113 protein-coding genes and 2 pseudogenes (1 of these 115 only partly in view) are annotated in these 110,592 nt (G+C 72.6%); 53 read left to right on the top strand and 62 right to left on the bottom strand.

Annotated elements, in window-relative coordinates:
- Nucleotides 1-362: 362 nt before the first annotated feature.
- From ACIO9K_RS20825 to ACIO9K_RS20865, 9 genes and pseudogenes are all read right to left on the bottom strand, one after another.
- Nucleotides 363-821 carry an SRPBCC family protein gene (locus tag ACIO9K_RS20825; protein ID WP_400331759.1) on the bottom strand — a complete coding sequence of 153 codons (459 nt, stop codon included), beginning with the start codon at nt 819-821 and terminating at the stop codon, nt 363-365.
- Between the two features lie 119 nt (nt 822-940).
- The gene (locus tag ACIO9K_RS20830) at nt 941-1,750 is read right to left on the bottom strand and encodes a ribonuclease BN (protein ID WP_363625640.1); all 810 of its coding nucleotides are present in this window, start codon (nt 1,748-1,750) and stop codon (nt 941-943) included.
- 240 nt (nt 1,751-1,990) lie between these two features.
- Nucleotides 1,991-2,416, bottom strand: a complete 426-nt coding sequence (locus ACIO9K_RS20835; RefSeq protein ID WP_363584214.1) for an ATP-binding protein — start codon at nt 2,414-2,416, stop codon at nt 1,991-1,993.
- A gap of 75 nt (nt 2,417-2,491) precedes the next feature.
- Nucleotides 2,492-2,947 carry a hypothetical protein gene (locus tag ACIO9K_RS20840; RefSeq protein ID WP_400331764.1) on the bottom strand — a complete coding sequence of 152 codons (456 nt, stop codon included), beginning with the start codon at nt 2,945-2,947 and terminating at the stop codon, nt 2,492-2,494.
- Nucleotides 2,948-3,077: 130 nt separating this feature from the next.
- Nucleotides 3,078-5,390 (bottom strand): SpoIIE family protein phosphatase, encoded by a 2,313-nt coding sequence (locus ACIO9K_RS20845; RefSeq protein ID WP_400331767.1) that lies wholly within the window; start codon nt 5,388-5,390, stop codon nt 3,078-3,080.
- Nucleotides 5,387-5,803: pseudogene (locus ACIO9K_RS20850) on the bottom strand (response regulator); the annotation flags it as partial. The gene ACIO9K_RS20845 and the pseudogene ACIO9K_RS20850, both read right to left, overlap by 4 nt.
- Before the next feature lie 334 nt (nt 5,804-6,137).
- On the bottom strand, nt 6,138-6,500 hold the full coding sequence (locus tag ACIO9K_RS20855) for an STAS domain-containing protein (RefSeq protein WP_400331770.1): 363 nt from the start codon (nt 6,498-6,500) through the stop codon (nt 6,138-6,140).
- Nucleotides 6,501-6,537: 37 nt separating this feature from the next.
- The gene (locus tag ACIO9K_RS20860) at nt 6,538-6,696 is read right to left on the bottom strand and encodes a hypothetical protein (protein ID WP_363625652.1); all 159 of its coding nucleotides are present in this window, start codon (nt 6,694-6,696) and stop codon (nt 6,538-6,540) included.
- A gap of 103 nt (nt 6,697-6,799) precedes the next feature.
- Nucleotides 6,800-7,843, bottom strand: coding sequence for a SigB/SigF/SigG family RNA polymerase sigma factor (locus ACIO9K_RS20865; RefSeq protein WP_363625654.1), 1,044 nt, complete (start codon nt 7,841-7,843; stop codon nt 6,800-6,802).
- 284 nt (nt 7,844-8,127) lie between these two features.
- Between ACIO9K_RS20865 and ACIO9K_RS20870 the strand changes: the two genes are divergently transcribed.
- Together ACIO9K_RS20870 and ACIO9K_RS20875 are read left to right on the top strand one after the other, a co-directional pair.
- Complete coding sequence (locus ACIO9K_RS20870; RefSeq protein ID WP_363584226.1) at nt 8,128-8,451, top strand: plasmid stabilization protein; 324 nt, start codon at nt 8,128-8,130, stop codon at nt 8,449-8,451.
- Nucleotides 8,452-8,461: 10 nt separating this feature from the next.
- Nucleotides 8,462-8,746 (top strand): hypothetical protein, encoded by a 285-nt coding sequence (locus ACIO9K_RS20875; RefSeq protein WP_400331774.1) that lies wholly within the window; start codon nt 8,462-8,464, stop codon nt 8,744-8,746.
- Nucleotides 8,747-8,754: 8 nt separating this feature from the next.
- On the opposite strand, the gene ACIO9K_RS20880 is transcribed toward ACIO9K_RS20875, so the two are convergent.
- Both ACIO9K_RS20880 and ACIO9K_RS20885 read right to left on the bottom strand, forming a co-directional pair.
- Nucleotides 8,755-9,261, bottom strand: coding sequence for an ATP-binding protein (locus ACIO9K_RS20880; protein ID WP_400331777.1), 507 nt, complete (start codon nt 9,259-9,261; stop codon nt 8,755-8,757).
- 12 nt (nt 9,262-9,273) lie between these two features.
- The gene (locus ACIO9K_RS20885; protein ID WP_363625661.1) at nt 9,274-9,696 is read right to left on the bottom strand and encodes an STAS domain-containing protein; all 423 of its coding nucleotides are present in this window, start codon (nt 9,694-9,696) and stop codon (nt 9,274-9,276) included.
- A gap of 537 nt (nt 9,697-10,233) precedes the next feature.
- On the opposite strand from ACIO9K_RS20885, the gene ACIO9K_RS20890 reads away from it, so the two are divergent.
- From ACIO9K_RS20890 to ACIO9K_RS20905, 4 genes are all read left to right on the top strand, one after another.
- On the top strand, nt 10,234-11,376 hold the full coding sequence (locus ACIO9K_RS20890) for an AI-2E family transporter (RefSeq protein ID WP_400331780.1): 1,143 nt from the start codon (nt 10,234-10,236) through the stop codon (nt 11,374-11,376).
- 139 nt (nt 11,377-11,515) lie between these two features.
- Nucleotides 11,516-12,028 (top strand): protein phosphatase, encoded by a 513-nt coding sequence (locus ACIO9K_RS20895; protein WP_400331783.1) that lies wholly within the window; start codon nt 11,516-11,518, stop codon nt 12,026-12,028.
- A gap of 165 nt (nt 12,029-12,193) precedes the next feature.
- Nucleotides 12,194-12,724, top strand: a complete 531-nt coding sequence (locus tag ACIO9K_RS20900; protein WP_363625667.1) for a hypothetical protein — start codon at nt 12,194-12,196, stop codon at nt 12,722-12,724.
- Nucleotides 12,725-13,094: 370 nt separating this feature from the next.
- Nucleotides 13,095-13,820, top strand: coding sequence for a dienelactone hydrolase family protein (locus ACIO9K_RS20905; protein ID WP_400331788.1), 726 nt, complete (start codon nt 13,095-13,097; stop codon nt 13,818-13,820).
- A gap of 69 nt (nt 13,821-13,889) precedes the next feature.
- Here ACIO9K_RS20905 and ACIO9K_RS20910 read toward each other — a convergent pair whose 3' ends face one another.
- Nucleotides 13,890-14,108: a hypothetical protein gene (locus ACIO9K_RS20910; RefSeq protein ID WP_400331791.1), complete on the bottom strand. Its 219-nt coding sequence runs from the start codon at nt 14,106-14,108 to the stop codon at nt 13,890-13,892.
- Between the two features lie 245 nt (nt 14,109-14,353).
- The gene (locus tag ACIO9K_RS20915) at nt 14,354-14,965 is read right to left on the bottom strand and encodes a cysteine hydrolase family protein (protein ID WP_400331794.1); all 612 of its coding nucleotides are present in this window, start codon (nt 14,963-14,965) and stop codon (nt 14,354-14,356) included.
- A gap of 187 nt (nt 14,966-15,152) precedes the next feature.
- Between ACIO9K_RS20915 and ACIO9K_RS20920 the strand changes: the two genes are divergently transcribed.
- Nucleotides 15,153-16,088, top strand: coding sequence for a LysR family transcriptional regulator (locus ACIO9K_RS20920; protein WP_400331797.1), 936 nt, complete (start codon nt 15,153-15,155; stop codon nt 16,086-16,088).
- A 339-nt stretch (nt 16,089-16,427) separates the two neighbouring features.
- On the opposite strand, the gene ACIO9K_RS20925 is transcribed toward ACIO9K_RS20920, so the two are convergent.
- Nucleotides 16,428-16,841 carry a hypothetical protein gene (locus ACIO9K_RS20925; RefSeq protein WP_400331800.1) on the bottom strand — a complete coding sequence of 138 codons (414 nt, stop codon included), beginning with the start codon at nt 16,839-16,841 and terminating at the stop codon, nt 16,428-16,430.
- A 542-nt stretch (nt 16,842-17,383) separates the two neighbouring features.
- On the opposite strand from ACIO9K_RS20925, the gene ACIO9K_RS20930 reads away from it, so the two are divergent.
- Both ACIO9K_RS20930 and ACIO9K_RS20935 read left to right on the top strand, forming a co-directional pair.
- Entirely contained in the window at nt 17,384-17,803 is a 420-nt protein-coding gene (locus ACIO9K_RS20930) for a VOC family protein (protein WP_363584449.1), read from the top strand.
- Nucleotides 17,804-17,927: 124 nt separating this feature from the next.
- Entirely contained in the window at nt 17,928-18,872 is a 945-nt protein-coding gene (locus tag ACIO9K_RS20935) for an NADP-dependent oxidoreductase (RefSeq protein ID WP_400331803.1), read from the top strand.
- A 92-nt stretch (nt 18,873-18,964) separates the two neighbouring features.
- On the opposite strand, the gene ACIO9K_RS20940 is transcribed toward ACIO9K_RS20935, so the two are convergent.
- A complete protein-coding gene (locus ACIO9K_RS20940) occupies nt 18,965-19,885 on the bottom strand; it encodes a LysR family transcriptional regulator (protein WP_400331806.1) in 921 nt (306 codons plus the stop codon).
- Between the two features lie 130 nt (nt 19,886-20,015).
- Between ACIO9K_RS20940 and ACIO9K_RS20945 the strand changes: the two genes are divergently transcribed.
- Nucleotides 20,016-21,611 carry a bifunctional 3-(3-hydroxy-phenyl)propionate/3-hydroxycinnamic acid hydroxylase gene (locus ACIO9K_RS20945; RefSeq protein WP_400331809.1) on the top strand — a complete coding sequence of 532 codons (1,596 nt, stop codon included), beginning with the start codon at nt 20,016-20,018 and terminating at the stop codon, nt 21,609-21,611.
- 13 nt (nt 21,612-21,624) lie between these two features.
- Here ACIO9K_RS20945 and ACIO9K_RS20950 read toward each other — a convergent pair whose 3' ends face one another.
- The 5 genes from ACIO9K_RS20950 to ACIO9K_RS20970 form a co-directional block, all read right to left on the bottom strand.
- The gene (locus ACIO9K_RS20950; protein WP_400332188.1) at nt 21,625-22,182 is read right to left on the bottom strand and encodes a hypothetical protein; all 558 of its coding nucleotides are present in this window, start codon (nt 22,180-22,182) and stop codon (nt 21,625-21,627) included.
- 173 nt (nt 22,183-22,355) lie between these two features.
- The gene (locus tag ACIO9K_RS20955; protein WP_400331812.1) at nt 22,356-22,649 is read right to left on the bottom strand and encodes a hypothetical protein; all 294 of its coding nucleotides are present in this window, start codon (nt 22,647-22,649) and stop codon (nt 22,356-22,358) included.
- Nucleotides 22,649-22,810 (bottom strand): hypothetical protein, encoded by a 162-nt coding sequence (locus tag ACIO9K_RS20960; protein WP_400331815.1) that lies wholly within the window; start codon nt 22,808-22,810, stop codon nt 22,649-22,651. The genes ACIO9K_RS20955 and ACIO9K_RS20960 overlap by 1 nt, the downstream gene beginning before the upstream one ends.
- A 317-nt stretch (nt 22,811-23,127) precedes the next feature.
- The gene (locus tag ACIO9K_RS20965; protein ID WP_400331818.1) at nt 23,128-23,499 is read right to left on the bottom strand and encodes a fic family toxin-antitoxin system, toxin component; all 372 of its coding nucleotides are present in this window, start codon (nt 23,497-23,499) and stop codon (nt 23,128-23,130) included.
- A complete protein-coding gene (locus ACIO9K_RS20970; RefSeq protein WP_063352545.1) occupies nt 23,496-23,738 on the bottom strand; it encodes a plasmid mobilization protein in 243 nt (80 codons plus the stop codon). Before ACIO9K_RS20970 ends, ACIO9K_RS20965 begins: the two co-directional genes overlap by 4 nt.
- Nucleotides 23,739-24,735: 997 nt before the next feature.
- Between ACIO9K_RS20970 and ACIO9K_RS20975 the strand changes: the two genes are divergently transcribed.
- Genes ACIO9K_RS20975 through ACIO9K_RS20985 form a run of 3 tightly spaced genes read left to right on the top strand, consistent with a single transcriptional unit; the run spans nt 24,736 to nt 27,823 of the window.
- Nucleotides 24,736-25,821 (top strand): bifunctional DNA primase/polymerase, encoded by a 1,086-nt coding sequence (locus ACIO9K_RS20975; RefSeq protein ID WP_363622574.1) that lies wholly within the window; start codon nt 24,736-24,738, stop codon nt 25,819-25,821.
- Entirely contained in the window at nt 25,818-27,422 is a 1,605-nt protein-coding gene (locus ACIO9K_RS20980; protein WP_363584263.1) for a phage/plasmid primase, P4 family, read from the top strand. The genes ACIO9K_RS20975 and ACIO9K_RS20980 overlap by 4 nt, the downstream gene beginning before the upstream one ends.
- Entirely contained in the window at nt 27,419-27,823 is a 405-nt protein-coding gene (locus ACIO9K_RS20985) for a DUF6009 family protein (RefSeq protein ID WP_063352543.1), read from the top strand. Before ACIO9K_RS20980 ends, ACIO9K_RS20985 begins: the two co-directional genes overlap by 4 nt.
- Nucleotides 27,824-27,889: 66 nt before the next feature.
- Here the strand turns inward: ACIO9K_RS20985 and ACIO9K_RS20990 are convergent, their stop codons facing one another.
- From ACIO9K_RS20990 to ACIO9K_RS21000, 3 genes are all read right to left on the bottom strand, one after another.
- Complete coding sequence (locus tag ACIO9K_RS20990) at nt 27,890-28,423, bottom strand: hypothetical protein (protein ID WP_400331824.1); 534 nt, start codon at nt 28,421-28,423, stop codon at nt 27,890-27,892.
- 239 nt (nt 28,424-28,662) lie between these two features.
- Nucleotides 28,663-29,094, bottom strand: coding sequence for a hypothetical protein (locus ACIO9K_RS20995; RefSeq protein WP_400331827.1), 432 nt, complete (start codon nt 29,092-29,094; stop codon nt 28,663-28,665).
- Between the two features lie 491 nt (nt 29,095-29,585).
- Nucleotides 29,586-29,804 carry a hypothetical protein gene (locus ACIO9K_RS21000; protein ID WP_400331830.1) on the bottom strand — a complete coding sequence of 73 codons (219 nt, stop codon included), beginning with the start codon at nt 29,802-29,804 and terminating at the stop codon, nt 29,586-29,588.
- A gap of 2,043 nt (nt 29,805-31,847) precedes the next feature.
- On the opposite strand from ACIO9K_RS21000, the gene ACIO9K_RS21005 reads away from it, so the two are divergent.
- Together ACIO9K_RS21005 and ACIO9K_RS21010 are read left to right on the top strand one after the other, a co-directional pair.
- Nucleotides 31,848-32,129, top strand: coding sequence for a hypothetical protein (locus ACIO9K_RS21005; protein ID WP_363584271.1), 282 nt, complete (start codon nt 31,848-31,850; stop codon nt 32,127-32,129).
- Nucleotides 32,130-34,238: 2,109 nt separating this feature from the next.
- Entirely contained in the window at nt 34,239-34,778 is a 540-nt protein-coding gene (locus ACIO9K_RS21010; RefSeq protein ID WP_400331833.1) for an SMI1/KNR4 family protein, read from the top strand.
- Between the two features lie 224 nt (nt 34,779-35,002).
- Here ACIO9K_RS21010 and ACIO9K_RS21015 read toward each other — a convergent pair.
- From ACIO9K_RS21015 to ACIO9K_RS21025, 3 genes and pseudogenes are all read right to left on the bottom strand, one after another.
- A pseudogene (locus ACIO9K_RS21015) lies at nt 35,003-35,521 on the bottom strand (helix-turn-helix domain-containing protein).
- A 240-nt stretch (nt 35,522-35,761) separates the two neighbouring features.
- On the bottom strand, nt 35,762-36,157 hold the full coding sequence (locus ACIO9K_RS21020) for a hypothetical protein (protein ID WP_400331836.1): 396 nt from the start codon (nt 36,155-36,157) through the stop codon (nt 35,762-35,764).
- A 134-nt stretch (nt 36,158-36,291) separates the two neighbouring features.
- On the bottom strand, nt 36,292-36,903 hold the full coding sequence (locus ACIO9K_RS21025; RefSeq protein WP_400332191.1) for a TetR/AcrR family transcriptional regulator: 612 nt from the start codon (nt 36,901-36,903) through the stop codon (nt 36,292-36,294).
- Nucleotides 36,904-37,149: 246 nt separating this feature from the next.
- Here ACIO9K_RS21025 and ACIO9K_RS21030 point away from each other — a divergent pair, with 246 nt between their 5' ends.
- The 3 genes from ACIO9K_RS21030 (at nt 37,150) to ACIO9K_RS21040 (ending at nt 40,682) form a co-directional block, all read left to right on the top strand.
- On the top strand, nt 37,150-38,238 hold the full coding sequence (locus ACIO9K_RS21030; RefSeq protein ID WP_400331839.1) for an alpha/beta fold hydrolase: 1,089 nt from the start codon (nt 37,150-37,152) through the stop codon (nt 38,236-38,238).
- A 519-nt stretch (nt 38,239-38,757) separates the two neighbouring features.
- The gene (locus tag ACIO9K_RS21035; protein ID WP_331744983.1) at nt 38,758-39,396 is read left to right on the top strand and encodes a ParA family protein; all 639 of its coding nucleotides are present in this window, start codon (nt 38,758-38,760) and stop codon (nt 39,394-39,396) included.
- Nucleotides 39,396-40,682, top strand: coding sequence for a ParB/RepB/Spo0J family partition protein (locus ACIO9K_RS21040; RefSeq protein ID WP_400331843.1), 1,287 nt, complete (start codon nt 39,396-39,398; stop codon nt 40,680-40,682). The genes ACIO9K_RS21035 and ACIO9K_RS21040 overlap by 1 nt, the downstream gene beginning before the upstream one ends.
- 115 nt (nt 40,683-40,797) lie before the next feature.
- Here ACIO9K_RS21040 and ACIO9K_RS21045 read toward each other — a convergent pair whose 3' ends face one another.
- Nucleotides 40,798-41,478 carry a hypothetical protein gene (locus tag ACIO9K_RS21045; protein ID WP_400331845.1) on the bottom strand — a complete coding sequence of 227 codons (681 nt, stop codon included), beginning with the start codon at nt 41,476-41,478 and terminating at the stop codon, nt 40,798-40,800.
- A 358-nt stretch (nt 41,479-41,836) separates the two neighbouring features.
- Between ACIO9K_RS21045 and ACIO9K_RS21050 the strand changes: the two genes are divergently transcribed.
- From ACIO9K_RS21050 to ACIO9K_RS21065, 4 genes are all read left to right on the top strand, one after another.
- A complete protein-coding gene (locus tag ACIO9K_RS21050; RefSeq protein ID WP_400331848.1) occupies nt 41,837-42,202 on the top strand; it encodes a hypothetical protein in 366 nt (121 codons plus the stop codon).
- Nucleotides 42,203-42,438: 236 nt separating this feature from the next.
- A complete protein-coding gene (locus ACIO9K_RS21055; RefSeq protein ID WP_363627695.1) occupies nt 42,439-42,654 on the top strand; it encodes a hypothetical protein in 216 nt (71 codons plus the stop codon).
- A gap of 193 nt (nt 42,655-42,847) precedes the next feature.
- Nucleotides 42,848-44,692, top strand: coding sequence for an ABC transporter ATP-binding protein (locus ACIO9K_RS21060; RefSeq protein ID WP_400331851.1), 1,845 nt, complete (start codon nt 42,848-42,850; stop codon nt 44,690-44,692).
- 61 nt (nt 44,693-44,753) lie between these two features.
- Nucleotides 44,754-45,395, top strand: coding sequence for a nucleotidyltransferase domain-containing protein (locus ACIO9K_RS21065; protein ID WP_400331854.1), 642 nt, complete (start codon nt 44,754-44,756; stop codon nt 45,393-45,395).
- Nucleotides 45,396-45,443: 48 nt separating this feature from the next.
- Here ACIO9K_RS21065 and ACIO9K_RS21070 read toward each other — a convergent pair whose 3' ends face one another.
- Entirely contained in the window at nt 45,444-46,016 is a 573-nt protein-coding gene (locus ACIO9K_RS21070) for a dihydrofolate reductase family protein (protein WP_400331857.1), read from the bottom strand.
- 146 nt (nt 46,017-46,162) lie between these two features.
- Nucleotides 46,163-46,933, bottom strand: coding sequence for an oxidoreductase (locus tag ACIO9K_RS21075; RefSeq protein WP_400331860.1), 771 nt, complete (start codon nt 46,931-46,933; stop codon nt 46,163-46,165).
- 498 nt (nt 46,934-47,431) lie between these two features.
- Here ACIO9K_RS21075 and ACIO9K_RS21080 point away from each other — a divergent pair, with 498 nt between their 5' ends.
- Nucleotides 47,432-49,525, top strand: coding sequence for a HelD family protein (locus tag ACIO9K_RS21080; RefSeq protein WP_400332194.1), 2,094 nt, complete (start codon nt 47,432-47,434; stop codon nt 49,523-49,525).
- 75 nt (nt 49,526-49,600) lie between these two features.
- On the opposite strand, the gene ACIO9K_RS21085 is transcribed toward ACIO9K_RS21080, so the two are convergent.
- Nucleotides 49,601-51,574 (bottom strand): BTAD domain-containing putative transcriptional regulator, encoded by a 1,974-nt coding sequence (locus ACIO9K_RS21085; protein WP_400331863.1) that lies wholly within the window; start codon nt 51,572-51,574, stop codon nt 49,601-49,603.
- A 220-nt stretch (nt 51,575-51,794) separates the two neighbouring features.
- Between ACIO9K_RS21085 and ACIO9K_RS21090 the strand changes: the two genes are divergently transcribed.
- Nucleotides 51,795-52,673, top strand: coding sequence for an alpha/beta hydrolase (locus ACIO9K_RS21090; protein WP_363622605.1), 879 nt, complete (start codon nt 51,795-51,797; stop codon nt 52,671-52,673).
- Between the two features lie 188 nt (nt 52,674-52,861).
- On the opposite strand, the gene ACIO9K_RS21095 is transcribed toward ACIO9K_RS21090, so the two are convergent.
- The 5 genes from ACIO9K_RS21095 to ACIO9K_RS21115 all read right to left on the bottom strand — a co-directional run bounded on the left by ACIO9K_RS21095 (nt 52,862) and on the right by ACIO9K_RS21115 (nt 58,471).
- Complete coding sequence (locus ACIO9K_RS21095; protein WP_400331866.1) at nt 52,862-54,181, bottom strand: nucleotidyl transferase AbiEii/AbiGii toxin family protein; 1,320 nt, start codon at nt 54,179-54,181, stop codon at nt 52,862-52,864.
- The gene (locus tag ACIO9K_RS21100; protein WP_400331869.1) at nt 54,178-54,960 is read right to left on the bottom strand and encodes a hypothetical protein; all 783 of its coding nucleotides are present in this window, start codon (nt 54,958-54,960) and stop codon (nt 54,178-54,180) included. Before ACIO9K_RS21100 ends, ACIO9K_RS21095 begins: the two co-directional genes overlap by 4 nt.
- 127 nt (nt 54,961-55,087) lie before the next feature.
- On the bottom strand, nt 55,088-56,017 hold the full coding sequence (locus ACIO9K_RS21105; RefSeq protein ID WP_400331872.1) for an ADP-ribosylglycohydrolase family protein: 930 nt from the start codon (nt 56,015-56,017) through the stop codon (nt 55,088-55,090).
- Between the two features lie 185 nt (nt 56,018-56,202).
- The gene (locus ACIO9K_RS21110) at nt 56,203-57,411 is read right to left on the bottom strand and encodes a hypothetical protein (RefSeq protein ID WP_400331875.1); all 1,209 of its coding nucleotides are present in this window, start codon (nt 57,409-57,411) and stop codon (nt 56,203-56,205) included.
- Nucleotides 57,412-57,607: 196 nt separating this feature from the next.
- The gene (locus ACIO9K_RS21115; protein ID WP_400331878.1) at nt 57,608-58,471 is read right to left on the bottom strand and encodes a phosphotransferase; all 864 of its coding nucleotides are present in this window, start codon (nt 58,469-58,471) and stop codon (nt 57,608-57,610) included.
- 315 nt (nt 58,472-58,786) lie between these two features.
- Here ACIO9K_RS21115 and ACIO9K_RS21120 point away from each other — a divergent pair, with 315 nt between their 5' ends.
- Entirely contained in the window at nt 58,787-59,656 is an 870-nt protein-coding gene (locus ACIO9K_RS21120) for a C40 family peptidase (RefSeq protein WP_400331881.1), read from the top strand.
- A gap of 85 nt (nt 59,657-59,741) precedes the next feature.
- Here ACIO9K_RS21120 and ACIO9K_RS21125 read toward each other — a convergent pair whose 3' ends face one another.
- Nucleotides 59,742-60,386 carry a restriction endonuclease gene (locus ACIO9K_RS21125; RefSeq protein ID WP_400331884.1) on the bottom strand — a complete coding sequence of 215 codons (645 nt, stop codon included), beginning with the start codon at nt 60,384-60,386 and terminating at the stop codon, nt 59,742-59,744.
- Nucleotides 60,387-60,763: 377 nt separating this feature from the next.
- Nucleotides 60,764-62,008 carry an MFS transporter gene (locus ACIO9K_RS21130; RefSeq protein WP_400331887.1) on the bottom strand — a complete coding sequence of 415 codons (1,245 nt, stop codon included), beginning with the start codon at nt 62,006-62,008 and terminating at the stop codon, nt 60,764-60,766.
- Between the two features lie 77 nt (nt 62,009-62,085).
- Between ACIO9K_RS21130 and ACIO9K_RS21135 the strand changes: the two genes are divergently transcribed.
- Nucleotides 62,086-62,448: a MerR family transcriptional regulator gene (locus ACIO9K_RS21135; RefSeq protein WP_363584314.1), complete on the top strand. Its 363-nt coding sequence runs from the start codon at nt 62,086-62,088 to the stop codon at nt 62,446-62,448.
- 151 nt (nt 62,449-62,599) lie between these two features.
- Nucleotides 62,600-63,406, top strand: a complete 807-nt coding sequence (locus ACIO9K_RS21140) for an alpha/beta fold hydrolase (protein WP_400331890.1) — start codon at nt 62,600-62,602, stop codon at nt 63,404-63,406.
- Between the two features lie 678 nt (nt 63,407-64,084).
- Here ACIO9K_RS21140 and ACIO9K_RS21145 read toward each other — a convergent pair.
- Nucleotides 64,085-65,434 (bottom strand): LGFP repeat-containing protein, encoded by a 1,350-nt coding sequence (locus tag ACIO9K_RS21145; protein WP_400331893.1) that lies wholly within the window; start codon nt 65,432-65,434, stop codon nt 64,085-64,087.
- Between the two features lie 224 nt (nt 65,435-65,658).
- Here ACIO9K_RS21145 and ACIO9K_RS21150 point away from each other — a divergent pair, with 224 nt between their 5' ends.
- The 3 genes from ACIO9K_RS21150 (at nt 65,659) to ACIO9K_RS21160 (ending at nt 67,985) form a co-directional block, all read left to right on the top strand.
- The gene (locus tag ACIO9K_RS21150; protein WP_363622628.1) at nt 65,659-66,081 is read left to right on the top strand and encodes a hypothetical protein; all 423 of its coding nucleotides are present in this window, start codon (nt 65,659-65,661) and stop codon (nt 66,079-66,081) included.
- A gap of 47 nt (nt 66,082-66,128) precedes the next feature.
- On the top strand, nt 66,129-66,563 hold the full coding sequence (locus tag ACIO9K_RS21155; RefSeq protein ID WP_363622630.1) for a hypothetical protein: 435 nt from the start codon (nt 66,129-66,131) through the stop codon (nt 66,561-66,563).
- Nucleotides 66,564-67,001: 438 nt separating this feature from the next.
- A complete protein-coding gene (locus tag ACIO9K_RS21160; protein ID WP_400331896.1) occupies nt 67,002-67,985 on the top strand; it encodes an alpha/beta fold hydrolase in 984 nt (327 codons plus the stop codon).
- A gap of 85 nt (nt 67,986-68,070) precedes the next feature.
- Here the strand turns inward: ACIO9K_RS21160 and ACIO9K_RS21165 are convergent, their stop codons facing one another.
- Complete coding sequence (locus ACIO9K_RS21165) at nt 68,071-68,811, bottom strand: SDR family oxidoreductase (RefSeq protein ID WP_400331899.1); 741 nt, start codon at nt 68,809-68,811, stop codon at nt 68,071-68,073.
- Nucleotides 68,812-68,928: 117 nt separating this feature from the next.
- Complete coding sequence (locus ACIO9K_RS21170; protein ID WP_350878943.1) at nt 68,929-69,234, bottom strand: GNAT family N-acetyltransferase; 306 nt, start codon at nt 69,232-69,234, stop codon at nt 68,929-68,931.
- Between the two features lie 183 nt (nt 69,235-69,417).
- Between ACIO9K_RS21170 and ACIO9K_RS21175 the strand changes: the two genes are divergently transcribed.
- The gene (locus tag ACIO9K_RS21175; RefSeq protein ID WP_400331902.1) at nt 69,418-69,681 is read left to right on the top strand and encodes a hypothetical protein; all 264 of its coding nucleotides are present in this window, start codon (nt 69,418-69,420) and stop codon (nt 69,679-69,681) included.
- A gap of 26 nt (nt 69,682-69,707) precedes the next feature.
- Here the strand turns inward: ACIO9K_RS21175 and ACIO9K_RS21180 are convergent, their stop codons facing one another.
- The gene (locus ACIO9K_RS21180; RefSeq protein WP_400331905.1) at nt 69,708-70,742 is read right to left on the bottom strand and encodes a mechanosensitive ion channel family protein; all 1,035 of its coding nucleotides are present in this window, start codon (nt 70,740-70,742) and stop codon (nt 69,708-69,710) included.
- A gap of 430 nt (nt 70,743-71,172) precedes the next feature.
- On the opposite strand from ACIO9K_RS21180, the gene ACIO9K_RS21185 reads away from it, so the two are divergent.
- Together ACIO9K_RS21185 and ACIO9K_RS21190 are read left to right on the top strand one after the other, a co-directional pair.
- Nucleotides 71,173-71,625 carry an SRPBCC family protein gene (locus ACIO9K_RS21185; RefSeq protein ID WP_363584330.1) on the top strand — a complete coding sequence of 151 codons (453 nt, stop codon included), beginning with the start codon at nt 71,173-71,175 and terminating at the stop codon, nt 71,623-71,625.
- Between the two features lie 129 nt (nt 71,626-71,754).
- A complete protein-coding gene (locus tag ACIO9K_RS21190; RefSeq protein WP_063352503.1) occupies nt 71,755-72,123 on the top strand; it encodes a hypothetical protein in 369 nt (122 codons plus the stop codon).
- A gap of 268 nt (nt 72,124-72,391) precedes the next feature.
- Here ACIO9K_RS21190 and ACIO9K_RS21195 read toward each other — a convergent pair whose 3' ends face one another.
- Complete coding sequence (locus ACIO9K_RS21195; RefSeq protein ID WP_363622640.1) at nt 72,392-72,865, bottom strand: nucleoside deaminase; 474 nt, start codon at nt 72,863-72,865, stop codon at nt 72,392-72,394.
- 183 nt (nt 72,866-73,048) lie between these two features.
- Nucleotides 73,049-73,447, bottom strand: a complete 399-nt coding sequence (locus tag ACIO9K_RS21200) for a VOC family protein (protein WP_400331910.1) — start codon at nt 73,445-73,447, stop codon at nt 73,049-73,051.
- A 96-nt stretch (nt 73,448-73,543) separates the two neighbouring features.
- Here ACIO9K_RS21200 and ACIO9K_RS21205 point away from each other — a divergent pair, with 96 nt between their 5' ends.
- Complete coding sequence (locus ACIO9K_RS21205; RefSeq protein ID WP_400331913.1) at nt 73,544-74,587, top strand: helix-turn-helix transcriptional regulator; 1,044 nt, start codon at nt 73,544-73,546, stop codon at nt 74,585-74,587.
- A 95-nt stretch (nt 74,588-74,682) separates the two neighbouring features.
- Nucleotides 74,683-75,630, top strand: coding sequence for an NAD(P)H-binding protein (locus ACIO9K_RS21210; RefSeq protein ID WP_400332197.1), 948 nt, complete (start codon nt 74,683-74,685; stop codon nt 75,628-75,630).
- Between the two features lie 61 nt (nt 75,631-75,691).
- On the opposite strand, the gene ACIO9K_RS21215 is transcribed toward ACIO9K_RS21210, so the two are convergent.
- The 3 genes from ACIO9K_RS21215 to ACIO9K_RS21225 form a co-directional block, all read right to left on the bottom strand.
- A complete protein-coding gene (locus tag ACIO9K_RS21215; RefSeq protein WP_400332200.1) occupies nt 75,692-75,988 on the bottom strand; it encodes a response regulator transcription factor in 297 nt (98 codons plus the stop codon).
- Nucleotides 75,989-76,238: 250 nt separating this feature from the next.
- Complete coding sequence (locus tag ACIO9K_RS21220) at nt 76,239-76,412, bottom strand: CsbD family protein (protein ID WP_063352486.1); 174 nt, start codon at nt 76,410-76,412, stop codon at nt 76,239-76,241.
- A 140-nt stretch (nt 76,413-76,552) separates the two neighbouring features.
- The gene (locus ACIO9K_RS21225) at nt 76,553-77,392 is read right to left on the bottom strand and encodes an NAD(P)H-binding protein (protein WP_363622654.1); all 840 of its coding nucleotides are present in this window, start codon (nt 77,390-77,392) and stop codon (nt 76,553-76,555) included.
- A gap of 110 nt (nt 77,393-77,502) precedes the next feature.
- On the opposite strand from ACIO9K_RS21225, the gene ACIO9K_RS21230 reads away from it, so the two are divergent.
- Entirely contained in the window at nt 77,503-77,874 is a 372-nt protein-coding gene (locus ACIO9K_RS21230; RefSeq protein ID WP_363584348.1) for a helix-turn-helix domain-containing protein, read from the top strand.
- A gap of 140 nt (nt 77,875-78,014) precedes the next feature.
- Nucleotides 78,015-79,568 carry a phosphatase PAP2 family protein gene (locus tag ACIO9K_RS21235; RefSeq protein WP_363622658.1) on the top strand — a complete coding sequence of 518 codons (1,554 nt, stop codon included), beginning with the start codon at nt 78,015-78,017 and terminating at the stop codon, nt 79,566-79,568.
- 12 nt (nt 79,569-79,580) lie between these two features.
- Here ACIO9K_RS21235 and ACIO9K_RS21240 read toward each other — a convergent pair whose 3' ends face one another.
- The 4 genes from ACIO9K_RS21240 to ACIO9K_RS21255 all read right to left on the bottom strand — a co-directional run bounded on the left by ACIO9K_RS21240 (nt 79,581) and on the right by ACIO9K_RS21255 (nt 87,104).
- Nucleotides 79,581-80,597 (bottom strand): YihY/virulence factor BrkB family protein, encoded by a 1,017-nt coding sequence (locus ACIO9K_RS21240; protein WP_363622660.1) that lies wholly within the window; start codon nt 80,595-80,597, stop codon nt 79,581-79,583.
- 156 nt (nt 80,598-80,753) lie between these two features.
- Entirely contained in the window at nt 80,754-80,924 is a 171-nt protein-coding gene (locus ACIO9K_RS21245) for a hydrophobic protein (RefSeq protein ID WP_331744879.1), read from the bottom strand.
- Nucleotides 80,925-81,023: 99 nt separating this feature from the next.
- Nucleotides 81,024-83,642, bottom strand: coding sequence for a SpoIIE family protein phosphatase (locus tag ACIO9K_RS21250; protein WP_400331919.1), 2,619 nt, complete (start codon nt 83,640-83,642; stop codon nt 81,024-81,026).
- A gap of 12 nt (nt 83,643-83,654) precedes the next feature.
- Nucleotides 83,655-87,104, bottom strand: coding sequence for a HAMP domain-containing protein (locus ACIO9K_RS21255; RefSeq protein WP_400331922.1), 3,450 nt, complete (start codon nt 87,102-87,104; stop codon nt 83,655-83,657).
- A gap of 313 nt (nt 87,105-87,417) precedes the next feature.
- Here ACIO9K_RS21255 and ACIO9K_RS21260 point away from each other — a divergent pair, with 313 nt between their 5' ends.
- From ACIO9K_RS21260 to ACIO9K_RS21280, 5 genes are all read left to right on the top strand, one after another.
- Complete coding sequence (locus tag ACIO9K_RS21260; RefSeq protein ID WP_363584357.1) at nt 87,418-88,362, top strand: RNA polymerase sigma factor SigF; 945 nt, start codon at nt 87,418-87,420, stop codon at nt 88,360-88,362.
- Between the two features lie 117 nt (nt 88,363-88,479).
- Entirely contained in the window at nt 88,480-88,872 is a 393-nt protein-coding gene (locus ACIO9K_RS21265) for an STAS domain-containing protein (protein ID WP_363622667.1), read from the top strand.
- Nucleotides 88,873-89,013: 141 nt separating this feature from the next.
- Entirely contained in the window at nt 89,014-89,493 is a 480-nt protein-coding gene (locus tag ACIO9K_RS21270; RefSeq protein WP_400331925.1) for an ATP-binding protein, read from the top strand.
- A gap of 242 nt (nt 89,494-89,735) precedes the next feature.
- Nucleotides 89,736-91,415, top strand: a complete 1,680-nt coding sequence (gene ctaD, locus ACIO9K_RS21275; protein WP_363584363.1) for a cytochrome c oxidase subunit I — start codon at nt 89,736-89,738, stop codon at nt 91,413-91,415.
- Nucleotides 91,412-91,801 (top strand): cytochrome c oxidase subunit 4, encoded by a 390-nt coding sequence (locus ACIO9K_RS21280; protein WP_363584365.1) that lies wholly within the window; start codon nt 91,412-91,414, stop codon nt 91,799-91,801. The genes ctaD and ACIO9K_RS21280 overlap by 4 nt, the downstream gene beginning before the upstream one ends.
- 45 nt (nt 91,802-91,846) lie before the next feature.
- Here ACIO9K_RS21280 and ACIO9K_RS21285 read toward each other — a convergent pair whose 3' ends face one another.
- Nucleotides 91,847-93,469, bottom strand: coding sequence for a cytochrome bc complex cytochrome b subunit (locus ACIO9K_RS21285; RefSeq protein ID WP_400331929.1), 1,623 nt, complete (start codon nt 93,467-93,469; stop codon nt 91,847-91,849).
- Nucleotides 93,470-94,016: 547 nt separating this feature from the next.
- Between ACIO9K_RS21285 and ACIO9K_RS21290 the strand changes: the two genes are divergently transcribed.
- Entirely contained in the window at nt 94,017-95,381 is a 1,365-nt protein-coding gene (locus ACIO9K_RS21290) for a threonine/serine exporter family protein (RefSeq protein WP_363622673.1), read from the top strand.
- Between the two features lie 169 nt (nt 95,382-95,550).
- On the opposite strand, the gene ACIO9K_RS21295 is transcribed toward ACIO9K_RS21290, so the two are convergent.
- A complete protein-coding gene (locus tag ACIO9K_RS21295; RefSeq protein ID WP_363584371.1) occupies nt 95,551-95,706 on the bottom strand; it encodes a DUF6131 family protein in 156 nt (51 codons plus the stop codon).
- A 238-nt stretch (nt 95,707-95,944) separates the two neighbouring features.
- Nucleotides 95,945-96,346 carry an SsgA family sporulation/cell division regulator gene (locus ACIO9K_RS21300; RefSeq protein WP_363622675.1) on the bottom strand — a complete coding sequence of 134 codons (402 nt, stop codon included), beginning with the start codon at nt 96,344-96,346 and terminating at the stop codon, nt 95,945-95,947.
- A 403-nt stretch (nt 96,347-96,749) separates the two neighbouring features.
- On the opposite strand from ACIO9K_RS21300, the gene ACIO9K_RS21305 reads away from it, so the two are divergent.
- Nucleotides 96,750-97,226: a DNA starvation/stationary phase protection protein gene (locus tag ACIO9K_RS21305; RefSeq protein ID WP_363584375.1), complete on the top strand. Its 477-nt coding sequence runs from the start codon at nt 96,750-96,752 to the stop codon at nt 97,224-97,226.
- Between the two features lie 98 nt (nt 97,227-97,324).
- Here ACIO9K_RS21305 and ACIO9K_RS21310 read toward each other — a convergent pair whose 3' ends face one another.
- Nucleotides 97,325-97,981, bottom strand: a complete 657-nt coding sequence (locus tag ACIO9K_RS21310; RefSeq protein WP_400331934.1) for a DedA family protein — start codon at nt 97,979-97,981, stop codon at nt 97,325-97,327.
- A 204-nt stretch (nt 97,982-98,185) separates the two neighbouring features.
- Here ACIO9K_RS21310 and ACIO9K_RS21315 point away from each other — a divergent pair, with 204 nt between their 5' ends.
- Entirely contained in the window at nt 98,186-98,491 is a 306-nt protein-coding gene (locus tag ACIO9K_RS21315) for a hypothetical protein (RefSeq protein ID WP_400331937.1), read from the top strand.
- Nucleotides 98,488-99,501: an iron-containing redox enzyme family protein gene (locus ACIO9K_RS21320; protein WP_400331940.1), complete on the top strand. Its 1,014-nt coding sequence runs from the start codon at nt 98,488-98,490 to the stop codon at nt 99,499-99,501. The genes ACIO9K_RS21315 and ACIO9K_RS21320 overlap by 4 nt, the downstream gene beginning before the upstream one ends.
- Here the strand turns inward: ACIO9K_RS21320 and ACIO9K_RS21325 are convergent.
- Together ACIO9K_RS21325 and ACIO9K_RS21330 are read right to left on the bottom strand one after the other, a co-directional pair.
- Complete coding sequence (locus ACIO9K_RS21325; RefSeq protein ID WP_400331943.1) at nt 99,475-99,759, bottom strand: CDGSH iron-sulfur domain-containing protein; 285 nt, start codon at nt 99,757-99,759, stop codon at nt 99,475-99,477. The genes ACIO9K_RS21320 and ACIO9K_RS21325 overlap by 27 nt on opposite strands.
- Nucleotides 99,743-100,399 carry a HemK2/MTQ2 family protein methyltransferase gene (locus ACIO9K_RS21330; RefSeq protein WP_400331946.1) on the bottom strand — a complete coding sequence of 219 codons (657 nt, stop codon included), beginning with the start codon at nt 100,397-100,399 and terminating at the stop codon, nt 99,743-99,745. Before ACIO9K_RS21330 ends, ACIO9K_RS21325 begins: the two co-directional genes overlap by 17 nt.
- On the opposite strand from ACIO9K_RS21330, the gene ACIO9K_RS21335 reads away from it, so the two are divergent.
- Complete coding sequence (locus ACIO9K_RS21335; protein WP_400331949.1) at nt 100,398-100,907, top strand: DJ-1/PfpI family protein; 510 nt, start codon at nt 100,398-100,400, stop codon at nt 100,905-100,907. The two genes, ACIO9K_RS21330 and ACIO9K_RS21335, sit on opposite strands and share 2 nt — an antisense overlap.
- A 55-nt stretch (nt 100,908-100,962) precedes the next feature.
- Here the strand turns inward: ACIO9K_RS21335 and ACIO9K_RS21340 are convergent, their stop codons facing one another.
- Nucleotides 100,963-101,298 carry a hypothetical protein gene (locus tag ACIO9K_RS21340; RefSeq protein WP_400331952.1) on the bottom strand — a complete coding sequence of 112 codons (336 nt, stop codon included), beginning with the start codon at nt 101,296-101,298 and terminating at the stop codon, nt 100,963-100,965.
- Between the two features lie 317 nt (nt 101,299-101,615).
- Between ACIO9K_RS21340 and ACIO9K_RS21345 the strand changes: the two genes are divergently transcribed.
- Nucleotides 101,616-103,733, top strand: a complete 2,118-nt coding sequence (locus tag ACIO9K_RS21345) for a YbdK family carboxylate-amine ligase (protein ID WP_400331954.1) — start codon at nt 101,616-101,618, stop codon at nt 103,731-103,733.
- 49 nt (nt 103,734-103,782) lie between these two features.
- On the opposite strand, the gene ACIO9K_RS21350 is transcribed toward ACIO9K_RS21345, so the two are convergent.
- Complete coding sequence (locus tag ACIO9K_RS21350; RefSeq protein ID WP_400331957.1) at nt 103,783-104,085, bottom strand: hypothetical protein; 303 nt, start codon at nt 104,083-104,085, stop codon at nt 103,783-103,785.
- 245 nt (nt 104,086-104,330) lie between these two features.
- Here ACIO9K_RS21350 and ACIO9K_RS21355 point away from each other — a divergent pair, with 245 nt between their 5' ends.
- The 4 genes from ACIO9K_RS21355 (at nt 104,331) to ACIO9K_RS21370 (ending at nt 106,245) form a co-directional block, all read left to right on the top strand.
- Complete coding sequence (locus tag ACIO9K_RS21355; RefSeq protein WP_363622695.1) at nt 104,331-104,603, top strand: hypothetical protein; 273 nt, start codon at nt 104,331-104,333, stop codon at nt 104,601-104,603.
- 181 nt (nt 104,604-104,784) lie between these two features.
- The gene (locus ACIO9K_RS21360; protein ID WP_363622697.1) at nt 104,785-105,174 is read left to right on the top strand and encodes a hypothetical protein; all 390 of its coding nucleotides are present in this window, start codon (nt 104,785-104,787) and stop codon (nt 105,172-105,174) included.
- Between the two features lie 116 nt (nt 105,175-105,290).
- The gene (locus tag ACIO9K_RS21365; RefSeq protein WP_363622699.1) at nt 105,291-105,797 is read left to right on the top strand and encodes a DUF6328 family protein; all 507 of its coding nucleotides are present in this window, start codon (nt 105,291-105,293) and stop codon (nt 105,795-105,797) included.
- Nucleotides 105,798-106,047: 250 nt separating this feature from the next.
- A complete protein-coding gene (locus tag ACIO9K_RS21370; RefSeq protein WP_363584400.1) occupies nt 106,048-106,245 on the top strand; it encodes a hypothetical protein in 198 nt (65 codons plus the stop codon).
- A gap of 181 nt (nt 106,246-106,426) precedes the next feature.
- Here the strand turns inward: ACIO9K_RS21370 and ACIO9K_RS21375 are convergent, their stop codons facing one another.
- Complete coding sequence (locus ACIO9K_RS21375; RefSeq protein WP_400331962.1) at nt 106,427-106,855, bottom strand: hypothetical protein; 429 nt, start codon at nt 106,853-106,855, stop codon at nt 106,427-106,429.
- A gap of 234 nt (nt 106,856-107,089) precedes the next feature.
- Between ACIO9K_RS21375 and ACIO9K_RS21380 the strand changes: the two genes are divergently transcribed.
- Nucleotides 107,090-107,590, top strand: coding sequence for a carboxymuconolactone decarboxylase family protein (locus tag ACIO9K_RS21380; RefSeq protein ID WP_363584402.1), 501 nt, complete (start codon nt 107,090-107,092; stop codon nt 107,588-107,590).
- Here the strand turns inward: ACIO9K_RS21380 and ACIO9K_RS21385 are convergent.
- From ACIO9K_RS21385 to ACIO9K_RS21395, 3 genes are all read right to left on the bottom strand, one after another.
- Complete coding sequence (locus tag ACIO9K_RS21385) at nt 107,535-108,449, bottom strand: alpha/beta fold hydrolase (RefSeq protein ID WP_400331965.1); 915 nt, start codon at nt 108,447-108,449, stop codon at nt 107,535-107,537. The two genes, ACIO9K_RS21380 and ACIO9K_RS21385, sit on opposite strands and share 56 nt — an antisense overlap.
- 37 nt (nt 108,450-108,486) lie before the next feature.
- Nucleotides 108,487-109,653 carry a glycosyltransferase family 4 protein gene (locus ACIO9K_RS21390; protein WP_400332203.1) on the bottom strand — a complete coding sequence of 389 codons (1,167 nt, stop codon included), beginning with the start codon at nt 109,651-109,653 and terminating at the stop codon, nt 108,487-108,489.
- 71 nt (nt 109,654-109,724) lie between these two features.
- Nucleotides 109,725-110,592, bottom strand: the 3' portion of a protein-coding gene (locus ACIO9K_RS21395; RefSeq protein WP_400331968.1) for a fatty acid desaturase. The gene runs 266 nt beyond the window's last position; 868 of the gene's 1,134 nt are visible here — the last part of the coding sequence; its start codon lies off the right edge, out of view; the stop codon is at nt 109,725-109,727.

Below are 110,592 nucleotides of genomic sequence, written 5' to 3' on the forward strand. Positions count from 1 at the left end.
GTGTCGCAGACGACGATGTGCGTGAAGGCGGATGAACTGTCCAAGCCGGCCACTATGCCCATGGACACGATTCTGCCGCACCCGGGAACCGTTCCGTACGCGGGACGGTGTGCGGGGTCTGCGGGGGACGCCTGTGCCGGACCTGCGCGGACGGGGCGCGGGGCCGCCGGGCGGACGGGTGCGCCGGGGCCGTACGAGGAAGACGCGCACGCCGTACGGGGAAGAAGCCCGCGCCGTACGGGGAAGATGTCCGCGCCGTACGGGGGAGACGCCCGCGCCGTACCGGGAAGGAATGCGGGCCGTGGGGGGGCGGGGGGGGGGGGCCCCCCCGCCAGGGGGTGACGGGGGGCGTGGACGGGGGCTCAGCCGGGGGTGATCCGGCCGCGCCAGGCTCCGCCCTCCCGGCCCTGGTCCTCGATGAAGTCCTTGAAGCGCCGGAGGTCCCCCTTGACCCTGCGGTCGACCATGCCCAGCACGTCGCCGGTCTTCTCGGCCATCCCTTCCGGCTGGAAGTCGATGGCCAGGTTGACCCGGGTGTGCCGGTCGTCCAGTTCCTGGAAGGTGACGACGCCCTTCTGCTTCACGTCGCCGTCCGTCGTGCGCCAGGCGATCCGCTCGTCGGGCAGCTGGTCGATGATCTCGGTGTCGAACTCGCGGGTGACACCGCCGATGCTGGTCCGCCAGTGGTTGTGGCGCTCGTCCAGCTGGGTCACCGCGTCGACGCCCTCCATGAAGCGCGGGAACTCCTCGAACTGGGTCCACTGGTTGTACGCGGCGTGCAGCGGCACGTCGACGTCGACCGTCTTCTTCACCATGCTCATCTGGGGCCTCCTCACGTGTGCGGTGGCCGAGCCCTTCCCGGCCGCCCGCGCGCCTGCCCGCTGCGCCGCGCCCTAACCCACCCGAACACCGGCGCGGGCCAACCGGCCTGGCGCCGGCGCTACGGCGTGCGGCGGGCCCGGACCACGGCGCGCCCGGCCAGCGCGCCGCCGTAGACGGTGTAGCCGACGCCGATCAGCCAGGACTGGACGATCAGCACCGTCCCGACCGTCCCGTAGGAGACCGCGTTGGACACCAGCAGCGGCGCGAAGACCAGCCGCGAGAAGAGCCGCAGGCCCGCCAGCGCCACCATGGTCGCGACGGCTCCGGGCAGCAACTGCCTCGGCGGGACGCGTCCGGCGAGCAGCAGGTGCTGGAGCCACCAGAACAGCAGGAGGCCGCCGACGGTCGTGACGGCGATGCGGAAGGAGGGCTGGACGGCCGAGTGGCGCCAGGGCGCGCCGCTGGAGGCGGCCAGCACGATGTACCCGGTCAGCCCGGCCAGGCCGAGGGTCTGGCGCCAGACCGCGTGCCACGGGCCGCGGTCGAGTTCCCACACCCGCTCGTAGACGCCCTGGACGGACGCCATCAACGAGACCCCGAAGACCGCCAGCGCGGCCAGGCCGAAGCCCGTGGTCGTGCTGAGCACCTGGCCCCGGGAGGCGAAGAGCCGGTGGACGGCGTCGGCGCCCGGCCCGCTCAGGCCGAGGCCGTCGGTGATCCACTCGGAGATCCCGCTGCCGCGCGCGGGGAAGGCCGCCGCGATGACGATCAGCAGCGGCACGAGGGTCACGAAGAAGAGCGCCGCGAAGGCCATCGAGCGCTGGAGCAGTTCGATGGTGCGGCCGTGTTCCCACACGCCGACGACGGCCGCCCGCAGGACCTGCCACCAGCTGCGGGCGATCGCCGTCAACCGGCTGCGGCGGCGCACGCCGCTCAACCCAGGACGCCGCACGGCGACGGCGACGGCGACGACGACGGTCGGTTCACGGCCACTGGATCCTCGCTGTGCTCGACGCCCACGGACGGACCTGCCCCGTCAGGATGCCACCGCGCGGGGCGCGTCCGGCGCTCCGGCGTCGCGACCGGCGTCCGCCGCCGCCGGGTGGCCGCGCACGGACACCGCTCCTCCCGGGCGAGAACACCCGCCCGGCAGGCGCCGGGCGGGCCGTCAGCTCGCGGGCAGCCGTAGGTCACACCACACCGTCTTGCCCGGCCCCGACGGGTGCCAGCCCCAGCGCAGGGTGAGCCGGCTCAGCAGAAACAGGCCGAGGCCTCCCGGTTCGTCCGGGGGGTGCGGGGGCCGGGGCAGCGGCGGGCGCGGGCTGGCGTCGCTGACCTCGATCCGCAGCCGGCCGGTGGCGCGGATCAGGAGCAGCGTCCCGGGCTCGCCGCCGTGGCGCAGGGCGTTGCCGACGAGTTCGGAGACCAGCAGGACGGCGTCGGCGACCAGCAGCGGGTCGGCGACGTCGGCCAGGAACTCGGCGGTGAAGGCCCGGGCGTCGGCGGCCGCTCTGAGGTCGGCCTGGAGCGGCAGCCGCTGCGCCCACGGCCTCGTGGGGAACGGGCGTCCGAGGGAAGGCCGTGGTCCGGTCATGCGGTCGCGTCCTTCCCGGCCCGGTGAGGGACCCGTGGTCATCGGGGGATCGGCTCCGGGGGGCGTCGCGGCGCCTCAGTGGCCGAACAGGTGGCGGGTCCGGCCGCCGCGTGGAGGCTCGGCCGGTAGGCCGACGTCCCGGCCGCCCTGCTGGGCGGGGCGTTCCTCCGGCGGCGCGGGCTGCTCGCCCTCGTCGGGCGCGAGGGATCGTTCGGGCGGGAGGGATGGTTCGGGCGGGTCCGGCCGCACCACCGGTTGGGACCGCTGGTGGGCCGCCCGGTGCGCGGACAGCCGGACAGGGCGTCGGGTCCGCCGGGCCCGCCGGGCCGTCAGGACCATCAGGGCCAGGCCCAGGCAGAAGAGCAGGGCGAGGGCCAGCCCGGCGAGGAAGATGCCCAGGCTGTCGAGCGCCGGCAGGCGGATGCCCAGCACCGTCGCCTGGTAGTCGGGCCCGCCGGAGAGGTTGTCCGCGATCAGCAGTCCGGCGAAGGCACCGGCCGCCGCCATCAGCAGGAGTCCTAGCAGCAACATGGGGAGTCCTCTCCGTCGTTCGGTTCCGGTCGCCCCCGCAGCGCCGCGCCTACCCGGGCGGGCCCGGACCTAACGCCGCGCTTCGCAGACCCGCTCAGGACGAGGGGACCGGGGTTCACGCGGCAGAGGGCTACCGGCTCTGGACGGCGATCAGGCAGGTGTCGTCGTCGGTGTCGGCGGGGCTGAGCTCCAGCAGCCGGTCGAGGTAGCGCTCCAGGTCGGGGCCGGGGGCTCCGGCGGCGCGGATCAGCTGGTCGACGGACTCCTCGACCGGACGGTCCCGGCGTTCGACCAGGCCGTCGGTGTAGAGGACCAGGACGTCGCCCGGCGGCAGGTGGGCGGTGTGCTCCTCGTACCGGGCGTCGTCCAAGGCGCCGAGGAGCATGCCTTGCGGCAGCGGCAGCACGTGGGCGCCGTCCGCTCCGACCAGGATCGGGGGCAGGTGCCCGGCCCGCGCCCAGCGCAGTTCGCCGCCGGCCGGGTCGACGAGCACGCAGACGGCCGTCGCGGTGATCTGGCCGGGTTCGCGCAGGGCGACGGTGTTGGCCCACTCCAGCAGCCGGGCCGGGCCGGCCCCGGTGACGGCGAGGGCACGCAGCGCGTGCCGCAGGGCGACCATGCCGGTGGCCGCGCCGACGCCGTGCCCGGCGACGTCCCCGACGGTGAGCAGCACCCGCTTGTCGGGCAGCAGCAGCACGTCGTACCAGTCGCCGCCGACCCGGTCGTGCTGGGCGGCGGGGCGGTAGCGAACGGCGGCCCGCAGGCCGGCCGGGCCGAGCGGGGGCGGAGCGGCGGGCAGGATGGCCTGCTGGAGCCGCAGTGCCAGTCGCTCGCTGTCGGCGGTCTCCTGCTCGCTGTCGGCGAGGCGTGCCCGGGTGGCACCGAGTGCGACCTCCGTGCGGTGCTGGGCGGACACGTCGTGGAAGGCGCCGCGCACACCGGTGAGCCGCCCGTGGTCGTCGAGGACGGGCTCGGCGATCACCCGGGTGTACCCGTGGGTGCCGTCCTGGTGGACCAGCCGGACGACGGCGGAGGCCGTCCGGTGCCGGCGCTGGACGGTGTCCAGCAGGCGCCGGATCGCGGGCTCGTCGTCGGGGTGGGCGTGCCGGGCGAGCTGGGCCAGCGGCACCGGGTCGGTGTCGGGCGGCAGCCCGTAGATCTCGTGCAGGCCGTCGCTCCAGCGGATCCGGCCGTCGGCCGGGTGCTCCTCGAACCCGGCCACCCGGGCCAGCCGCTGGGCCTGGCGCAGCAGGGCACTCTGCTCGGCCTCACCGGCCCGCGCGGTCTCCGCCTGCCAGCCGACCAGCACGCGGCCGCCGACGGGGGCCGCCGCGAGCAGGACGGTGGCGGGAAGCGCGAGTCCGCCCGGCTGGAAGACCAGCCGGACCCGCTCGCCGGGCAACGGGACCCCGGTCTCGTGCACCCGGATCAGCCGTTCGAAGAGGCCGGTGGCGCACGCGGCCGGGTAGACCTCCAGGAGCGAGGTGCCCTCCAGCGTGTCCCGGGGGCGGCCCAGCGGATCGCGGAAGTGCGCGTTGGTCCGCAGGAGCGTGAAGTCGGCGATCTCTCCTCGGCGGACGACCGGCTCCAGCAGCAGGGCCGGGGTGGGCAGGCCCTCCAGGAGCGCGGTGTCGTCGCCGGGCGGGACGGGGGCGGGAGCGGGAGCGGGGGTGCGGACGTCGGCCAGGAGGGTCACGCAGAGGTCGGCGAGGGCGTGGAGCCGGCGGCGTTGGGGCGCGCCGAGCACGGGGGCGGGGCCGGGTGCGGGCCACAGGACCTCCAGCGCGCCCCGGCGGCGGCCCGCGTCGATCAGCGGGAGGACGGCCCGGGCCGAGCCGGCTCCCACCGACGGGCCTGCGGCCTCCGGATCGCCGGGCCACAGCTCCGCGCCGCCGACCACGACGTGCTGGGCCGGGGTGGGGACGCCGGGTGGCACCCGGCTCCAGGCGCCGGCCTCGGCGGCGGGCAGCCCGGCGTGCGCGGCGAGGGCGAGCACACCGCCCGGCAGCCGCAGCCACAGCGCGACGGCGTGCGCGCCGAGCGCGTCCGCCGTCTGCTCCAGGACGGCTTCGGCGGCGCCTTGCAGATCGGGGACGGCGGCCAGCGCGGGCGTCACGGGGCCGGGCGACGCAGGGTCGGCTGTGCCCGCGAGCGGTCCGGGTGCCTGGCCGGGTGCCTGCCCGGGTGCCTGCCCGGACACCCCGGCGATGTCGGCGGCCAGGGCCGCCACGGGCACGGCGGCCTCCCGGGCGAGCCCGGCGAGGCGGGCGGCGGCTTCGGCGGGGAGCAGGCCGAGCCGTTCGGCCAGGATCCCGGTGGCCAGGTCGACGACGCCGCGGGCGCGGGCGTCGGCTTGCACCCGGGCGGCGGTGCTCTGGAGCCGGCGCACGGTCTCGGCGAGGGCCCGGGCCGTGGTGTCCGAGGGCTCGTGCCCGGCGGTCATGGCGTGTCCAGCCAGTACTGCATCCGGCCGAGCAGGTGGCGGGTGTCGACGGGTTCGGTGACGTGGTCGTCGGCGCCACCGGCGAGGCTCTTGTCCTGCTCCCCCGGCATGGCCTTGGCAGTGACGGCGATGACCGGCAGGCGGGCGAAGCGCTCCTCGGCGCGGACGGCGGCGATCGCGGCGTAGCCGTCGAGGCCGGGCATCATCACGTCCATCAGCACGAGGTCGGTCTCGGGGTGGGTGCGCAGCAGGTCGAGTCCGGCGCGGCCGTCGGGGGCGTGCAGCACGGTCAGGCCCTGCCCGGTGACGCCCTTGACGGTGATCTGGCCGCCCAGGTTGCCGGCGGGGCCGACCTCGCGGGCGACCCTGGTCACCTTGCCGGCGAACGCGGACAGCTGGTCGACCATGCTGTTGAAGACCGTCGCGAACTCCCCGAGCACGCCGGGCTGCTCGGGCGCGAGCCGGGTGGCGAAGTCCCCGTCGCGCACGGTGGTCAGCCCGGCGAGCAGGTGCCGCGGGGCCTGCTCGGCCGGGTCGGCGTCGGGTGCCGGCCGCTCGTCCATCCGTTCCACCGCCCGGGTCCGCCGCACGGCCGGGGTGCCCGACCGGACGCCCCGACCCCGGGGCGGCGGGCCGCCGCCCTGTTTCCACTGTGCCACCGGAGGGCGGCCGGCAGGACAGGTGTCGGTCCGGCGGGCCGGGGCCCGGGGCGCGCGCCCGCGCGGCCCGGGGCGGCAGGCCGCGCGTTCACTCCGGTGGCACGTCCCGCAGCGCGAAGACCTCGACGGCCCCGGTCAGTTCGAGCATCCGCAGGACCAGCGGGCGGGGGCGGGCCAGTTCGATCCGGCTGCCCTCGGCGGCCGCGCGGGCATGGGCCCGGAGCATCGAGTTGAGCCCCGTGGAGTCGCAGAACTCCAGGCCGGCGCAGTCGAGCACGATGACGGTGAGGGGCGCGGCCAGGGCCGCGTCGAGGGCCGTGTGCAGGGCGCCGACCGAGTCGAGGTCGAGTTCGCCGTACAGCGCGAGGACGGTGCCGCCGGCCCACGGCCGGGCCCGTGCGGTGAACCCGCCCGGCCCCGGGGCACGGCCGGTCGGTGGTCGGCGGGTCATGGTGTCGGCTCCTTCCGTCACCGGCCGGTCACGCGGTTCACGCCGTGCGGTACGCATCCGCTCGGGCGGGTGCGAGGCGCAGCCCGTGGCCGGGGGCGCCGTCCGCGCCGGGGGTGACGGTGCCGCCCGCCGGATCGGCGGTGCCGTCGAAGAGCGGCCGCTCGATCCGGACGCGGTCGGAAACCTTCGGGGACACGGTGTTCCTCCTTCGTCACGCTTCATCACGCTTCGTCCAGGACGGCCCCCCGCGGCGCGGCTATCCGCTGCGGGGGGCCGGAAACACCCGGAAGGGAAAGAAATCAGCGTGGCGCCTCGGGTCCGGCGGCTCCCTGGTCGGTCATTCCGCCGTCCTCCGCTCCGCCGTCCTCCGCTCCCCCGTCCTCCGCTCCCCCGTCCTCCGCTCGCCCGTCCTCCGCTCCCCTGGGTTCGGCCGGACCTGCGGGTTCGTCCGCCCAGCCGGGGGCGTCGCGGTCCTCCAACTGCTCGCGCAGGCTGGTGAGGGTGGCGGTGAGCAGGCGGGAGACGTGCATCTGGGAGACGCCGATGCGCTCGGCGATCTGGGACTGGGTCCAGCCGTCCCAGAAGCGCAGCTTGAGCACCGTCTGATCGCGGCACGACAGCCGGGCGAGCAGGGGGCGCACGGCGGTGCGGAAATCCGCGAGTTCGATGCCGGGGTCACAGGCCCCCATGCGGTCCAGCATGGCGCTGCCGCTCTCGTCGAGGTCCTGCTCGCGCGCTGCGTCCAGCGAGTCGGGCCGGTAGACGCGGCCTGCGACCAAGCCCTCGGCGGCCTGCTCGACGGTGATGTGGAGGTCCTCGGCGATCTCGTCGGGGTGCGGGAGGCGGCCGAGTTCCTGCTCCAGCCGGTCGGATCCGCGGGCGACGGTCAGGTACAGCTCCTGCATGCCGCGTGGGACCCGGACCGGCCAGGAGGTGTCGCGGAAGAAGCGCTTGATCTCACCGGCGATGGTGGGGATGGCGTAGGTGACGAACTCGACGCCGCGGTGCGGGTCGTAGCCGTCGACCGCCTTGATCAGGCCGATCGTGCCGACCTGGAGGATATCGTCCATGTCCTCGGCGCGGTGGCGGAAGCGGGCGGCGATGAAGCGCACCAGCGGCATGTTGAGTTCGATGATCGTGCCGCGCACGTAGCTGTACGCATGCGTTTCGCGGGCGAGTGCGGCCAGGCGCTCGAACAGCGCGTCGCTGAGTTCGCGTGCCTCGTACTTGCCCATCGCGCGCAGTTGCGCGTCCGTCGGGCGGGGTGGCACGTCGGGCGGAAGGCCGGACGGCGGGGCGGCCGTCCGGTCGGTGGGGCGACCGGTTTCCAGCGTGGTGGACACGGTGGCTCTCTCCTGGGGCATCGGGGCGAACGCCCGGCGCCGCGAGCGGCTCGCGCCGAACGCGACGGGGCTGCTTTTCCGGAGGACCTGGGCCCGGCGTCGTCGGGCGACGGTCCCGGTGGCACCCGGTGAGGGTGCGGACGCGACTGGCTGCGATCCACGGCCGCGTCATGCGTTCTCTACCCGACACACGACTTCCGATTCATGTTTTGGGCGGTTTATTACCTTGTCCACGGGTACACGCGCTCGGGCAACGCCCTGCCGTCACGAAAAGGAGCGCCGCCATGCCCCGAGGATCCAGCCCCAAACGGGAGCGCCAGTACGAGCACATCAAGGAGAGCGCGCTCGACCGGGGCGAGACAGAGAAGCGGGCCGAGGAGATCGCCGCCCGCACGGTGAACAAGGAACGCGCCCGGCACGGCGAGTCGAAGACCGCGAGCCGCAGTTCGCTCCACGACATCTCCTCCGGCCGCCGCGGCGGGCAGCGCTCGCACACGGGGGCCCGGGGCCCGACCTACGACCAGCTCTACAACGAGGCCAGGCAGCGCGGCGTCAAGGGCCGTTCGAAGATGAACAAGCGCGAGCTGTCGCACGCGCTGGGCCGTTGAGGAGGGCGTCATGACGACCACGCCGGTCAGAACCACCACGCCGGTCAGAACCACCACGCCGGTCAGGATGACCATGCCGCTGATGACGACCACGCCGGTGATGATGACCGTCCCGGCTCCCCCGGGCCCGGACACCGAACCGGTCCCCCACCCGAACCCGGCCCCGAAGCCGGGCGAGGACCCCGATCCGGCACCGTCGCCGATCCCGCCCTTCCCCACTCCCGACCAGTTCCCGGGCCCCGGTTCCGACCCCGATCCGGCACCGCCGCCCCAGCCGCACCCCGGTCAGGCCTGAGACCCCGCTCAGCTCTGGAGGGCGCCAGGGTCCACCGGAGACGCGACCTCCAGCCAGACCAGCTTCCCCTCGCCCTCGGGCAGGCAGCCCCAGTCGCGCGCCAGCCGGTCCACCACCCGCAGGCCGTGGCCGCCGGGACGGCCCGGGTCCGCGAACGGGCGCAGCCGCGGCGCGGCCGGGCTGGCGTCCGAGACCTCCACCCGCAGCCGCTCGCCGTCCCAGCCCAGCCGCAGCTCCCGGGGGCCGCCGGGCGCGTGCAGGCACGCATTGGTGACCAGCTCCGACACCATCAGCAGGACGTCCTCCGCCGCCGCCAGCCGCCCGGCATCCGGCGCGGGCAGCCAGTGCCAGGCGAGCAGCGCCGCACGGCTGAAGTCCCGGGACCGCTGGACCGCGCTCTCACTGCCGGCCAGCACGAGCCGCCTGGTCCGGTCGGAGCCGCTCGGCCGCCGCCCGGAAGCCGTCGCCCTCCGGCCGGAGTCCTTCGGCAACGCTCCCTCCCCGGAGCTCTTCATGCCGGGTTCTCCTCACTCCACGTCGTCGCAGCCGCGCTGCTGCGGGTCCGCGGTCTTCAGAGCGGCGTCGAGGTCAGGGTGGATGCGCAGCGCCGCGTCGGCTTCCGTGATCGCGAACAGCCTCGCCACCACGGGCCTCGAACCGGCGAGTCCCAGCCGCAGGCCGGCCGCCTCGGCGTCCAGGCGTGAGCGCGGCAGCAGGTTCAGCCCGGTGGAGTCGCAGAACCGCAGGCCGGTGAGGTCGACGACGATCCGTTCCTCGCTCCCGGCCACCGGACGGGACAGCGCCGTCCACAGACCGTTCGTGCTGCCGGGGCGCAGTTCGCCTCCGAGGGAGACCACCCGCGCGCGGCCCTCCCGGCGCACCGCGACGCGCAGGCCGCCGACTTGCTGCTCCCCCTCACCCCCGCCGGGCTGCTCGGCCGGCCGTGGCACAGCGGGCTCCCGGTCCGTTCGCGGCGGAGTCCTGCCGTCCCGACCGCCGTCCCGCGCGGCGGTTCGGGTCCCGCGTCCGGCCCGGGCCGGACGGGCCGCCGCCCCGGGCAGGGCCGCCGCCCCGGGCAGGGCCGGGCTCACCACCCGCTCCTCATCCATGCCCCGCGTGTGCCCGCAGCCACGGTGGCTACACGTGTGCCCGCGTTCTCCACCGTCGGGCACGTCGGCCTGTCCCTGACCGCCGCGGCGGTGTACGTGGCGGGCCTCGCGGCGCTGCCGGTCGCGCGCTCACGGCGCAGCTGTGGACGCCAGCGTTTCCGGCCCGCCGACCGTTTCCGGACCCTCGGCCGTTTCCGGGCCCTCTCCCGTTTCCGGCCCGTCGGCCCGGGTAGCCGCGCGACGCCGGACGAAGCCCGGCAGACGCCAGGGAGGCCGCCCGTGCGAGTGAACGGCGCGAGACCGGCCCGGCGGCGCCACCCGACCCGGGTGGTCCTGCCCCGGGCGCGCCCCGTCGTGTCCGACGGGTCCGGAGGCCGCGTGCCGGCCGGGCTGCGGACCGCCGCCGGGTACACCTGGCGGCTGCTCCTGCTCGGGGTGTCCGCCTACCTGGCCGTCTCCGTCCTCGGCCGGCTCCAGTTGCCGGTCATCGCCGTGTTCCTGGCGCTGGTCATCACCTCGGTCCTACGGCCGCTCGTCGACCTGCTGGCACGGGCGCTGCCCCGCTCGATCGCCGTCCTGCTGGTCCTCGTGTGCGCCATCGTGGTCGTCGGCGGCGTTCTCGCCCTGGTGGGGACGACCGTCGCCGGCGAGTGGGGCCGGCTGGGCACCGAACTGCGCGGCGGCCTCGGGCGGATCGACCGCCTGCTCACCGGCGCCCCCTTCCACCTGCGGGCCGGCACCGTCACCGACCTGCGCGCGAAGCTCGGCGAGTTCATCACCGCCCACCGCTCGGCGCTGCTCAGCACCGCGCTCAGCGGGGCGAGCCGGGTCGTCGAAATGCTCACCGGGCTGGCGCTCGCGGTGTTCTGCTCGGTGTTCTTCCTCCACTCCGGCGACCGGATGTGGTGCTGGGCGCAGCACCAGCTCCCGGCCCGGTCACGATCTGCCTGGGACCGCGCGGGGCACGCCGCGTGGCGCACCTTCGCCGGCTACACCCGGGGTGTGCTGATCGTGGCGGCGACCAACGCGGTGCTGGTCGGCGTCGCGCTGGCCGTCCTACGGGTGCCGCTAGTGCTGCCACTGATCATGCTGGAGTTCGTCGCGGCGCTCGTCCCGCTGATCGGCTCCCCCATCGCGCTGGCCGTCGCCGCGCTGGTCGCCCTGGCGGCCCGCGGCCCGGTGGTCGCGCTGCTGGTGCTCGGGCTGATCGTGGTCATCGGCCAGCTCGAGGGCCATCTGCTGCACCCGCTGGTCATGGGCTGGTCCGTCCGGATCCACCCGGTGGCGGTCGCGCTGTCGGTGATCGGCGGCGCCGTGCTGGCCGGTGTCCTCGGCGCGGTGGTCGCGGTGCCGGTGGTGTCGGTCGCCTGGGCGGTGATCTGCGAACTCCGCGACCACGGCCCACCACCCCGACCGGGGTCACGACCCAGCCCCCCAACGGCACACCACGGGCAGCCGCACCGCCAACGCGACGAACGCCGTCCCCCGCACCGACCCGCCCCCGGCCGCGGCACCCGGTGACCGGCCGGACCTCACGACACCTTCGCCACCTCGCCACCTCGGCACCGCCTGCGTCTACGGGGCCGCCGTCAGCGCATCGGAATGGGCAGGGAACGCATCCGTCCGACCGTGTCGTTGGTCCACCCGGAGAGGAGCGCCCATGAAGACGCGCCAGAAGGACCGCGATGCCCCCGAACCGCAGGCGCCGTGGAACGAGGTCAGGCCGCAGCTATGGCTGGGCGGACACTTCTGGGCCGGCCCTGAAGGCGAGGCGCAGACCGCCGTTGTCGGTCGCGAATTCGACCTGGTCATCAGTCTGTTCACCCGAGCAGGCCACGGGCCGAGGCCCGGAGTCGACCATCTGATCAGTGAAATCCCCGACAGCCCACTGACTGCCGAGCAGCTCCACTCGGTCCGACAGCTGGCCGTCACTGCCGCTGCGGCCGTACGGAACGACCGGACCGTTCTCGTGCGTTGCCACTCCGGTTACAACCGCTCAGGCCTCGTCGTCGCTCAGACCCTGATCGAGTTGGGCCACGACGCCGTCACCGCCATCGCCCTCATCCGGCAGAAGCGATCGCCCTGGGCCCTGAACAACCGGACCTTCGAGCAGTACCTCAACACAGGACTGGACGTCGCCTACCTCCTGGCCGGACTCGAAGCCCGCACCTGACCAGCGCCGAAGGGTCGGATCTGCGCCGGAATTTCGCGCGGCCCGTTCCCTTCCGGGCCGGGCGTCGTTGAGCAGGTGATTGGTGTGATCCGGCCCGGACGGTCCGCGCATTGCCAGGTGACCCGCCCAGGGCTCGACCCATTGGCATGACGAGGGAGACTGACGATGAAGCTGAGTGTTCGACGCGGACTGCTGGCGGCGGCAGCCACGGTCGGCCTGATCCTGGCGGCGGCCGCGCCGCAGGCCACGGCGGCCGGCCCGCAGCACCCCGCCTCCACGACCCGTACCGAGCAGGCGGGCGGGCAGCGGGTGGCGCCGGGGGACCCGGTCCGCGACGGGAGCCCGGACTCCGCGGTCGACCGGGTCGCCGACTTCTACGGCGCCTACATCGACGCCGTCTCCGACGGCACCGACAACCTGTCGGACGGCCTGCGCGCCCACTACCTCACGGCGGACTTCCAGCAGCGACTGGCCGCCTGGGAGCAGGCCAACCACGCCGACGGCGTCCTCCGCGCCCAGGACGTGCCCACCCACTGGGAGGTGCGGTACCACGACTCCGGAGCCGGCCACCTGTTCACCACCGTCACGCTCACCTGGGGCACCGGCCCCAACGCCACGCACACCAAGCTGGCCGTGCAGAGCGACCTGAGCACCAAGCTCATCTCGGACATCGAGGACGCCCCGGCCGGATACTGACACGAGTCTGGAGCGGATGACGGAGCGGGCGGTGCAAGCGCGGGCGGCCGACGACGTCGCGGGAGACGAACCCGCCGATCCGCCTCCCGCCGACCGCCGTCCGTGGTGGGGCCCGCCCCCCCGCCCGGCCCCGCCCCCCCCCCCCCCCCCCCCGCCGGGCCCCCCCCCCCCCGCGGGGGGGGGCGCCCGCGGCGGGGGGCGCCCCCCCCCCCCCCCCCCCCCCCCCCCCCCGCGGGGGGGGGGGGGCCCCCCCCCCCCCCCCCCCCCCCCCCCACGGCCATCGCCGCATCGTCCGAGGCACACCCGCGCCGTTCTGCCGCCGGCGAAAAACCGGCCCGCCCGGGCTCGACGCTCACTACAGTCCGGTCCCATGACGACGGTTACCGCGCACACGGTCGAGTACCCGGCCGACGGCCTCACGATGATCGGGCACCTCGCGCTCCCGGCCGGTACCGGCCGCCGGCCCGCGGTCCTGGTCGGGCCCGAGGGGCCCGGGCTCAACGACTTCCAGCGCCGCCGGGCCGACGCCCTCGCCGAACTCGGCTACGTGGCAATGGCCTTCGACATCAACGGCGGGCGCTGGTTCACCGACCCGCAGGAGATGCTGGCGCACGTCACTCCCCTGCTCGCCGACCCCGACCGGATGCGGGGCATCGGCCACGCGGCGCTCGACGTGCTGCGCGCCGAACCGCGGACCGACCCCGACCGGATCGCCGCCATCGGCTACGGCACCGGCGGCGCGATCGCACTGGAACTCGGGCGCGACGGCGTCGACCTGCGGGCGATCGGGACGGTCAACGCCCTGACCACGGGCCGACCCGGCGAGGCGGCGCGCATCCGCTGCCCGGTGTGGGCCGGGGTCGGATCGGAAGACCCGATCATGCCGCCCGCACAACGGGACGCGTTCGCCGCCGAGATGCAGGCCGCGGGCGTCGACTGGCGCCTCGTGGTCTACGGCGGCGCCGTGCACGCCTTCCACCACCCGACGGTCGGCCACACCGTGCTCCCCGGCGTCGGCCACCACCCCCGGCACGCTCAGCGCGCTTGGCGCGACATCGTCGGCCTGCTCACCGAGTGCCTGCCCGTAACGGAGTGACCCGGTCGTAACGGAGTGACCTGGCCGTACCGGAGCGACCCGGTCGGCGGACCCGACCTGCCCGGCGAGTCAAGCGTCGGGTTCTGCGATCTGACGCACCATGTGATCGCCCTCGAACCAGCGGCTCAACAGCTGGTGAACCGGGTCCGGACTCCCCGCCTGGTCTCCACGGCCCCAGCCCCAGCCGGCGCCCTGGGCGAGCCGCGTGCCGCCGGTCATCGCCGCCAAACGGATCAGCGCCGTCTCGGCAGCGCTCGCGTCCTCCTTCCCGAGGGCCCACATGAACACCTGCGGATCCGCGGCGGCCGCCGGGACCGGGGAGAACCCGCAGCCGGCCGAGTACCACGACCCTCGGGCACGGGGGGCGCGGTGGAAGTGTGCTCGCCGGGCGCGCGCGGTGTCCGGCTGACACCGTTCCCGTCTCCGGCTCGACCGGCTCGACCGGCTCGACCGGCTCGACCGGCTCAGCGGTTCGGCGGTTCGGCGGCTCAGCGGTTCGGCGGTTCGGCGGTTCGGCGGTTCGGCGGTTCGAGTCAGTCGTCCCGGAGCAGGGTGCGCAGCTCGGCGGTGTCGATGATGTGGGCCCGCGAGGGGAGGACCTTCTGGAGCAGGACGTCGTGGACTTCGGTGTCCGGGTCGGCGACGCCGTCGGACAGGACGTAGAGCCGGTAGTCGCGGTCGGCCGCGTCGAGGACGGTGGACAGGACGACGCCGCTGGTACTGATGCCGGAGACGACCAGCGTGGTGATGCCGCGCTCGCGCAGCTGCTGGTCGAGGTCGGTGGTGGACATGCCGCCGTAGCGGGTCTTGCGCACGACGAGGTCGCCGTCCCGGGGGGCCAGGCGCTCGTGGATGGCCGTGGCAGGGTCCTCGTGGTGCATGACGCGGTGTCGGGCCAGCGGGCCGAAGGACTTGTTGGTGGCCGGGATCGCGTCCCAGTCGGCCTCGGTGAAGCCGACGCGCACGTAGGCGACGGTGGCGCCGCTGGTGCGGACGTCGGCGATCGCCGCTTCCACACGGTCGAGCAGGGCTTCCCGGCCCCCGCCCTCGGGCAGAACGGCCAGGATCGCGGGCTGGCAGTCCAGGACGAGCAGAGCGGTGTGCTCGGGGTCAAGCGCGGGGGCAGACGCAGGGGCAGTACTCACGCGAGTTCTCTCCTTACCTTGGCGGCACCCGGTCGGCGCGGGGAGACGATTCGGCGGACCGACGGCCATCCCCCCTCCGCACAACCGATCAGCGATCGGAAGCATCAAAGCGCGCCTCATCCTCGGGGATCAAACAACCACAGGGCCGCCAAGCCACAACCACCAGTTGTACCTATAGAGTGCCGCCATGGACCTCGACACCGTTCGGACCTTCGTCGCCGCCGCCGACGCCGGGCAGTTCCAGGAGGCCGCCGCCGAGCTGGCCGTCACCCAGCAGGCCGTCTCCAAGCGCATCGCCGCGCTGGAGCGCAACCTCGGCGTGCGGTTGTTCACCCGCACCGCACGCGGGGCCGAGCTCACCATCGACGGGCAGGCCTTCCTGCCCCACGCGCGCGAGCTGCTGCGCGCCGCCGAGCGCGCGGTCGAGTCCGTGCGCCCCGGCCGCCGTCCGCTGCGCGTCGACGTGATCAACCTTCGCGGCTCGGCGTCGGGCCTGATGCGCGGCTTCCACCGCGCGCACCCCGAGATCGAACTCGACGTGATGATGCTGTTCGAGATCGAGACGGCCGTCAACGCCATCCGTACCGGTGCGATCGACGCTTCCTTCCGCGCCGTCGTCGCGCCCGGCCGGCCCCTTCCCGAGGACATCGAGTCCGTCCGGGTGATCGACGAACCGCTCCAGCTCCTGACCGGTCCCGCCCACGCGCTGGCGGGCGCCCGGTCGGTGACCGTCGCCCAGCTCGCCGGGCACCGGATCTGGATGCCCGGCATCGTCCCCGGTACCGAGTGGGGCGCCTACTACGACGACCTCGTCGCCGAGTTCGGCCTCACCATCGAGGCGACCGGCCCCAACTTCGGCTCCGACGCGCTCCTCGACACCATCGCCGACACTCCGGCCCTGGCCACCTTCATGGGCGAGCACACCCGCCTCGTCTGGCCCACCGACCACGGCCTGCGCCGCATCCCGGTGACCGACCCGACGCCCGTCTACCCGCACTCACTCCTCTGGCACCGCGACAACCCCCACCCGGCACTGGCCACCCTCCGCGCCTACCTCGCCGCCACCACGACCGGCCACGACGCCCCCGGCACCTGGACACCGGACTGGGTCCTTCCACGCTGAACGCCACCGCGCGCCCGCAATCAGCTTGGTCCTCGGCCTCTGGCCTGGGATTGGCCTGGTCCCACGCGCGGACCTCGGCCCTGCCGTGGCCGGACGTGTCGTTCACCGTGGTCACAGCGCTCGACCACCTGCTCAGCTGGACGCAGGCAGGGCCCGACGGAAGGGACAAGCGGTCAAACTCCAGCAGACCCGGACGACGGCCACAACCACGAACCCGGCACCGAAGTTGGTTCCCACGTGCGGCGTCGGGGGGGGGGGGGGGGGGGGGGGGGGGGGGGCCGCCCCCCCCCCCCCCCCCCCCCCCCCCCCCCCCCGACGGCGGGGGCCGTAGGCCGTGGGTCAGCGCACGGTGACGGTGAACACGGGGGAGGCGACGTCTCCGCTGACGATGCGCAGCTCGTTCAGGCCCTTGATGCCGAGCTTCACGCCGAGCGAGTAGGAGCCGTTGTGGTCGGTGCGGACGGAGGCCGGCAGGGTGACCCACTTACCGTGCTGCTTCTGCTGCAGGGTCACCTCGGTGCCCGCCTTGAGCCCGGTGGTGGTGCCGGTGACCCGGAACAGCTGCCAGGCCTGGACGGTCGTGACGGACGGCTTGGCGGTGATGCCGGCGTGCGCGGCGGCCTGCTGCGTGGTGGACGTGGGGTAGGCGGCCGGGGCGGCCGCCATGGCGGCGGTGCCCGCCAGCCCGAGGGAGAGCACGGCGACGGTGGTCACGGCGGCCAGACGCAGGGAGTTCCGCTTGGAGACGATCACGGGTGCACCCCTTTCAAGGGGAGGTGATTGCTCGGCCCGAAGAGCACGGTCGGCGCGATTCGGGCTCTGTCATCTGTAGGGACGCCGCGCTCCACGCTTCGGTTGTGAGCGGATCGTCACCGCCTTGTAACGGTCGGCGATGCCTCGGAGTTCCCAACACCCAAGCAGACGAGCGGAATTGGCGCTTCCTGTTCTACGGACACGGCAGTCGGACCCGATAGTCCGCCGCGACGGCCCGCGAGGGCACGGCGCCTCCGGACCCGGTACGTTCGGGAGGCGCGGAAGACCGTCGAGCACCCGGACCGGTCGAACGTACGGGTCCGGGAGCGAGTCGGCCGAGAACGGCGCGACATGACGGAGACAGCCAACGACGAGTGCTGCGCGATCTTCGTCCGGGTACCGGGCAGTCGCCGCCTGCGACTCCGAGGGTCAACGCGTCCGCAGGCCCCCGCTCCCCGCCTCGCCGGAAAGTGCCGGCGCTGTCTGCTGTCCGGCCGCAATTCGGTAGCGGACCGAGCGGTGCTTCGGGCAGGCTCGCGTGCATGGTCTCGGTGTTGCAGAACGTGGCGATCGACTGTGCGGATGCCTACGGGCTGGCTCGGTTCTGGAGTGAGGTGCTCGGTCGTCCGCTGCACCCGGAGGACGGCCCGGGTGATCCGGAGACTGCGGTGATGCTGCCGGAGGGCCAGCTGCTGTACTTCCACCAGGTGCCGGAACCGAAGACGATCAAGAACAGGGTCCACCTGTGCCTGCGTCCGGAGACCACCCGCGAGGCGGAGGTCGAGCGGCTGCTGAACCTCGGGGCCACCCTCGTCGACGACCGCCGGGAACCCGATGGTGCCGGCTGGGCCGTCCTCGCGGACCCTGAGGGCAATGAATTCTGTGTTCTCCGCAGTGCGGCCGACCGCGCGGCGATGTCCTCCTGCGGCTCACCCGCGCAACGGCCGGCTGCCCCGCAGTAGCTGGTCACAGCCGTTCGTTGATGGCCGGGACGATGTGCCGATCTCCGGGCGGCGACGCGAAGTGCGCTGCGCTCCGGCCTCGTTGAGCGGGAACACGGCGCCGAACAGACGCATTGCACGGGGTATGAAGGCCATTGGTGTCTACGACTTCGGCGGTCCGGACGTGCTGCGCGTCCTGCGGTTGCCCGAACCTCAGGCGGGACCCGGTGAGGTCCGTATCCGGGTGCACGCGGCGGCCGTGAACCCGACCGACATCATGCTGCGGAGCGGCGGTCACACCTCGCGCATGCCCGGGCGCCGGCCCCCGTTCGTGCCCGGCATGGACGCCGCAGGCGTGATCGACCAGCTCGGCCCCGGGGCCGACGAGCGGCTTGCCGTGGGCCAACGGGTGGTCGCCATCGTGCTGTTCACCAGCGCCCACGGCGGAGCCTACGCCGAGCAGATTGTCGTACCCGCCACCTCGGTGGTGCCGGCCCCCGAGGGAGTGGACCTCGCTGCCGCGTCCACCCTGCTCATGAACGCCATGACCGCGCGCCTCGCCCTGGACGCGCTGGCCGTACCGCCGGACGGAACCGTCGCAGTGACCGGCGCGGCCGGCGCCGTCGGCGGATACGCGGTCGAACTGGCCAAGGCCGACGGGCTGACCGTCATCGCGGACGCCGCCCCGCACGACACCGACCGGGTGCGCGGGTTCGGCGCCGACCACGTCGTCGAACGCGGACCCGAGGTCGCCGCCCGCATCCGCGCACTGGTACCCGAGGGAGTTCCCGGTCTGGTGGACGGCTCGATACAGACCACCGAGACGGTGCCCGCCATCGCCGACGGCGGAACGCTGGCCGAACTGCGGGGCTGGTCCGGCTCCGCCGAACGCGGCATCCGCGTACGCCCGGTGATGGTGACGGACGGCATCACCGACACCGAGCGGCTGAACACGCTGCGCCGCCAGGTCGAGGACGGCACCCTGACCCTGCACGTCGCCGACGTGCTGCCGGCCGAGAAGGCGGCCCAGGCCCACCGCCTGCTGGAGGCCGGCGGCCTGCGCGGCCGGCTGGTACTGGACTTCTCCTGACGGCATCGCGGAGATCGCACCTGCGGCGGCGATCACGGAACGGGCGTTGACGGGTGCGTTGGCAGGTGGTCCCGGCGGTTCTCACGTCCGGTTCAGCGCAGCGTGGCGGCGAGCGGTCCGACGGCTTCCAGCACGTGGCGGCGGAGCCACCGGGACGCGGGATCGTCGTCGAGTCGGCGGTGCCAGCGCAGTTCGATGTCGGCCGCCGGCATTTCCAGTGGCACCTTGTGCCACCGGAGGGGCACCTGTCGCTCGACGAGGTGGTCCGCCACCACCCGGGGGCCGAGGCAGATGACGTCTCCCTCCAGCGCCATCAAGGCTGCCACGGCGAAGGAGGGCACCACGGCGACGACGCGGCGGGAGCGGCCCAGGCGGTGCAAGGCCTCGTCCAGCGGCCCGTGCGCGAGGCCCCGGCGGGAGGCGGAGATGTGGGGGTGGGCGCACAGGTCGTCCACCGTCAGCCGTGCGGCCTTTCCCAGATCGGAGTGTGCCGCCACCACGGCGACGAAGTGGTCGGAGAACAGCGTTCGCGCGCGCACGTCCGGAGGGGGCGGGTCGGCGACGCCGATGTCGAGGTCGAGCGAGCCGTCGCGTAGCCGATCGGGTTCCTTGGAGTCCTGGGCGACGAACCGCAGGCGGACCTCGGGTGCCTCGGCGGCGATCCGGTGGGTGAGGCGGGGCGCGAGGACGGGGCTGAGTCCGTCGTTGACCCGGATGGCGAAGGTGCGCCGCCACGATCGCGGGTCGCTTCCCGCTGCGTCCACCCGGAGTTCGGCCGCGGCCTCCAGCAGCGCCTTGACCCTGGCGGCCGACCGCTGGGCGAACGGAGTGGGTACGAGGCCCCGGCCGGCGCGCACCAGGATCTGGTCGTTCATCGCCCGTCGCAGCCGGCCCAGGGCCCTGCTGGTGGCCGGAACGGACAGATGAAGACGCATCGCGGCCGCGGACACGCTGCCGGTGTCCATCAACGCGTCGAACACGCGCAAGAGGTTGAGGTCCAACTGGTCGGCCACGGACGCCCCCTTCGTTTGCGTCTGACGCAAACTCCCTGTGCAAAGCATGCATTAGACATCGTGTCAGGAGCGTTCGAGACTGACGTCGTGGCCACCACACCCTCCGTCCCGCCCCCGAGGAGCTGCGGACATGCCGAACGACAGGCACCCTGAGAACCGGACGCCGTCCCCTACCGAAGTCACCGCATTCACCGAAGCCGCCGGAGCCGCCGTATGCGCCGAAGCCGCCGTAGTCGGCTGCGGGCCGGTCGGCATGACGCTCGCGGCCCTGCTGGGCAAGGCCGGGCACTCGGTCGTGGTGCTCGAACGCTACCCCGGCCTGTACGGCCTCCCGCGGGCCGCCAGCTTCGACGGCGAGATCATGCGCGCGCTCCAAGGGCTCGGACTCGTCGACGAACTGGCGCCCACCCTGCGCACACAGGACGCGTACGAGTGGCGCAACGGAGCGGGTGACCTCCTCATCCGACAGGTGTTCCGCAACGTCGGCGCCAGCGGTTGGGCCGACCTCTACCAGTTCCACCAGCCCGACCTGGAGACGGCACTGCACTCGTTGTGCACCTCGCTGCCGAACGTCGACCTCCGTTTCGGCACGACGGTCACCGGCCTGTCCCAGGACCGTGACCAGGTCACCCTCAACACGTCGGACGGTGCGACCCTCGCGGCGCGCTACGTGATCGGCTGCGACGGCGGGAACAGCTTCGTGCGGAACACCCTCGGCGTCGAGCAGGACGACCTCGGCTTCTCCGAACCCTGGCTGGTCTGCGACTTCACCCTCCGGCGCCCCGCGGCCGACCTGGGGCTGCCGTCGATGCTGCAGATCGGCGATCCCGAGGGACCGACCACCGTCATCACCACCGGTGCCGAACGCCAGCGGTTCTGCTTCCTGCTCGACGATGACGACGACTTCGGGCGGGAACGTGCGGCGGACGGCGTGTGGTCCCGCGTGGGCCGCTACCTGTCCCGCGACGACGCCGACATCGCCCGTACTGCCACCTACACCTTCCAGTCGCTAGTCGCGAGGCGTTGGCGGGACGGCCGGGTCCTGCTCGCGGGAGACGCCGCACACCAGATGCCGCCCTTTCTGGGGCAAGGGCTCTGCTCGGGGATACGGGACGCACTCAACATCGCCTTCAAGATGGATCTCGTGCTGCGCGGCATCCGGGGCGCCGAGGTGCTCGACACCTACCAGAGCGAGCGGGAGCCGCATGTGCGCGGCGTGACGGCCACGAGCATGGAACTCGGCCGCCAGCACACCCTGCGGGACCCGGTGCTCGCCCGCGAGCGCGACCGCACGCTGATCGCCCACCGGCGCGCGCTCCGCGAGCCGGACCGGATCCGGCTGCCCGACCTCGGCCCCGGCCTGTTCGCCTCCGGCGGAGGCCGACTGTCCGTCCAGGGCCGGGTGAGCGACGGCCGACGGACGGGCCTGCTCGACGACATCGTCGGCGGAGGCTTCCGGCTGCTGGTCGCCGAACAGGCCCTCCCCCGACTGACCCGGGCCCGGCTCAGCGACCTGGGCGTCACTGTCGTCGGCTTCGGCCCCACCCCCACAGGCGCTGCCGCCGGAGCCGTCGTCGCCGACCCGGACGGCACCCACCGTCGCTGGCTGTCCGACCTCGGCGCCGCCGCTGCCGCCGTGCGCCCCGACAACTACGTCTACGCGGCCGGGCCGGACGCGGACGCGGTGGCGAACCAGCTACTGGCCCTCCTCACCCCCGGCGCCTGAGCCCGGAACCGGCTCAGCCGACCCCCAACGCCGTGCTCCGCGCCCGGAACCGCGCCCAAGCCCACGAACCCGCGCCCACCAGCAGGGCCGCCCCCAGCGCGTACACCGGCAGCCAACGCGTCGTCGTCGTCGCCGCCCGGCAGACGTCGACGGCCTGGCGGCTCTGCTCCCGCTGCACGTATGCCAACGCGTCACCGGCACGCCCGGCCAGGTCCCCCAGCGTGGCCTGCGTCCGCAGGACCTCGTAGCGGCCGGCCTCGACGCACCCGCTCCGCGTCCCCGGCATGGGAAACAGCCCGTCCCAGCGCTGAAGTGCGGGAGCCAGCGCCAGCACCACGCACAGCCCCACGACCAGCGAGTACGCCACCAGGCTCCGCCCGTAGGCCGCCCGCCGACCCGGCGCCGGCAGAGGCACACGGCCGAAGGACAGGACCACCGCGAGCAGCGTCACCCCGAGATAGGTGGAGAACCACTGCCATGACCCCTGCGCGAGCGAGAACGCCAGCACCACGCCGAGAGCCGTCCCCAGCACACCGGCATCACCGGCCGTCCGTCCCCCGCCCGCGCCCATGGACACGGGGCCGCGGTCACCTCCAGGGCTTCGCCCACTCACCGGCTCTCCTCGTCCGCCAACGGGGCACCAGCCTCCCGCCACCGCCTACCGCCACGGCTTGTCACCACACCGGTGGGCCCTCGGACGCCACCCGCCCGGCCCAGCCCGGGTCTACGGACGGGTCAGTGCCCTCACCGCTCCCGGTAGTCGACGTCGGGCAGCCGTATCCAGCTGTCGGCGGGGCCGGTGACGGCGCGGGCGTCGGCGGGGCGCAGGCCCGCGAAGGCGCAGGCCTGGGCGACGGCGTGGTGGTGGTAGAGGTAGCCGGTCAGGACCTCATCCGGGGTGGGGTTCGGGAGGAGGGCGTCACCGGGGTGGAGGTCCCAGGCTTCGACGGTGCCGTCGCGGACGATGCTGCCCTGGTTGCCGCTCTTGGGGTTGGCGTACAGGCCGTAGCCGACCGTGCCGGCGGTCAGCCGGGCCATCACTCCCGGGGTGGACGGCGTGTAGCCCCGGGCTGGGTGACGACGCATCCACCGGGCACGGTCGTGACACCGGCGATGAGCAGGCCCTCGTCCATGTCGTACTCGTTCGGGTCGTCGAGGAAGTCCTCCATGAACTCCTCGTCCAACGTCGAGCCGCGCACGGATGCCGTCGTGGTCCCGCCAGCTGTTCCAGGTCACACCGTCCCAGCCCGTCATCGCGGCCCCCGTTCGTTCGTCGTCAGCGCGGCTCTCCGCGAGCGCCACCCGTCCACACACGATTGCATGCCGGTCTGACAGTCGCTGTCCGGTGCCTCCGGTAACTGCTGGGGCCGTGCCCTCGGTGACCGCCACTCGTCACCGGACAGCGCCGCGGGGCTCCCCCGGCTGCCCGACCGTCGTGCTCCGGAAACACGGACCGCAGGACCGTGCCGGGAGCCCGGCGCCGTCCAGATCCCGGCTGACCGGTCGTCGACCGGGGTCAGCGGTACCAGGTGCGGACGGCGGCCGCCGTCGCGCGGACGTCCGCGTCCCCGGCGCGGATGCGGGCGGCCAGGTCGGCGGCCTGCTTGGGCTCCGCGGTGACGATGACCCCGGAGGCGCTGAGGTAGGAGGCGGCCACGACAGCGGCGAAGTGCTCGTTGGCGAACTCCAGGGCCGGGACGCGGACCAGCTGGTGCATGAGGGCCGCTGCCCGCTGGTGCACCTCGCCGTACACCGGCACGTCCATGACCTCGTCGAGGTGGCGGGCGACCGCGGCGGCGAGGGTGCCGTAGTCGGTGACGTCCGGATCGGCGGGCAGGAACTGGTGGGCGATGTCAAGCAGCCACGCCCGGTCTATCTGGAGGATCACGCGGCGTCCGCCGCGGCGCCACGGGTGCTCTGCGGGTAGGGGCCGAACTCGGCCTCGAACGCCGGCGCCCACGTCGGCGCGAAGTGCGCCGCAGCTGTCAGGAACCGTTCGCGCCGCTCGTCCGCCTCCTCGGCCAGCACCTTGCGCGCGTAGTCCGTCAGGCTCAGCCCGGCGGCCTCCGCCCGCTGCTCCAGAGCCTCGTGCACGGCGTCGTCCAGTCGCACGTTCAGCTGCTTCATACCGGCGAATCGTAGTTCGGCGTACACCCCGCTACAAGTCTGAGGACGGCGTGTCGGGCAACACGGACCACCCCGGCGGACTCCAGCACGTCCTCAGCAACGAACTCGGCCGAAGGCCGACGGAACCTCGGACCCGTTGGCTTTCTCCACCAAGTCGGGAACTCGGTCGCTTGGGTCGCTTCAGTAGCTGCCCTGCCGGGGCACGTCCTGGGGCTTCGGGCCCTCCGCCGGCTCAGGCCCCCAGCGACCGAACCGGATCCGGGGCCACAAACAGGCCGTGCGTACCGGGACAGCAGGGCAACGGCACTGTCCTCGGAGGGCAGGGGCGACCCGAGCGACTCAGCGACTCAGTGCTGGAAGTGTTCAGGCACTGATCGCTCCTGCGGACATAGTCCCAGGTCACAGCATCGAAGCGACTCTCCCGGCCCTGCGGCGGAGCTACTGAAGCGACCCAAGCGACCCAAGTTGGGGACTTCCACGAGAACCTGGTCCGGCGACACGCCGGGGAACAGTGCCCGAGAGACTCAGTCGCTTTCAGTCGCTGGGGTTCAGTCGCTGGGAAAAACCCCAGGTCAGGGTAGGTTCACCCACCCCGTCAGCGACCGAAGCGACTCAAGGTCAGGTATATGAAGACATTCCCCTGTGCGTGTGCGCGTTATAGACCCGGGCTACAGTCGCTTCAGTCGCTGTTTGCTGTTAAAAGCGGCTTTGACCTGCGAAAATGCAGGGAGACCGAAACCAGCGACTGAACGGGGTCGGTCGCTGACCCGGGTTTCGGTAGCTGAGTTTCGCCGCAGGCTCCGGCAGTTCGCGTCCCCACGTCCTCGCTCGGATAGTCTGTGTGAGCTATCTTCTGGACTTCGGTCGCTTCAGTCGCTGATCCGGCGCCCGCCAGTGCCCTGACCTGGCTATTTGCCCTCAGCGACTGAACGAGCGACTCAAGTCCGAGCAGCTACCAACCATGGGGAGAGGGACCAGCGTGACGGCGCCTAAGGCCGTGGGGAGCGACCGAGCGTTTCGCCAGCCGGATGCGCTGGCCGTCGCGCGCTGGTGCGCCGTCCAGGGTTGGCCCGTCCACCCGCTCGCACCAGGCCGCAAGACCCCGCCTGCCAACTGCCAACCCTGCCAGGAGCCGGCTCACAGTCCCGCCGACTGCCCGTGCCCTGCAGCCGGTCGCTGGTGCCATGGCTTCCACGCGGCCACTCTCGACCAGGACGTCCTCACCGCTTGGTGGCGCGTCAACCCGGACTTCGGTACCGCCGTCGCCTGTGGCCCGGCGGGTCTCGTCGTCATCGACGTCGACAGCCACCCCAGCACCGTCCCCGCCCGGGACCGGATCCTGCCCGGGATTCCGATCCACGAGAACGTCAACCTCGACGGCCTCGAGAACGGCTACCACACCCTCGCTCTGCTCGCGGCCCTGCGCCAGGCTCCTGACCCTGCGACGGACACGGAGACCCTGCGCGTGCGCACCCCCTCCGGTGGGCTGCACATCTGGTACCAGGAGGACTCCCCCCGCAGGTTCGCCTGCTCCACCGGCTCCTCCAACGGCCGGGCCCTGGCCTGGCAGGTCGACGTGCGCGCCCACGGCGGATACATCGTCGCCCCCGGCACCGTGACCACCGCCGGTACCTACACCGCGCTCCCCGGGGCAAGGACCCCCGCGCCCCTGCCCCAGTGGCTCAGCGACGAACTCGTCCGCACCGGCCACCTCAAGGACCAGCCCAGCACCCCGCGCCCCTCCCAGCCGTCCGTCCCCGACCGCGGCCGCGCGGCCGTCGTCGCGGCAGGCGGCGGCAAGCGCGGGGCCGAGCGAGTCCTCGACACCGTCCTCCAGGACGTCACCGACTGCGCCACCACCCCCGAGGGGGCCGGTTTCACCGGCAAACTCAACCGTGCCGCCTACACGATGGGAGGCCTGGTCTCCGCCGGTCACCTGACCCACACCGCCGCCGAGCGGCTCCTGCTGGACGCGGCCCGCACCGCCCGCCCCAGCCAGGACAGGCAAAGCTCCGCCGTCATCCGCTCCGGCCTCGCCGCCGGCGCCCGACAGCCCCTGCACGTCGGGAAGGCACGCGGATGAACGACAGCACCCGCAAGAGGACGGTCTTCGATCCCGTGGCCACGGCCCAGCAGATCCTGGAGTACCCGCCGGTCCCCGGCCCAGCCTCCCCGCCCCCCTGGCACGGCACCCCCGTCCAGGAGAGCCTTCTCGACACCCCGTCCGCCGAACCCGCGCCGGCCCCCGAGCCGGTTCAGGAGAGCAAGCAGGCCCCGGCGGGGCCGGAGGCGAGCGCGCACGGTCTCCTGCCCGACTCGCTGTCCGACCGGGGCAACGCCAAGCTCTTCGTCCACCTCTACGGAGGCGACTACCGCCACGTCCCCGGCCTCGGCTGGTACCGCTGGGCGGCGCACCGCTGGCAGCTCGACGAGGACGACACCGTCCTGTGGGCCGCCGGCGAGATGGCCGAGAGCATCGCCACCCACGACTCCCGCGGCGTCTACACCAACACCGATCTGCGTCGGCACCGCCGCCGGGCCCTCTCCACCTCGGGCATGAACGCCATGCTCGCCCAGGCGAAGTCCGCCCCGGGCATGGTCCTCAACGCAGCCCTCCTGGACGCCGACGCCTACGCCCTGTGCACCCCCGGCGGCGTGGTCGACCTGCGCACCGGCGCCATCGTCCCGCCCGACCCGAAGGTCCACCACCACTCCCGCTCCACCACCCTGGCCCCCGCTCGGATGCGGACCCCGCGCTGGGACCGCTTCCTCACCGACACCTTCGGCGACGACAAGGAAGGCCGGCAGACCCGCGACTTCCTCCACCTGCTGCTCGGCTACTCGATCAGCGGCGACGTCGGCGCCCAGGTGATGCCGTTCCTCTACGGCCAGGGCAAGAACGGCAAGAGCGTCCTGCTGGACGTCATGATCCAGCTCCTCGGCGACTACGCGGACGCCGCCCCGCCCGGCTTCCTGATGGCCAAGACCTTCGACGGGCACCCCACCGACCTCGCCGAACTCCACGGCCGACGTATCATCGTCTGTTCCGAGCTCAAGCCCGGCGACCGCTTCGACGAGGCCCGGGTGAAGCTCCTCACCGGCGGCGACAAGATCAAGGCCCGCCGGATGCGCCAGGACTTCTTCTCCTTCGAACCGACCCACAAGCTCTGGCTGCTCGGCAACCACCGCCCCGAGGTCGGCACCGGCGGCTTCGCCTTCTGGCGCCGCATGCGCCTGATCCCGTTCGAACGGGTCGTCCCCGAGGAACGTAAGATCGACAACCTGGCCCACGTCCTCGTCGCCGAGGAGGGCCCCGGCATCCTCGCCTGGCTCATCGACGGCGCCCGCCGCTACTTCGCCGGCGAGAAGGACCTCGCCGGCCCCCAGCGCGTCCAGGTCGCCACCACCGCCTACGCCGAGACCGAGGACCACGTGGGCCGCTTCCTCAAGGAGGCCTGCATCACAGGCGAGGGCATGCGCGCCGAACAGTCCCAGCTCTTCGGCGCGTACACCCGCTGGTGCGGATTCGAAGGCGCCAATCCCGTATCCGGTCGTGCGTTCGCTGCACGAGTTCGCGAGACACTGGGTATGACCTCCCCCAAGGAGATGGTCCTGTCCAACAGTCGCAAGTACTACCCGGGCATCGGCCTGATCACCGACGACACAGAGGAGCAGAACGCGTGAGCGCGCTGATCGACCCGGCCGAGCTCGCCCACGAAACCGATCTCGTCTGGCTTGAGGACACCACCGACCTCGACTACGTGCGCCAGTCCCTGGACCGCCTCACCACCCGCCGCGGCCGCCCCGCCTACCACCGCGACGGCCGCATGGTCGGCTATGCGATCCTCGGCCCCGATGCCAGGTCCTCCCGGGCCTCCGGCACCTTCCGCCGCCGCGTCTTCTGGCTCCTGCCGCACGACCGCGACCAGGACCCCGAGGGCCTCTACTCCACCGGCGCCCCCTCCGAGGCCGTCGATCCGCGCACCGTTGCCCCCGGCGTCAAGGGGTACAAGACCGAGCGCTCCGAGGGCGGCCCGGCCTCGCCGGCGATGCTCGAACTGGGGATAACGCTTCCGAAGGCGTGACCGTATCGGCGTGGGTGCACTCGCACCCACGCCGTTCTGCTCAGACGGCTGCTTTTCGTCCGGCGGTTACGGCTCGGCGTCCGGGCGGCGCTTCTCCTCGAAGAGGGCCGACTGCCCCGCCAGGAGGCTGTCCAGGAACCGGCCGTGCTGTGGGGGCGTGCGGTCCGGGTGTTCCAGGGCCGGGGTGAGGGTCTGTGGAACCTCGGTCTGCGGGTCTTCGGCCCGCGGCTTTTCGGCTTGCAGCGTTTGGATCCGTAGGGTTTCGCTCTGGAGGACTCGGGCCCGGAGGACCTGGGTCTGCGGGACCTCGACCTGGCGGATCCGCCCGGCGCCCAGGACGCCGAGTGCCTCGGCGAGGCAGGTCATCGCCTGACCAGTCTCGGCCTCCCTCTCCCCCGGCCTCTCCCCCGTGCCGGTCTCGTCCTCCCCCTGGGCGCGGCCGCGCGGCGACGTACGTGCCTTCGCGGCTCTCGCTGCCTTCGCACCGCCCCGGCCGGCCATCGCCGCCCCCGTGCGCGACGCGACGGACTCCTTCCGAAGCCGGTCGACCTCCGTCTCCAGTGCCGCCAGGCGCATCCGCAGGTCGTCGAGCTCGCTCATGCTCCCCCTCGTTCAGGACCGTCCCCGGCCTCCCACGGCCGTTGACGTGCCGCTTCAGCCTAACCGGGCGCTCCCGGGCCGTCGCCTCCGGCTACGGACTTGGCCACGGGTACGCCAGTTCGTTCGACGACCACACGTTCGTCAAGGCGACGGCACGTAGTTCGGACGCTGCCGCGATGCTGTTGCTCCGTCTCCTGGGCATCGGGAGCGGCCGCTGAAACCTCACGGCCGTCGGGGCCTCACCGGGTTGCGGCTCCGGGCAGTCCGCAGAGGTCGAGCAACTCGTGGAGGCGGTCAGCTGCCAGGTTCGGGTTGGCTGCGGCTCCTTCCGCGTGCTCCGGATCGTTCAGCAGAGCCGAGAGCAGGTCGAGAGGAAGGCGCGGATTGGCTGCCGCGGCTTGACGGACGCGGGGTTCGGGGTCGGCGAGCAGATGGACGGGCGGCTGGTCCAGGCCGGCGTCGGAGGCGGCCAGGGCGCGGATGTCCGGGCCGTCGTGGTCGAGCAGGTGGTCCAGGCCGGTGCGGGGCAGGCGGGGCAGCGTGAGCAGATAGGGCCGCTGGCGTGGTGCGGCGATGAAGGCGTCGAGAACGAGTGCGGGCGGTGCCAGCGGGTGGTTGAAGGACAGCAGGTGGCGCACGTCCGCGTCGGGGTCCTCGGCCAGACGGTGCACCAGTTCCGCCGACAGCAGGGGGCAGGTCGCGGCGACTCGGCGCAGCCGAGGATCCGCAGACGCGGCGCACGCCTCGTACCAGCTCGTCCCGGCTCGATGAACATCTCGCCGACAGCGCCGATGTCGCCGGGCGTGTGGGGGTTGCGGGCAAGCGACCACAGGTCGCGCCGTTCGGCGAGGTACTGCTCGGCCACGGCGTGGGAGACGGCGTAGTTGACGAGCAGAAGATTCCGGGAGTGACAGGCGTGTTCCGGCAGCTCTGCTTCCATCGCCGCCGGGTCCAGGATCCGGCGGTGGTCACGGGCGGTCTCCGAGACGCTGGGCTCCGGGTCGGCCAGGAGCGCGTCGCGCTGGCCGGGAGTCAGCCACAGCCACAGGCTGGCGGCCTGGGCCCGAAGCACGGGGTTCGGGTGGTCGAGCATCCTACGGCGGAACGATGCACGGATCTGCCCGGAGAACGCCAGCTCCTGCCGGATCTCGTCCGCGCTGAACTACTGGTCCCGGCGGTGTTCGTCGCGGGTGGTCAGCAGGATTTCCAGGACGTCGTCGGGCAGCGGCTCGGCCCTGTTCAGACGTGGGCGCGGACCTGCGGCAAGGTCTGCGCAGACGAAGGCATCGGGGTCGTCGACCAGCCGGCCGCGCTGTTCAGGAGCGGCGTGCCGGTTGCGGGCGAAGGCGCGGCGGACCGTCTGCTCAGGGTGTGCGAGCACCGCCGCGACAGGGTTCGCCGAACCTGACGGCCCACCGAGCCGAAGCTGCCGACTTTGATCGACCATTTGCTGCCTCCAGAATTTTCTGCGGAAAATTCAGGAGGCAGTGAGCAAGTGGGGCCGACGCGTCATCTGGATCGGGCTGCCGCTCCCCCGCTGGCTCAGCTATCCCCCCGAATTTTCTGCGGAAAATTCTGCGCCTTCGGACTGGGCGCTGCGGAAGCGGCGGCCCGCTGGCGGACCTTCGGTCGTGCTTGGGCCGCAGTGGAGCAGGTCGACTGACACGGCCTGGGGCGGTCGTTCTCGACGTTGCGGGCGAGGCGGGGGCTCGCGGTGAGCCGGGTTCTCCGCGACTCCCCCGCGATCCTCCCCCGGTTCGGGCCGCGCTGTGCCGTCGCTTGCTACCGGTGCAGACGGTATGTCAGCTGAGCAACCGGCGGGCCGTCCCGGTGTCCTTTCTGAGGTCCGTCGAATTTTCTGCGGAAAATTTGGCGGCGTGGTTCAGCACTCCGGCTGTCTGGTCCATGGCGGTCTGAAGGGATCGGCGCTCAGCCGGCTGGCGAACGATCCTGCGGGCGAGCCCGGGCGGAGCGCGTCGGTCCATTCCGGCTGAGGGTTCCAGCATCGGCTTGCGGTTGTGGTGGGGCTCAGCGGTGGGTGGGGGAGCTGTCGGAGCTGTCGGTTTGGCGGGGGAGGAAGCGGGATTCTGTCCCGACCTGGACGGGCGTGGTTGAGGATGGATGGTCGTCATCCTGGCAGCGCCCGCCGTCGTCGCCTACCAGAACCAGTGCGGTGGGCGCTCCTGTGTTCGACACGGGCACAATGGTGTCCCGGCCAAGGGACCGCGGCTGAGCGATTTTCCGCAGAAAATTCTCCACGCGCAGGACAGCTATGGGGCAGCAGCTTCTGCCACTTCTTGCCTCGCCGGGGGATGGTCGGCAGTGCAGCTGTGTGCGCTGGCTGGCATCGGGCTCGTGGATTCGCGCGCTCTGCCGCTGGCACCGCATGGCGAACGCACGCCGTTGGAGTGGGTCCGGACGGCGTGTGACGTCATCCAGGGGAGCCGATCAATCCCCCGAGCCGTCCCGGTGTTCCCTTGAGGCCCCCGAATTTTCTGCGGAAAATTTCGCGACTCGGCTCAGCAGCCTGGCTTCCTGCTCCACCGCGATCCGAAGAGAGCGGCACTCGACCGGCTGGCGAACGACCCTGGGGGCGAGCCCAGCAGTCCCCCGGGCCGCCGCAGTACCCCTCCCGAGGTCCGCCGAATTTTCTGCGGAAAATTTCTCAGCGTGGTCCACCACAGTCCGACGGGAGTGGCACCCGGCCGGCTGGCGAACGACCTTGAGGGCTTGCCCGGCCGGACCGTGGGGGGCGGGCCAGCGGAGCCGCATCATTGGCCTGCGGTTGTGACGGGAGCTCAGCCGTATGTGGGGGAGCCGTTGAGGTGGCTGATCCAGCATGGAGGAAATGGCGCGTCTACCTCGAACTGGATGGGTGTGGCCCACGATGAATGTTCGTCATCGTGGCAGTGTCCATCGGCGTCGCCTACCAGAACCGGTGCGGTGGGCGCTCCTGCGCCCGGCATAAGCAGATGGGTAGTCGTCGCGCAGTGAGCTCCGGACAGCACGACCGTGTCCGGGGCCGGGGGACGCGGCCCGGCGATTTTCCGCAGAAAATTCGTCGGCGGTCGGGCAGGGGCAAAGCCGCTGTTGGTCTTCGCCTCGGTGGCGGATGACCGCGTACGCGTCCTGTCACGGCCCGCGTCGACAGGCTCTGTGGCTCCCGGGCGAACCGCGGCTACCTGTGTAGACGCGGCATCCGTCGCACCATCCTGGAGGAGACCTACCGGATCCGTAGCCGAACGAAGCTCGGCGCCGGCGACGGACGTCGCCCAGGTCCGACGAGGATGATTACCGCGCTCAAGCAACACCGCGTGCGGCGGCGACGGGGGACGACGAGTCGGCTGTCCGCTACGAGGCAACCGTGGTGATCGCCGCCTCATACGAGTAGCTGCGAAACGCCCCCCGCTGCGATCATGTGGCGGTGAACGATGGACTGCCGGACGGCTGGACGATCGAGCGAGTGTGTTCCGCATCAGGGGATCCTGAAGCCGCCCTGCTCACCCTCGAACGACTGGTCGTGGTCGAGGAGCACGGCCGCGCGGACTACGTCTCACTCCGGCCCGACGTCATCCTGGCCTTCCACGGCCTGTGTCTCGTACGAGCGGACGACGACTGGTACATGGGCGAGCTCGACTTCGACGGCTCGGTCATCTGTTGGGCCGCCTACGGTTCCGACTTGGGCGAAGCCATCCAGGGGTTGTGACGTATCAGGCGATCGGCTTGATCACTTTCACAGCGTGCCTCAGCGGGGGAGAGGACCCCACTTGTCGTGATAGGCGCTCCCCCGTAGGAGGCCGCAGGGGAGTCGAAGCCGCTGGCAATTCCTGTGTCGCGAGGGTGGGGCCGATCGCTGGGAACCGGGACTCAGCGCTCGCGGAGCCCGATCTGTCTACCGCTCAGTCGAGGAATTTTCCGCAGAAAATGCGAGGGCTTCGATGGGGGAGCAGCATCAGCATCCGGACCAGCCGACTGGCAAGCGCACGCTCACGCGCTGCACAGCCACGGCTCGGACTCGGGTTCCGGCTCATTCAAGGGGCTTCCGTACCACTGACCCATGCCGTCCGGGTTGGCTCTCTCCGAGCTTCTCCGCAGAGGCCGGTCAGAGTTCTCGACGGACATCCATCGTGCCCACGGCAACGGCAATGGACGATGCCAGCAACGGACGATGCAGGGGACGGACGATCCGTGGGCTTCGTCGAGGGACTCTGAATTTTCCGCGGAAAATCCGATGCGCCATCGGCCAAAGCGATGCTCTGGACATCCACAGCGGCGTCGAGTTCGCCATCACTACGTCCGCCGCTTGACCTGCTTTACGGCGCCTCTGCCTTCACGATCGAGCCAGCAGCTCGTATCCGACCGGACCGATGGCCCCGAAAGTGCTCACCGGGGCAGGACCGTCACCTCCCGATCTCGACCGTACGGTTCATACCTCGGAGAGGACCCGGCTAGTGGGGCGGCATGCCACAGCTGATGTCGGTCCTCGAACGCATCGGGGTCAAGGGCCCCGGCGTGGTCGTCCGCGCACACCTCGGACTGCCTTGGCGGCGCCAAGGGCGTACGGCTTCCGCCGCAACTGTCGTTACCTGCGAAGGCGCCAGATTCAAGCACACCGTCCCGGAGGAGAAGGATCAGCGGGCCAACCGTCGGCGACGAGTCAGCCGAGGAGGCCGGCCTGCGGGCTTCGACATGAAGATGTACAAGCGTCGGAACGAGGTCGAGCGCGCGGTCAAATCGGCTCGGCGTCCTCGATCCGACTGCGGCCCAGGTCGTGGGTCGGTTCGATTCCCGGGCGCCGCCTCGTCCGGTCAGGTTCGTCTCGACGTCGTCCCAATCCGGGCCGTGCAGCCACAGGTTCTGTACCGCCTTCCCGCATCAGTGCCGGCTCGCCCGGTCGTGGCAGAGGCACGAGCCGGTACTCCAGACTCCGTATCTGCATCGGCAGGCAGCCCCGTGAGCTGGCCGTGGGCACAGCGCCCTCAGCATGGCGAGGATCGCATCCGCATCGGCGAAGGTCAGCTCCTCGACGAAGTAGCGCCCGTCATCGTCATCGTCATCGGCGTAGTCGCTGAAGCGATGTCTCGTGACGGGCTTTCCGACGGCGGCCGCAGCCGCGGTCAGTCTGGCGGTGGCGCCGACGGTCGGTACCTCGGTGCTGCCACGAACCCGGGTCGACGGTGAGTCAGGGGACCGGAGGGGAAGGGGGGCGGGTGAAGGTCCAACTTGCCAAGCTGCCGCAGCGAGCTGCGGTACGCCTGAGGTCGAGCCGGCCGGCCAGGAGGTGGCGGAGCCGGGGACGAGCTTCCGGCGGAAGGAGCGGCGGGTGCGATGTTCGGCACCCGCCCGGAGTGGGTGTGAGCGCGAGTGGCTTCTTCGAGGCCTCGGGAGCCGACTCCTCAGCGGTCAGAGGCGATTTGCACGTCGCAGGCCACTTCACGCTCAAGGGTCTGAACACAAAAGACATCAGAAGACCAGTAATAGACAAATCTCGGTACGGAGCTGTTTTCGGATGGCGTGGTGCTGGGCACGCCGACCCGTAGCCTTCCTGCGGTGGCCGGGTCCTTCGGTATTTAGTTCGTACAAACAAGAGAAGAGGCGGTTCGGATTCGGTGGCCGAGGTGAGCCACGTCGACGGTCGAGACTTCGTGACGTGTCGGGTGATCGACCCGAAGTTCCGGATGTGGGGGAGAGGGCGGGACGTGGCCTGGGGCGTAGCGGAGCGTCGTTCACCAGAGCTGGGCGCCTCGCGGGGAGGGGAGCCCGGTGCGCGGGGATGACTCCCGCCCGCCGTGGTGGCATGAGACTCTGGGATTCGGTGACCGAGCCCTGGAACCTCATTGACGTCTGGCCGGCGAAGAACGCATCGGCCAGCCTGGCCGAGCGTCGTCCGCCCGCATCGCCCGAAGCCGTCGGGCGCACCGAGGAGCGACTCGGGTTCGAGATCCCCGCTGATCTGTGCGAGTCGCTGCTGTGCCATGACGGAGACGACGTCTACCTTGCTGTCCTTCCGTTCGGCCCCCTGTACTCCACGGAAAGGATCGTCGAGATCCGCACCATGCGGATGAGGATCTGGGACGCCGATGATCCGGAGCAGCGGGACGCCCCGTGGTGGGGAGCGCGGTGGGCTCCGTTCGCCGGCCGTGACGGCGACGAGCACTTCATCGACGCCGGGCCCGGCCTGTGGCACAACCACCTCGGGAGGGCTGCCCAAGACGACTCGGCTACTCCGCCGGCTGGCCGAGCCTGGCCACCCTGGCTCCATGCCGTCGCCCAGGCGATGCCGCACCACGGCGGCCGCGACCACGTCGAGCCGGCCAAGTCGCCAATTCGCTTTTGTGTCAAGGTAGTTGACTGATAGATCTCATCGAAGGAACGGAACTCGGTTGAGTGGCAAGCCCTTTGCGGGAGTCCTGTTCGGGCGTCGGGGACGCAACACCTGAACTGGGCAGGCTGGTCTTCGGTGTTGCCCATGACCTGGTTGAAGAGGCCTGATGTGGTGTGTCATCACATCTCGCACGAGGCCCGCCGTGACGGCCAGTTGCGGGTGTCTGGGGCATCGGGCGCGACATGATGGCGGTGTCAGGGGCGGAAGGGGAAGCCGTAGAGGTGCACGGAACGTGCTCGCGGTCCTCGGTGTCACCGGTTGCCTTGGCGGCGCTGCCGCGCTTCCGCCAGCGTCGTCCCAGCGTCACGAGTTCGCCGTTCAGCTCGGCGAGTTCGGCCGGGGTCGGGTCGATCATCCCACTCGGAGCTGAACGCGGAGTCCGTCCGCACCTTGCCCCAGGCGGCGCCCTGGTCCAGGTACGCGCGGTACTGAGAGGTCCGGGTCTCGACGATGTCGCGGGTGACCGCGCCGACTGCGGCGGCCCTCTCGGGCGTGCCCGCGAAGTCCGAGTCCCAAAGCCCCAGCCCTCCTCGGAAGCCGCCTGCCGCCACCGCTCGCGGCCGCCCGCACTGCGGTCGCTCGCCTCGGTGACGAAGCCGTGCTCGGCCAGCTTGCGCAGGTGGTAGCTGACCAACGACGGGGCCGCGTCGACCTGTTCGGCGAGCGGGGAGGCGGGCCGCAGCGCCCGCGGCGTACAGCAGCCGGTAGAGCATGCGGCGATGTCGTAGTGGAAGCGCCGCGCGCCCTGGACTCGGATGCTCTCGATCCGGCCGACGCGGACGGGGGTTGGTGCCGGGCATCGGCCTGGTTCAGATCGCGCCCGCTGTCATCGACGGTGTCCGCTATCGGCTGCCAGTGGACGTCCGGGTGTTACGGGCCGTCGGCTGCGGCACGGGGCCTGGGTACGGGCACGGGTACCGGTGCGGTTGGGGGAGGGGCCGGGGACGGATCGGTCAGGCCAGCCAGCGCAGCACGGTCCAGGGGCCGGCCGGCAACGGGGAGAAGACGAGCGTGGGCACCAGGAGCAGTCCGGCACTCACCCACCAGTAACGGCGGCCCCGTAGGCCGGTCAGCCTGCGGAGCCCGAGGTTGACCAGCCACCACAGCAGGCCGAAGACCGTCCAGACGACGGCGCCGGCCACCACCCACACCATCGGGCCGTCGTTCTCGGTGGGTTCGCGCTGCCCGAGCCCGAGCCAGACCAGCGGGTAGTTGAGGAAGAACACCAGCGTGAACATCAGCGGGACCATGGCGGCGAACCCCAGCGCGACGTTGACCAGCACCGGGGCCGCCCACGCCGCCCACACCGCCTGCCTCGTCCGGGCCTCAGGCGTTGCGCAGGGGTGCATGGTGCTTCTCCAATGCCCGGTAGGGCTCGGTCAGTTCGACGCCGTGCTTGCCGTGGGGTCCGGTCCGTGACCGGGCCGTCGTAGCGTCGGGATGTCGATGGCGGGGAGGCTGTCGCATTCGTCCTGCGCGCTCGTCAGCTGCGGGTGAGGTCCTCGGGCGCTGCCCGGGCGAGGGTGTCGGCCACCGTTGTGCAGGCGAGCCGGGCCACGGAGCGCAGCTCGGCGTCGGGGGTGCCGGCCCGGCTCAGTACGGCCAGCGACTGGTTGACGGCGACGACGAACACGGCGAGCTCGTCGAGCGTCCGGGTGTCGGCCGAGGAGTCCGCCAGGGCCGCGCGTACCCGTTGACGCTGTACGTCGAGCAGGCCACGCACCTGTGCGCCGTTCTCCTCCTTGAGCGTCGACGACTGCGCGGCGGACTGGGCGATGAGGCACCCGGAGGGGACCGACGGGTCGGCGATGCGGCCCAGGACGACGCCGAAGAACGCCTCGACCGCGCGCACCGGATCACCGGGGTGTGCCGCGAGCGCCTGCTCGTACTGCGTGCCGTAGATCGACGCGTAGCGGTCGAGGCACTGGCCGAACAGGGCGTCCTTGTTGCCGAAGGCGCCGTAGAGGGAGCCGCGGCCCAGGCCGGTGGCCGAACCGAGGGCATCGAGTGAGGCGTCGGCATACCCGCGCTGCCAGAACACCCGCATGGCCTGGTCCAGTGCCGCGCTGATGTCGAACTGCTTCCGGCCGGACACGGTGTGCACCTCTCCTGCTTCTCTGCTGTCCCACGTCGTCGCGACGAGCCTACCCGCATCTTGGACCGATCGGTCAGTTCATCTTTGACTGATCAGTCCAAGATGGCTAGCGTGCAGAAAGGCGGTTCCCGGATCCGAAGACTTGCCGGGGCCAGCCGCTGGCCACCGGCCGGCAGCCGCCAGCCGGACCGGGCGGTTCCCGCCGTCTCGGCGAACCCGTCAACCCCGTGCCCCCGAAGGATGATCATGAGTCTGTCGCCGACCCGCCCGCCCACGCCCGAAGGCCGCGGTTCCGTCTCCCAGGTGCCGAATCTCCCGGCCGGCTTCGCCGACGCCTTCACCAGCCGCTACGTCGACACCGGCGAACTGCGCCTGCACGCCGTCACCGGCGGCGAAGGGCCTGCGCTGCTGCTGGTCGCCGGCTGGCCCCAGACGTGGTACGCCTGGCGCCTCCTGATGCCCGCGCTGGCACAGGACTTCCGGGTCGTCGCGGTCGACCCGCGCGGCGTCGGACTGTCCGACAAACCCCCGGGCGGGTACGACACCGGCACGCTCGCCCGCGACCTGGTGGCGCTGATGGACGCGCTCGGGCACCGGCGGTTCGCCCTGGTCGGCCACGACGTCGGGATGTGGACCGGTTACGCCCTGGCTGCGGACCATCCTGACCGGCTCGACCGCCTGGCCGTCGCCGAGGCCGCGATCCCGGGGTTGTCGCCCTCGCCGCCTCTCCTCGGCAGCCGGGAGGCCAACGACCGCCTCTGGCACTTCGCCTTCAACCGCCTCGCCGACGTCAACGAACAGTTGGTCAGCGGACGCGAACACCTCTACTTCGGCCACCAGTTCGCCACGAAGTCCGCGAAGGCACTGCCCGACCACGCCGTCCAGCACTACGTCGACACCCTCGCCGCCGACCCGGAAGCCCTGCGAGCCGGCTTCGAGTTCTACCGCGCACTCGACACGACCATCGCCCAGAACCAGGAGCGCAGGACTCGACGGCTGACCCTGCCCGTCCTGGCGATCGGAGGAGCGGAGAACCTGGGCGCCTCCGTCAGCGAGACGATGGAGCTCGCCGCCGACGACGTGCAGGGCCTCGTCCTCCCCGACTGCGGCCACTACCCGGCCGAGGAGGCCCCGCAGGCGATGCTGACCGCCCTGACCGCGTTCCTGGCCCGGTACCGGGCCGGGGCGGGCGCCCAGGGCACCCCCACGGCACGCGTCGGCCCCACCACCCCCACCGGTGAGGTCGACTCCGCGTACACGGCCTCGACGATCGATGCCCGGCCCGTCTCGAACGCCCGTCGGCAGGCGCCGGATGCTGACCGCTGTGACCACTGACCGCTCTCTTCCGACCGACCCCGTGCTTGCGGGGGGAGGAGCTTCTTTCCGGACCGCGGCGGAGCGGTGATGCCCTTTGCCGTTTCTTGACCAGGGCCCGCGGTGCCGGATAGTGAACTGCGGTGATCTGTTGAACTGTCAGGAAACGGCGGCGCGGTGTTCCAATGCACCGGGCTGGGCGTGGGCGCACGGCTGTTCGGGGCGGCCGGTGAAGGCGAATGCGTCCCCGGCAGCGGCGCAGTCCCGATGCCGCTGTCCGTGCGTCACGCTCTCTCGCGATGGCGGGATTCGGGGCCGGGTCGCCGGGGATATCCGGGAAGTCCTCGGAAATCAGGGGCTCGGCGAAACGGACATTGTGCTTCATGACACGCGGGTCGTGTCGGCATCAGGCCTGATCATCTGGAATGCTGTTCCAGTCCGCCGTCACCGGCTTTGATCGGCGGGCATCCGCAGTACCGGGCAAGCGGCCCGGGAAGCCCACGGAGAGAACGGAACATCATGAAGCCATCTGTACTTGTCGTGTCCACTGACCCTCAGGGATCGGCCGTCGTCTGGGCGGAGCGGGTGGGGGACAACCTGCCCTTCGATTTCATGGCGGCGCACGACCAGGCCGATCAGCTGCTCCACCTCAAGAAGACCGGTGCCAAGGTCCACGTCATCGCCAACCAGAAGGGCGGCGTCGGCAAGACCACGACCACGGTGAACCTCGCGGCGTGCACCTTCGACGTCCTCGGCGAGAAGGACGAGTACGAGCACATCTTCATCGACACGCCGGGCACCCTGGCCGACGAGGAGATCCTGCGCAGTGCTCTGGAGATAGCGGATGACGTCCTGGTCCCGATGATCACCGAGCCGTTGTGCTTCGACCCGACGGCGCGGACGATCCAGAAGGTCATCGAGCCGATGGACATCCCCTTCCGGGTCGTCATCAACAACTGGGACCCCCGGGACGGCCGCGCCGACCTGGAGGACACCGAGGCGTACATCGCCGCGAAGGGGTGGCCGCGGGCCAAGACGGTCCTGCGGCGTTACAAGATCCACTCCCGGGCGGTGGCCGAGGGAACGGTCGTCACCCAGTACAAGGAGAGCGGCACCGCCTACCGGGCCCGCGAGGACTTCTTCCGGCTGTCCCTCGAACTCGGGTACGGGGGTCGCTGATGGCCGGCCGTCGTGTTTCCTTCGCCTCGATGGCGGCCGACCCGGTCGTCGACGCCCCCGGGGTGGTCAGCAACCAGGAGACTCCGGCCCGGTGGGTCCCCACGGGGCCGGACTCTCCGGCCCGGTGGGTTCCCACCGCCAACTGCCTCCCCAACCCGCGCAACCCGCGCGACGACCTGGGCGACCTGTCGGACCTGGCGAGCATCAAGGACCGCCAGCTGCAGAGCTGCCTCGCCGTCACCCCGGACGCGTACCTCCGGCTCTGGCCGGAGGACGAGGGCCTGCTCGGTGCGGGCCCGCAGGACGTGGTGATCGTCAACGGCAACCGGCGCCGGGCCGCTGCCGCGCTGTACGGGCGCGAGCAACTGCTCGTCGTGGTCGACGACTCGGTGGCGGACTCCAAGGCGACCCTGCTGCGCGCGGCGCTCGACGAGAACATGGCGCGCAAGGACTTCGACCCGATCGAGGAGGCCAACGCGGTCCTGCTCATCGTGGCGCAGTACGCCACCGCCAAGGAGGCCGCCGAGTCGGAGGGCTGGTCCCAGAGCTGGATCTCGCACCGCAAGAACCTGCTGAAGCTCCACCCCGAGCTGCAGCGGCAGGTGCGGGCCAAGGCGCGGGGCGAGGAGGGCATCTCCATCAACGTCGCCCGCCGTCTGGGATCGGTCAAGGGCATCGAGGCGATGGCCCTGGCCGAGCAGACGGAGCAGCTGGAGCAGCTGCTCCAGGCCGACGCCGACGCCGTCGCGGCGAAGCGGGCGGCGAAGCTGGGGGCCCGGGCGGCGGCGGTTCAGGCCTCCGCTGACGGGGTGACTCCTCAGGCCGCGCCGCAGCGGCCCGTCGCATCCGCGAGTGGGCCTGCGGAGAGCGCGTCCATGGCTGCGACCACGGCCACGGCTGCGTCCACGGCCACCGTCACGCCGTCACCGGTGGATCCGTCGCCGGTGGAACCGTCGGCTTCGGCTACCCGGTCGAAGCCCGCCAGTGCCGGCACGGGGGAGAGCACCGAGCCCGCTCCGAGCACGGAGTCCGCTTCGAGCACGGAGTCCGCTCCGAGCGCCGAGCGATTTTCCGCGGAAAATTCCGAGCCTCTTCCGATGCCGGAACAGCGAGCCGAGGCCTCCCCGGCCGAGCAGCCGTCGGCCACGCCGTCCGCGGAGCTCGGCGATGTCGACTGGCATGACGTCGAGGAACTCGCCGACGCCATCTGCCGCACCCTCTCGGCCGACGAGGCCTACCGCCTCGCCGACGCCCTGGCCAACCGTCTGCTGACGACCAACAGCTGACGCGACCTCCGGTGCCCGCCCCGTCGTTCGCACGGGGCGGGCACCGGATCGGCATCCCTCGCCGGTGCGTGCGGGAGGGAGGCGTGGACCTCCCCGGCCGTCCGAACGGCGTCGCTCATAGTCCGGCTTCGTACGTCCCGGGCGGCACGGGCGTCCCGTCGTACGGGAGATAGCACCTCATGCGGTACGACAGCAGGTGCTGTACGAGGTCGCTCGCCAGGAACGGCTTCGCCCACTCCCACTGGGTGCCACCGCGGCAGGCGGTGCAGGCGGGGTCCCGGTGGCTGCGGCACATCGCGCCGCGGGCAACGTGCTGGGTGCGCATCTTGAGTCGACCGGACAGCCAGATCTCCGTATGGGCCCTCGCCTTCTGCGGCTTGCAGCGCATCAGAACGCAAACCTCTTCGACGCTGAGCACCCGCAGGGCGACGCCCAGGCGGGCGTGCCGGCTGACCTGTGAGGTCGCCAGGCCGGGCAGGAGTTGCTCGGTCAGGCTCGGCTCGAGCCGCTTGATGAGTTGGTAGCTCGCTCTCTTGCTGTCATCTCCCTGGGGGAGATCGTGGATCAGCCAGATGAGCGGGCTGTACACCACGCTGGTCGCTTTCCGGTTCGCCCGCAGGAGGCGCGCGGCGTCCTTGAAGTCCTGGCAGGACTTCTCGTCCTCAAGGTGCTCCAGGAGGTTGCGACGTGCCTCGGCGTACGTTCCGAACGGACGGTATCCGTAGTCGACGACCTTGATCTTCGTCTCGGGAGTCGTCACCAGCTTCGCTGCTATCCAGGCCCACTCCGTCAGCATGGGACCGACCATAACCCACGACGGTGCTCCCGGAGGAGGCCTCGTCGCGGACTCGGGTGGTGACGAAGAATGGTTTCGGCCGCCCGAAAGTTCGCATGGGGAAGGCGATTTGACGATGTGTCGGCTGATGCGTTCCGCCGTGGCGTGCGGTCAGGTCTGTTCGTTCCCGGTCCACGCGCGGAGTCTCCGGGTTGCGGACGCCCAGATGCGGCTGACGCGGCCGCCGCCGGTCTCGGACGCGGCCACGGTCACGGTGACGCCCACCGAGCTTCGAGGGCCCTGCGCCGTACCGTCAGCGATCCGTCCGCGGGCTCGGGCCAGGGCACGCAGTGTCGGTGGTGTCTGATACGAAGGCCCTGTGACGGAGGACGAGATCATCAAGCGGCTCATCGAGCAGAATGCCGGAGGGCGTCCTTCGCCTGCGCCTCCGGAGGCTGTGTCCGGGCTCGAAGCGGTTGTGGGGCACCTCATGCCGCCTTTGCTCAGACGGGTCTATCTCGAGGTCGCCCGGGTCTATCTCGAGGTCGCCGATGGCGGGTTCGGCCGCTGGGGTGGTGCCCTGTCCTTCACCGAGTACCGTGACGAACCACCGATGAACCACCCGCATTGGAGGCGTACCTCGGGTGGCGCGAAGGCTATGGCGCGGACTATCCGACACCGGTGTACCGCTACTGCCCTGGGGCTGCGCTATCCGGTCGCTCCCGGCATGGCTGTATGGCTATGACGCAAGGTGAATGATTGCTCGGGAGCAATGGTTCACCCCGAAATCGGCAGATCGGGTGGCGGCTCGTCACACACGGTTTCTTGGGGGATTCTTGACCAGAAAATCGAAGCAGGCGGCTGCCGATTTGGACAATCCGGAAAAATTATCAAATTTTCACATTTAGCGCACTCGATGCTTGTGCATCGCGGAGGTGAGGATGACGATGGAGCGAGGGGGACTTCGAAAGAAGGTTGCTCATGTCATTCCTCGGACAGTTCCAGTCCTTCGGTCGGTTCCGTGACGACTGGGGCGGCGGTGGTCGCGGTGGCGACTACGGCGACTTCGGTGACGACCGTGGCGGCTACGGCGGCTACGACGACTTCCGTGACGACTTCGGCGGCGACCGTGGCGGCTACGGCGGCTACGGAGGCGACCGCGGCGGCTACGGAGGCGGCTACGGAGGCCGGTGGTAAGGATCGCTTCCCTGTGAGAGCGGGCCGGGCACGTGTGCCCGGCTTTGCCGTGTCGGCCGGGAGCGACCCCACGCGGACCCGCGCCGGCCGTGCGTGTGGAGACCTTCCACTCCCGGAGCAGAGCCTCTTTGATCGGGAGTTCCTCTCAATCCGGAAGTGATCTGGGCTCGGGGACGAGCGAGAAGACCGTGAGATGACGAGGAAACACAGCCTTCGGTCGGCTCTGCGACGCTTGCTCACGGTCGCCGAGACCTCCGATGTGGTCGCCGCGGCACCGCCGGTCCCGCTCATGGCGATCTTCCGGCGCTTCTGGCCCTACACCAAGGGCGGCCGCCGGTGGCTGGTGGTGCTGCTGGCCCTGGTCGCGGTGGGCCCGGCGATCGAGGCGATGGAGATCTGGCTGTTCAAGATCGTCATCGACGACATGCTCATTCCGCACCGGCTGGACCTGTTCCTGCCGATCGCCCTCGCCTATGCGGGGCTGACCCTGCTCTCCGGAGTACTGGGCTTCGCCCGCCGGGTGATCTCCACCTGGGTCAGCGAACGCTTCCTGCTCATCCTGCGGTCGGACGTGTTCCGGCACATCCAGGGCCTGTCGCTGGGCTTCTTCGAGCGCCGGCGGCTCGGCGACGTGCTGTCCCGGGTGACCGGCGACGTGGACGCGGTCGAGACCTTCCTGCTCTCCGGCATCGTCAACGCGCTCGGCCAGGTGGCGCGGCTCGGCATCTACGTCGGCCTGCTGCTGGTGCTGCGCTGGGACCTGACCCTGGTCGCGCTAATCGCCGCGCCGCTGTTCTTCCTCACCGCCCGCCGCTTCGCCAAGCTGATCCGGGCGGCCTCGCGCGAACGCCGTCGGCGCAGCGGCTCGATCAGCGCGGTCGCCGAGGAGTCGCTCGGCAACATCGCGCTCGTCCAGGCGTACAACCGCCAGGACTGGGAGCACGCCCGATTCCAGCGCGAGAGCATCGGCCGGTACCACGCGGCGATGGCCTCGACCAGGATCGGAGCGCTCTACGGGCCGACGGTCGACTTCGTCGAACTGCTCGGCGGCCTGGTGGTGATGGGCCTCGGGGCCTGGGAACTCGTGCACGGCCGGCTCACCTTCGGTGGCCTCATCGTCTTCCTCACCCTGCTGAGCAGGCTCTACGGCCCGATCCAGAGCATGTCCGGGCTCGGCAACACCTTCTACGCGGCCTCCGCCGCCGCCGAGCGGATCATCGAACTGCTCGACCAGCGTCCACAGGTGACCGATCCCGCCACCCCCCGGCCGCTCGGCCGCGCCCGGGGCGGGATCGAGTTCGACGACGTCACCTTCCGTTACCCGGACGTGGAGGCACCCGCACTGTCGGAGGTGTCCTTCGAGGTGGCGCCGGGGGAGACGCTGGCCCTGGTCGGCGCCAGCGGCGCGGGCAAGTCCACCGTCGCCAAGCTGCTCTTGCGCTTCTACGACCCGGACGACGGCGCGGTGCGGCTCGACGGCCTCGACCTGCGCGACCTCGCCCTCACCGACCTGCGCGAGAACGTCGCGGTGGTGCTCCAGGAGACCCTGGTCTTCCACGGCACCGTCCGGGAGAACATCGCCTACGGGCGCCCCGAGGCGAGTGAGGCCGAGATCCTGGCGGCGGCCCGGGCGGCGGACGCCCACGAGTTCATCACCCGGCTCCCGGACGGCTACGACACCCTGGTCGGCCAGCGCGGCCGGCTGCTCTCCGGCGGCCAGCGTCAGCGCCTCGCGATCGCCCGCGCGATGGTCCGGGACGCCCCCGTCCTCATCCTCGACGAGCCCACCACGGCCCTGGACGCGGAGTCGAGCCAGCGGATCATGGGCCCGTTGCGCCTGCTCATGGCCGATCGCACGACGATCATCATTTCGCACAACCTGCTGACCGTCCGCGACGCCGACCAGATCGTCCTGCTCGACCAGGGCCGGATCGTCGCCCACGGCACCCACACCGAGCTCCTCCTCCGCAGCTCCGCCTACGCCGGCCTGCACCGGTTGCACCACCCGCCGGGCGAGTCCGTGGAGGCCGTCCCCTGAGGCGTGCCCGGGCGTACCGATCTCGGCCACGGCCCTGCGGGCCTGTTGGTAGATTCCTCGCGTGAGCGAGCAACTGCCCGGCGGTGGGATCGGGCTGTCGTCCGACGAGGTCGCGGCCCTCGACGACAGGTGGTCGTCGTGCTGGAGGCCGGACGAGGTCGCGCGGCGGTTGGCGGGGGTCGGCACGCCGTGGTGTGTGGCCGCGGGATGGGCGCTGGACCTCTTCCGGGGCGGGCAGGCGCGTGCGCACGGGGACATCGAGATCGCGATTCCGGCCGCGAGCTTTCCCGAGGTCCGCAGTCGCTTCCCCGGGTACGTCTTCGACGCGGCGGGCAGCGGCCGGATCTGGGAGGACGCCGCACCGGGGGTGCTGGCCGCCACCCATCAGACCTGGCTGCGCGATCCGGCCACCGGTGACTACCTGCTCGATGTGTTCCGCGAACCGCACGACGGCGACGTCTGGATCTGCCGGCGCGATGAGAGGATCCGCTTTCCCTACGGCGACATCATCCGCCGCACGGCAGGCGGCATCCCGTACCTGGCACCCGAGCTGGTCCTGCTGTTCAAGGCCAAGCACCTCCGCCGGAAGGACCAGGCGGACTTCGACACGACCGTCCCGCTGATGACCCCGGCCCAGCGCGGGACCCTGGCCGAACTGCTCGCCCGCGTACACCCGGGGCATCCCTGGCTCGCGGACCTGTAGCCCCCGCGCAGTCGTTGGCGCGGGGGCTTTCCGGGGCTGCGGGGAACGTCAGCGGACGACGTCGAAGACCTGCTTCTGCAGACCGTTGGGGTAGACCTCGTGCTCGACGAGCGTCAGCTTCTGGGTGTCCTTGTCCGTGGTGCTGAACAGGCGCTTGCCCGCGCCGAGCAGGAGCGGGAAGACGAGCAGGTGGTAGCGGTCGACCAGACCGGCGTCGGAGAGGGCCTGGTTCAGGGTCGCACTGCCGTGCACGATGATCGGGCCGCCCTCGGTCCGCTTCAGCGCGGCAACCTCGTCGAGTGAGCGCAGGATCGTGGTCTCGCCCCAGTTCGACACCAGGTCGTCCTCGGTGAGGGTGGTGGAGACGACGTACTTCGGCATCACCTTGTAGCCGGCGAAGTCCGCCATGTCGGGCCACACCTGGCTGAACGCCTCGTAGCTGGCCCGCCCCAGCAGCATCGCGGTGGCCTCCTGCTGCTCCCGCCCCTTGATCTCGAAGGCCTCGGGAAGGAATTCGATGTCCTTGAAGGTCCAGCCGGAGTTCCGGTAGCCGGGCTCCCCGCCCGGGCCTTCCACAACGCCGTCGAGCGAGATGAAGGCGGTGCTGATCAGGGTACGCATCTCTGGTTCCTCGGTGTCTCGGATCTGGATTCTTCCGGGCTCGCCGACCTGGTCGGCATCGGACGCCCTGCTGTCGGCCGCCGATGTGATCAAGGTAGCCGTGCCGGCCGAACGAGGCCGCCAGCCGGGGCCGTTGTGCGTTGCCGTCAGCCCCTGGGGAATTCGCCGCCGTCCACGACGAGGTTGCTCCCCGTCAGCCAGCTCGCCCGGCCGGACAGGAGGAACAGCACCGCGTGGGCGATGTCGTCGGGTCGGCCGTCGCGTCCCAGCGGGGGAGTCGTGCTGTCCTGGCCCGGCCCCGCGTCCAGGCGTGCCCACTGCTCGCGCGTCGCTTCGCCGCCGGGGGTGGCGGTTCGGCCGGGAGACACGGTGTTGACCCGGATCCCGTGCGGGGCCAGCTCGGCGGCCAGCCCCCGGCTGTAGGCCTCCAGCGCCGCCTTCGCGGCCACGTAGTGCAGGAACGGCGGTGCCACGGTGGGGACGGCGGCCGAGGAGACGTGCACGATCGCCCCCGAACGCCGTTCCCGCATCCCCGGTGCCAGCAGCGCGTCCAGTCGCACCGACGCCAGGAAGTTCAGGTCCAGCGCGTTCTGCCACTCCTCGTCGGGGATGGCCAGGGCGCCGTGGTGCGGCTGCGCCCCGCCCACGTTGTGGACCAGGATGTCCACCCCGCCGAGCACCTCCTGCGCGGCCGTGGCGAGCGCCTCCGCGCCGGCCCGCGTTCGCACGTCGGCCGCCACGAAGGCGGCCCCCTCCGGGACGGTGCCCGTCGCCGACCTGGCGGTCGTGAGTACCTTGGCGCCCGCGTCCAGGAGTTGGCGCACGATGGCTGCTCCGATTCCGCGAGAACCACCCGTGACCAGGGCCCGCTTGCCTGCGAGTTCCTGCGTGCCTGGTCCGTTTTGGGTCGTGGTCATTTTCTTGGTCCTCTCGATCGCGCGTTCGTCCGGGTGTTCGTCCGCTCGACGGAATGGGAATCGACCTGGCGCGCAGGTGCGAATTCCTCAGGGAGCGCGAATACTTCAGGGAAATCGTGGTGGGTGCCTCGTCGAGCTGTTTCACGGTACGGCCGGAAAAGAGCGAGAGGCAAAGACGAAGTGTCAGCAGACGCCATAGGGAAGGCCTATGGCGTGCCGGTTCCGTCGTGCGCCGCCGCCGGCCGCTGACCTGCGGCCTCGACGTCCCCGGCGACCACTCGTACGTCTCTGGCTGATGTTTCGTCAGATTCATTGCATAGGACGAGAGTTGGGGAAGCGCGGGGCGAAGGGCGCAGCGGCGGTACGTTCGTCAACTTTTACTTTCCCCCGCCCGCCCCCGCATAGTGACGGCCCGAACCCGAGAGGAGGCCCGTCGTGCCGTACAGCGATGACCGTGCCGAGTGCCAGGTGCAGGCGGAAAACGTGCAGGTGGGGGTCGTGTGCGCCGAGTACGACCGGCGCCTGGAGCAGACGCGCGCCGAACTGGCCCGTACCCTCGCCGCGCCCGCCGACGGCGCCGGGGCCGTGTACGAGCGGGACGTGGCGGCCGCGCGGTGGGCCGGGGAGGTGCGCCGCCTGGAAGGCGCCGGCCACGGGCTGGTGTTCGGCCGCCTCGACACCGCCGACGGCACCACGCTGCGGATCGGGCGCCTGGGCCTGCACACCGAGGCGGACGAACTGCCGCTGCTGGTGGACTGGCGGGCCGAGGCCGCCAGGCCCTTCTACGAGGCCACGCCCGTCCACCCGATGGGCCTGCGGCGCCGGCGCCACCTGCGTCTGGACGGCCGCACCGTCGCCGCCGTCAGCGACGAACTGCTGGACGGCTCCGACCCCACCCGTGAGGACGTGATCGGCGACGGCCCGCTGCTGGAGGCCCTGTCGGCCCGGCGCACCGGACGCATGGGCGCAGCGGTCGCCACCCTCCAGACCGAGCAGGACGCGATCGTCCGCTCCCGCCACCGGGGGGTGACGGTGGTGCAGGGCGGCCCCGGCACCGGAAAGACGGTGGTGGCCCTGCACCGCGCCGCCTACGTGCTGTACGCCTTCCCGCGCGCCGCCGAACGCGGTGTCCTCGTCCTGGGCCCCAACACCCGCTTCCTGGACTACATCTGTCAGGTGCTGCCCTCGCTCGGCGAGAACGACGTCGCCCTGGCGACCTGCGCGGACCTCGCCCCCGCCACCCCCGGCCCGGCGGCGCCCGAGGAGCCGCAGACCGCCCGCCTCAAGGGCGACCCCGCCCTCGCCGACGCCCTGGCCGCCGTGGTCCGCGCCCACCAGGCCCCGGCGGCGGACGGCCTGGCCATACGGGTCGGCCAGGAGGAGGTGCACCTGCCGCAGTCCGACCTCGCCGCCGCCGCCCGCGCCGCCACCGCCGACGGCCTCGCCCACAACCGTGCCCGCGACCTGTTCAAGGACCTGCTGGCCGACGCCCTCACCCGCGCCCTCGAACGCGACACCGCCGACACCCTCGACCAGCTCGACGCCGAGGTCGCCCAGCTCACCGGCCTCAACCTCGACCGCGTCGCCGCCGCCGATCTGCGCCGGCTCGGTCTCGACGGCTCACGTGCCCACGACGCCCCGGGTACCGGCGACGCCCCGGGTATCGACGGCACCGTGGGTACCGGCGACACCGTGGGTACCGACGGCACCTTCGACGCCGAGGCCGTCCGCGCGGCCCTGCTGGAGGACCCGCACCTCGACCGCGTCCTCGACACCCACTGGCCCGCCCTCACCCCGCACGACGCCGTCCGCGCCCTGCTCACCGACCCCGCCGCCCTCACCGCCCACCTGCCCCACCTCTCCGACGACCAGCGCGCCCGCCTGCTGCGCGCCCCCGACGCCCCGTGGACCGACGCCGACCTGCCGCTGCTGGACGAGGCCGCCGCCCTGCTCGACGGCCCCCCGCAGCGCAGTTGGGGCCACGTCGTCGTCGACGAGGCCCAGGAACTCACCGCGATGCAGTGGCGCGCCGTGCTGCGCCGCTGCCCCACCCGATCGATGACCGTCGTCGGCGACTTCGCCCAGGCCGGCCCCGCCGCCCAGGCCCGCGACTGGCACGAGGCCCTCCACCCGCACACCGGGAGCCGCTTCGACCTGCACACCCTGACCGTCAGCTACCGCACCACGCAGGAGATCCTCGCCGCCACCACCGACCTGCTCGCCCGCATCGCCCCCGGCCAGGCCCGCGCCCGCGCCATCCGCCACGGCGAACCCCCGCGCACCCTCACCGCCCCGGCCCACGGCCTCGCCGCCGCCGTCCTGGCCGAACTGCGCGCCCAGACGGCCGCCCACCCCGGCGACCTCCTCGCCGTGGTCTGCGCGGACGCCCGCCTGCCGGAACTGGAGGCCGCCGGCCTGCCCGGACACGTCCGCCTCGTCCCCGCCTCCGAGGCGCGCGGCCTGGAGTTCGACGCCGTCCTCGTCGTCGACCCCGACCAGATCACCGCCGCCCGCCGGGCCGGCGAACGCGACCTGTACGTCGCCCTCACCCGTGCCACCCGCCGCCTGTGCGTGATCAGGACCGCAGGGTAGGCCGGGCGGCGCCGGGCCCGGCCCGGTAGACGGCGAGGTGCCGGCCGGGGGCGCGGTGTACCCGGGCAGCATCGCCTACCCCGCTCCGGCGCAAGCCTCCGCCTCCGCCAGGTACCGCGCCACCGGGCCCAGCGTCAGCATTCCACTGGCGGCGCCGGCATGCTCCGCACGGGCACCGCGCAGGGAAGCCCCGGCGCGTGCGGCGATACCGGGCTCGCCGAGGCGAACGGCGGCGCGGGCGGTCAGGCACCACATGGCCTCCTGCATGTGGTCGCGCGCGGGCTCGGGCACCGCGGCGAGCGCGGCACGGGCCTCCTCGACCCGGTCCTGGGCGAGCAGCACGAGGGGACGCGCCCAAGCCCGGTACGGGCCCCAGTCGAGGTGCGGGTCGGTGGGCGCGGGCCGGTCGTGCAGCAGGCGCAGCCCGAGGAGGGCGAGCGCGAACAGGCCGCGGTGCAGCCCCGGCATTCCGGCCCGCTGGAGGGCGTTCTCGGCGGCCCGGTAGTGCGCTGCGGCCGTGGCGGCGGTCGGCCCGCCGGGTTCGGTGCTGCGGGCGGCCGTGGCCCGGGCCCGGAACCACCCGGTGAGGACGGGGACGAGGGGCGCCTCGGTGGTGGCGGCGAGTCGGTTGGCAGCTTCGGCGTGCGAGGCCGCGGCGTCGAGGTCTCCGAGGGCCGAGGCGGACTGGAGGCGGACGAGTCGGCCGAGTACGGCGAAGTTCGGCAGCTCGTGCCGGGCGGCCAGGTCGAGGATCTCGGCGCCGATCCCGTCCCGTACCGCCGCGAGGCCGGGGCGGGTGAAGGACTGCAGGAACACCCCGTTGAGGGCGAAGACCAGCAGGGCGGGATCGGCCAGGCCCCGCGCCAGCGCCTCCGCCTGTTGTGCCGCCTGCTGGGCGCGGCCCAACTCGGCCGCGGACAGGTCGGCGCTGCGGCTCTCGACGGCGACCGTGGCCAGGAGGCGGGCCGACAAGTCGGCGGGGCCGTCGGGGCCGAGCGCGGTGAGCGTGCGTTCGGCAGCCGCGACGACCGCGCGGGACTGCTCGGGGTCGTCGGCCCGGCTCCAGACGGCGGGCACGTCGTAGGCGCCGATGATCCGGGCGGTCAGGAGGAGGTCTCCCGTGCGTTCCGCGGCCTGGACGGCGGCGAGGCGGTCGCGTCGCGAGTGGACGAGGGCGTCGCCACCCGCCAGTGCGAGGGTGCGGGCCAGATCCACGGTGGTGCGCGGGCCGAGTCGGACGCCGGGGCCGCTCCACCCGGTACGGGCGCCTTCGAGGGGAGCGGCCCCGTTGAGGATGTCCGTCTCCAGACGCCGGAGTTCGGCGCCAGGGTCGAGTCCGAGTTGATCGACGAGCATCGCGCGGGCTCGGCGGAGGGTGGCCAGCGCGTCGGCCTGGCGGCCCGCGCGGTACAGCGCGCGGGCCAGCAGCCCCCAGGCCGGCTCGCGCCACGGCTGTTCGGCGACGTGGGCGCCCAGTTCGGCGACGAGACCGGCCCCTTCACCGGAGTCGAGAAGGAGGCGGGCGCGCAGTTCCACCCCCTCCAGCCGCAATTCCTCCAGCTGGGTGCGCTCGCGCTGCGCCCATGCGGCGCCGGTCACATCGGCGTACGCGGGTCCGCGCCAGTCCTTGAGCGCCGCGCTGAGGTCGGCCACCGTGTCGGGGCCGGTAGCTGTGTCGGGGCCGGGCACTGTGCCGGGGCCGCGCCGGGCGCGGGCCAGGGTGTCCTGGAACCGGTGGACGTCCACGTCCTCGCGCGGCAGGCGCAACGCGTAGCCGGGCCCTTCGGTGACGATGACGCGCGGCGGATCGCGCGGCGGCCGGTCGGGTTCGAGGGCACGGCGCAGCGCGGCGACGAACGTACGCAGAGCGCCCACGGCGCGGGCCGGTGGATCGGTCCACAGGTCGTCGACGAGGGTGTCGGTGGTGACCATCCGCCCCTCGGCGGCGACGAGCCGGGCGAGCACCTCACGATGGCGGGGGCCGCCCAGGTCGATCGGGCTGCCGTCGTCGCGGAGGGCCCGCACGGCACCGAGCACGTCGATTCGCATGCCCCCATCCTCCGTGCCGGGGGTCGGCTGCGCTTGACCGAACTGATCGGCTGCTGATCGGGCCGTAGCGACCGGGCCGTAGCGACCGGTCTGTAGTGACCGGTCCGTAGTGACCGGTCCGTAGTGACCGGCACGTACTGGCGACCGGTACTGATCCGTTGCTGATCGCCGTCGCCCAGGCTGGTCCGGTCAGCCCCCCGACCGACAAGGACGGCCCTTCATGACGCTCACCATTCCCGGCTTCGATCACGTCCGCCTGCCCGGCGCGGACGGGGTGGAGCTGGCTGCCGCCGTCGGCGGCAGCGGCAGCCCCGTCGTGCTGTTGCACGGTTTCCCCCAGACCCACCTGATGTGGCGGCACGTTGCCGAGCGGCTCGCCGACGAACACACGGTGATCTGCCCTGACCTGCGGGGCTACGGCGCCAGCGACAAGCCGACGGCCACCGACCCCGAGGTGTACGCCAAGCGCACCATGGCCGCCGACGTCGTGAACTTGGCGGCCGCCCTCGGCCACGAGCGCTTCGCCCTCGTCGGCCACGACCGGGGCGCCCTGGTCGCCTTCCGGGCGGGGCTGGACCACCCTGAGACCGTCACGCACCTGGGCATCCTCGACGTCGTGCCGACCCTCGACATGTGGAACGTCCTGCACGGCGTCCCGGCGGCGGTCGGCTACCACCTCTTCCTGATGGCGCAGCCGCCGGGCCTGCCGGAGGCGATGATCGCCAACAGCGCGGACGCGTTCTTCGGCTCGTTCCTCGACTCCTGGGCCAATGACGCGACCGCCGTTCCCGAGGATGTCCGTGCCGAGTACCTGCGGGCGAGCGCGGCGGCGGTGACGTCGATCGTCGCGGACTACCGGGCCTCGGCGGGCATCGACGTCACGCACGACCGAGCGGACCTGGACGCGGGGTCGCAGCTGGCCATGCCCGTGACGGTCGTCCAGCAGGACTGGGGCGCGCAGCTGGGCTACGACGCGGCCGCGGTGTGGAAGGCGTGGGCGCCGGACCTCGACCACCGGCTGACCCGAGCGGGGCACTTCATGGCCGAGGAGGCGCCCGACGAGATCGCGGAGGCGATCCGGGAGCTGCTGGCGCGTTGAACCTCCCGTTCCCCGGCTCGCCGATTGGCCGACTGACTGACTGACCGACTGACCGACTGACCGACTGACTGACCGACCGACCGGGCCACGGTCGGTCGGCGAGTTGGGTTTTCGGTGGTCGGGTTCCTCTTCCGGCGCCGGGTACTGCCCGGGTCGGTTTCCGGCGCCGGGTACTGCCCGGGTCGGTGTCAGTTGTGGGTGCCGTCCGCCGGTTGGTCGTCGGCGAGCTCGGCGGCGTAGCGGGCGGCGGCCTCCGCCAGCATGCGGGTCATCCGGTCCGGTTCGTCGCCGAGGCGGGCGGCGACGGCGCGGCGGGCGTCTTCGAGGTTGCCGCCGAGGTTGCCCCCGAGGCCGCCGCCGAGCAGTTCGCGGATGATCACCAGGGAGTCGTCCGGGGCCATGTACCGCCGGGACATCCGTTGCTGGACCTCGTCCATGCCCTCGCGCGCCAGCACCTCCCGCAGTTCCTCGATCAGCGGGGCCAGCCACTGGGCGCGCAGTGCGTACTCGCCGTGGTCGGCGAAGGTCGCGTGGAGCCCGGCGAGCAACTGCGCCGGGTACTCCTCCACGGGTCCGGCGAACTGCGGGTAGTCCTTGGCGAATTCGTCCCAGTCGGCGTAGAGTTCGGCGATCTGCTCCGGGAGGAGCGGGCAGCGCGACCAGGTCTCGTCGGACTGGGTGAAGACCTGCCGCAGCAGGTCGTAGGGCACCTCGGCGGTGCGCGAGAGCAGGATCGCGTCGTAGAGGTCCTTGCCCTGGGGGTGGTCGTCCGAGGCCAGCCAGAGGATCTTCCACGCGAGGGAGAGCTCTGGCGTGGCGGCGAACAACCGGCCCGTGACGCCGGGGAGCTGGTAGGACTCCGGTGGGACGGGCAGGTGTTCGGTGAAGACGAAGTCCAACTGGACGGTCCCGCCCGGGACGCCGGGTGCCGACCACGGCAGGACGAGCCGGCGCCCGGGAATCCTGCTGTACGTCCAGATCTCGTCGCTGACCGCCTGGTCCGCGTGCAGCCGCACCGCGCCCGAGAGCCGTTCGGCGTCGGCGGCGAGCTCCTCGAACATGCGGTCCGTGCGCTCGTCCTCCAGCTGCCAGTCCGTCGGACGGACCACGAAGTCAAGGTCTCCCGGCTCCCGCGCCTGCTCGCCGTACCAGGCCCGCAGCAGGACGCTCCCGCGCAGGACCAGATGCTCGGCCCACTGCGAGCCGGCGACGGCGGACAGCACGGTGTTGAGCGCCTCTCGCCGCGCGGCGAGCCACGGTTGGGCGAGCTGAGGGTCGGTGAAGGCGGGTTCACTGGGCCGCAGGGCCCGGGTGTACCCGGCGAGGGCGGGGTCGAAGACCGGCTGCTGGCTCACCGCCTCGTCGTCGATTGGCCGGACGCTCCTGGGCAGGCCCCGGTCCTCGCGGACGTCCTCCGGCGGTGGCTGCCGGGGAAGCAGGACGCCCTGCCACGGCCCGTATGTCAGTTCCTCCCAGGCCACTGGTGACTGGGGCTGGTCTTCGGTCATCGCGGGTCTCCCTCTCCGTACGGTCCGGCACGGTGCTCGTGCTCGTGCTCGTGCCTCTGTTCGTGTTCGCGTTCGTGCTTCTGCTCGTGCTCGCTGATCCATCCCTCGTCCAGGGCCTCGGCGCTGTCCACGGCGACGAACTCGCGCTCCACCGACACCACCTCGCGACCGTCGGCGGCAAGGCCCCGGAGCAGCGCCTCCAGCCGACGGCCCGCGGTGCTCAGGCCGACCAGGCGGCACCGCTGGGTCACGAACCACTCGCGCCGGCCGTCGTCGCGTATCCGGCGCGGGTTGTGCGACAGGTGCGCACCGTGGCGGACGGCCAACTCGGCGAGGTCCGCGAGGCGGGCGGGGTCGGCGAGGCCGGCCGTGGGAAGCGGGCCCGGAAGCAGCAGCTTGACGTGGTGCTCGAAGTACCGGCGCGCCCCGTGCGGTACGGCGTCCTCGTCCGAGACCGGAACGCCCTCCGCCCACGGCGTGGCCTCGATCTTCGTCCGCAGGACCGTGAACCCGGCCCGAACCAGCCGGCCCGTGGTGTGGGACGTCGCCGCAGCGACCTCGTCCAACGAGCCGTTGGCGCGCAGGGTGAGCATCGGCTGCGAGGGCGCCGCACCGCGCGCCAGCAGGATGTGGGTGAACTTCAGGCCGTGACCGTCGGCCCACCCGGCCAGCGCCTCGGCGGCGCCGGGCTCCACGGTCAGGTGCACCTCGAAGTCACCCCGGAGGTCGGGAGGACCGGACCGGTCGTCGCGGTGTTGGTCAGGACGGATGGCGAGCATGGGAGCATCCTGCCAAGCCCCTATGACAACGCCCCGCGCGCCCTGGTGCGCAGCGAGCCTTCGCCGGACCGGTCGCGGTCCTGTCGTCATACCCGGTCGGTGGCGCGCCGCGGGTTCTCGGGCGAGGTCAGCCCCCGAGGCCGTCCACCAGATCAAGGAGATCGGACAGTTGCAGGACCCGTCCGCCGGAACCCGGTAGCGGGATGTGCAGCGGCTCGGTCCACCGGGAGGGGATCGCGTCCAGTCCGTAACGGGCACCCGCAAGCCCGCCGGTGACCGCGGCGACGGTGTCCGTGTCGCCGCCCAGGTCGACGGCCGCGCGCAGCGCGCCCTCGAAGCTCGTCGTGGTGCGCAGAGCCCAGACCGCTGACCCCAGGCAGGGCCAGACGGCGCCGTTGAACTCGGTTGCCTGGTCCGGGTGCCAGTCGGGATCGAGGACCGTCGCGTACCGCGAGCGGTGATCGGGATGGATGAGCGCCAGAACGTCAGGGAGCGCGCGGAGGGCGTCGTTGTCTTCCAGCGTGACGCGTATGAGTTCGTGGAAGATCGCGGTGCCTTCCCAGGCGGCGCGGTCGCCGTGGGTGAGGGCGGCGATGCGCCGAGCGGCATCCATGGTGGCGGCCTGTCCCGCACGTGCGAAGTGGACCGCGGATGTCGATGCCCGCATCAACGAGCCATTACCTGCTGCCCGCAGGTTGACCTGGAAGTGGATCGCGGCGGCCAGATCCCAGGGCATGCCGTTGGTGAGGACGTCCTCGGTCTGCAAGCCGATGTCCTTGGGTTCGGATGCCGCCCACCGCTGGAAGCGGTCGAAGATGTCCGGCAGGTCCAGCCCTCCCCGCTGGACCAGTGACTCCGCCACCATCACGGCCATCTGCGTGTCGTCCGTGGCCTCGCCCGGATCCCAGCCGCCACCTCCGCACATCTCAGCACCGGCACCGGGGAGGGGGAACCGCGCGGAGAACGCTCCTTGGGGGCCGAACTCAAAAGGGGCCCCAAGCGCGTCACCCACAGCCGAGCCGACCACCACGCCAGCAGTCCGCTGAATCCGCTTCATTCGTGCAGGCTATCGGTGCGGCCGGTGCCAGGCGTCGGGCAGGCGGTTGGTGACGTTCTGCCACTCGTTCGGCTGTTGATCCCGGTGAGCCCGTGACCTGCTGTCTTGTTGCCGAGCGTCGTCGGCCAGCGGAATCGATCCTGGGTGCCGTCCGCTGAGGTCGAGGCCCCGGCTGTGTCGGCGGGTCAGCCGGTGGGGGACGAGTTGTCGGTGCTGCGGTCGTCGAGGACGATGTGCGGCTGGTGCAGGCGGTCGTTGCCGGCCTGCTCGTCGGCGGGGCGGGTGCTGTTGATGACGGCGGCGATGCGCTCGTAGCTGGTGACGGCGAGGGCCCACGTTCCGATGCTGGTGCCGTTGCCGTTGCCGCTGCCGACTCCGTTGTAGGCGGTTTCCCGGAGGGCGTTGAGGAGGGCGATGGTGCTGGGGCCGGACAGGATCGTGTCCTCGTTGCCGTCGTTGACCGGCTTCGAGAAGTGGTCGGCGCCCTCGGCCTGGGCGGCCAGGAAGTCCCAGGTCTCGGGGTGGCAGGAGATCGCGACGGTCTTCACGGCTGCGGCCTTGAGGAGGGTGTTGACGTGGTTCTCCCAGACGAAGGGCTCCGGGATGAGACCGGACACGTCGCCGGCGCGGCCGCTCGGGAGGTCGTCGATGACGGCTTGGTCCGGCGCGACTGCTTCCATGCCCTCCAGATCGACCTTCGTGTCCTGTTCTGTGGGGTCGGAGGGACGGAACAGGTCTGCGAGTCGGGCGGCGACCTCGGCCGCGATCTGGCTGAGCTGGTCCTCGGAGAGGACGTGCGGGGCGGTCGGCGCGTCGTCGGCAAGGGTGGTCTCGGACACGGTTGTCTCCTCGCTGTCGGATTCCGCGGCCTCGCCGGCCACGGAGGGGGATGCCTGCTCGGTGGCCCGCTGCGCGGCCTGCCCGGATGCTGGGGGCTCGGCGTCGGGGAGCTCGTTGGTACCGGGGGAGTTGCTGCTGCCGGCATCACCGCCGGGCGGGTGAGCGGCTTCGTCCGGGCCCTCGATCTCCGGAGCGGCTGCCGCGGGCTGGCCCACGGCCTCGGGGGAGTCGACGGCGGGCCGAGGCGCCTCGGCGGGGCCGCCGTCCAGGGGGGCGCGGCCACTGTTCTGCCGAGCGCTGAGTTCGTTGCGCAGGTTGCCCAACTGGCGGTGGAGGCTGCGGTTGTCCTGGTGGGCGCGGCTGGCCTCCTGCTGTTCTTTGGCGATCGCCTCGAGGAACTCGTCGCGGTGTTCGCTCAGGCCGGCCGCCAGCGTCGCGGTGAGTTCGGCCCGGAGGCTGTCGGTGTGGTTGCGGATCTCCTCCAGGCCGGCCTGAAGGGCCGTCCCGACTTCTGCGCGTAGCAGTTCGACCTGGTGGGCGGTGCCCCTCGCCATGTCCCCTCCTGATCTCGCGCACCCGTAGGGGTGGCGGCGGGTACAGCGTGGCGGCAAGGGCCCGTGCGCGATGAGTGGATCGGTGGGACTGTCGAGAACGTGTCGATCACCGTCTGAAATCGGATCACCACGCAGATGTGTCACATTGTCAGTTGATAGACCGAATAGGGCGTCATGCTGCTGTTCGTCACGGTGTTCACTTGTTGTCGGAGTTCCGAAGGATGTCGGTGGTCCAGGCCGGCCTGATCGCGTGCCAGCTGTACCGGTAGCCGTTGGTGCCGTGGTGGGGCGTGGTGAGGATGTGGTGGAACTCGCACCATGCGGCGAACTCGCGCCAGGAGCATCCGGGAAGACCGCGCTGCTCGGGATGGCGGTTGTAGGCGGCTACGGCCCGACGGATGGTGTCCTCGGGCAGGGGGCCGACGGTCATGGAGATGGTGACGATGATCTTGGCGAGGTCGTAGCCGAAGGGAGCGAGGGTGAGGGAGTCGAAGTCGACGACGGCGACGGTGGTGTCGGTGATGAGGAAGTTGCGCGGGTTGGCGTCCTTGTAGAAGGCGGCGGGCATGGTGGCGGCCTGCTCCAGCCAGTCGTCGATCGCGCCGGGGGTCAGGAGCGGGGACGGTACGGTGCCGGTGGCCAGAAGCCGGTGGAGGCGCTCGCGGCGGCTGTCGGCGAAGTCGTCGATCGTGACGTCGGCGGTCGTGACGTCGGCGGTCGTGACGTCGGCGGTCGTGACGGCGCCGCTGGTGTGGTCGTGGCCGGTGCGGTCGGCCTTGGTGTCGTCGGTGCTGGTGTGGGGTGTGTTCAGGCGGGCGGCGTGCAGGTCGCGGGTGTGGGCGATGGTGTGCTGGTGGCCGAGGAGGTCGGCCAGGGTCAGCAGGTCGTCGGGGGTGCCGTGGTGGCCGTCGAGGTGCTCGTAGTCGATCGCGGTGGGGTGGACGTGGACGACGTGGGGGATGCGTACGTCGGGGTTGGTGCGGGCGATCCAGCGGTGGTGGGCCAGGGAGCGCTGCTGGGTGCGGGGGTCCGCGAACGTCTTGGTGAAGGTCCTCATCATGTGTGTGGTGCTCCTCAAGCGCGGCTGCTCTCCCGAGATCGCGGCCACACCGGCCCCGCAGGACCGCGCTGTTACAAGGACGGTACCGGCGCGCGGTGAACGTTCACAGGTGGCGTATCAGGACGCCCTCTGCCCCGACAAGCGAGGGGCCCGTCTGGGGGCGGGGCGACGGTGTTTCGTCAACTGTCCGATTCGGCAGGGGCGTTGATGCCGGGCTTCCGCAGGAGGATGGTCAGTCCCGTAACCCGTTTCGTTCCGCTCCGTTCCGTTCCGCTCCGTTCAGCTTCGTCCCGGCTCGGTGAAAGAGGACCTCCGTTGAGAACGAACACTCGTGGTATCGCTCTGGCCAGTCTGCTGGTCTGCCTGGTGGTCGCCCTGCTGGCGGCGGTGACGCCCCCGGCTCGCGCCGACGCCACGTCCGGGCCGGCCGACGGCGCGTGTGCCGCGCAGGGCGCCCCGATATCGGAGGCCGCCGGCCGGGCCATCGCCGCCGCCTGCGGCCAGGTCGCCGCCGGTACCTGGTACACCTGGGGCGGCGGGCACGGCACCACCCCCGGCGCGACGTACGGCCAGGTCGACCCCAGCGACCCCGAGCGCTCCGGGAACGACCCCTTCCGGGTCGGTTTCGACTGCTCCGGCTTCGTCCGCTGGGCCTGGTCCCAGGCCGTCGGCAGCGACGTCGTCGGGCAGCAGGACGCCGCCGAGATCTCCCGCCTGCCCGGACAGCAACTCGGCCGCGACCAGGGTGTGCTGCGCCCCGGCGACCTGGTCTTCTGGGGCCTGTCCCACGTCCACCACGTGGCGATCTACCTCGGCGGCGGAAAGATCGTCGAGGCCCGCGAATCGGACACCCGCCTCATGGTCTCCGACTTCTCCAGCCACACGGCCGCCGACTACGCCGGCGCCCTGCGCTACACGCCGGACGTCCCCGCGGGCGCCGACCGCCGGACCTGGAGCAGCGGGGTGAACATCCGCCCCACCCCGTCGACCGCCAACCCGCCCGTCGCCGTCCTGCCCGGCCCCACGACGGTCCGCATCCAGTGCCAGCAGCACGCCGAGAAGGTCGAGGCCGAGGGCTACGTCAACGACGCCTGGTCCTACCTGCCGGACCACCGCGGCTGGATCAGCAACATCTACGTCCAGGGCCCGGCCTGGCTCGACAACGTCCCCACCTGCACCACCTGACCCACGCCCACACGCGCCAGGACGGCGCAGGCGCGCGACGAGGCCGCCCGAGCCCCACGACGGTGCGGGCCCGGGCGGTCAGGTGTCAGGCCCAGGGGGGTTTGCCGGTTCCCTCGGCCCACAGGGCCAGGGCCCGCCGGTCGATGGCGTGGATGCCGACGTTCGCGCAGAACGCGGCGGCGGCCTTGGTGAACGAACTGGTCGTCACCACGGCCGCCAGGTCGCAGCGGTGGACGTCGCGGTAGGTGCCGTTGACCTTCTGGACGTCCTGGGAGCCGACGGAGGTCCGTGGCCCGTACCGTTTGGCCTGGATGAGGAGCCGCTGCCCCGACGGGGTGGTGGCCAGGACGTCCGCCGCGAGGTCGCCGGCCCCGCCGACCACCGTCACCTTCGTGCAGCCGTCCCGCCTGCACAGGTCCGCCAGCGCGTGCTCGAACGCCTTCGGAGTCATGCTCAGGAACGGGCCGATGTGCCGCAGCTGCGCCGTGCGCGCAGCCAGCTCCCGCCGCCGGGCCAGCTGTCGCAGGCGCAGCACGACGGCGCCCACCGCCACGCCGGTGGCCAGCAGCGCGGCGACCAGGAGCAGGTGGCGGGCCAGCCACGTCAGCACGAGCGACACCACGGCGACCGCGACCAGAGCCGCGATGCCCAGCGTCAGCGCGTTGTCCCGGGCCTGTTGCGCGCGGCGGGCGGCAGCGGACCGGCGTCGTCGTACGGGCCTACGGGCCACGGCGTCCCCCCTCGGACCACGGTGTGGACGCGAGCGTAGAAGCAGCCGCCGTCCGGCCGCCGACGATCCCGGCGAATTCGGACGGCTGCGGGCCCGAGTTGTCCGGATCTCGGCGGCTGGCGGCCGAACACCCGGCGGCCGAACACCCGGAGGCTGAACACCCGGCGGCCGAAGGCCCGGTGTCGGGACGCCACCGCTGGGGTGCGCCCGGTCTGGCGAAACGCGCGGGCGCGCAGAGCCAGGGCGGAGCAGCGGGAGCACTCGTGCGCGTCGCCTGGGAGCCGGGTTTCCGAAGTCCACCACCGCCGCGCATGCCTTCCGGCGTGCTCACAGAGCGTTTCGGGTCGTCACCAGGAGTGGGTGTATGCAGTTCGGTGTCAGCGTGAGTGCGGTACTGGGGATCTCGGGTGGCCGGTGGGGCGGCCGGTGGGGCGGGGGAAGCCGTGGCGGTGGGCGGCGACGGTGACGGTCAGGGCGGTGGCGAGCAGGGCCAGGGCGGACCAGGGCAGCGTGCTCGGGCCTCCGTGGTCGAGGAGGAGACCGCCGGCGAGCGCGGCGCCGGCGATGCCGAGGTTCCAGCACGTGACGAGCAGGGACTGGGCGATGTCCCCGGCCGGCCCGGCCGCGTCGGCCACCGCCGTCTGCAGGAGGGTGGCGGCGCCACCGAAGGCGAGACCCCAGACCGCGGCGCTGCCGTAGACGGGCCAGGAGGTGCCGGTGAGCAGGGCGGCGGCGACGGACAGGGCCGCGGCGGAGAGGAGGGCGCAGGCGGCGATCGTCAGGGTGCGCAGGTGGCGGTCGATCAGCGCCCCGGTACCGAGGATGCTCACCAGGGAGGACAGCCCGAGGACGAGCAGGACGGTGTCGGTCCGGCCTCCGAGGCCCAGGGGTGCGAGCAGCGCCGCGACGTACGTGTAGAGCAGGTTGTGGGCGAGGACGAAGGTCACCGTGACGGTGAGGACGGCCGCCACCCCCGGGGTGCGCAGCACCTGCCGGACGGGTGTGCGGGCGTGGCCGGGCCGCCCCGGGACGGCCGGGAGCGCGACGAGCATCCAGACGGCGAGCGCCACGGCGACGGCGCTCATCAGTCCGAAGGTGGTGCGCCAGCCCACCAGCGCGGCGACCAGGGTGCCGGCGGGCACGCCCACCGACAGGGCGACCGTCGAGCCGCCCATGGCGACGGCCATCGCCCTGCCGCGCTGCTCCGGCGCGACGATGCTGCGGGCGTACCCGGCCAGCAGGGCCCAGAGCAGGCCTGCGACCAGGCCCGCGGCGAAGCGCGCCGCCATGGTGAGGGGGTAGTTCGTCGAGACCGCGGTGACGGCGTTGGCCGCGGCGAAGCCGCCGACGGACAGCAGCAGCAGGCGCTTGCGCGGCCAGCCGGCGGTAACGGCGGTCAGCGGTATGGCGGCCGCGATGGAACCGGCCGCGTAGAGCGTGACGGACTGCCCGGCGCCGGACTGGCTGACGCCGAGGTCCGCACTCATCGCGGGCAGCACGCCGGCGGGCAGGGCCTCGGTCATGATGGTGACGAATCCGGCGGTGCTCAGGGCCAGCAGGCTCGGCCAGGGCAGCCGGGTTGTGGGCGGGTCCGAGGGGCTGGGGGAGTGAAGTTCGGGCATGGGCCCGATCGTCTATCCTTGACATCCATGTCAAGGTCCAGCCCGGAACGGCACCGGTCGGGCGTGAGGGTGGTCACATGCGTATCGGCGAACTCGCCCGGCTGACGGACACTCCTCCGCGCCTGCTGCGCTACTACGAGCAGCAGGGCCTGATCACCGCGCACCGCGAGGCGAACGGCTACCGGGCCTACGACGACTACCTCGTCGACCGGGTCCTGCAAATCCGCGGACTCCTGGACGCCGGACTGCCCACGCGGATCATCAGGCAGATCCTGCCCTGCCTGGACAGCCCGCGGACGATCCACTTCGCCGACGCCACACCGGAGATGATCGGCACCCTGGAGTCCGAGACGGAGCGGATGACCCGTCGGATCCAGTGCCTGACCCGTAACCGTGATGCCATCCGGGAGTACCTCACCGAGGTCAAGAGCCGGGCCTGAGGCGTGAGCCCGAGGTGTGTGTCTGTTGGTGTGAGCCTGAGGGGTGCGTCCGAGGTGTGAGCCGACGTCGGGACGCGCCGCGGGCGGCCTGTCGGTCTGCCGGGCGGTCGGCTTGACCTTGCCATTGGTGTGATGGTTGGACCCTTCCGTCATGACCGACTCCGCCATCCGGCACCTCGAATTCGGCGACGGCACACCGCTCGTCATGATCCACGGCTACACCGTCGACCACCGGGTCCTGCTCCCCGTCGAACCCGCCTTCGCCGACCGCCCCGGGTGGCGGCGGCTCTACCTCGACCTCCCCGGCCACGGCACCAGCCCCCGGCTGCCGGGGACGACCTCGGCGGCCACCCTGGCCGACGCCGTCCTCGACTGGATCCACGCCGAACTGGGTGAGCAGCCCTTCGCCGTGCTCGGGCAGTCGTTCGGCGGACAGCTGGCCCGGGCGGTGACGGCGAGGTTCGGGGCGCAGGTCCTGGGCTCGGCGCTGCTCGTACCGGTCGTGCACTGGGGCCCCGACCGGACCCTGCCCGGCGTGACCGTGGCCGAGCGCGACGACGAGCTCCTCGACCGGCTCCCGCCCGCCGACCGCGAACTCTTCGGCCTCGTCATGGCCCGTCACACCGCGCGCAACTGGAAGCTCTTCGAACAGTACGTCCGGCCGGGATGGCGCGCGCACGACCCGGCGGCCGCGGCCGAACTCGAAGCCGACTTCCTGCTGCCGCACTGGCCCGAACACCGCGCGCCGGAGCACCAGGGCCGGCACCTGCTGGTCACCACCCGGCAGGACGCCCTGGTGGGCTGGCGCGACCAACTCGCCCTGCTCGACCACTACCCCCGGATGGCGGCGACGGTGCTCGACGGCGTCGGCCACAACCCGCAGGTCGAGTGCGCCGAGACCGTCCAGGGCCTCATCGGCGCCTGGCTCGACGAACTGCCCCGACCTGCCCGCCGGTGAGCGGGGCGGCGCTCTGGCCGTTCAGACTTCTGAACTCCTCGCACACCTGGCACACCACGGGCAAGATGCCGTCCTCGGCGGACGGCAACACCCGGGTGTGGCCGCGCTGGTGGACGGCTGGTTCCTGCGCTACCCGGTCGCCCCGGTGGCCGTCCGCCCGAACCCCGACCTCGTCGCCGGCTCGCCACCACGGTCACCGCCTACGAGTGGGGGGCCGGCCGCTCTACGGCAGCCCCGGGGCGGTCGAGGGCATCGACGAACCGTAGGGTCACAGTCATCGTGAATCCGGCGCTGGCAGCGATGAGTTGGACGGTAGGAGGAGAATGAGTCGCATGACGTGCTTCCCTGCGAGACCCGGTGCTGTTCTCACGGGCGACGGTGTGCGCCACCCCGTCTACACGGTCGCCGTACCGCGGAGCCTCCAAGTACTCGCCCTGGAGAAGGTCGAAGCCATGCGGTGCTGAGCGGCCGGCCGTGACGCGCGGTGCCCCTTCCTTCCCGTCGGGAGGGAGGCGCACCGCGGTGCACGTCACCGAGGCCTTCATCGTGCGCTGACCGAGGCTTGCCGGTCCCCGCCCGGCCACCTCCGCAGCGCCGGAATCGGCGCCCACTGCGCCAGGGCGTGCATTGTGCCGGCGGACCGAGCGGGAGACCGGACGGACCGGCCTCCCGCGTTGATCAGTTGCAGGTCATGTTGACGGGTGCGTGGTCCGGGTCGTTCCGGTAGCACAGGTGCTGCGGGGCCTTCAGGTCCGTGATGGAACCCTGCCACACGGCGCCCTGCCACAGAGCCTGCGGGGAACCGGAGTTCTCCAGCAGGCGCGGGTAGCGCAGGACCTCCCAGGACGGGTACTTGTCCTTGTTCGTGTCGACGTCGAAGCCGGTGAAGTTCTTGTTCTTGTCGTCGTAGCCGTGCGGGTAGATGTGGAACGTCGCGTTGATCCGGCCGAGATCCGCGTACTGCGAGCCCGGGACGTCCACGAACGAGTTGACCGCTGACACGTCCACCCGGATGCCGCCGTCACCGTAGGGCTCCGCCCAGTACTCGTTCTGCGGGGCCCGGTCGTCCTGGACCACCTTGGCGTGCTCGGTACGCACCAGAGGCTTGGCATTGCGGCACGTCAGATCCCCGACGCAGGACTGGTCGACGTAGATCCCGACCTGGCCCGTGGCGGTGTCCCAGGCGATGGCCACCTTGGAGCTGGCTTCGGGTTCGGTGCTCCACAGGCGGTGGTTGCCCAGGACGTGGTTGATCGGGCTGCCGTCGTCGCCGATGTAGCCGCGCACCACGACGACGCCCCGGTCGGGGCCCTTGGGCAGCAGCGTGGCGCTCTCCTTCAGATCGCCCGGGGCCGGGCTGCCCTGGAAGAACTGGGCATTCGCGCGGGGGATCAGCGGGTTCGCGGTCTCGTTCGGCGACCACCGGATGGGGCCGTGCTCGAACATCTGGGTGACGCCCTCCTGCTGGAGTTCGTCGGTGACGGGGTAGCCGTACACCCCGCCTTCCCAGCCCGCCTGTCCCCAGCGCTGGCCGATGAGGCCCCAGACGGGGTGGACGCCGTTGGAGCGCGCGGGATGCCAGTAGAGCGAGCCGCCCTGGAACACCTGGCGCTTCCCGGCGCCGTCGGGGAGGGAGAGTTCGTCGCTGGTGGGGTAGCCGAGGGAGCCCTTCTCCCAGCCCATGGCGGCCCACTTGTCGCGGATGAGGCCCCAGATGGCGTGGGCGTCGGTGGAGGGGCTCCAGTAGATCGAGCCGCCGTCGAAGACACTGAACCGGCCCACCCCGTCGGGAGCTGTCTGCTCGTCGGTCCGGGGGCAGCCGAGCGTGGTTCGGTACTCCCGGTACTTCTCCAGGATGCGGCCCTGGACCGTGTGGCCACAGATCTGTTCCGGGTCCTGCCCGGCGGCGGAGGCCGTCGCCGGGCAGAGGGCGGAGCCGGCGAGAAGGGCGGTGAGCAGGAGCGAGATCTTCGCTCCCCGTCGGCGGGCTCGTCCGCGGGGCGTTGAGTGTTCGCTGATGATGTTCACCCGAGTGATTCTCGCGTACATGCCAACAAGAGGGATAGTGTCCGAAGCGTCAAGAATGGGCAGGTGCGCGACAGAAGCACACGGGTAGGCCCAGTCGCGAGAACTACTGGGCCCCGCGGTCCGTCAAACATCGGTGAGACGCGCTCAAGGTTCGCTGCGACGGGGCACCGGTCACTACTGTCCTCGGTGTTTGATGTCATGCAGAGTGATCGATCAGGTATTCGATGGAGGATCGTGTGGCGAGGGGACGGCGCGTCTTCTTCGGCGTGCTGGGTGGGGCTCTCGGTGTTCTCGGCGTGGGCGTGGTCGTGTGGCTGACGTTCCGGCCTTCCTGGCCTGAGGTGCCCGACCCGGTCGGACGATGGAGCGGTGGAACGGCGGTGTTCGAGTTCCTCCCGGACGGACGGGTCGGGTCCGCGAAGGTGCCGGCCTACGTGTGCAACAGCGCGGCGGCCGATCCGGCGCAGCCGACGGAACTGGAGGGGAGTTGGAAGGAGTCCTACCTCGATGACGCCGGTCGTGGGGTGTATGTGACGGCGACCCGTAAGGACGGGGGAGGCAACTGCAGGATCTGGCTGACGGCCATGGACAACGGGAAGGACCTGTGGCTTCTGGCGACCAAGGGGTTCGTCATGGAGAAGGGCTGAGATGCCGCGGTGATTTCGAGTACGGCGGCATCGAGCGAGGGGGAGCTGTGGCTGGTCGATGGAAGTACCTGAAGTCCCGGGAGGGCGCCGTCCTGCTCGCGGGTGTCCTGCTGATCGCCGGCCTGGCGGGGTATCTGAAGGCCCGGTCGGGAGGGCCGGATCCGAAGGACTACGTGGGGCGTTGGGCGTCGCGGGACGAGGTGATCGAACTGCGGGAGGGGGGTCGGCTCGGCGAGGTGCGGCTCGACGGGTACTTCTGTGCAAAGGATCCCGTCGGGCAGGGTGCGGTGTTGGGGGAGTACCAGGGGAGTTGGCGGACCGGGAGTGTGGACGACGCGGGATCGGGGGTCTTCGTGGTGCTGCGGGACTACTACTCCGGGGGTGACTGCGAGATCTATCTGCAGGAGGGACGAAAGGGGGCGGTGGCCAGCCTGGGCGGTCAGCCGCGGGGGAGCGCGCAGCGGGTCTTCTCCAGGGTGTAGGGGCTCGGAGAACGATTGCACCCATGATCGGGTAGTCGTCCACGACGACCCGGCCGGTTGGGGGCGTCGACGAGCCGGCGGCGATGTCACGGGAGAACCCCATGCCCTGACAGTGCCCGGGTGGAGAGAAACAGCGGCACACCGCGTCGGTCTGGGCGGTGCGTGCGGGTGCGGGGGAGACCGCGGTGGCCGGCTGAGCGCGTTGCTCGCGAGGGCGTAGCTGTGTGGGCCATCGGGGTGACCGATCGGAGCATCGCCACGGGCGGGGCGCGGGCCGCTTTGCCGAAATGGCAACAAGCCTCGCCCTCCTCGGTGTGCGCGCAGCATGATCGGCACTGCGTCGGCACCTGAATCGGCACCGCATCGTCATCGTGCCGCCGAACAGCAGCTTGCCGAACCGAACTTGGTGTATGCCGGATCGAGATCCCAGGAGGACACATGTCACCGTCGCGGACCACGGGCCCCACCCACCGGCTGGTCCCCTCGCCAGCCGGCCGGATCCACCTGGTGGAGCAGGGCACCGGGCCGCTGGTCCTGCTGCTGCACGGGTTCCCGGAGTCCTGGTACTCCTGGCGCCACCAGCTGCCGGTGCTGGCCGCTGCCGGATACCGCGCGGTCGCCATCGATGTCCGCGGGTACGGGCGCTCCTCCAGGCCCGAGGAGGTGACCGCGTACCGGATGTTCGACCTGGTCGAGGACAACGTCGCGGTGGTGCACGCCCTGGGTGAACGGTCCGCGGTGATCGTCGGCCACGACTGGGGCTCGACCATCGCCGCCGACTCCGCCCTGATCCGACCGGACGTCTTCCGCGCCGTGGGGCTGCTGAGCGTTCCCTACCTCCCGCGGGGCGGACCGAGGCCCGGCGAGGTCTTCGGGCAACTGGGCGGCGACGAGGAGTTCTACGTCTCCTACTTCCAGGAGCCGGGTCGGGCCGAGGCCGAGATCGAACCGGACGTGCGCGGCTGGCTCGCGGGCTTCTACGCCGCGCTGTCCGCCGACACCATGCCGGCGGCCGGCGCGCCCGACCCGCACTTCGTCAGCCGTGGCGGGACACTTCGCGACCGATTTCCCGTCGGACGGCGGCCCGGCTGGCTCAGCGCGGAGGAACTCGACGTCTACGCCGGAGAGTTCGAGCGAACCGGCATGAGCGGAGCGCTGGGCCGCTACCGGAACATGGACCGGGACTGGGAGGACCTCGCCGACTTCGACGGCGCCCCCGTCACCCAGCCGTCCCTGTTCATCGGCGGGAGCCGGGACGCCTCCACCACCTGGCTGGCCGACGCGATCGCGGCCTACCCCGCGACCCTGCCCGGCCTGCTCTCCTGCCACATCCTCGACGGCTGCGGGCACTGGGTCCAGCAGGAACGCCCCACCGAGGTCAACCGGATCCTGACCGACTGGCTCGCGTCCCTCCCTTCCTGAGCGAGGGGAGCAGGCTGCTGCGCGGGCTCGACGGTCGGGTCGGACTCGCGGCCCATCCGCGCCGTGGTGCTCCGGAGCGCCGCGCTCACCAGGCCACGGTTCGGCCGAGGTAGTCGACGTAGTGCAGGCCCGGGCTGCTCCGGAGGGCGTCGAGCGTCCTGACCACGTTCGGGATGCTCTCGTCGATGCCGAGCAGGGCGTCCGAGCCGCCCAGGTCGGTGCGCACCCAGCCGGGGGCCATGAGGACCAGGGGCCGGGGTTCGCCGCTGTGCCGCGCCGCGTAGCTGCGCATGAACGTGTTGAGCGCGGCCTTGCTGCCGCGGTACACCTCGTGGCCGCCGCGCTCGTTGTTGGCCACGCTGCCCTGGCCCGAGGACATCACCGCGATCGTGCCCGCGGGCTCGACGAGGTCCTGGAGGGCCTCGATGACGCGCAGCGGGCTCAGCGCGTTGGTGACCATGACCCGGACGAACTCCTCGGTGGAGGTCTGCGCCACCGTGCCCTCGGGCTGGTTCGTGACGCCGGCGTTCACGAAGAGCAGATCGAACGTCCGGCCGGCCAGGCGAGCGCTCAGCGCCGCGACCTGCTCGGGCTCGGTGATGTCGACGGTCTCGACCTCGACCTGCCCGGCGTGGGCGTCGGCGAGCTCGTGCAGCCCGGTCCGGCCCGAGCCGCGCACGGTGGCCACGACCTGCCAGCCGGCTCTCGCCCATTCCTGGGCGAGGGCGAGGCCCAGGCCCCGGGACGCGCCGATCAGGAGCACGCGCCTGCCAGGGGCCGGGGCCGGGGGCGGCGCGGAGTGACTTCCCGAGTTGGTTGTGGACATAACAGTGATTGTGCGAGGCGTCATCGCGTCCGGCAAGCCGCCTCTCCGGCAGGGGAGTTGGCAATCCGGGGCCGGGGGGTCTCCCGCTTCTCGCCGTGCCGCCGGCCGGCGGGCGGCTCAGAGGCCGAAGCGGGCGCGGTGGGAGGCGGGGACCAGGTCGGTGTACTCGGGGTGCTTGGTGATCCAGCCGCGGATGAAGGGGCAGTAGGGCAGGACGGCGAGTGCCTGCTCGCGGGCCGTGTCCAGTGCCGCGCGTGCCAGTCGGCCGGCCAGGCCGCGGCCCTCGAAGCGGGGGTCGATCTCGGTGTGGATGAAGGCGATCTCGTCGTCGGAGCGGTGGTACTCGGCGAAGCCGGCGAGTTCTCCGCCGTCCTGGATCTCGAAGCGCGACTTCTCGGTGTTGTCGGTGACGAGCTGGTCCATGGTTTCCTCCGCAAGATGGGGGGCGGCCCGGGAGGGCCGGTGGCGGGGTGGCGCGGCACCGCCACTATAGTTTAAGAATCAACATTTGTCGTCTGGTCACCACGAGGGCCGACGGGCACAGGCTGGGGTGCCAGGTGAACGTCCGGCAGCCGAACAGTCGGCCGGCCGCTGCTGGCCCGGGGCATGGCCGGACTCGACCTCGGGCTCGGGGGGCGCGTCGAGGCCCGCCTGCGCGTCCCCGGGACCGACGACGTCCTGGTGACCGCGGACGCCGGCGGCGCGTCCATCGCCCTGGCCCCGCCCGAGGGCCCGGCCACCATCGAGAGCGACGCCGCGGTGCGCGTCCTGCTGTTGTGGGGGCGGCGTCCGGCGGACCCGGGCCGCTGGCACAGCACGGTCGGTCCGGAGGAGCTGCGACGGGTGCGTGCCCTGCTGAGCGGCTGCTGAGCGGCTGCTGAGTGACTACTGAGTGACTACTGAGCGGGTGGGGGGAAGGGGGCGCGCGGGGTGTCAGGCCCGGTCCGGGGCGCCGGGGTGACGGACACCCGGGGGAGCGCTTCGGGGTGGTGTTCGCAGATGTGCGTCACCAGGTGTTCGCGGAGCTGGCAGCGGAGGGAGAACGCGTCGTCGGCGTTGGCGGCGGTCGCCAGGAGCCGGACCACGATGGTGGTGGGCGTGGTGTCGACGACCTGTAGGGCGCTGCCCTGGCCGTCCCAGAGGGGGCTGTCGGCGAGGAACGCGTCGAACTCCTTGCGCAGCAGGGGGACCGGGGCCCGGTGGTCGAGGTGGAGGAAGGCGGTGCCGGTGATCCGGCTGGAGCGGCGCGACCAGTTCTCGAACGGGCGGCCGGCGAAGTAGGACATCGGCATCACCAGGCGGCGCTGGTCCCAGGTCGCGATCACCACCGCGGTGAGGGTGATCTCCTCCACGGTGCCCCACTCGCCGGACACCACGACCACGTCGCCGATCCGGACCAGGTCGCCGAAGGCCAGCTGCACCCCGGCGAAGAGGTTGGCCAGCACGCTCTGAGCGGCGATGCCCGCGACCACGCCGACCAGGCCCGCGGACGCGAGCAGACTGGTCCCGATGCCGCGCACGGAGGGGAAGGTCATCAGCATCGCGCCCAGGGCGGCGATCGCGATGATCGCCTGGCAGATCCGGCCGAGCAGACCCGCCTGGGTGCGGGCGCGGCCGGCCGAGGAGGGGTCGCGGCGGTGGACGGCGAGGCGGACGGCGCCTTCGACGACGAGCCCGACCACCCGGGCGCCGAGCCATCCGCCGGAGGCGATCGCCAGCAGGACCAGGAGGTGGTGCAGCTGCTCCCGGGTCTCCGGCGAACCGCCGACCCACGGCTGGACGGCGAGGGACAGCGAGGCGGCGAGCACGGTGACCAGGGGTCGCCGGCAACTGCGCAGCATCCCCGGCATGACGCTGCCCGGCCGGTGCGGGGCGAATCTGCGGACCAGCCGTTCGGCGGTCCGGTCCAGGACGTAGGTGGTCAGGGCCACCCCCGCACCTGCCAGGAGCAGACGGAACAGGCTCCACCACACGCTCGCTCTCCCTCCGCGACGGCCGCAGCGCGGCGCTGTGGGCCGGCCTTCCCCGGGCCGGCGCTGTGGGCGGGCTTTCCCCGGGCCCGCTTCCCGGAGCCCGTTTTCCCGTTCGGCGGGATTCACACCTGCCGGAGGTGAGGTGGGGGCCCGACCACGGCGATGGGCCGTTCGGGTGAGGGGGACGAGGGGACGAGGCGGACGAGGCGGGGGAGACGGGTGAGGGGGACGAGGGGACGAGGCGGACGAGGCGGGGGAGACGGGTGAGGGGGGCGAGCCGAGGGGCCGCGTCGAGGGTTCAGCCGGGGTGCATATCGGCCCGGGAACGGGGCAGCCGGAGCCTGAAGGCCCGCCGGCCCGGGCGGGCACCGACATGTCAGGAGGAGCGATGCACCGGATCGAGGAGTCCGTCGAGGTGGCGGCGCCGCTCGGCACGGTCTACGAGAGCTGGGTCAGGTGTGAGGAGTTCCCGCAGTTCATGCGGGGTGTGGTCAGGGTCGACCGGTCGGGCCAGGACACCAGCTGGGTGGTCCGGACCGCCGCCGGCCCGCGCGAGTTCACCGCCGTGACCACGGAGCTGGTGGAGAACGACCGCGTGGCGTGGGACAGCGGCCCTGGCCCGGTGCGGCACCAGGGCGTGGTCACCTTCCACGCCGTGGGCGACGCCGCCACCCGGGTGATGTTCCAGTTGGAGGTCGAACCGCACGGGCTCTGGGAGCACCTCGCCGAGGCGCTCGGGTTCGTCGACCGCCGGGTGATCGACGACCTGACCGACTTCAAGCGCCACGTCGAGGAGGGCGGCGGACCGGTCGGGGCCACGGTCGACGACACGGTGGCATGAACCTCCGGATCGGGGGCAGCCGAAGCGTACCGGCAGCCCGATCCGACAGCCCGATCCGACAGCCCGATCAGGCAGACCGATCAGGCAGTCAGACCTGACAGCCAGACCCGACGACGGAAGGAGACGGTCGTGAGTGATCGCGTCAACATCTGGGAGTTCCGGGACACCGCCGGTCACACGGCGGGCACCGACCTCATCGGCTTCCACGTCGAGGCCACCGACGGAGCGATCGGCAAGATCGACAAGCTGTCCGAGGCGGTCGGCGCCCAGCACCTGGTCGTCGACACCGGTCCGTGGATCCTCGGCAGGCGGGTGCTCCTGCCCGCCGGCACCGTGATCCGGATCGAGATCGGCGAGCAGAAGGTGTACGTCGACCGGTCCAAGGACGACATCAGGAACGGTCCCGGCCTCGACGACGGCGCGGCCGACGTGTCGGCCGACGTCCGCGACCGCTACGGGCTCTACTACGACCCGTTCTACGGCGGTCGGATCTTCTGACGAAAGGGAGCAGCAGTCATGCCGTACGGTTCCACGCAGCTCCAGCCCCAGCCGCAGTCCCAGTCCGTCGGACCTGTCAGTCCGCCGGTGGTGCCGGATCCTCCGCTGCCGCCCGGCGTGCCCGAGCCGCCGCCGGATCCGGTGCTCCCGGGCCCCGCTACGCCGTCACCCGCGCCGCCCGGGCCTGAGCCCGAGCCGGGCCTGCCCCGCCCGCCCGAGCCGCCGGACTGACGAGCCGGACAGAGGAGTCCCGGGGTGGGCCAGAGCGTTACCCCCAGTACCCCGTGTGCACCGCGGAGGCCTCCTCGAAGAGGTGCGGGCCGGACGCCTCCACGGTGCTGCCGCCGGCGGCGAAGACCTGGCGGCACGGCAGGTCGAGCACCGGCTCCTCCGGGTCCACTCCCGCGATGGCGTTCAGCTCCGCCCCTGCGAGCGCGTAGACGACCTTGCGGATGCCGCTCCAGTAGATCGCCCCGGCGCACATCGCGCACGGTTCGGTACTCGTGTACAGGACGGCGTCGACGAGCTGCGTCGGGGCCAGGGTGCGCGAGGCCTGCCGCACCAGATTGGTCTCCGCGTGGGCGGTGACGTCGCGGTCGGTCAGCACCGAGTTCTCGGCCGTGAGCAGGACGTTCCCGGCGGAGTCGGTCAGCAGCGCTCCGAAGGGGTGGTTGCCGTGCGCCCGGGCGTCGGCCGCGATCTCGATGGCCGCGAGCAGGTGCTCGCGGGTGCGGTCGGTCATGACGTGCTCCTCAGGGGATCGGCGGTGGGGCGGGCCCCATGGTGTCGCGGTCGGGCGGGGCGGTGGTACCAGGTTGCCGCACCCGCCCTCCGCCCGCGACCACCCCCGGCGGCGGCCCGGGCCCGCGAGCCGGTGCGGAGCGTGCTGCGGGGACCGGCTCCCGCCCGGGCGGCCGTGCTGTCGTCAGCGGGCGAACTTCTCGACGGCCGCCGGCGTGACGGGTGTGAAGAAGTTGACCAGGTTGCCGTCGGGGTCACGGAGCAGGAGCGACCGGTTGCCCCAGGGCATCGTGGTGGGCTCGGTCACGAAGTCGGTGACGAAGCCGGTCAGGTTCCGGTACACGCCGTCCACGTCGGCGACGAGGAATTCGAAGATCACGCTGTTGTTGTCGGCCGGACGGGCGGAGCCGGGCGCGAACAGCGCCACGGTCCGGGTGCTGCCGATCGCGAGGGTCCCGCCGGCGGTCCGCAGTTCGGCGAAGTCCTCGGTGGACCAGTGCGCCTGTACCCCCGTGGCCCGCTCGTAGAAGCCGACGAGGCGTGCGATGTCGCCCGTGATGATCCGGATCGAAACGAAGTCCATGGTGCTCTCTCCTCGGGTCGGTGAAGTCGTTGCACCCCGGACGGTAGAGGAAATAGTGGACAGAATCGGTCCGGTATCAGCGCTAGGCTCGTGGACATGGGCCGACCCACCAGCCGTGTGCTCACCCTCCTGGAACTCCTGCAGTCGGGCGGCATCAGGACGGTGGCCGAACTCGCCGACCGGCTCGGCGTCGACGGGCGCACCGTGCGGCGGTACGTGGACCACCTGGTCGACCTCGACATCCCCGTCGAGGCGGTCCGCGGCCGCTACGGCGGGTACCGGCTCGCCCCCGGGTACCGCCTGCCTCCGCTCATGCTCAACGACGACGAGGCGCTCGCCGTGCTGCTCGGCCTCGTCGCGGGCCGCAGGGCGGGGCTGCTGACGGCGACCGGGACCGCGACCGGGACCGCGGGCGAGACGGCGGCGGCCAAGATCCGCCGGGCACTGCCCGAGCGCCTCGCCCGTCGGCTCGACGCCGTCCTGGAATCCCTCGCCTTCACGGCTGAGCCCGGCGAGGCGGCCACCCCGGAGACGGGCGTCCTGCTCGCCGTCGCCGACGCGGTGCGCCATCGCCGCCCGATCTCGATCAGGTACACCGCCCGGGACGGCCGGCGGAGCGAACGCACGCTGCACCCGTACGGGATCGTCACCCACGCGGGCCGGTGGTACGTCACGGGCGCCGATCCCGAGATCGATCCCGGGGCCGGCCAGGACCGGACCTTCCGGCTCGATCGCATCGCGGACGCGAGGCCCCTGCCGGGCTCGTTCGAGCCGCCCGCCGGGCTCGATCCGGCCCAGCGCGTCCTGTCCGGGCTCGCCAAGGCCGCGTACCGGTACGAAGTGACCCTGCGGATCCACGGGACGGTCGAGCAGATCCGCGCCCGGCTCCCCGCCAGTGTCGCGAGCATCGAGGGGCTCGCGCCCGCGTCCGTGGACGGCGCGGATCCGCACACCGAGCGGTGGCTGCACGTCGAACTGCGGGCGGAGCGGCTCGACTGGCTGCCCCCCGTCCTCGCCTCGCTCGACCGGCCGTTCGTCATCGAGCGGCCGGACGAACTCCGCGGCCTCGTCATCGCGCTCGCCGACCGGCTCGCCGCCTCCGCTCGCCAGGCCCGCGATCCGGACCGGATCGGAGGTTGATGCGCCCGCCCTGCCCTCACGGAAGCCGACGCGCTCGCCCTGGCGTCGAGGACCCGCGGAACCTTCCCGGCGCGGGAGCGTTGGCAGTGCACCGGATGTCCCGGTCAGGTAGGTGGGAGGCAATCGTCGTGCTCGTAGAACCTGTCCTTGTCACCGGCGCCGGCGGTGGGGTCGGCGGAGTCGGGCGAAGGATCCTGGAGGGGTTGCGGGCGCAGAACGTGCCCGTCAGGGCTCTCGTACACCACGACGACGAACGGGCCTCGGACCTGAGGACGATGGGCGGCGTGGAGGTGATGGTCGGTGACCTCACCCGTGGGGCGGACGTGGTCAGGGCGCTGGCCGGCTGCCACCGGGCCTACTTCGGGATGAGCGTGTCGTCCGCCTACCTGGAGGCCGCGGCGACGGTGGCGGTCGCCGCCCGGGAGAGCGTCAGCCTGGAACTGCTGGTCAGCATCTCGCAGATGACCATCTCGCAGATGGACCTCACCAGCGACGCCGAGTCCCGGCAGCAGCGACTGCACTACCTCGCCGAACACGTCCTCGACTGGTCCGGGGCGCCGGTCGTCCACGTCCGGCCCACCGTGTTCATGGAGAATCCGCTCTTCACCGGGGTGGCGGCCGCTTCGATCCGGCGCGACGGCACGATCCGCCTCCCCTTCGGCGCGGCCCGGACCTCACCGGTCGCGGCCGCCGACGTGGCCGAGGTCGTCACCGCACTCCTGCTCGATCCTTCCCCCCGGACCGGCCGCGTCCACGAACTGACCGGGGCTCGATCCCGCGACATGACGGCCATCGCGGCCGAGTTCTCCGCCGCCCTGGGCCGCGAGGTGACCTACGTCGACGTGCCCTACCAGGAGTGGCTGGAGCACGACCTCAAGAGCCAAGGCCTGCCGGACCACGTGTTCGACCACATCGCCACGATGGCCAGGCTGCACGGCGAGAACCGGTACGACCGGGCGACGAACGACGTCGCCGAGCTTCTCGGTCGCCCCCCACGGGGGTTCGACACCGTGATCAAGGACCTGCTCGCCCGGCGACCGTAGCCGACCTGCAACCGTAGCCGCCCGGCGACCGTAGCCGGCCGGGTGCCGGGGGAGCGGCCGCTCAGAGCCAGCCGCGCTGCGCCGCCTTGAGGCCGGCCTCGAAGCGGCTCGACGCGTCTAGGCGCTCCATCAGCCCGGCCATCTGGCGGCGGACGCTGCGTGCCGACAGGCCCAGGTTCCGGCCGGCGGCCTCGTCGGTGAGGCCGGACGCGAGCAGCCGCAGGAGTTCCTGCTCGGTGGCGCTGAGGCCGGTCTCGGTGTCCTTGCGCCGGTCGGCGCCGAGCGGGACGGCGGCCTGCCAGGTCCGCTCGAAGAGGGCGACCAGGGAGGCGACGATCCCGGGCTCGCGCGTGCACAGGGCGCCGAGCCGGGTGTGGGCCGGGTCGACCGGGACCGCAGACCCACCGCGTGCGCGGACCGCGACCGCGAGGCCCGAACCCCGAGAGGGTTCGGGCCTTGGCGCGGGGTGGCCGGGCGCCCTCGCCGGTCACGTGGGACTGCGGCGTCTCCACGGGTTCCTGAGTCCCACGGGCCGGGCAGGGACGGTTGAGCCGGCTGGGTCGGGGCGGGGCGGGGCGGCCGCGCGGGCGCGGCCGCCGTGCTCCGGGTCAGTCCTTTCCGACGTCCTTGATCTTCTCGCCGGCCTGCTTCAGGTCGCTCTTGATCTGTTTGCCCCGGCCCTCGGCCTCGACGACCCGGTCGCCGGTGGCCCGTCCGGCGGCTTCCTTGGCCTTGCCGTGGACCTTCTCGGCCGCGTTGTGCAGCTTGTCCTTGGCACTCATCGGATCACTCCTCTCGGTAGTGGGGGCTCGGTCCGCCCCGGACGGCGTCTGCCCGGGATCGGCGGTTCCACACCCGGAACATCCGGAGTCGGCCGCCAGCCGAGAGCCGGCGCGGTGTCGACGGGGCCACTCGGGCAGGCTCAGCGGAAGGCGGCGACGTTGCGGGCGGCCCAGTCGGCGAAGGGGCGCGGGGCGGTGCCGAGGACCCGTTGCACGTCCGGGCTGACGCGCAGCTCGGCCGGGTTCGGGGAGCCGAGGATGTCCAGGGTGTCCTCGGCGAGCTCCACCGGCATGCTGTGGGCCATGGCGGCGGAGGCCTCCTCGCGGGTGAGGTCGTGGAACCGCACCGGCGAGCCCAGGGCGGCCGCGATGGCCTGCGCCTGCCGGCGCGGGGTGATCACCTCCGGGCCGGTCAGCTCGTACACGCCGCCGCTGTGCCGGTCCTCCAGCAGGCAGGCCGCCGCGACGTCGGCGATGTCCGCCGGGTCGATGATCGGCACCCCGACGTCGCCGAAGGGCGCGGCGACGACCCGCTGCGCGCGGACGGACTCGGCCCACCACAGGGCGTTGGAGGCGAAGCCGCCCGGCCGCAGGATGCTCCAGTCCACACCGGACCCCCGCAGGACGTCCTCCAGTTCGCTCATCGCGATCCGCGTCGGGCCGAAGGGCCTGGTCGCCACGCCCTGCGAGGAGAGCAGGACGATCCGGCGGACCCCGCCGGCCACGGCCTGGCCGATGAGGTCGGCCGGGTTGGCCCCGGCGGCGTGCAGGTCGCCGGACAGCAGCAGGAAGAGCGCCTCCGCCCCGGCCAGCGCGGGTTCGAGGCCGGCCGGCCCGGCCAGGTCGGCCGCCACGTGGCGGACACCGTCCGGCACCGCCGCCGCGTGCCGCGACACCGCCGTCACCTGTCGGCCCGCCTCGGCCAGTGCCCGCGTCAGCGGTCGGCCCACATTGCCGGTGGCCCCGGTCACCACGATCATGGTCAGCTCCTCGTTCGACGTCCGCCGTGGCCGCTGCGGCCTCGGTGGTCCCCACGCTAGGAGCCAGGGCTAACCCTTGGTAAGGACATACCTTGACGTAAGCTCAGGGCATGGTGGTAGGTGTGCAGGACAGGCAGGGCGAGGCCGGGAAGCGGTATGAGGTGTTTCACACCGACTGCCCCGCGCGCGAGGTGGTCGACCACGTGACCAGCAGGTGGGGCATCTGGGTGCTGATCTCCTTGCGGAGCAACGACCTGCGGTTCTACGAGCTGCGCGAGAGCATCCACGGCATCAGCGAGAAGATGCTCGCCCAGACCCTGCGCGCGCTGGTGCAGGACGGCCTGGTCTGGCGGAGGGTCGAGCCGACGACACCGCCCCAGGTCACCTACGGGCTGACCGAGTTCGGCCAGGACCTCGGCGAGCCGCTGGCCGAGCTGTTCGACCGGATCACCCGGGGGCTGCCGCCGCGCGACGCGGGATAGCGGGGAAGGGACGGCGGTCGCACCGAGCTCCCCTGCTGGGGGAGTTCCGGGCCCTGTACGCGGGCCGTCACGGCCGGCCGTCGCGACACACCCCCGGCCTCCTCCCCGGCGTTGTCACCCGCGCGCCGTAGGTTCGTCGGATGAAGCGACTGAAGACCACCCGACTGGACGCCATAGACCGAGCCCTCTTCGACCGCGTCGCCGCCGCGCCGCTGCACGGCACCCGCCCCTGGCTGCGGGCGCTGAGCCGGGCTGCCGACCACGGGGTGCTGTGGATGGGCACCGCCGCCGTCCTCGGCGCGGTCGGCGGACGCCGCGGGCGACGCGCGGCCCTGCGCGGCCTCGGCTCGCTCGCCATCGCCTCGGCCACCGCCAACACCGTCGCCAAGCACGCCACCCGCCGGCCCCGCCCGGTGCTGGACGCCGTCCCGGCCGTGCGCCGGCTGCTGCGCCAGCCCGTCACCACCTCCTTCCCCTCCGGTCACTCCGCGTCCGCGGCCGCCTTCGCCGCCGGTGTGGCGATCGAGTCCCCGCTGCTGGGCGCGGCCGTCGCGCCGGTCGCGGCGGCGGTGGCCCTCTCGCGCGTCTACACCGGCGTGCACTACCCGGGCGACGTCCTGGCCGGTGCGGCACTGGGTACGGCGGCCGCCGCCGCGACCCTGCACTGGTGGCCGCGCTCGTCCGACGTGCCGCCGCCCGCCGCCCCGGCCCCCTGTCCGGCCCCGGCCCTGCCGCAGGGGAGGGGGCTGTCGGTGGTGGTCAACTCGGGCTCCGGCAGCGGCTCTCCGCTCGCCCCCACCGCCGAGGACGTGGCCGGGACGCTGCGCGCCCTGCTGCCCGAGGCGGACGTCCGGGTGTGCGGGCCGCAGGACGACCTGGCGAAGATACTGACGGAAGCCGCCGACCGGGCCGCCAGGGCCGGTGGCGCGCTCGGGGTGTGCGGCGGTGACGGCAGCGTCAACCTGGCCGCGGCGCTGGCCGTCGAGCGCGCGCTGCCGTTGGCGGTCTTCCCCGGCGGCACCCTCAACCACTTCGCCCTCGACCTCGGCGCCACCACCCACGAGGCCACCGCCGAGGCCGTCCAGGCGGGCACCGCCGTCGGCGTGGACCTGGGCCTGGCCGCCGACGACGCCGGCGCCCGGACCTTCGTGAACACCTTCAGCCTCGGCATCTACCCCGAACTCGTCCACCAGCGGGAGAAGTTGGAGAAGCGCATCGGCAAGTGGCCGGCCCTCGCGGTGGCCGTCGCCAAGCTGTTGCCGACCGCCGAACCCGTCACCGTCCACGCCGACGGCCGCCCGCACCGGCTGTGGCTGCTGTTCGCCGGCAACGGGGCGTACGAACCGGCGGGCTTCGCCCCCACCCACCGCGCCGCCCTGGCCGACGGACAGCTCGACGTCCGGGTCGTCGACGGCGGCCGGCCCTTCGCCCGCACCCGCCTGGCCGCCGCCTTCCTGTCCGGCACCCTGGACCGGTCCCGGGTCTACCGGGCCGTCCGGCTGCGCGCCCTGGACCTGGACTCCCTCGGCGACGCCGCCCGCATCGCCGTCGACGGCGAGAGCGTCCCCGCGCGCGGCGCCCTGCGACTGTCCAAGGTCCCGGCCGGGCTCACCGTGTACCGGCCCGCGACCGCCGCCCCGGCGCGCGAGCCGCGCCGCCCGGGCCGGGACGGGCGAAGCGGGGGCCGGCGGTAGCCGCAGGCGGTGTCACCGGGCGTCGGGGGACGACGGGCCGCGCGGCCCGTCGTCACCGGCCCCGCCGGGCCGCTCCCCGTCGTGGAAGGAGACCTCGACGTGCTGTTCGGGGCGGCGCTCCTCCTGACGGGCGACGGAGGACAGCACCTTCTCGTCGGCGGCGGTGAGCGGTGGTTGCAGGAGGCTGCGGGGCCACAGCCGACGGGCGAGCACCGCATTGGCCTCGGCGGCGTACACGGTGATCTGCGCGGCCAGGTAGAGCCAGGAGAGCAGGCCGATCACGGTCGCGAAGAAGCCGTAGACCTGGCCCGCGTGGCGTAGCTCGTGGGTCACCAGGAGCGAACCGAACGCCTGGAGGACGGTGAACAGCGGCCCGGCGACGGCGCAGCCGGGCAGCAGGGCCCGGGTCGGGATCTCGCGCGGGGTGAGCACGCGGAAGCAGGCCAGGCACAGGGCGGTGTTCAGCAGCGCCGAGACCAGCAGGCCCCCCACCCGGGCGGGCACCCCGCCCAGGGCGCTGCCGACCAGCGAGGCGGCCGCCGTACCCAGCACCAGGCCGGCGCCCAGGACCGTGAACAGCAGCAGGCCGCGCCCCAGCCGGGGCCAGTAACCGGGCCGCTGCACCCCGGGCACGTTCCAGACCTCGGCCATGGCGTGCTGGAGGACCTGCGTGATGCCGAGCGCCCCGTACAGCAGGCCGAGCGCGCCGATGGCCAGTGCCAGACCGCTGCCCTGGAGGGAGTGGACGTTCTGGCGCAGTTGGTCGCCGATGATCGGGAAGTCGGCGAGCGCCGAGTTCAGCACCGACTGCTGGGCCCCGGGGCGGCCGTGCAGGACGAAGCCGAGAACGGTGCTGAGCAGGAGCAGCAGCGGGATCAGGGCGACGAAGCCGTAGTACGTGATCAGGGCGGACAGCAGCCCGCCCCGGTCGTCCCCGTACTTGCGCACGACGCCGATGACCACGGCGGGCACCCGGCGGTGCTGCTGGAAGCGGTCCACGGCCCGCAAGGCCCGTTCGATCGGGTTCATGCCCCGGCGTCTGCCCCGGCCCGCGCCCGCGACACCCGCCCGGTTCCGCCCCCCGGGGGGCGGTGCGGGAGGCGCGCACGCGCGAGCCGCCGCGCAGGGGCTGCGCGGCGGCTCGGGCGCCCCGGCGGCCGGCGACGGGGCCGTGCGTACGGCGGGCTACCAGCGGTACCAGCGGCCCCGTCCGCCGGAGGAGGTGGTGCCGCGGGCGAGGAAGCCCAGGAGCCAGACGACGAGAACCGCGAGGGCGACCCACCACAGCACCTTCAGGGCGAAGCCGAAGCCGAACAGGAGCAGGGCGAGCAGCAGGACCAGGACCAGGGCGAGCACGGGGACCTCCTCGATCAGGGGACGCGTCGATTCGTCCCTCGGCTGCCCCGATTCGCCGCGGACATGCGCCTGCCCTGCCCTGCCCTGCCCGTCCGACCGCTACCGCACCATCACTCCGACCAGGCAGGTGTCGTCGTCGGTGTCGGCGTTGCTGTAGCGCAGCAGGTGGTCCAGGAGCTCTTCGAGGTTGGCCGAACCGGTGTCCGAACCGGTGTCCGAGCCGGTGGCCGACCCGGCGGCGGACCTGGTGGCGGACCCGGTGGCCGACCCGGTACGGGAGTCCTCGGCGAGGGCCGTCAGGCTGGTCAGCGACGCCTGGAGGGATTCGTCGCGGCGCTCGATGAGCCCGTCGGTGTACATCACCAGCGTGTCACCGGCCTCCAGGACGAGCTCGCCCTGCTCGTAGTCGGCGTGGCCGATCGCGCCGAGGAGGATGCCGCCCAGCTGGGGCAGGATGTCCGCCCGCCCGCCACGCAGCAGGACCGGCGGCGGGTGCCCGGCGCGGGCCCACCGCAACCGGCGGGTCGCGGGTTCGTAGAGGCCGCACACCGCGGTGGCCGTGACGTTGTCGGTCAGGTGGTGGGTGACGCTGTTGAGCCAGCTCAGCAACTGGGCCGGCCCGGCGCCGGTGGCGGCCAGGCCGCGCAGGGCGTTGCGCAGCGCGACCATGCCGGTGGCGGCCTCGATGCCGTGCCCGGAGACGTCGCCCACGCACAGCAGGACGTCTCCCGAGGGCAGGGCGAGGGTGTCGTACCAGTCCCCGCCGACCAGGTGGTCCTTCTCCGCCGGGCGGTAGCGCACGGCGACGCTCAGGTCGTGCAGGTCCAGCGGGCCCCGGGTGGGCGGCATGATGGCGTGCTGGAGCTGGAGGGCGAGGCGGCTGCGTTCGGCCGCCTGCTGTTCGCTCTGCGCGAGCTGGTCGCGGGTGGCGGCGAGTGCGACCTCCGTCCAGTGCTGGGCGGAGATGTCCTGGTAGGCGCCGCGGACGGTGCCGAGACCGCTGTCCGGAGCGCTGCCGGGATCGCCGTCGAGACCGCTGCCGGGATCGCGGACGGGCTCCGCGACGACGCGGATGTGGCGGGTGACGCCGTCCGGCCGCTGGAGGCGGAAGGCGGTGGAGGCCGGGCGCTGGTGGTGCAGGAGGGTGCGCAGGAACCGGTCGATGGCGTGGCGGTCGTCCGGGTGGGCGTGGTCGGGGAGCTGGTCGAGGGCCAGGGGCGCGGCGGTGGGCGGCAGCCCGTGCAGTTCGAACACCGTCTCGTTCCAGGCGATCTGCCGGGTCCGCAGGTTCTCCTCGAACCCGCCGATCCGGCCGAGCCGCTGGGCGTGCTGCAGCAGGCGGGCGACGCGTGGGGTGCCGTCGTCGAGGCGCCAGACGACCGCGAGGTGGCTGCCGTGCCGGCTGATGCTCACCTGCGCCCGGGTGGTCAGCGGAACTCCGTCGACCAGGGCGGCGAGGCGCATGTCCTGGGCGCGGAAGGGTTCTCCGGTGGCGAAGACGTGTTCGACCTTGTCGGCCAGGCCGCCCGGTTCGCCCGCCAGCGGGTACGCCTCCAGCAGGCGGGTGCCGGTGATCACGCCGGTGGGCCGGCCGGCGAAGTCGACGAAGGCCGGGTTGAGGTGCCGGATCACGAACCGGGGCGGGAACTCGTCGCCGTCCGGCGCCGCCCGCAGGATCATGCACGGGTCGAGCAGGCCGTCGGTGAGCTGCCGCAGTTCGCCGAACTGCGCGTCGGCCGGGTCGCAGGCGGAGGGCTCCTGCCCGCTCCAGGACTCCAGCGTGGTGGCGGCCAGCTCGGCGAGCGCCTCGAACTGGCGTTGGAGCGGCTGGGAGCGCTCGGGCAGCGGGTCGGGCCAGCAGATCTCCAGGACGCCGATGAGTCGCCCGCCGACGCCGGCCGGGACGGCGAGCCGACCGCCGTGGATCTCGTGCTGGCCGATCGAGGGCAGCGAGGCGCCGGCGAGCGTCGGGTAGCCGACCGCCGCCCGCTCGTCCAGGGCCCGGCGGGCGGGGGTCGGCACGCCCGGCGGGACGTGGCGCCAGCGGCGTGCCTCCTCCTCGGGGAAACCGGCGCTGCCCGCCAGCGACAGCGAGAGGTCCGGGTGGGCGGCCCAGATGGCGACGGCGGCCACGCCGAGCGGTCGCAGCGCGTGCTCCAGCATGGAACGCGCCGCCGCCGCCGCGTCACCGCTCGCGAGCACGTCCGCCTCGGCACTGCGCAGCCGCACGGCCACCGCTTCGGCCGGGGGAGCCGAGGTGTCCGCGACGAACTCGCGGGCGAGGGCGGAGATCTCGTCCGCCGCGGCCTGGTTGACCAGGTCGGCGGCGAGCGCCAGGACCGTCACCCCGGCCTGCTCCGCGAGGCTCTCCAACTGCCTGGCGGCCTCGGTGGGCCCGCACCGCAGGCGCTCCACCAGCACTCCGACGCCCATCTCGACGACGGCGCGGCCCGCCGCCTGGGCCTGGGCCTGTTCCAGTTCCAGCCTGAGCCGCTCCACCGTGGTGGCGAGCCGGTCGACCGCCGCGGACTCGCCTTCGGAGCGGGCCCGGGCCGCTGCCTGCGCCTCGGCAGCGCTCCGTTGCGCTCCGACCCTCGGCGTGTCGGCAGGTCCGACCGCTGCGGGACGGTCCGTGGCGCGCGGCTCCTGCGGATGGTGCACGGCTGTCGGCTCCTGAAGTCTGGACTGTCGGGGTGGGCGCGGGGGGACACGGGGCATGGGACAGGGCGACTACCGGCTGAGGTGGTCCCTGATCCTGCCGATCACCTCGTCGGCGTCGACCGGCTTGGTGATGTAGTCGCTGGCTCCCGAGGCCAGGCTCTTCTCCCGGTCGCCGATCATGGCCTTGGCGGTGACCGCGATGATCGGCAGCCCCTCGTGCTCGGGCATGGCGCGGATCGCCGCGGTGGCGGTGTAGCCGTCCATCTCGGGCATCATCACGTCCATCAGGATCACGTCGATCCCGGGGTGCGCGCGGAGGGCTTGGAGCGCGGCGAGCCCGTTCTCGGCCTGGAGGACCCGCATGCCGCGCAGCTCCAGGATGCTGGTGATCGCGAAGAGGTTGCGGTCGTCGTCGTCGACCACCAGCGCGGTGCGGCCGGAGAGCACCGGGTCGGCCCCGCGGCCCCGGGCGGGGTTCCCGTCCGTGCGGCGCACCGGGGGCAGGGCGCGCCCGGGCCCGTCGGCGCTCATGTGGAGGGCGATGCGTTCGCGCAGCTCGTCGAGGCTGGAGATGAGCTCCAGCGGCCGCTCCCCCTCCGGGCGGACGGCGTGCTCGTCGTCGGTGGTGACGCCCCGGCTGTTGTGGGCCAGCACCGGGACGGTGTGCAGGGCCGGGTCGCGTTCCATCTCCGCCAGGAGCGTGGCCGCCGCGCTGTCCGGCAGGTCGAGTTCCAGGACGACGCAGTGGTACGGGGCGGTGGCGAGCGCAGTGGCGGCCTCCGGGGCACCGACCGTGGTGACTATCTCGACCCGGCGCTGCGCGCCGGCGGAGCGGGCGACGTCGGCGACGGCGTTCTCCGCCACCAGGGACAGCAGGCCGTTGGGGCGGCCTTCGACCACGAGCAGGCGCCGCGGCTGACCGGCGGGAGGCGAGGGGGCGCGCTCCGGGGCCTCGGACGGGCCGGTGCCACCGGTGCCCAGCGTCCTGCGGGCCCCGTCGGCGCCGGTCTCGGCCAGGTCGGGGCGGGTCGCGGGGACGTAGAGGGTGAAGGTGCTGCCCCGGCCCAGGGTGCTCTCCACCGTGATCGCGCCGCCGAGCAGGTAGGCGATCTCGCGGCTGATGGACAGCCCGAGGCCGGTGCCGCCGTACTTGCGGCTGGTGGTGCCGTCGGCCTGCTGGAAGGCGCCGAAGACGCTCTCCACGTGCTGGGGGGCGATGCCGACTCCGGTGTCGCTCACGTGGAAGGCGAGCACCGGGCCGCCGCGCCGGACGGCGTCGGGCAGGTCGGTCTCGTCGGCGGGCTCGATGCGCAGTTCGACCCGGCCCTGCTCGGTGAACTTGACGGCGTTGGACAGCAGGTTGCGCAGCACCTGGCGCAACCGGTAGTCGTCGGTGAGGAGTTCGGCGGGGATCTGCTGGACCGTCCGCACCGTGAAGGCGAGGTTCTTCTGGCTGGTCAGCGGGCGGAAGGTGGCTTCGACGTAGTCGAGCAGCGCGCGCAGCGGCACCGCCTCGACGTTGAGGTCCATCTTTCCGGCCTCGACCTTGGACAGGTCGAGGATGTCGTTGATCAACTGGAGCAGGTCGGAGCCGGCGGAGTGGATGATCCCGGCGTACTCGACCTGCTTGGCGGTCAGGTTGCGGGTGGGGTTCTGGGCGAGCAGCTGGGCGAGGATGAGCAGGCTGTTGAGCGGCGTGCGCAGTTCGTGGCTCATGTTGGCCAGGAACTCCGACTTGTACTTCGAGGCGAGGGACAGCTGGTGGGCGCGCTCCTCCAGTTCCTGGCGGGCCTGTTCGATCTCCAGGTTCTTGGTCTCGATGTCGCGGTTCTGCGCCGCCAGCAGGTCGGCCTTCTCCTCCAGCTCGGCGTTGGAGGCCTGCAACTCGTCCCGGCGGGACTGCAACTCCTGTGAGCGGACCTGGAGTTCGGCGGTGAGCCGCTGGGACTCGTCGAGCAGCTCGTCGGTGCGGGCGTTGGCGATGATGGTGTTGACGTTGACGCCGATGGTCTCCATGAGCTGGTCGAGGAAGTCCAGGTGGACCTGGGTGAACGGCCGGACGGAGGCCAGTTCGATGACGCCGAGGACCTGGTCCTCGACCACGATGGGCAGCACCACCAGGGACAGCGCCCCGGTGCGGCCGAGGCCGGAGGCGGCGGCCAGGTAGTCCGGCGGCAGGGCGTCGACGGTGATGGCGCGCCGGCTGCGGGCGGCCTGGCCGACGAACGACTCGCCGAGGCGGAAGCGGGTGGGGCGCTCGCCGTCGGGGAAGGCGTAGGAGCCGACCAGCTGGAGCACCGTCCCGACGGGGCTGTCCTCGGCGAGGTAGAAGACGCCGCACTGCGCGCCGACGAGGGGGGCGAGTTCGTCCATGACGGACTCGGCGACGACCCCGAGGTCGCGCCGGCCCTGCATCAGGGCCGAGAAGCTGGCGAGGTTGGTCTTGAGCCAGTCCTGCTCCTCGTTGGCGCGGGTGGTCTCGCGCAGGGACCCGACCATGGCGTTGATGTTGTCCTTGAGGTCGGCGACCTCGCCGGAGGCGTCCACGCTGATCGAGCGCGTGAGGTCGCCGGCGGCGACGGCGCTGGTGACCTCGGCGATCGCGCGGACCTGCCGGGTGAGGTTGCCGGCCAGCTCGTTGACGTTCTCGGTGAGGCGCTTCCAGGTGCCGGAGACGCCCTCCACCTCGGCCTGGCCGCCGAGCCGGCCCTCGGTGCCGACCTCCCGGGCGACCCTGGTCACCTCGTCGGCGAAGGAGGACAGCTGGTCGACCATCGTGTTGATGGTCTCCTTCAGTTCCAGGATCTCGCCGCGCGCGGTGACGGTGATCTTCTGCGACAGGTCCCCGCGCGCGACCGCCGTGGCCACCTGGGCGATCGCGCGGACCTGGCCGGTGAGGTTGCCGGCCATGAAGTTCACCGAGTCCGTGAGGTCGCGCCACGTCCCCGAGACGCCCTTGACGTCGGCCTGGCCGCCCAGGATGCCCTCGGTACCGACCTCCCGCGCCACCCGGGTCACCTCACCGGCGAACGAGGACAGCTGGTCGACCATCGTGTTGACGGTGTTCTTCAGCTCCAGGATCTCGCCCCGGGCGTCGACGGTGATCTTCTGCGACAGGTCCCCCTTGGCCACCGCGGTGGCGACCTGGGCGATGTCCCGCACCTGGGTGGTGAGATTGCCCGCCATCGCGTTGACCGAGTCGGTCAGGTCCTCCCAGGTGCCCGACACCCCGGGCACCTGGGCCTGGCCGCCGAGCCGGCCCTCGGTGCCGACCTCCCGGGCGACCCTGGTCACCTCCGAGGTGAACCGCGACAGTTGGTCGACCATGCCGTTGAACACCGTGGCGATCTCGCCCAGCAGCCCGTCCGCGTCGCCCGGCAGCTTGGTGCTGAAATCGCCGTCGCGCACCGCCGTCAACCCGGCCAGCAGCAGCCGCAGTTCCGGCTCGCCCACCTGCGCGGCGCCCGCCCCCTCGTCCGGGTGGTGCTGTGAGTCGCGGGACGTGGTCGGGCCAGCCATCGAACGTCGCCTCCGTGGAACGCCGGGCCGACTGGCCCGAATCCGGTCGTGGGCACCCCGAAGGACGGGTCGGGGGACCTGGCCGTCGTTCCAGGTGTTGTACCGCCCTCGGAGGCTACCCCAGCCCGCACACCGCCGGACAACGGTCGCCACCCGGTCGTACGCCCCGCCCGTCGCCCGGACGCGCGTCCGCGCCCCGGCGCCGGTGCGGGCTTCACGAAACCTCCACAGGGGGCGGCTGCATCGATCCGCCGACACGGGGTACCGGGGGGCAGACCGCGCCGACACGAGAGAGCACGAGAGAGGGAGTCCGATGGCCACGACCACTGGGGAACTGCCCGCCTCCGCCCACCCGTCGACGGGAGGTCCGTCCCGCACGGCCGCTCCTGCCGGAGAGCCCCGGGACCTGCCGTTGCCGGAACCCGCCGACGCCGGAGGACTTCGGGACCTGCTCCCGCCGGAGCTCGCCGACGCCGGTGACCTGCGGGAGATCGCGCCGGCCGACGCGCGCGAGCTCAACAAGGTGCTGCTGCGCCGGCTCCGCACGCTGGAGGAGGGGACGAAGGAGTACTCCTACGTCCGCGCCACCCTGGTCGAGACGAACCTGTCCCTGGTGAGGTTCGCGGTCCGCCGCTTCAACTCGCACCGCGAGCCGCAGGAGGACCTGCTCCAGGTCGGCGCGGTCGGCCTGATCAAGGCCATCGACCGCTTCGACCCCGACCTCGGCGTCGAGTTCACCACCTTCGCCATACCGACCGTCCTCGGCGAGATCCGGCGCCACTTCCGCGACACCACGTGGGCCGTCCACGTGCCGCGGCGCCTCCAGGAACTGCGCATCCTCCTGGCCAAGGCGCAGGAACGCCTGTCGCAGGACCTGGACCGGGCCCCCACGGTCGCCGAACTCGCCGAGCACCTCGCGCTCTCCCCCGAGGAGGTCGTCGAAGGGCTGACCGCCGCGAACGCGCACACCGCCGGCTCCCTGGACCTCGGCGGCAGCAACGACGACGACGCCCCCGGCCCCCTGGGCGACCGGCTCGGCGAGGACGACCGGGACCTCGCCCTCGTCGAGGACCTGGTGACGCTCAAGCCGCTCATCGCCGACCTGCCGGAGCGGCAACGGCTCATCCTGTCCATGCGCTTCTGCGAGGACATGACGCAGTCGCAGATCGGCGCCCGCCTCGGGCTGTCCCAGATGCACGTCTCCCGACTGCTCAGCCGCACCCTGCGGCACCTGCGCGACGGGCTGGAGGACGACTGAGCATGCGTGGCCACACGAGCCCCGGGGAGGACCAAACCGGGCGCACACCCCCGTGTTTGGCAGTCCGGCACAACCTCCGTATGGTCGGAAGGCATGGACATGGAGGAGACGACGATGATGCCAATCGACGACATTCGGGCGGCCGCCGCGCCGGCAGCGTCCCCGCGGCCCGCGGAACTGGTGGTCGAGACCCGTGCCACGGCCTCCGGCGCGGTGGTGTGCGCCCTCGTGGGCGACCTCGACATCGAGACGCTCGCCTCGGCCGCCAACCTGCTCACCAGCGTGATCGCGCAGCGCCGCGGCGCGGTGGTGATCGACCTCGCCGGGGTGGGCTTCTGCGACTCCTCCGGCCTGAACCTCCTGCTCAAGACCCGCCTCGCGGCGGCGGAGGAGGGGCTGGACCTGCACTTGGCCGCCGTGGCGCCGACCGTCATGCGGGTCCTCGAACTGACCGGCGCGCAGGCGGTGTTCTCCATCCACGACTCGGTCGACGAGGCCTTGGCGGCCTGACCGCCCCGGCTCGGGCCGCCAGGGTCTCGGCCCGGGGCCGGCCGCCCCGGCCCCGGTTCGACGCCGGCACGGGGCATAATCCGAGAACTGCCGGGAAACCGACCGTGCGAGACCGCCGTCGATCCGAAAGGGTGTCCTCACATGACGATGAGCCGGGGAACCCTGGACGGCGACCCGCACCAGCCGGGCCCGGTGCTGCCCGTCGGCGGCCAGCGCAGGCGGCTGACCCTGTCCGGCATTCCCAAACCGGTCGCCCACGCCAGGACCTTCACCGCCCGCGCCCTCGACGACTGGTACGCGTCCGCCGCCGGGCCCGGCGTCGGCGAAGGCGCCCTCGCGGACGTCGTCCTGCTGGTGGCGGAACTCGTCGCCAACGCCATGCTCCACGGCGACGGCCCGCTGGAACTGGTCCTGGACGCCACCGGGATCCGCCTGCGGGCCGAGGTCAGCGACCGCAGCCCGACCCTGCCCACCCCGCGCCGCCCGCACAACCCGGCCCTCCCCGGCGGCCACGGCCTGTTCATCGTGGAGCGGACCGCCGACCGGTGGGGCGCCGAACCGCACAGCCACGGGAAGACGATCTGGGCCGAGTTCGACGCCTCGCGGCTGACCCGCGGCTGACCCGCGGCTGACTCGCGGCTGATCCGCCGCAGACCCGCGGCTGACCTGGGACGGCGCCTCGCCGGATCGCACCAGTGCGCCGACTTCGTCATCCGCGCCCGGTCGGGGCCGCCACGCCGACTCCGGTTCAGGGGCCCGCGCGACGACGGGTGATTGCATGGCGACACAGCGTGTGTCCCGGCGAGCGTCTCCGCGTCCTTCCCCCGCGGGTACGGGCGGGCCCCGGCAGGAGGAGGAAGCGGATGGCGCAGACCCGGCGGCGGGCCGCCGCCCGCCCGGCGCCCGGCGTGGCCCGCCGGCGTCAAGGCTCGGCGGTGCTGCGGTGGTTGAGCACGACCGACCACAAGGCCATCGGCAACCTGTACCTGACGACGGCGTTCGGGTTCTTCCTGTTCGCCGGGCTGCTGGCGATGCTCATGCGCGCGGAGCTCATGCGGCCGGGACTGCAGGTGGTGAGCAACGAGCAGTACAACCAGTTGTTCACCATCCACGGGACGATCATGATGCTGCTGTTCGCCACACCGACGTTCGCCGGTTTCGCGAACGCCGTGATGCCGCTGCAGATCGGTTCCCCGGACGTGGCGTTCCCCCGGCTGAACGCGTTCACGTACTGGGTGTACCTGTTCGGCGGCCTGATGGTGGTCGGGGGCTTCCTGACCACCGACGGCGCCGCGTCGTTCGGCTGGTTCGCCTACGCCCCGCTGAACGGGCCGCTCCACAGCCCGGGAACGGGCGCCGACCTGTGGGCCGTGGGGCTGATCGTGGCGGGTCTGAGCACGATCCTGGGAGCCGTCAACTTCATCACCACCATCGTCTGCCTGCGGGCACCGGGCATGACGCTGTTCCGGATGCCGGTCTTCACCTGGAACGTGCTGTTCACCTCGATCCTCGCGCTGCTCGCCTTCACCCCGCTGACCGCGGCGCTGTTCGCGCTGGAGGCGGACCGCAAGCTGGGCGCCCACGTCTTCGACCCGGCCAACGGCGGGGCGATGCTGTGGCAGCACCTGTTCTGGTTCTTCGGCCACCCCGAGGTGTACATCGTGGCGCTGCCGTTCTTCGGCATCATCTCCGAGGTCATCCCGGTGTTCAGCCGCAAGCCGGTCTTCGGCTACTACGGACTGATCGGTGCCACGATCGCGATCACCGCGCTGTCCGCGGTCGTCTGGGCCCACCACATGTTCGCCACCGGCCAGGTGCTGCTGCCGTTCTTCTCCCTGGCCTCGCTGCTCATCGCGGTGCCGACCGGGGTGAAGTTCTTCAACTGGATCGGCACCCTGTGGAACGGCTCGCTCTCCTTCGAGACGCCCATGCTGTTCTCCCTCGGCTTCCTGGTGACCTTCCTCCTCGGCGGGCTGACCGGCGTCCTGCTGGCCGCGCCCCCGATCGACTTCCACGTCACCGACAGCTACTTCGTGGTCGCCCACCTGCACTACGTCCTCTTCGGGACGGTCGTGTTCGCGATGTTCGCCGGCTTCTACTTCTGGTGGCCCAAGATCACCGGCCGGCTGCTGGACGAACGCCTCGGAAGGATCCACTTCTGGATGCTGCTGCCCGCGTTCCAGATCACCTTCCTCGTGCAGCACTGGCTCGGGGCCCAGGGCATGCCGCGCCGCTACGCCGACTACCTGCCCTCGGACGGCTTCACCACCCTGAACACCGTCTCCTCGGTCGGTGCGTTCCTGCTGGGCGCGTCGACCCTGCCCTTCCTGTACAACGTGTGGCGCACCGCCAGGTACGGGGTCCGGGTTACCGAGGACGACCCGTGGGGTTACGGGCGCTCCCTGGAATGGGCGACCTCCTGCCCGCCGCCGCGCCACAACTTCCACGCCCTGCCCCGCATCCGCTCCGAAGGCCCGGCCTTCGACCTGCACCACCCGGAGTATTCGCGCACGGCGCTCGAAGGCGAGGAGAACGCGCGGTGAAGACCGAGTCCTACCTGTTCGCGGGCGTCGCGCTGTTCTTCGCCGTCGCCGCTTCGATCTACGGCTGGTTCGCCCGGGAGCCGGCCGGCAAGGCGGCGCTGGTCGTGGCCTTCATGATGTCCACGCTGATCGCGTTCTTCTTCCGGACCCAGTACTCCCGCCGCGGCCGTCGGCCGCAGGACCGCACCGACGCCGAGATCGTCACCGGTGCCGGGCCGCTGGAGTTCTTCGCACCGCGCAGCTACTACCCGCTGCTCACCGCGGCCGGCGTCGCGGTCACCGGGCTGGGGCTGGTGTACGCCTTGTGGCTCTTCCTCATCGGAGCGGGTGTGACGGGCGCCGGCGTCCTGGGCTTCGTCTTCCAGCACGCCCAGCGCGCGCAGTGAGTCCGGCCGGTCGGCGGTGAGCGCTGAGTGGTGAGCGGTCGGTCGTCACCGCTCGGAGCGTCCCGCGTCGGCGGGCGCGAGCGGCCCCGGCCGCGGCTCGTCCACCGCCGTCTCCACGTTGTCCCGGTAGTACCAGGAGCTCAGGGCGGCCCGCAGCCGTGCGCGCCGCGAGGCGCCCTCGCCCGGCGCCGGCAGGGGAAGCGGGGCGTCGCGCAGGGCCAGCGTGTAGCGCAGGCCGGCGGGGAGCGGCCGGTGCTCGCCGTGGAAGGCACCCTCGACGGCCTCGTGCACGAACCCGGTCTCGTCGCCCTCCGTCACCCGTTCGAGGTCCCGCTCCTGCAAGGCCAGGCACAGGCGCCGGGTGATCCAGAAGGCCGCCACCGGCCCGACGAACAGGCCCACCCGCAGGAACCGGTTCAGGCCCTCCACCGGCACGTCCAGTGCCCGGGCGACGACGTCCTGGCCGCCGGCGACCAGCAGGACGACGTAGAAGCACGTCCCGGCGACACCCAGCGCCGTCCGGGTCTGCCGGTTGCGGGGGCGGTCGCACAGGTGCTGCTCGCCGCTGCCCGGGGTGATCCAGCGCTCGAAGAACGGATAGCCGTACAGGGCGGCGAAGAACAGCAGCGGGAACAGCACGGCCGGGATCAGCGGGTTCCAGGCGACGGTGTGGCCCCACAGCCGCGTCTCGGCCCCGGGCATCAGCCGCAGCGCGCCCTCGATGAACCCCATGTACCAGTCCGGCTGCGCGTCGGTGGAGTCCTGGTCGGGGCGGTAGGGCCCGTACAGCCAGATCGGGTTCACCTGGGCGAGGGCGGCGGCCAGCGCCAGCACCCCGAAGACCATCGCCATCAGGCCCGCCGTCTGGACGCTGAAGTGCGGGAAGAGGGGCTTCCCGACGACGTTGCGGTCGGTGCGTCCGGGCCCGGCCCACTGGGTGTGCTTGAGGTGGAAGACCAGGATCAGGTGCGCGGTGATCAGGCCGAGCAGGAGACCGGGCAGCAGCAGGATGTGCGCGCTGTACAGGCGGGGGATGATGTCGTGCCCGGGAAGCTCCCCGCCGAAGAGGAAGAAGCTCAGGTAGGTGCCGACCAGCGGGACCGACAGGATGAAGCCCTGGGCCGTGCGCAGGCCGGTGCCGGAGAGCAGGTCGTCGGGCAGCGAGTAGCCTGCGAAACCCTCCAGCAGGGCGAGCTGGAACAGCGTCAGTCCCACCAGCCAGTTGACCTCCCTGGGGCGGCGGAACGCGCCGGTGAGGAAGATGCGCAGCAGGTGCGCGCAGATCGCGGCGGTGAACACCAGCGCCGCCCAGTGGTGGATCTGGCGGATCAGCAGGCCGCCGCGCACGTCGAAACTGATCGACAGCGTCGAGGCGTACGCCTGGGACATCCGCACCCCGCGAAGCGGCGGGTACGTTCCGGCGTACACGATCTCGGCCATGGACGGTGTGAAGAACAACGTCAGGAAGACGCCGGTCAACAGCAGCAGCACGAAGGTGTAGAGCGCCAACTCGCCGAGCAGGAAGGACCAGTGGTCGGGAAAGACCTTCCGGAGCAGGCCCTTGGCCCCGTCGAACAGCGGCAGCCGCCGGTCCAGCGCGACCGCCGTGTTCCGGGCGGCCCGCTCCGCCCGCCGCCCGGCCCGCGCCCTCCACCTCGACAGCCGCACGCCGCTCCTCCCGTCCGCTCCGATCGTGTGTCCCGATAGCCATATCCCGTGGCGGCGGGACGGTCGGACGGGGCTCGCCCACCGCCCCGGGCTTCACCCGGACGGCCCCGGTTCGATGGCCGTCCGCCCTCTCAGGCCCCGGTGTCAGGCCGCTGAACTGCGGAATCTCCCCGGGCCCCGGCCTGGACGCGGCGGGTCGGCCCACGAACGGCGGGCGTGAACGGACCCCCGCGCTCCGGTCGAGACGTTCACGAAATGATGGCTGCGGGTAGTCGAATGGGTGCGAAAGGTCACCAGGTGGGGGGTGTTGCAGGGAGCGACGATGCCGGAACACGAGCAGTTCGGCGTGCGGGCCGAAACGGACGGGCCGGCGAGCCGGACCGGAAGAGTCCCGCCCCAGTCGAGTCCGGAGGAGGCCCCCGGGGCCGCCCCCGCCCCAGGGGAAGGTCGAGTTCCGGGGGAAGGCCGAGCTCCCGGCCGGCCGGCGCCGCCCGGGGCGGCGAGCGGATCCGCCGATGCCGACGGCACGGCGGCCTGGCCGGACCTGATGCTGCCGCTGCTGCGCACCCCGACCACCGACCGCCCGCTGGTGACCGGCGAACCCGGCGCGGACGACCCGGGGCCGGCCGCGGTGGCCGCCGTCCTGGACCTCGCGCTGCTGGTGGGCGAGCTGATGCTGGCCTGCGGCGAGGCCGCTGAGGACGTCGAGGCCGCCATGCTCGCCGTCGCGCAGGCCTACCGGGCCCAGCCCTGCGACCCCCAGGTCACGTTCACCCGGGTGGCGATCTCGTACCAGCCGGGCCCCTCGGAGCCACCCGTGACGGTCGAGCGGTCCGTGCGCCACCCGGCCGGGGACTACGCGCGGCTGGCCGTGCTCTTCCGGCTGGTCACCGAGATCACGACCGGCGGACTCGTCGTCGACGACGCCCACCACCGGCTGAGGGCCGTGCGCCGGCACTGCCGCCGCTACCCCGCCTGGCTCCTGGTCCTGTCCTCCGGCCTGCTGGCCGGTGCCGCGACGCTGCTGGTCGGCGGCCGGGCCGACGCCCGGGCCTGGCTGGTGTTCGTCAGCGCCGTCGCCGCGGCACTGGCCGGCGACCGGCTCGCGGCGCTGGTCGGACGCCACGACCTCCCGGAGTTCTACCGGATCGCGACGGCCGCGACCCCGGCGGCGGCGATCGGCATCCTGCTGTCCTTCAACGGGCTGAACCTGGGCGGATCGGTGGTGATCACCGGAGGGCTGTACACGCTCCTGCCCGGATGGCCCATGGTGGCGGCGGCGCAGGACGGCCTCGCGGGTTTCTACCTCACCGCGGCCGCACGCCTGATGGAAACGCTGTACATGATGGCCGGAGTGGTGGTCGGGGTGATGACCGTGCTCTACATCGGCGTCAACAACGGCGCCGACCTGGCGGCCCGGCCCGTCCCGGTCGCGGCGTCGAACCCGCCGCTCCAACTGGTGGCGGCGCTCCTGCTCACCCTGACCTTCGCGGTGCTGCTCAACACCGAGCCGGGCACGCTGCCGGCCGTCCTGCTCAACAGCGGGGTCGGCTGGACGACGTACGGGGTGCTGGTCAACGCCGGCGGTGAGCCCATCATGGCCACCGGCCTCGCCGCCGGGCTGGTGGGCCTGTCCGGCCAGCTCATGGCCCGCTACCGGGGAAGCTCCTCGCTGCCGTACGTCACCGCGGCACTGGGGCCGCTGCTGCCCGGCTCGTTGCTGTACTTCGGGCTGCTCGCCTTCGTCCGGGGCGAGCCCGAGATCGGGCTCGTCGGCGTCGGGCGCGCCACGGCCACGGCGATGGCGGTGGCGATCGGCGTGAACCTGGGCCGCGAGGTCGCCCGGCTGTTCCTCCCCGCCCCGGGCGTGGTCCCGGCGCCCGGCCGCAGCGCCGGCCGCCACCGCCGTTGAGGGCCGGCCGCCTCCGCCGTTGAGGACGGCGGGCGGCGCCGTGCGGCTGACGGCGCCGTGCGGCTGTCGGCGGCGGCACCCACGTGGTGCCGGGGCCGACAGCCGCACGAGCCGGTGAACGGGCGGTTCAGGGGATGGGGCGGGTGGTGCAGAAAATAGGACGAGTGGATCAGTAGTAGTGACGACGCCCGCCGACGGCGTGCCCGACGGAGCCCGCGATCCACAGGACGAGGCCGATGACGGCCAGGATGATGCCGATGGTCCACAGGATCGAGATCCCGGTGACGAAACCGACGATGAGCAGGATGACGCCGAGGACGATCACGAGGTCCTCCCATGTGGTGACGGGGACGGTTGTCAGGAGGGGCGGTCCGGCCGCTCGATGGTGATGCCGGAACCGTCCGGGGGTGGTGGAGCCGTCGTTTCTCCGGCCGCGCCCATGATCCGCGTGTACCGCTCTGCGGGCCGGGCAAACCATCCCGCCCGCGGCGGAATGGGTTCGGTTCCCTCCCCGGGCACACCCGGCCCTTCACCGAGCGGTCGCCGCCGTCGGCCGTGGCGGGTCAGGACCGGATCCGGTCGAGGACGGCGTCGATGTCGAGGTGGTCGGATTCGGTGCCGGCCGGTACCAGGGTGAAGGAGTCGAGGAGGAAGGCCGTCACGGCGTCCGCGGGGATGCTGATCACGGCCCGGCCGTTCTCGGCGCACAGGGTGACCAGGACCCGGCCGGCCCGCCCGGGCGCGACCGTCACGTCCCCGTGGCCGGCGGGGGCGTGGCGGCCCTCGTTCAGCAGGTCACGCGCGAAGACCCACTGCGCCTCCCCGCCGCCCCCGAGGGGCGGGAAGACCAGGCACACCGCGTACGGCAGCGAGGTGTCGAAGCGCAGTTGCGCCTCGACGGTCACATCGGGGAACGGGCCTTCGGGCAGCGTGACGGCGGTGGACCAGGAGGTGACGACGGTCATGCGACGGACTCCGTTTCTGGCAGTGGCGCCGGGTTGCCCGCAGCGGCACCGAGTGCCGGCGGCGGCAGCGCTCGGCTACCCGCCCCGGGCCGATTCATGGCCCTGATCCCGGAAACCCGCGTGCGCGACGTGTTCGATCGTGCACGGACCGCTCCCGCGCGGTTCCCGGCGCGAGGCGGGTGGTTTCCGTCCGGCGAGAAGGGGCAGCCGCCGCGTGGTCCCACTGCCCGGCCGGTCGTTCGTCCTCGTCCCGGACGCCCCGGCGTCCCGGACGCCCCGGCGCCTCGGAGCACCGTCCTCCGGAATCCGAGAACGGCCCGTCGAGGCCGAACCGCCGGGTGGAGGGCCCGCCAGCACCGCGGGGGCCGGCCGACGGCTCCCCCGACCCGGAAGGAACTCAGCGATGGGTATCGTCATCAGCAGCCCGCTGCCGGACAGCGAACGCAAGACGACCGGGGAGGCCCTCCAAGGCACCCTGGTCGACCTGCTGGACCTGTCCCTGGTGGCGAAGCAGACGCACTGGAACCTCTACGGGCCCCGGTTCCGCTCCGTCCACCTCCAGCTCGACGACGTGGTCGCCACCGCGCGCGACTACGCCGACCAGGTGGCCGAGCGTGCCGCCGCGATCGGGGTCAGCCCGGACGGGCGGGCCGCCACGATCGCCGCCACCAGCAACCTGCCCGACTTCCCCGAGGGCTGGACGGCCGACGTGACGGCCGTCCAGAACCTGGTGAAGGCCTTCGCCGCCGTGATCGAACGGATGCGGGTGCGCATCGACGAGACCGGCCCGGCGGATCCCGTCAGTCAGGACCTCCTGATCGGACTCACGGCCGAGTTGGAGAAGCACAGCTGGATGTTCCAGGCCGAGAACCAGCACTGACGGGGCCCTGCCGACCGCGACGTGCGGGGCCGGGATCGGGGCGGGGGCGGGTCCCGGCCCCCTGCGCGCGCGGTGAGGTCAGTTGGGCGGTCCGGCCGTCAGTGCTTCTCGTCCCGGGCCGCGCGGGACTGCGTACGGCGGGACCGCGTACGGGCTGAGGACCTGTGGCGGCGCACGCGCCAGACGACGAGGGCGATGACGACCACCGCGGCGAGCAGGGCGGCGACGACGCCGCCGACGGTGCCCTCGATCTTGGTGTAGGCGGCCCCGGCGAAGTAGCCGAGGAGCGTGAACCCGACGCCCCAGGCCAGGCCCCCGAGGGCGTTGAAGAGGAGGAAACGGCGGTACGGCATGCGGGAGACGCCGGCCAGCGTGGGCACCACGGGGCGGAAGAAGGCGACGAAGCGGCCGAAGAAGACGGCCGCCGGCCCCCGTCGGCGGATCAGGTCACGGGCCTTGTCGACCTGCTCCTCATGACGCCGCAGCATGCGCGTGTCGAGGACCGCCGGGCCGATGTGGCGGCCGATCTCGTAGGCGACGGAGTCCCCCAGGACGGCCGCGCAGACCACGGCGAGGACCAGCCAGCCGATGGACACCCTGCCCTGGTGGGCGAGGAAACCGCCGAGGACGGCGGCGCTCTCACCGGGGATGAGGAAGCTGAAGAAGAGGGCGTCCTCGGCGAAGACGAGGGCGGCGACGACCGCGTACACGATCGGGCCGGACAGGCCGTCCAGCCAGTCGGTGATCGAGTGCATCAGCCACCCCGTTCGGGATCTCCCGCCCCTTCTGCCGCCCCTGCGCCTCAATGTAACGGCGGGCGGTCCCGCACGCAGTGCTCCTCGGCGGGCGGGCGGCCCTCCTCCGGCAGGCCGCGCTGCCGGCGGCGGCGTTAGCCTTCGCGCTTCCCGGGTAGCCGCTCCGCCGGACCACGACGGATGACCCCGCGAGGAGGACGCACCATGGACGGACGCGAGCAGGAGGCGCTGCTCGGGATCGAACGGGAGCTGCGCCGCGACCGCGTCCTGGAAGCACGGCTGCACAGGTTCGGCCTCGGACTGCGCAGCAGCGCCTGGGACATGATGCGCGGGGTACGGCCGGGCCCTGTTCTCGGGCTCGCTCTGCTGTCGCTCGGCCTGCTCGCGGCCGGACTCCGGACGGCGGAGCCACCTGTCCTGTGGGCCTTCACGGGCTGCTGGGCGCTGGCCCTCGCGGTCGCCTTCGCCGTGCTCTGCGCCTGCGCCGATGGCCGGGGGAGCGGCGGATGAGCGGCCTGCCAGGCCCGCCCGGTCTGCCCGGACCGCGCGGACCGCTGTCGGCGGCGGTGCTCGGGCTGGTGACCGCCGGCCCGCCCGGCGCCGGACGGCTGCTCGCGCCACCGGGCCCGCTCCACGACCCCTGGGGGGAGGACCACCAGCTCGCGCTGCACCTGTGCTACGAGCTCCACGACCGGGGCCTGCCGGGCGTCCACCCCGGCTGGGAGTGGGAGCCGGAACTGCTCGCCCTGCGACGGGAGCTGGAGCGATCGTTCCTGGCGAGGGTGCGCGCCGAGACGGAACCCGTACCGGCGTTGCCCGAGGTGCTGGAGCAACTGCTCACGCAGCCGTCGGAGGATACCGGGCCCTCGCACTTCCTGCTGGCCGAGGGCGAGCGCCACCACGCCCGGGAGTACCTGGTGCACCGGTCCGTCTACCACCTCAAGGAGGCCGATCCGCAACTGTGGGTCCTGCCGAGGATCCACGGGCCGGCCCAGGCGGTGCTGATGGCGATCGCCTACGACGAGTACGGCGCCGGACGCCCGGAGCGGGCGCACTGCCTGCTGTTCGCCCGGATGATGACCGCCTTCGGCCTCGACCCCGAGTACGGCCACTACCTGGACGTCGTCCCCGCGCCCATGCTGGCGACGGTCAACCTGATGACGCTGTTCGGCCTGCACCGCGTGCTGCGCGGCGCCGCCATCGGGCAGTTCGCCGCCATCGAGATCACCTCCTCGCCCGGCTCGGCCCGCCTGGCCGCCGCGCTGGAACGCCTGGGTGGCGGCCAGGACGGCACGCTGTTCTACCGCGAACACATCGAGGCCGACGCCGTCCACGAGCAACTGGTGCGCCGCGGGGTCATCGAGGAACTGCTCGCCGCCGAACCGGAGTCGGCGCCGGACATCGCCTTCGGCATCGCCGCCGCCGGGACGGCCGACCGCCGCTTCGCCGACCACCTGCTCGGCTGCTGGCGCGCCGGACGGACCTCCCTGCGCTCACCCCTCGCCGACTCCTCCTCCTGAGCCTCCTCCTGAGCCGTGCCGTGCTCCTGAGCCTTCTTGTGCTCCCGAGCCTTGCGCCGGGCGGCCGTGCCGCCGGTGGCTGGTGTCGCAGAACGGATACGTCCGGCTGCGCCGGCAGGCGCACAGGGCCACCACCGGGCGCTCGGAGACCCGCCGGGTGCCGTCCGGCAGGACCACCTCCACCGGGCCCTCGACCAGCAGGGGACCGCCCGGCACGACGACCACCCGGGTGACGTCCCGGTCAGCGTTCGCGGACACCGCGCACCACCGCCAGCTCCTCCTCGCGCTCGCCCGGCCCGATCAGCCCGAGTCGTTCGAACAGGGCGGCGCGGGCCGTCAGCACCGGCCCGAAGGGCTGCCGCTGCCGCGCCGCCACGCTCGTGCGCAGCCCGGCCGCGCGCAGGAGCGCCAGGGTGGCCGGGACGTCCGCGAGCGCGGACTGCACGATCAGCAGCACGCCGCCGGCGGCCAGCACGCGGGGAGTCGTCCGGCAGATCCGGTCCAGGACCAGCCGCCCGTCCGGGCCGGCGTCCCAGGCCAGGGCCGCGCCGCGGCCAGGAGACTCCTTGCCGGGGTCGGTGGGGAGGTACGGGGGATTGGCGGTCACCAGGTCGAAGCGGCCACCGGAGAGCGGGGCCAGCAGGTCGCCCCGGTGCAGCCGGATCCGGCGGTGGTGCAGGCGGGTGTTGCACCAGGCGGCCGCGACGGCGCGGGCGGACAGGTCGACCGCCGTGACCCGTGCCCCGCTGCGCGCGGCCGCGAGCGCGACGGCGCCCGTCCCCGTGCACAGGTCGAGCACCCGGCTGGAGCCGTCCAGCGCCTCCCGGCGCACACAGGCGGCCAGCAGTTCGGTGTCCCCCTGCGGCGGATAGACCCCCGGTGGTCGCAGCAGCAGCATGCCGGGCGGCTTCCCGCACCGGCGCCGTTCACACCTGCCGGGCCCGCACACCTGCCGGGCCCGCACACCCGCCGGGCCCGCACACCTCCGCGCACACCCTCGACGAGGTGGCCCCGCCGGCTACGACCTGCTGCTCGTCCCGGGCGCCACCATCACCGCGGACACCCTCCGGCTCCGCCAGGCGGCCGTCCACACCGTGCTCGCCTTCACCGTCGCTGGACGTCCCGTCGCCTTCACCGTCGCCGGGCGTCCCGTCGCCGCCATCTGCCACGGGCCGTGGCTGCCGGCCGAGGCGGGTGTCGCGTACGGCGAGCGGCTCACCTCCTCCCCCTCCGTGCGCACCGACCTCGCCAACGCCGGTGCCACCGGGACGGACGAACCCCTGGTCACGGACGATGCCGACGGCTGGCGGCTGGTGACCTCGCGCAACCCCGACGACCTCGAACACCTCCTGCGGGGCGTCGACGCCGCGCTGCGCACACGGTCCGAAGCGGTCGGCTCGCGCTGAGGAGGCGACCGGCCGTCGGCCGCCGCCCGCGCGCTCGACGCGGTGGGTGCGGTGCTCAGCGCGCGGCGGTTTCCGCCGGGTGGGCGTTGTCCTCGTGGTGGTCCTGGGCGGCCGCTTCGGTGGCGTCGGGTGCGGGGCCCTGTCTGGCGGCCTGGCACGTGCTGCAGGTGAGCCAGTGCGCTGGAGGTTGGTGGGCGTAGCGGTGCGGGGCGAGGGTCATCCCGTCGGTGTCCAGGCCGCACAGGGTGCGGCGGCCGCAGGTGCCCGAGGCTTCCGCGGGGGCGGCGTGCACGCGGCGCACCGGGCTCTCCGGGTCCGCCGGGGTGTGGTCGGGGCCGAGGAGCCGCACGTTGGTCGGCATGTCTAGCTCAAGTACGACGACGATGTCCATCTTCTCAACGTCGCTGCTGGGCCGGTCCGCCGCACCCGCTCGGTGGCATCCGGACCAGCCCGGGCCACCTCCGGCGGACGGGTCCCGACCCTGCTTCCAACGGCCATGGCGACGCGTGGTGAGGCCTGGCACCCCGGTGCCCCCGTGGGCGCCCCGACCGGCGTGGCGGCGGTCGGCGTCGTCGCGTTCGTCCGCGGGGCCACATCCTTCGGGACGTCCGCGGCGGCCGGACCGATGGCAGGTACGGGATGACGGCAGGTACGGGATGACGGCAGGTACGGGATGACGGCGCGGGCCGGGGGAGTGACGCTGGTGGGGTGGACGGCAGCGACGCGGTACGCGCGGAAGGCTCCCGGCGTCCCGTGCCGGACGGTGCGGGGCGCGACCGGCAGCCGGCGCCGACGGTGGGGGTGGAGGAGGAGTACTTCCTCGTGGACGCCGCCACCCACGCCGCGGTGCCCGCCGGGCCGGGGCTGGCCGCCCGCGCCGCCGGCGTGCTGGGGGAGCTGGTGTCCGGGGAGTTCACGGACCTCCAGATCGAGGTGCGGACACCGCCGTGCAGCACGATGGACGACCTGTCCGCCGAGCTGACGCGACTGCGCCGCGAACTGGCCGCGTGCGCGACGGCTGAGAACCTGAAGGTCTGCCCCAGCGCGACGCCCGTGATCGGCGGCGACGTGGCGCCGGTGGGCGATCACCCCCGGTACCGCGACGGGGTGAAACTGTTCCGGACGATGATGGATGACTTCGCCGTCTGCGCCCTGCACGTCCACGTGTTCCTGCCCGACCGGGAGGTGGCGGCCCTGGTCGGCAACCATCTGCGGCCATGGCTGCCGCTGCTGGTCGAGATGAGCGCCAACTCGCCCTTCCACGCCGGACGGGACACCGCGTACGCGAGCTGGCGGTCGGTGCTGCGCCTGCGGTTCCCCGGTCTCGGGCCGCCGCCGAGGGTCGAATCCTTCGACGACTACCGGCGCTTCGCCACCGCCATGGCGGACGTCGGTGGAATGTCCTTCGCCGAGCTGCCGTTCTGGGACACCCGCCCGCACCCGAACCTGCCGACCCTGGAAGTACGGTGCATGGACGTTCCGGCCGAGGCGGTCGACTCCGTGGCCTTGGCGGCCGTCGTCCGGGGACTGGTGGTGACCTCCGCCCGTTTGGCGGAGCAGGGCGACCAGGGCCCCCGGCTGAGCGGTGAGCTGCTGCGCGGCGCCTACTGGTACGCCAGCCGCGACGGCTGGCCGGGGCGGGGGGCGGACGCCCTGACCGGACGGATGCTGCCCGCCCCGGAACGCGCACGGCGGCTGCTGGAGCACATCGGTGCCGCATTGGAGGACCTGGGGGACCTGGAACGGGTCACCGCCTTCGTCGACCGGCTCGCCACCCGGGGCAGCGGCGCCCACCGCCAACGCGCCGCACACCGAGCCGGAGGCCTGCCAGCGGTGGTGGACGACCTGGCGAGCTGCATGATCCCCCCGGACGCCGCCCCGCCGCAGTCACCCGCCTGGCGGACCCCACTGCGGCGCGGCCGCGACGGGCGTGCCAGCTTGGAGGGAGCCGGCAGGGAGCGGCCGGGGGACGGAACCGCGCCGACGGCCGCCCGCGAACCCCTTGGGAAGCCGATGCACGCCACCCCGAACCCGAACGGCCGCACCCCCGAACGGGGCGGCCTGGTGCGCCGCGACGGCTACGCCCGCCTGAGCGCCGCCGACCTCGGCGTCGACCCCGAGGCACTGGCGGAGGACTTCGCCCGGCTCGCCGACGCCTACCGGGACCTGCCCCCGGACCCGTACGCGCGGGAGACCAACCGGTTCCGCCGTTACTCGCACGCCGTCTACCTGCCCTGGACCGGCGCGCTGTCCTACATCCCCGGTGCCCCCGACGGTGAGTTCGGCACCGTCACCGAGTACTGGCAGGACGAGCACAACCCCGAGTACCCCCGGCTGCGCCGCCGGCTGCCCGACATCCCGCCCGCCCTGCACGGCAACCGGCTGCTCGACGCCCTCGTCCGCGCCGACCTCGACCACGCCCTGTGGCTGGAGGACCTGCACCGCGTGCCCGTCTACGTCGGCATCCACCTGATCGCGCTCGGCGTGCAGGACCGGGGCCAGGTCGCGGTGTCCTCGCCGAACTGCCTTCACCAGGACGGCGGTTCACCGGCCACGTTCACCTTCGCCCACCTCGTCGGCCGCCGGAACATCGAGGGGGGCGAGAACGTCATCGCCACCCCGGAGAGCGCCGGCCGACAACCCGACGCGCTGCCCGCCGACGCCATCCACACCCGCTTCGTCCTGACCGAACCGCTGGACGGGTACGGCGTCCACGACCGGCGCGTCAGCCACTACGTCGGCCCGGTCCGCCTCGGCGACGACGGGGGCGGCGGCCGCCGCGACATCCTCATCGTCGGCATCGCGCCGTACGCGCCCGGACTGTGAGCGCCGTACGCGGGCACTGCGGGCACTGCGGGCACTGCGGTCACTGCGGTCACTGCGTGCGCAGGGCGCGCTCGCACTCCTGGCACCGCTGGTCGGCGAGCGTGGGCGGGTACCAGGGCTCGCCGGGCCGGACCGGCCGGTAGTGGGTGTGTTCCATCGGGCCGGTCTCCAGCCCGCACAGCGTGTACGGCTGCGGGTCCTCGGGCACGTCGGGATCGGCCCCGGCGGCGTGCACCGCGATCACGGCGGGCTCGGCACCTTCCGCATCTTCCGCACTTTCCACACCAGTGGCCGCGATGGCATCGATGGCCCCGTCGGGCTCCAGCTCGAAGAGCACGATGATCGATGCCATGCACCGAGCCTCGGCCATCTCCGGCGGACCCACATCCGGGGGTGGGCCTTTCGAGGCGAGCACCCTTGCCCCGTTTCGGCCCGGCCCCGCCTGGAAGAGCGGTGGGACCGACGACCGCATGGATCGCGCCCGTCGGGGCCTGCTGCCATGCTCGGGTGATCACACCTCGTGCACGGAAGGAGTCCGTCGATGATCGTGCCGCCCGCGCTGGAACGGTGTCCGGGCGGGCTGCGGTGAGGGGCTGGGTGGTCGGGGCCGTCGGCGAACCGGGCAAACCGTGCAAACCGGGCGAGCCGGGGCGGTTGCTGGTGGTGCTCGTCGACGGTCGGCGGCTGGTGACGCGTGAGCTGTCCGGGCAGGAGCGGGCGGAGCTCGGATCGCCCGTCGCCGGACGGCTGCGAAAGCCGCATCCGGGCGCGCGGTCGATGGTGCGCTGGCTGCGCCCGGTGCTGGCCGTCGTCGTCGAGCTGGAAGCCGGACAGGTGCGCCGCATCGCCTTGCCCGCAACGGGCGACTGAGTGGTCCGCCGCCACCCGGTCCCGGCGCTGCGCACCGCGCTCCGAGCCGGATCCGGACCCGCCGGCGCCACCTCGGCGGCCGTCGTGGGGTTCACCCGATTGCCCAGCGTCCGTCCGGCCGGCCCCGGGACGGACCGGGCGCCCGGGGGCGGGCCGCGTCCGGGCGACGTAGGTTGCGGGCATGACCAGTGACGAGACGACGATCCCGGCGGTAGGGGTGCGCCTACTGGACGAGGTGTTCGACGCGATCGAGGCGGCCAACGGCCGCCCGCAGCCGTGGACCGGTTTCGACCACGGGATCCTGGGGGCCTACCGATGGGCCGCCGGCGCCCAAGTCGCGGCGCCCCTCACCGCTGCCGCCGCGCTCGGCGCCACCGGGCCGTGCCGGGCGCAGCTCCTGGCCGAGTGCCAGGCCGCCGCCGTCCGTCTGCGCGACGTCTCGGCCTTGGCCTCGGCCTCGGGTGAGGGCGACGGCGCAGACGAGGGCGCGAACGCCGCGAACGCCGCGTACGCCCTGGGCGCCTACCAAGCGCTGGCCTGGCTCTGCGGCCACCACGAAGACCGCCCCTGACCCGGCGGCCCGAAGGGCCGGCACCTGACCTGCGGGCCTGCCGACCTGCCCGCATCGAGCACCCGCGCACCCGCGCATCCGTGCATCCGTGCATCCGCGCACAGGGAGACGACACCGTGCTGAAGGACGACAAGTCGCCCGGCGGGGGCAGGGACGAGACGCCCCAGGAACGGGCCGACCGGCTCTGGAGCGAGATGCTCCAGGAGGTGCGGGTGTGCCAGACCGGCGCGCAGATCCTCTTCGGCTTCCTCATCAGCGTGGCCTTCACCCCGCGCTTCGCCGGCCTGCCCGACTTCGACAAGGACCTCTACGTCGCCACCGTCATCCTCGGTGCCCTCTCCACCGGCACGCTCGTCGCCCCCGTGGCCTTCCACCGCCTCCTCGCCGGCCGCGGCATGAAACCCGAACTCATCCACGTCGCCGGCCACCTCATCGCCACCGGCCTCGTCACCCTGGCCCTGACCATCGCCGCCGCCCTGCTGCTCCTGCTGCGCACCGCCACCGGCAACCCGGTCGCCGCCTGGGTCCTCAGCGCAGCCGTCCTGCTCTGGTTCACCACCACCTGGCTCGTCCTGCCCCAGATCGTGCTGCGGCGCACGGCCGCCCGCCGGACGGCTCCTTAACACCGGTCCTGCACGGGTCCGGATCCCGTCGTGGCGTCGTGGCCGGAGCGGCGCCAGGAACGGCAGGGCCCGCCGACCGGATCTCCGAGGCCGTGCGAACGCGTCGCGACCGGCGTTCGGGGTAGACGCCGGGGCAACCCCGAGGAGGAGCGGCCAGGCCCGCCGGTTCGAGCAGGAAGCAACCACCGGGCCCGCGAGGCCGCCCCCAGAGCGCACCGGATCTGCCGACTGACCTGAGAAGGGCTACGCCATGAGCACGCACGACACGGGCACCACCCCCGCGGAGCACGACGCCTCGCGGGACGGCGACGACACCGTACGGGAGCGGTCCGCGGAGGAACGGAACATCGTGGCGCCCACCCCGAAGGACGTCCGCGCCAAGGCCGACGAGCCCGACGACGCCGACGACGCGCCCACCCCACCCGCAGCCGACACCCAGGCCCCCTGACCGGTGCCGACCCCCGCCACCCCCCGGCCCCCTGGCCGCCCGCACCCCGCCCGGCCGTGACCGGGCGGGGTTTCTGAACGCCCGTTGGCATCACCGGGTGCTCATGATGAACTGATCTATCCGACAATCCTCGCCGCAGCGGAGCCCCGCCCGGTGCTGGACGGGGCCTGTACGGCACAGGTCAGCCGCAGAACGTCGACTTCACCGCGGTGACGATCTGTGCGGCCTGGTCGTCCGTCAGAGACGGCACCGTGCCGCCCTCGAACCGTGACTTGGTGTTCTTCTGAACCGTCGCCGCGTCCTTGTTCTCGCGCGCGTCCAGGCACGTGTTACGGGCTCGGGAGACGGCGCGGTCCTGCTTGGCGACCAGACCCGGGTCCACGGCCTTGAGGGCGGCCATCAGGGCGACGGTCTGCGCCGAGTCCGGCGAGGGGATCGCGGACGTCGGCTTCGGGGCCTCGTCGGCCGGTTGCTGACCCGGGGCCGCCGGGGCGCTCGCGGACGGCTTCGCTTCGGCAGTCGCCTTATCGGGCTTGTCCTCGAACAGCGAGAGGACGGCGCCGAGGGCGAGTACCGCCCCGCATCCGATCAGGATCTTTTTCTTGTCCATTCCCACCCCTTGACCGACATTTGGTGATCATCAGAGGTGCCACAGGGCCTGTGACATGCGAAAGTCCCATCCGGAGACGGTCTCGTGGGTCGGCGGGGTCGGTTTCGATGACGGTCATGCTGCGGCCTCCCGGACGGTCGCCTTCCAAAGTGGTTTCACTTTCAACTATGATGGTGCGGTGACATGCCGGCCACGAGTGATCCGTTGATCTGCTGATCCGCCAGAGGAGTTACCGTGAGTGATGTGACCACCGATGTGACCGCTGCCCCGGTGCGCCGGCGGGTGTTCATCGACAAGCAGAGCCCTCAGGCCTACCGGGCGTTGCGGGCGACCGCCGAGGCGGCCGGGGTGGGGGCGGCGGAGGCCGGGCTGGACCGCAGGCTGGTGGAGCTGGTCAATCTGCGGGTGTCCCAGATCAACGGGTGTGCCTACTGCCTCAACGTGCACACCCGGGCCGCTCTTCAGGCCGGTGACACCGCGCAGCGCCTGGGCACGCTGCCCGCGTGGCGCGACACCGAACTGTTCACGCCGCAGGAGCGGGCCGCGCTCGCCCTGGCCGAGGTGACCACCGACCCGTCGGACGCCGTCGCGCAGGAGGCCGCCTACGGCGCCGCCCGCGAGGTCCTGACCGATGACCAGATCTCGGCGGTCATCTGGGTGGCGATCGCCATCAACGCCTTCAACCGCGTGTCGATCCTGAGCAAGCACCCGGTGCGCGCGATTCCGGCACAGTGACGGCGCCGCGCGGGCTCGACCCGGTGATCAGGGCGCGGATCGCCGTGGCCACGGGGGCCGGCCGTTCCTGCATGGCGACGTGGCCGACGCCGGGGAGGGTGAGGAGGCGGGCGTCGCGGAAGGCCGCGTAGGCCCGGGGCGCCGTACGGAAGGGGACGAGGGCGTCGTCCCGGCCGTAGACGAGCAGGGTGGGGGCGGTGACGCGGCGCGCCAGGTGCCAGGCGGAGGCCTCGCCCCGTCGCAGGAACGCGTGGACCACCGAGCGCACACCTTCGGCCAGCATGTCCTGCGCGTACGGCAGTTCGGCGCGGCGTCGGCGCTCGCGCGCCTCCACCGACCGCTGTTCGGTGCCGACGAGGGCGGGGTTCGCGTAGATCAGGCGGTAGAGGTCGTCCAGTTGGCGGTCGGGGCTCTGGGCGGCCAGGAGGCGGGAGTGCAGCCGTGGCGCGCCCGGCAGGCCGAGCAGGGCCACCCGCAGGGCCGGGGCGGGCGGGAACGTCGGCAGCACGGGCGAGATGAGGGTCAAGGTGGCGACCAGGTCGGGTCGTTGGGCGGCGAGGCGCAGTGCGATCAGGCCGCCGAGGGAGTTGCCGACCAGGTGCACGCGGTGGTGCCCGGTCCGGTCGAGGTGACGGGCGACGGCCGCGGCCTGGCGTTCGACGGTGACGTCGCCGTCGGGCGGGGGTGCCGACCTTCCGAAGCCCGGGAGGTCGAGGGCCAGGCAGTGCGCCGAGGTCCGCAGCAGGTCGATCAGGTGGGCCCAGTTGTGGGTCCAGCCGCCCAGTCCGTGCAGGAAGACGGCGGTGTCGGCGGCCGGAGCGGGGCTGCGGACGTACTCGGCGGCGAGGGGGTGATGCATGGTGGTCCGTTTCTTCGGGGCGGGTCCGCCGGCCTGCTCAGCGGCGCAGGGGTGGCCCGGCCGTCTCGGTGAGGGCGAGCCGGTAGTGCTCGACGAGGCGGTCGCCGACCGTCTCCCAGCTGCGCTGCGTCGCTGAGGCACGGCCCGCCCGCCCGAACGCCGCCCGCAGTTCGTCGTCGCGGGCGAGACGTTCGACGGCCTCCCGGAACCCGTCCGCCGCGCCGGGTGGGACGAGGAACCCGGTGTGCCCCGGGCGGACGAGGTCGAGCGGTCCGCCGGCCGCCGGGGCGACGACGGGCAGCCCGCTCGCCATGGCCTCCTGGAGGGTCTGGCCGAAGGTCTCGAACGGCCCCGCGTGGACGAAGGCGTCGAACGAGGCGTAGAGCCGGGCGAGTTCGTGCCCGGACCGGAGGCCCAGGAAGACCGCGTCCGGGAGTGCGGCCTCCAGCCGGGCTCGGCACGGGCCGTCGCCGACGACCACCAGCCGAACCCCCGGGATCCGGGACACCTCCGCCAGCCGGTCGACGTGCTTCTCCGGCGCCAGACGTCCGACGTACCCGACCAGGACGTCTCCGGGGCGGCCGAGACGCCGGCGCAGGGTCTCGTCACGGTGGCGGGGGTGGAACCGTGCGCAGTCGACGCCGCGCGGCCACAGGTGGACCCGGGGGATGCCGTGCGCCAGCAGGGCGCGCAGCGAAGCCCGCGACGGTGCCAGCGTCCGCGCGGCCAGGGAGTGCACCCGTCGCAGCCGCCACCAGGCCAGCCGGGGCCCGGCCGCGCCCAGCGCCGGCAGGTAGGTCCTGGCGTAGGCGGCCAGATCGGTCTGGTAGACCGCCACGGACGGGATCCCCGCCCGGTCGGCCGCCGCGGCGCCGACCGCCCCGAGCGCGAACGGGCTGGCCAGGTGGACCACGTGCGGGCGGTGCTGCTCGATGGCGTCGGCCACCCCGCGCCCCGGGAGCGCGACCCGCACCTCCGGGTAGCCGGGCAGTGGCACCGACGGGACGCGGACCACCTCGTAGCCGTACGCCCGATCGCGGCGCAGGTCGCCCGCGTGCCGTCGCGCGGCCCGCGCGGCTGGTGCCCGTACGGCGGGTGCCACCACCACCGGGGTGTGGCCCCGGGCGACGAGGTGTTCGGCGGTCCGGAGGACGCTGTGGGCGACACCGTTGAGCTGCGGGGCGAAGGACTCGGTGACGATCAGGACGCGGAGCCGTTCGCCGCCGGGGGCCGGGCCGTCCGCGGTGCGCGCCGCCGGCCCGGACAGGACTCCGCTCACCGTACCGCCGCCCCCGATTCGGGCGCGGCCTGCGGCTCCGGGGCGGTCGGCCGGGTCGGCTCTGGAGCGGAAGGCCGGGTCGGCGGGCCCGACTGCGCCGGGTCGCCGGGGAGCGAGCGGCCGATGGCCCGCAGGTCCCGCAGGATCTCCCGCAAGCAGGCGACCGGGCTCGCCTCGCTGTACGGCACGCCGATCTGGGCGCAGTAGTCGCGCACGATGCGCGAGGCGGGGCGCAGCGCCGCCACCGGCATGGCCGGGAAGAGGTGGTGCTCGATCTGGTAGCCGAGGCCGCCGAAGAGGAAGTGGACGAACCGGCCGGCCCGCAGGTTGCGCGACGGCAGCACCTGCCGGCGGAGGAAGTCGGCGCGCTCCGCGTCCGGGCCGGTCATCGGCATGCCCTTGTGGTTGGGCGCGAAGATGCACCCCAGGTACACGCCGAGGACCGCCCCGAACAGTACGGCGAAGGCCAGCGCCTGGATCGGTGCGAGGACGACGGCCAGGAGGGCCACCGCCAGGGCGTAGTGCAGCGCGGCGAGCGTGCGCTCCAGGGCCGGGTACCGGACGGTGCCGCGGGTCAGGGTCAGGCAGGTGGCGACGAGCAGCCCGAGCGCCTGGAGGGACAGCAGCGGGAAGAACAGTTCCGCCTGGTACCTGGCCGCGAGCCGCCTCAACCCTCTTGTCCGGCAGGCCTGTTCGGTGGTCCGGGCGAAGAGGAGGGAGTCCGCGGCCGGGTCGTGACCCTCGCGGTTCGGGTGTGCGTGGTGCCGGTTGTGGTCGCTCACCCACCAGCCGTAGCTCATGCCGACCACGAGGTTGCCCAGCACGATGCCCGCCAGGTCGGTCGCCCGCCGGCCGGCGAACACC

Origin of the sequence: Kitasatospora sp. NPDC087271 (assembly GCF_044744605.1) — a bacterium.
GTDB lineage: Bacteria > Actinomycetota > Actinomycetes > Streptomycetales > Streptomycetaceae > Kitasatospora.

Coding starts and splice junctions, on each gene's coding strand:
- ACIO9K_RS21090 (WP_363622605.1), top strand. CDS start 51,795: ATGACGCTCACCATTCCCGGCTTCGATCACGTCCGCCTGCCCGGCGCG.
- ACIO9K_RS21255 (WP_400331922.1), bottom strand. CDS start 87,104: ATGGCTGGCCCGACCACGTCCCGCGACTCACAGCACCACCCGGACGAG.
- ACIO9K_RS21175 (WP_400331902.1), top strand. CDS start 69,418: ATGGCCGGACTCGACCTCGGGCTCGGGGGGCGCGTCGAGGCCCGCCTG.
- ACIO9K_RS20950 (WP_400332188.1), bottom strand. CDS start 22,182: ATGGGCGCGGGCGGGGGACGGACGGCCGGTGATGCCGGTGTGCTGGGG.
- ACIO9K_RS21055 (WP_363627695.1), top strand. CDS start 42,439: ATGTCATTCCTCGGACAGTTCCAGTCCTTCGGTCGGTTCCGTGACGAC.
- ACIO9K_RS21350 (WP_400331957.1), bottom strand. CDS start 104,085: ATGGCATCGATCATCGTGCTCTTCGAGCTGGAGCCCGACGGGGCCATC.
- ACIO9K_RS20900 (WP_363625667.1), top strand. CDS start 12,194: ATGAAGCTGAGTGTTCGACGCGGACTGCTGGCGGCGGCAGCCACGGTC.
- ACIO9K_RS20990 (WP_400331824.1), bottom strand. CDS start 28,423: ATGAGCGAGCTCGACGACCTGCGGATGCGCCTGGCGGCACTGGAGACG.
- ACIO9K_RS21095 (WP_400331866.1), bottom strand. CDS start 54,181: ATGACCGAAGACCAGCCCCAGTCACCAGTGGCCTGGGAGGAACTGACA.
- ACIO9K_RS20835 (WP_363584214.1), bottom strand. CDS start 2,416: ATGACCGGACCACGGCCTTCCCTCGGACGCCCGTTCCCCACGAGGCCG.
- ACIO9K_RS21225 (WP_363622654.1), bottom strand. CDS start 77,392: ATGATCGTGGTGACCGGGGCCACCGGCAATGTGGGCCGACCGCTGACG.
- ACIO9K_RS21315 (WP_400331937.1), top strand. CDS start 98,186: ATGGACGGACGCGAGCAGGAGGCGCTGCTCGGGATCGAACGGGAGCTG.
- ACIO9K_RS21160 (WP_400331896.1), top strand. CDS start 67,002: ATGTCACCGTCGCGGACCACGGGCCCCACCCACCGGCTGGTCCCCTCG.
- ACIO9K_RS21070 (WP_400331857.1), bottom strand. CDS start 46,016: ATGCGTACCCTGATCAGCACCGCCTTCATCTCGCTCGACGGCGTTGTG.
- ACIO9K_RS21135 (WP_363584314.1), top strand. CDS start 62,086: ATGCGTATCGGCGAACTCGCCCGGCTGACGGACACTCCTCCGCGCCTG.
- ACIO9K_RS21360 (WP_363622697.1), top strand. CDS start 104,785: ATGACCAGTGACGAGACGACGATCCCGGCGGTAGGGGTGCGCCTACTG.
- ACIO9K_RS21060 (WP_400331851.1), top strand. CDS start 42,848: ATGACGAGGAAACACAGCCTTCGGTCGGCTCTGCGACGCTTGCTCACG.
- ACIO9K_RS21040 (WP_400331843.1), top strand. CDS start 39,396: ATGGCCGGCCGTCGTGTTTCCTTCGCCTCGATGGCGGCCGACCCGGTC.
- ACIO9K_RS20930 (WP_363584449.1), top strand. CDS start 17,384: ATGGTCTCGGTGTTGCAGAACGTGGCGATCGACTGTGCGGATGCCTAC.
- ACIO9K_RS21165 (WP_400331899.1), bottom strand. CDS start 68,811: ATGTCCACAACCAACTCGGGAAGTCACTCCGCGCCGCCCCCGGCCCCG.
- ACIO9K_RS21385 (WP_400331965.1), bottom strand. CDS start 108,449: ATGCATCACCCCCTCGCCGCCGAGTACGTCCGCAGCCCCGCTCCGGCC.
- ACIO9K_RS20920 (WP_400331797.1), top strand. CDS start 15,153: ATGGACCTCGACACCGTTCGGACCTTCGTCGCCGCCGCCGACGCCGGG.
- ACIO9K_RS21320 (WP_400331940.1), top strand. CDS start 98,488: ATGAGCGGCCTGCCAGGCCCGCCCGGTCTGCCCGGACCGCGCGGACCG.
- ACIO9K_RS21150 (WP_363622628.1), top strand. CDS start 65,659: ATGGAGGATCGTGTGGCGAGGGGACGGCGCGTCTTCTTCGGCGTGCTG.
- ACIO9K_RS21370 (WP_363584400.1), top strand. CDS start 106,048: ATGAGCACGCACGACACGGGCACCACCCCCGCGGAGCACGACGCCTCG.
- ACIO9K_RS20825 (WP_400331759.1), bottom strand. CDS start 821: ATGAGCATGGTGAAGAAGACGGTCGACGTCGACGTGCCGCTGCACGCC.
- ACIO9K_RS21115 (WP_400331878.1), bottom strand. CDS start 58,471: ATGATGAGGACCTTCACCAAGACGTTCGCGGACCCCCGCACCCAGCAG.
- ACIO9K_RS20870 (WP_363584226.1), top strand. CDS start 8,128: ATGCCCCGAGGATCCAGCCCCAAACGGGAGCGCCAGTACGAGCACATC.
- ACIO9K_RS21185 (WP_363584330.1), top strand. CDS start 71,173: ATGCACCGGATCGAGGAGTCCGTCGAGGTGGCGGCGCCGCTCGGCACG.
- ACIO9K_RS21205 (WP_400331913.1), top strand. CDS start 73,544: ATGGGCCGACCCACCAGCCGTGTGCTCACCCTCCTGGAACTCCTGCAG.
- ACIO9K_RS21220 (WP_063352486.1), bottom strand. CDS start 76,412: ATGAGTGCCAAGGACAAGCTGCACAACGCGGCCGAGAAGGTCCACGGC.
- ACIO9K_RS21340 (WP_400331952.1), bottom strand. CDS start 101,298: ATGGACATCGTCGTCGTACTTGAGCTAGACATGCCGACCAACGTGCGG.
- ACIO9K_RS21260 (WP_363584357.1), top strand. CDS start 87,418: ATGGCCACGACCACTGGGGAACTGCCCGCCTCCGCCCACCCGTCGACG.
- ctaD (WP_363584363.1), top strand. CDS start 89,736: ATGGCGCAGACCCGGCGGCGGGCCGCCGCCCGCCCGGCGCCCGGCGTG.
- ACIO9K_RS20880 (WP_400331777.1), bottom strand. CDS start 9,261: ATGAAGAGCTCCGGGGAGGGAGCGTTGCCGAAGGACTCCGGCCGGAGG.
- ACIO9K_RS20840 (WP_400331764.1), bottom strand. CDS start 2,947: ATGTTGCTGCTAGGACTCCTGCTGATGGCGGCGGCCGGTGCCTTCGCC.
- ACIO9K_RS21020 (WP_400331836.1), bottom strand. CDS start 36,157: ATGCACCCCTGCGCAACGCCTGAGGCCCGGACGAGGCAGGCGGTGTGG.
- ACIO9K_RS21100 (WP_400331869.1), bottom strand. CDS start 54,960: ATGCTCGCCATCCGTCCTGACCAACACCGCGACGACCGGTCCGGTCCT.
- ACIO9K_RS21265 (WP_363622667.1), top strand. CDS start 88,480: ATGCCAATCGACGACATTCGGGCGGCCGCCGCGCCGGCAGCGTCCCCG.
- ACIO9K_RS21305 (WP_363584375.1), top strand. CDS start 96,750: ATGGGTATCGTCATCAGCAGCCCGCTGCCGGACAGCGAACGCAAGACG.
- ACIO9K_RS20905 (WP_400331788.1), top strand. CDS start 13,095: ATGACGACGGTTACCGCGCACACGGTCGAGTACCCGGCCGACGGCCTC.
- ACIO9K_RS21290 (WP_363622673.1), top strand. CDS start 94,017: ATGCTGCCGCTGCTGCGCACCCCGACCACCGACCGCCCGCTGGTGACC.
- ACIO9K_RS21235 (WP_363622658.1), top strand. CDS start 78,015: ATGAAGCGACTGAAGACCACCCGACTGGACGCCATAGACCGAGCCCTC.
- ACIO9K_RS20935 (WP_400331803.1), top strand. CDS start 17,928: ATGAAGGCCATTGGTGTCTACGACTTCGGCGGTCCGGACGTGCTGCGC.
- ACIO9K_RS20895 (WP_400331783.1), top strand. CDS start 11,516: ATGAAGACGCGCCAGAAGGACCGCGATGCCCCCGAACCGCAGGCGCCG.
- ACIO9K_RS20875 (WP_400331774.1), top strand. CDS start 8,462: ATGACGACCACGCCGGTCAGAACCACCACGCCGGTCAGAACCACCACG.
- ACIO9K_RS21200 (WP_400331910.1), bottom strand. CDS start 73,447: ATGGACTTCGTTTCGATCCGGATCATCACGGGCGACATCGCACGCCTC.
- ACIO9K_RS21310 (WP_400331934.1), bottom strand. CDS start 97,981: ATGCACTCGATCACCGACTGGCTGGACGGCCTGTCCGGCCCGATCGTG.
- ACIO9K_RS21105 (WP_400331872.1), bottom strand. CDS start 56,017: ATGAAGCGGATTCAGCGGACTGCTGGCGTGGTGGTCGGCTCGGCTGTG.
- ACIO9K_RS20955 (WP_400331812.1), bottom strand. CDS start 22,649: ATGGCCCGGCTGACCGCCGGCACGGTCGGCTACGGCCTGTACGCCAAC.
- ACIO9K_RS21335 (WP_400331949.1), top strand. CDS start 100,398: ATGCCGGGCGGCTTCCCGCACCGGCGCCGTTCACACCTGCCGGGCCCG.
- ACIO9K_RS21210 (WP_400332197.1), top strand. CDS start 74,683: ATGTCCCGGTCAGGTAGGTGGGAGGCAATCGTCGTGCTCGTAGAACCT.
- ACIO9K_RS20845 (WP_400331767.1), bottom strand. CDS start 5,390: ATGACCGCCGGGCACGAGCCCTCGGACACCACGGCCCGGGCCCTCGCC.
- ACIO9K_RS21085 (WP_400331863.1), bottom strand. CDS start 51,574: ATGCGAATCGACGTGCTCGGTGCCGTGCGGGCCCTCCGCGACGACGGC.
- ACIO9K_RS21170 (WP_350878943.1), bottom strand. CDS start 69,234: ATGGACCAGCTCGTCACCGACAACACCGAGAAGTCGCGCTTCGAGATC.
- ACIO9K_RS21140 (WP_400331890.1), top strand. CDS start 62,600: ATGACCGACTCCGCCATCCGGCACCTCGAATTCGGCGACGGCACACCG.
- ACIO9K_RS21110 (WP_400331875.1), bottom strand. CDS start 57,411: ATGGCGAGGGGCACCGCCCACCAGGTCGAACTGCTACGCGCAGAAGTC.
- ACIO9K_RS21300 (WP_363622675.1), bottom strand. CDS start 96,346: ATGACCGTCGTCACCTCCTGGTCCACCGCCGTCACGCTGCCCGAAGGC.
- ACIO9K_RS20945 (WP_400331809.1), top strand. CDS start 20,016: ATGCCGAACGACAGGCACCCTGAGAACCGGACGCCGTCCCCTACCGAA.
- ACIO9K_RS21030 (WP_400331839.1), top strand. CDS start 37,150: ATGAGTCTGTCGCCGACCCGCCCGCCCACGCCCGAAGGCCGCGGTTCC.
- ACIO9K_RS21330 (WP_400331946.1), bottom strand. CDS start 100,399: ATGCTGCTGCTGCGACCACCGGGGGTCTATCCGCCGCAGGGGGACACC.
- ACIO9K_RS20970 (WP_063352545.1), bottom strand. CDS start 23,738: ATGAAGCAGCTGAACGTGCGACTGGACGACGCCGTGCACGAGGCTCTG.
- ACIO9K_RS21240 (WP_363622660.1), bottom strand. CDS start 80,597: ATGAACCCGATCGAACGGGCCTTGCGGGCCGTGGACCGCTTCCAGCAG.
- ACIO9K_RS21375 (WP_400331962.1), bottom strand. CDS start 106,855: ATGGACAAGAAAAAGATCCTGATCGGATGCGGGGCGGTACTCGCCCTC.
- ACIO9K_RS21230 (WP_363584348.1), top strand. CDS start 77,503: ATGGTGGTAGGTGTGCAGGACAGGCAGGGCGAGGCCGGGAAGCGGTAT.
- ACIO9K_RS21270 (WP_400331925.1), top strand. CDS start 89,014: ATGACGATGAGCCGGGGAACCCTGGACGGCGACCCGCACCAGCCGGGC.
- ACIO9K_RS21045 (WP_400331845.1), bottom strand. CDS start 41,478: ATGCTGACGGAGTGGGCCTGGATAGCAGCGAAGCTGGTGACGACTCCC.
- ACIO9K_RS21130 (WP_400331887.1), bottom strand. CDS start 62,008: ATGCCCGAACTTCACTCCCCCAGCCCCTCGGACCCGCCCACAACCCGG.
- ACIO9K_RS20980 (WP_363584263.1), top strand. CDS start 25,818: ATGAACGACAGCACCCGCAAGAGGACGGTCTTCGATCCCGTGGCCACG.
- ACIO9K_RS20855 (WP_400331770.1), bottom strand. CDS start 6,500: ATGACCCGCCGACCACCGACCGGCCGTGCCCCGGGGCCGGGCGGGTTC.
- ACIO9K_RS21075 (WP_400331860.1), bottom strand. CDS start 46,933: ATGACCACGACCCAAAACGGACCAGGCACGCAGGAACTCGCAGGCAAG.
- ACIO9K_RS21250 (WP_400331919.1), bottom strand. CDS start 83,642: ATGCCCCGTGTCCCCCCGCGCCCACCCCGACAGTCCAGACTTCAGGAG.
- ACIO9K_RS21195 (WP_363622640.1), bottom strand. CDS start 72,865: ATGACCGACCGCACCCGCGAGCACCTGCTCGCGGCCATCGAGATCGCG.